The 115,343-nt window shown below is 45.7% G+C and carries 113 protein-coding genes and 3 tRNA genes (1 of these 116 running past the window's edge); 88 read left to right on the top strand and 28 right to left on the bottom strand.

Annotated features, from left to right (window positions below; all coding sequences use genetic code 11):
• The 66 genes from CS948_RS10230 to rplQ all read left to right on the top strand — a co-directional run.
• Positions 1-2,603: the 3' portion of a SusC/RagA family TonB-linked outer membrane protein gene (locus tag CS948_RS10230; RefSeq protein ID WP_255301949.1), read on the top strand. It extends 697 nt beyond the left edge of the window; 2,603 of the gene's 3,300 nt are visible here — the last part of the coding sequence; the start codon falls outside the window, past its left edge; it ends in the stop codon at positions 2,601-2,603.
• A 17-nt stretch (positions 2,604-2,620) separates the two neighbouring features.
• Positions 2,621-4,045 carry a RagB/SusD family nutrient uptake outer membrane protein gene (locus CS948_RS10235; protein ID WP_099291876.1) on the top strand — a complete coding sequence of 475 codons (1,425 nt, stop codon included), beginning with the start codon at positions 2,621-2,623 and terminating at the stop codon, positions 4,043-4,045.
• A gap of 17 nt (positions 4,046-4,062) precedes the next feature.
• Positions 4,063-4,590, top strand: a complete 528-nt coding sequence (locus CS948_RS10240) for a hypothetical protein (protein WP_099291581.1) — start codon at positions 4,063-4,065, stop codon at positions 4,588-4,590.
• 25 nt (positions 4,591-4,615) lie between these two features.
• Positions 4,616-5,722 carry a thioredoxin family protein gene (locus tag CS948_RS10245; RefSeq protein WP_255301950.1) on the top strand — a complete coding sequence of 369 codons (1,107 nt, stop codon included), beginning with the start codon at positions 4,616-4,618 and terminating at the stop codon, positions 5,720-5,722.
• A 257-nt stretch (positions 5,723-5,979) separates the two neighbouring features.
• Positions 5,980-6,540: an RNA polymerase sigma-70 factor gene (locus CS948_RS10250; RefSeq protein ID WP_099291582.1), complete on the top strand. Its 561-nt coding sequence runs from the start codon at positions 5,980-5,982 to the stop codon at positions 6,538-6,540.
• 76 nt (positions 6,541-6,616) lie between these two features.
• Positions 6,617-7,795 carry a FecR family protein gene (locus tag CS948_RS10255; protein WP_099291583.1) on the top strand — a complete coding sequence of 393 codons (1,179 nt, stop codon included), beginning with the start codon at positions 6,617-6,619 and terminating at the stop codon, positions 7,793-7,795.
• 152 nt (positions 7,796-7,947) lie between these two features.
• On the top strand, positions 7,948-11,238 hold the full coding sequence (locus CS948_RS10260; RefSeq protein ID WP_099291584.1) for a SusC/RagA family TonB-linked outer membrane protein: 3,291 nt from the start codon (positions 7,948-7,950) through the stop codon (positions 11,236-11,238).
• 12 nt (positions 11,239-11,250) lie between these two features.
• A complete protein-coding gene (locus tag CS948_RS10265; protein WP_255301951.1) occupies positions 11,251-12,672 on the top strand; it encodes a RagB/SusD family nutrient uptake outer membrane protein in 1,422 nt (473 codons plus the stop codon).
• A 17-nt stretch (positions 12,673-12,689) separates the two neighbouring features.
• Complete coding sequence (locus CS948_RS10270) at positions 12,690-13,253, top strand: hypothetical protein (RefSeq protein WP_141560926.1); 564 nt, start codon at positions 12,690-12,692, stop codon at positions 13,251-13,253.
• Positions 13,254-13,359: 106 nt separating this feature from the next.
• Positions 13,360-14,448: a thioredoxin family protein gene (locus CS948_RS10275; protein ID WP_099291586.1), complete on the top strand. Its 1,089-nt coding sequence runs from the start codon at positions 13,360-13,362 to the stop codon at positions 14,446-14,448.
• A 92-nt stretch (positions 14,449-14,540) separates the two neighbouring features.
• The gene (locus tag CS948_RS10280) at positions 14,541-15,884 is read left to right on the top strand and encodes a TlpA disulfide reductase family protein (RefSeq protein WP_176555002.1); all 1,344 of its coding nucleotides are present in this window, start codon (positions 14,541-14,543) and stop codon (positions 15,882-15,884) included.
• A gap of 84 nt (positions 15,885-15,968) precedes the next feature.
• Positions 15,969-18,578 (top strand): hypothetical protein, encoded by a 2,610-nt coding sequence (locus CS948_RS10285; protein ID WP_099291588.1) that lies wholly within the window; start codon positions 15,969-15,971, stop codon positions 18,576-18,578.
• Between the two features lie 28 nt (positions 18,579-18,606).
• A complete protein-coding gene (locus tag CS948_RS10290) occupies positions 18,607-19,128 on the top strand; it encodes a TlpA disulfide reductase family protein (protein ID WP_099291589.1) in 522 nt (173 codons plus the stop codon).
• 131 nt (positions 19,129-19,259) lie between these two features.
• Positions 19,260-19,844, top strand: a complete 585-nt coding sequence (locus tag CS948_RS10295) for an RNA polymerase sigma-70 factor (RefSeq protein WP_099291590.1) — start codon at positions 19,260-19,262, stop codon at positions 19,842-19,844.
• A 57-nt stretch (positions 19,845-19,901) separates the two neighbouring features.
• Complete coding sequence (locus tag CS948_RS10300) at positions 19,902-21,068, top strand: FecR domain-containing protein (RefSeq protein ID WP_099291591.1); 1,167 nt, start codon at positions 19,902-19,904, stop codon at positions 21,066-21,068.
• Between the two features lie 163 nt (positions 21,069-21,231).
• Positions 21,232-24,537 carry a SusC/RagA family TonB-linked outer membrane protein gene (locus CS948_RS10305; RefSeq protein ID WP_176555003.1) on the top strand — a complete coding sequence of 1,102 codons (3,306 nt, stop codon included), beginning with the start codon at positions 21,232-21,234 and terminating at the stop codon, positions 24,535-24,537.
• Positions 24,538-24,549: 12 nt separating this feature from the next.
• A complete protein-coding gene (locus CS948_RS10310; protein WP_099291593.1) occupies positions 24,550-26,058 on the top strand; it encodes a RagB/SusD family nutrient uptake outer membrane protein in 1,509 nt (502 codons plus the stop codon).
• Positions 26,059-26,071: 13 nt separating this feature from the next.
• Complete coding sequence (locus CS948_RS10315; protein WP_099291594.1) at positions 26,072-26,824, top strand: DUF4843 domain-containing protein; 753 nt, start codon at positions 26,072-26,074, stop codon at positions 26,822-26,824.
• Between the two features lie 7 nt (positions 26,825-26,831).
• Complete coding sequence (locus CS948_RS10320) at positions 26,832-28,337, top strand: PKD-like family lipoprotein (protein ID WP_099291595.1); 1,506 nt, start codon at positions 26,832-26,834, stop codon at positions 28,335-28,337.
• Between the two features lie 227 nt (positions 28,338-28,564).
• Complete coding sequence (locus CS948_RS10325; RefSeq protein WP_099291596.1) at positions 28,565-29,923, top strand: TlpA disulfide reductase family protein; 1,359 nt, start codon at positions 28,565-28,567, stop codon at positions 29,921-29,923.
• Between the two features lie 263 nt (positions 29,924-30,186).
• Positions 30,187-32,871: a PAS domain-containing protein gene (locus CS948_RS10330; RefSeq protein WP_099291597.1), complete on the top strand. Its 2,685-nt coding sequence runs from the start codon at positions 30,187-30,189 to the stop codon at positions 32,869-32,871.
• Between the two features lie 68 nt (positions 32,872-32,939).
• Positions 32,940-33,503 carry an RNA polymerase sigma factor gene (locus tag CS948_RS10335; protein ID WP_255301952.1) on the top strand — a complete coding sequence of 188 codons (564 nt, stop codon included), beginning with the start codon at positions 32,940-32,942 and terminating at the stop codon, positions 33,501-33,503.
• Positions 33,504-33,667: 164 nt separating this feature from the next.
• The gene (locus CS948_RS10340; protein WP_099291599.1) at positions 33,668-34,699 is read left to right on the top strand and encodes a Fic family protein; all 1,032 of its coding nucleotides are present in this window, start codon (positions 33,668-33,670) and stop codon (positions 34,697-34,699) included.
• Between the two features lie 115 nt (positions 34,700-34,814).
• A complete protein-coding gene (locus CS948_RS10345) occupies positions 34,815-35,948 on the top strand; it encodes a FecR family protein (RefSeq protein WP_099291600.1) in 1,134 nt (377 codons plus the stop codon).
• A 133-nt stretch (positions 35,949-36,081) separates the two neighbouring features.
• Positions 36,082-39,339 (top strand): SusC/RagA family TonB-linked outer membrane protein, encoded by a 3,258-nt coding sequence (locus CS948_RS10350; RefSeq protein ID WP_176555004.1) that lies wholly within the window; start codon positions 36,082-36,084, stop codon positions 39,337-39,339.
• A gap of 25 nt (positions 39,340-39,364) precedes the next feature.
• Positions 39,365-40,873, top strand: coding sequence for a RagB/SusD family nutrient uptake outer membrane protein (locus CS948_RS10355; RefSeq protein ID WP_176555005.1), 1,509 nt, complete (start codon positions 39,365-39,367; stop codon positions 40,871-40,873).
• A 40-nt stretch (positions 40,874-40,913) separates the two neighbouring features.
• Positions 40,914-41,642 carry a DUF4843 domain-containing protein gene (locus CS948_RS10360; protein ID WP_176555006.1) on the top strand — a complete coding sequence of 243 codons (729 nt, stop codon included), beginning with the start codon at positions 40,914-40,916 and terminating at the stop codon, positions 41,640-41,642.
• Positions 41,643-41,659: 17 nt separating this feature from the next.
• Positions 41,660-43,243, top strand: coding sequence for a PKD-like family lipoprotein (locus CS948_RS10365; RefSeq protein ID WP_099291604.1), 1,584 nt, complete (start codon positions 41,660-41,662; stop codon positions 43,241-43,243).
• Between the two features lie 17 nt (positions 43,244-43,260).
• A complete protein-coding gene (locus tag CS948_RS10370) occupies positions 43,261-44,352 on the top strand; it encodes a thioredoxin family protein (RefSeq protein WP_099291605.1) in 1,092 nt (363 codons plus the stop codon).
• 46 nt (positions 44,353-44,398) lie between these two features.
• Positions 44,399-45,550, top strand: coding sequence for a leucine-rich repeat domain-containing protein (locus tag CS948_RS10375; RefSeq protein ID WP_099291606.1), 1,152 nt, complete (start codon positions 44,399-44,401; stop codon positions 45,548-45,550).
• A gap of 640 nt (positions 45,551-46,190) precedes the next feature.
• Complete coding sequence (locus CS948_RS10380) at positions 46,191-46,598, top strand: LytTR family DNA-binding domain-containing protein (protein ID WP_099291607.1); 408 nt, start codon at positions 46,191-46,193, stop codon at positions 46,596-46,598.
• A 298-nt stretch (positions 46,599-46,896) separates the two neighbouring features.
• The gene (locus CS948_RS10385) at positions 46,897-47,685 is read left to right on the top strand and encodes an ATP-binding protein (protein WP_255301953.1); all 789 of its coding nucleotides are present in this window, start codon (positions 46,897-46,899) and stop codon (positions 47,683-47,685) included.
• 53 nt (positions 47,686-47,738) lie between these two features.
• Positions 47,739-47,864 carry a hypothetical protein gene (locus CS948_RS21880; RefSeq protein WP_255301954.1) on the top strand — a complete coding sequence of 42 codons (126 nt, stop codon included), beginning with the start codon at positions 47,739-47,741 and terminating at the stop codon, positions 47,862-47,864.
• A gap of 275 nt (positions 47,865-48,139) precedes the next feature.
• Positions 48,140-48,553, top strand: a complete 414-nt coding sequence (rpsL, locus tag CS948_RS10390) for a 30S ribosomal protein S12 (protein ID WP_099291608.1) — start codon at positions 48,140-48,142, stop codon at positions 48,551-48,553.
• Positions 48,554-48,663: 110 nt separating this feature from the next.
• Positions 48,664-49,143, top strand: a complete 480-nt coding sequence (rpsG, locus tag CS948_RS10395) for a 30S ribosomal protein S7 (protein ID WP_099291609.1) — start codon at positions 48,664-48,666, stop codon at positions 49,141-49,143.
• Between the two features lie 19 nt (positions 49,144-49,162).
• The gene (gene fusA, locus CS948_RS10400) at positions 49,163-51,265 is read left to right on the top strand and encodes an elongation factor G (RefSeq protein WP_099291610.1); all 2,103 of its coding nucleotides are present in this window, start codon (positions 49,163-49,165) and stop codon (positions 51,263-51,265) included.
• 77 nt (positions 51,266-51,342) lie between these two features.
• Positions 51,343-51,648 carry a 30S ribosomal protein S10 gene (rpsJ, locus tag CS948_RS10405; RefSeq protein WP_009137840.1) on the top strand — a complete coding sequence of 102 codons (306 nt, stop codon included), beginning with the start codon at positions 51,343-51,345 and terminating at the stop codon, positions 51,646-51,648.
• A 67-nt stretch (positions 51,649-51,715) separates the two neighbouring features.
• The gene (gene rplC / locus CS948_RS10410) at positions 51,716-52,333 is read left to right on the top strand and encodes a 50S ribosomal protein L3 (RefSeq protein ID WP_099291611.1); all 618 of its coding nucleotides are present in this window, start codon (positions 51,716-51,718) and stop codon (positions 52,331-52,333) included.
• On the top strand, positions 52,333-52,971 hold the full coding sequence (rplD, locus tag CS948_RS10415; protein WP_099291612.1) for a 50S ribosomal protein L4: 639 nt from the start codon (positions 52,333-52,335) through the stop codon (positions 52,969-52,971). Before rplC ends, rplD begins: the two co-directional genes overlap by 1 nt.
• A gap of 3 nt (positions 52,972-52,974) precedes the next feature.
• Positions 52,975-53,265: a 50S ribosomal protein L23 gene (gene rplW / locus CS948_RS10420; RefSeq protein WP_099291613.1), complete on the top strand. Its 291-nt coding sequence runs from the start codon at positions 52,975-52,977 to the stop codon at positions 53,263-53,265.
• A gap of 5 nt (positions 53,266-53,270) precedes the next feature.
• Positions 53,271-54,095, top strand: coding sequence for a 50S ribosomal protein L2 (gene rplB, locus CS948_RS10425; RefSeq protein WP_099291614.1), 825 nt, complete (start codon positions 53,271-53,273; stop codon positions 54,093-54,095).
• 19 nt (positions 54,096-54,114) lie between these two features.
• Positions 54,115-54,384: a 30S ribosomal protein S19 gene (rpsS, locus tag CS948_RS10430; protein WP_018337682.1), complete on the top strand. Its 270-nt coding sequence runs from the start codon at positions 54,115-54,117 to the stop codon at positions 54,382-54,384.
• Between the two features lie 36 nt (positions 54,385-54,420).
• On the top strand, positions 54,421-54,840 hold the full coding sequence (gene rplV / locus CS948_RS10435; RefSeq protein ID WP_099291615.1) for a 50S ribosomal protein L22: 420 nt from the start codon (positions 54,421-54,423) through the stop codon (positions 54,838-54,840).
• 4 nt (positions 54,841-54,844) lie between these two features.
• Positions 54,845-55,570, top strand: coding sequence for a 30S ribosomal protein S3 (gene rpsC, locus CS948_RS10440; RefSeq protein ID WP_099291616.1), 726 nt, complete (start codon positions 54,845-54,847; stop codon positions 55,568-55,570).
• Positions 55,571-55,599: 29 nt separating this feature from the next.
• A complete protein-coding gene (gene rplP / locus CS948_RS10445; RefSeq protein WP_099291617.1) occupies positions 55,600-56,019 on the top strand; it encodes a 50S ribosomal protein L16 in 420 nt (139 codons plus the stop codon).
• Positions 56,020-56,061: 42 nt separating this feature from the next.
• A complete protein-coding gene (gene rpmC / locus CS948_RS10450) occupies positions 56,062-56,256 on the top strand; it encodes a 50S ribosomal protein L29 (RefSeq protein ID WP_099291618.1) in 195 nt (64 codons plus the stop codon).
• A gap of 6 nt (positions 56,257-56,262) precedes the next feature.
• Positions 56,263-56,517 (top strand): 30S ribosomal protein S17, encoded by a 255-nt coding sequence (gene rpsQ, locus CS948_RS10455; RefSeq protein ID WP_018337677.1) that lies wholly within the window; start codon positions 56,263-56,265, stop codon positions 56,515-56,517.
• 2 nt (positions 56,518-56,519) lie between these two features.
• Positions 56,520-56,885 (top strand): 50S ribosomal protein L14, encoded by a 366-nt coding sequence (gene rplN / locus CS948_RS10460; protein WP_018337676.1) that lies wholly within the window; start codon positions 56,520-56,522, stop codon positions 56,883-56,885.
• A 96-nt stretch (positions 56,886-56,981) separates the two neighbouring features.
• Entirely contained in the window at positions 56,982-57,305 is a 324-nt protein-coding gene (rplX, locus tag CS948_RS10465) for a 50S ribosomal protein L24 (protein WP_099291619.1), read from the top strand.
• Positions 57,306-57,422: 117 nt separating this feature from the next.
• Positions 57,423-57,971 carry a 50S ribosomal protein L5 gene (gene rplE, locus CS948_RS10470; RefSeq protein ID WP_099291620.1) on the top strand — a complete coding sequence of 183 codons (549 nt, stop codon included), beginning with the start codon at positions 57,423-57,425 and terminating at the stop codon, positions 57,969-57,971.
• 11 nt (positions 57,972-57,982) lie between these two features.
• A complete protein-coding gene (gene rpsN, locus CS948_RS10475; RefSeq protein WP_027201662.1) occupies positions 57,983-58,252 on the top strand; it encodes a 30S ribosomal protein S14 in 270 nt (89 codons plus the stop codon).
• Positions 58,253-58,271: 19 nt separating this feature from the next.
• Complete coding sequence (gene rpsH / locus CS948_RS10480) at positions 58,272-58,667, top strand: 30S ribosomal protein S8 (RefSeq protein WP_099291621.1); 396 nt, start codon at positions 58,272-58,274, stop codon at positions 58,665-58,667.
• Positions 58,668-58,682: 15 nt separating this feature from the next.
• The gene (rplF, locus tag CS948_RS10485) at positions 58,683-59,237 is read left to right on the top strand and encodes a 50S ribosomal protein L6 (RefSeq protein ID WP_099291622.1); all 555 of its coding nucleotides are present in this window, start codon (positions 58,683-58,685) and stop codon (positions 59,235-59,237) included.
• A gap of 22 nt (positions 59,238-59,259) precedes the next feature.
• Positions 59,260-59,616, top strand: coding sequence for a 50S ribosomal protein L18 (gene rplR, locus CS948_RS10490; protein ID WP_099291623.1), 357 nt, complete (start codon positions 59,260-59,262; stop codon positions 59,614-59,616).
• A gap of 12 nt (positions 59,617-59,628) precedes the next feature.
• Positions 59,629-60,135 carry a 30S ribosomal protein S5 gene (rpsE, locus tag CS948_RS10495; RefSeq protein ID WP_099291624.1) on the top strand — a complete coding sequence of 169 codons (507 nt, stop codon included), beginning with the start codon at positions 59,629-59,631 and terminating at the stop codon, positions 60,133-60,135.
• 13 nt (positions 60,136-60,148) lie between these two features.
• A complete protein-coding gene (gene rpmD, locus CS948_RS10500; protein WP_099291625.1) occupies positions 60,149-60,331 on the top strand; it encodes a 50S ribosomal protein L30 in 183 nt (60 codons plus the stop codon).
• A gap of 30 nt (positions 60,332-60,361) precedes the next feature.
• On the top strand, positions 60,362-60,808 hold the full coding sequence (rplO, locus tag CS948_RS10505; protein ID WP_099291626.1) for a 50S ribosomal protein L15: 447 nt from the start codon (positions 60,362-60,364) through the stop codon (positions 60,806-60,808).
• A gap of 100 nt (positions 60,809-60,908) precedes the next feature.
• Positions 60,909-62,252, top strand: coding sequence for a preprotein translocase subunit SecY (secY, locus tag CS948_RS10510; RefSeq protein ID WP_099291627.1), 1,344 nt, complete (start codon positions 60,909-60,911; stop codon positions 62,250-62,252).
• 24 nt (positions 62,253-62,276) lie between these two features.
• A complete protein-coding gene (map, locus tag CS948_RS10515) occupies positions 62,277-63,038 on the top strand; it encodes a type I methionyl aminopeptidase (protein ID WP_099291628.1) in 762 nt (253 codons plus the stop codon).
• A gap of 86 nt (positions 63,039-63,124) precedes the next feature.
• Positions 63,125-63,346: a translation initiation factor IF-1 gene (gene infA, locus CS948_RS10520; RefSeq protein ID WP_018337664.1), complete on the top strand. Its 222-nt coding sequence runs from the start codon at positions 63,125-63,127 to the stop codon at positions 63,344-63,346.
• Positions 63,347-63,357: 11 nt separating this feature from the next.
• Positions 63,358-63,474 carry a 50S ribosomal protein L36 gene (gene rpmJ / locus CS948_RS10525; RefSeq protein ID WP_018337663.1) on the top strand — a complete coding sequence of 39 codons (117 nt, stop codon included), beginning with the start codon at positions 63,358-63,360 and terminating at the stop codon, positions 63,472-63,474.
• Between the two features lie 32 nt (positions 63,475-63,506).
• Positions 63,507-63,884: a 30S ribosomal protein S13 gene (rpsM, locus tag CS948_RS10530; RefSeq protein WP_099291629.1), complete on the top strand. Its 378-nt coding sequence runs from the start codon at positions 63,507-63,509 to the stop codon at positions 63,882-63,884.
• Positions 63,885-63,902: 18 nt separating this feature from the next.
• Positions 63,903-64,292 carry a 30S ribosomal protein S11 gene (gene rpsK / locus CS948_RS10535; RefSeq protein ID WP_099291630.1) on the top strand — a complete coding sequence of 130 codons (390 nt, stop codon included), beginning with the start codon at positions 63,903-63,905 and terminating at the stop codon, positions 64,290-64,292.
• Between the two features lie 37 nt (positions 64,293-64,329).
• On the top strand, positions 64,330-64,938 hold the full coding sequence (rpsD, locus tag CS948_RS10540; RefSeq protein WP_099291631.1) for a 30S ribosomal protein S4: 609 nt from the start codon (positions 64,330-64,332) through the stop codon (positions 64,936-64,938).
• Between the two features lie 16 nt (positions 64,939-64,954).
• The gene (locus tag CS948_RS10545) at positions 64,955-65,947 is read left to right on the top strand and encodes a DNA-directed RNA polymerase subunit alpha (RefSeq protein ID WP_099291632.1); all 993 of its coding nucleotides are present in this window, start codon (positions 64,955-64,957) and stop codon (positions 65,945-65,947) included.
• Positions 65,948-65,952: 5 nt separating this feature from the next.
• Positions 65,953-66,471 (top strand): 50S ribosomal protein L17, encoded by a 519-nt coding sequence (rplQ, locus tag CS948_RS10550; protein WP_099291633.1) that lies wholly within the window; start codon positions 65,953-65,955, stop codon positions 66,469-66,471.
• Between the two features lie 66 nt (positions 66,472-66,537).
• On the opposite strand, the gene CS948_RS10555 is transcribed toward rplQ, so the two are convergent.
• Positions 66,538-69,015 carry a TonB-dependent receptor domain-containing protein gene (locus CS948_RS10555; protein ID WP_255301955.1) on the bottom strand — a complete coding sequence of 826 codons (2,478 nt, stop codon included), beginning with the start codon at positions 69,013-69,015 and terminating at the stop codon, positions 66,538-66,540.
• 500 nt (positions 69,016-69,515) lie between these two features.
• Between CS948_RS10555 and eno the strand changes: the two genes are divergently transcribed.
• Together eno and CS948_RS10565 are read left to right on the top strand one after the other, a co-directional pair.
• Positions 69,516-70,799 carry a phosphopyruvate hydratase gene (gene eno / locus CS948_RS10560; protein WP_099291634.1) on the top strand — a complete coding sequence of 428 codons (1,284 nt, stop codon included), beginning with the start codon at positions 69,516-69,518 and terminating at the stop codon, positions 70,797-70,799.
• Between the two features lie 208 nt (positions 70,800-71,007).
• A complete protein-coding gene (locus CS948_RS10565) occupies positions 71,008-71,661 on the top strand; it encodes an aquaporin (RefSeq protein ID WP_099291635.1) in 654 nt (217 codons plus the stop codon).
• Positions 71,662-71,997: 336 nt separating this feature from the next.
• Here CS948_RS10565 and CS948_RS10570 read toward each other — a convergent pair whose 3' ends face one another.
• The 6 genes from CS948_RS10570 to CS948_RS10590 form a co-directional block, all read right to left on the bottom strand.
• Positions 71,998-72,624 (bottom strand): DUF6266 family protein, encoded by a 627-nt coding sequence (locus CS948_RS10570; RefSeq protein ID WP_099291636.1) that lies wholly within the window; start codon positions 72,622-72,624, stop codon positions 71,998-72,000.
• 108 nt (positions 72,625-72,732) lie between these two features.
• Positions 72,733-73,323, bottom strand: a complete 591-nt coding sequence (locus CS948_RS10575; protein WP_099291637.1) for an N-acetylmuramoyl-L-alanine amidase — start codon at positions 73,321-73,323, stop codon at positions 72,733-72,735.
• 105 nt (positions 73,324-73,428) lie between these two features.
• Positions 73,429-73,806 (bottom strand): 3TM-type holin, encoded by a 378-nt coding sequence (locus CS948_RS10580; RefSeq protein ID WP_366842289.1) that lies wholly within the window; start codon positions 73,804-73,806, stop codon positions 73,429-73,431.
• A gap of 133 nt (positions 73,807-73,939) precedes the next feature.
• On the bottom strand, positions 73,940-74,212 hold the full coding sequence (locus CS948_RS21660; protein ID WP_176555007.1) for a helix-turn-helix domain-containing protein: 273 nt from the start codon (positions 74,210-74,212) through the stop codon (positions 73,940-73,942).
• A gap of 167 nt (positions 74,213-74,379) precedes the next feature.
• The gene (locus CS948_RS21665; protein WP_176555008.1) at positions 74,380-74,880 is read right to left on the bottom strand and encodes a hypothetical protein; all 501 of its coding nucleotides are present in this window, start codon (positions 74,878-74,880) and stop codon (positions 74,380-74,382) included.
• A gap of 222 nt (positions 74,881-75,102) precedes the next feature.
• Entirely contained in the window at positions 75,103-75,747 is a 645-nt protein-coding gene (locus CS948_RS10590) for a DUF6266 family protein (RefSeq protein WP_099291639.1), read from the bottom strand.
• Positions 75,748-75,762: 15 nt separating this feature from the next.
• On the opposite strand from CS948_RS10590, the gene CS948_RS21670 reads away from it, so the two are divergent.
• Positions 75,763-75,903, top strand: coding sequence for a hypothetical protein (locus tag CS948_RS21670; RefSeq protein ID WP_176555009.1), 141 nt, complete (start codon positions 75,763-75,765; stop codon positions 75,901-75,903).
• A 269-nt stretch (positions 75,904-76,172) separates the two neighbouring features.
• Here CS948_RS21670 and CS948_RS10595 read toward each other — a convergent pair whose 3' ends face one another.
• From CS948_RS10595 to CS948_RS21470, 5 genes are all read right to left on the bottom strand, one after another.
• Positions 76,173-78,392, bottom strand: coding sequence for a hypothetical protein (locus tag CS948_RS10595; protein ID WP_099291640.1), 2,220 nt, complete (start codon positions 78,390-78,392; stop codon positions 76,173-76,175).
• 122 nt (positions 78,393-78,514) lie between these two features.
• A complete protein-coding gene (locus CS948_RS10600) occupies positions 78,515-80,890 on the bottom strand; it encodes a hypothetical protein (protein ID WP_141560928.1) in 2,376 nt (791 codons plus the stop codon).
• A 74-nt stretch (positions 80,891-80,964) separates the two neighbouring features.
• Positions 80,965-81,234 (bottom strand): hypothetical protein, encoded by a 270-nt coding sequence (locus CS948_RS10605; RefSeq protein ID WP_099291642.1) that lies wholly within the window; start codon positions 81,232-81,234, stop codon positions 80,965-80,967.
• A gap of 30 nt (positions 81,235-81,264) precedes the next feature.
• Positions 81,265-83,691: a hypothetical protein gene (locus tag CS948_RS10610; RefSeq protein ID WP_099291643.1), complete on the bottom strand. Its 2,427-nt coding sequence runs from the start codon at positions 83,689-83,691 to the stop codon at positions 81,265-81,267.
• Between the two features lie 12 nt (positions 83,692-83,703).
• Positions 83,704-85,083, bottom strand: a complete 1,380-nt coding sequence (locus CS948_RS21470; protein WP_141560929.1) for a hypothetical protein — start codon at positions 85,081-85,083, stop codon at positions 83,704-83,706.
• Here CS948_RS21470 and CS948_RS21675 point away from each other — a divergent pair.
• From CS948_RS21675 to CS948_RS21475, 3 genes are all read left to right on the top strand, one after another.
• A complete protein-coding gene (locus CS948_RS21675; protein ID WP_176555010.1) occupies positions 85,070-85,231 on the top strand; it encodes a hypothetical protein in 162 nt (53 codons plus the stop codon). The two genes, CS948_RS21470 and CS948_RS21675, sit on opposite strands and share 14 nt — an antisense overlap.
• 447 nt (positions 85,232-85,678) lie before the next feature.
• Positions 85,679-85,819: a hypothetical protein gene (locus CS948_RS21680; protein ID WP_176555011.1), complete on the top strand. Its 141-nt coding sequence runs from the start codon at positions 85,679-85,681 to the stop codon at positions 85,817-85,819.
• A 132-nt stretch (positions 85,820-85,951) separates the two neighbouring features.
• On the top strand, positions 85,952-86,173 hold the full coding sequence (locus CS948_RS21475; protein WP_141560930.1) for a hypothetical protein: 222 nt from the start codon (positions 85,952-85,954) through the stop codon (positions 86,171-86,173).
• Positions 86,174-86,385: 212 nt separating this feature from the next.
• Here the strand turns inward: CS948_RS21475 and CS948_RS21975 are convergent, their stop codons facing one another.
• From CS948_RS21975 to CS948_RS10640, 5 genes are read right to left on the bottom strand one after another with little or no spacing between them, the layout of a single operon-like run.
• Entirely contained in the window at positions 86,386-86,895 is a 510-nt protein-coding gene (locus tag CS948_RS21975; RefSeq protein WP_176555012.1) for a hypothetical protein, read from the bottom strand.
• On the bottom strand, positions 86,856-87,650 hold the full coding sequence (locus CS948_RS21980) for a hypothetical protein (RefSeq protein ID WP_176555013.1): 795 nt from the start codon (positions 87,648-87,650) through the stop codon (positions 86,856-86,858). Before CS948_RS21980 ends, CS948_RS21975 begins: the two co-directional genes overlap by 40 nt.
• A gap of 48 nt (positions 87,651-87,698) precedes the next feature.
• Positions 87,699-88,850, bottom strand: a complete 1,152-nt coding sequence (locus tag CS948_RS10630) for a DUF3868 domain-containing protein (protein ID WP_099291647.1) — start codon at positions 88,848-88,850, stop codon at positions 87,699-87,701.
• A 10-nt stretch (positions 88,851-88,860) separates the two neighbouring features.
• A complete protein-coding gene (locus CS948_RS10635) occupies positions 88,861-89,445 on the bottom strand; it encodes a DUF3575 domain-containing protein (protein WP_099291648.1) in 585 nt (194 codons plus the stop codon).
• A complete protein-coding gene (locus CS948_RS10640) occupies positions 89,442-89,972 on the bottom strand; it encodes a hypothetical protein (protein WP_099291649.1) in 531 nt (176 codons plus the stop codon). The genes CS948_RS10635 and CS948_RS10640 overlap by 4 nt, the downstream gene beginning before the upstream one ends.
• Positions 89,973-90,442: 470 nt before the next feature.
• Between CS948_RS10640 and CS948_RS10645 the strand changes: the two genes are divergently transcribed.
• Positions 90,443-91,573, top strand: a complete 1,131-nt coding sequence (locus tag CS948_RS10645; RefSeq protein ID WP_099291650.1) for an ATP-binding protein — start codon at positions 90,443-90,445, stop codon at positions 91,571-91,573.
• A 4-nt stretch (positions 91,574-91,577) separates the two neighbouring features.
• On the opposite strand, the gene CS948_RS10650 is transcribed toward CS948_RS10645, so the two are convergent.
• Together CS948_RS10650 and rsmI are read right to left on the bottom strand one after the other, a co-directional pair.
• Positions 91,578-92,582, bottom strand: a complete 1,005-nt coding sequence (locus CS948_RS10650) for an ATP-binding protein (protein ID WP_218014300.1) — start codon at positions 92,580-92,582, stop codon at positions 91,578-91,580.
• A gap of 301 nt (positions 92,583-92,883) precedes the next feature.
• Positions 92,884-93,582 carry a 16S rRNA (cytidine(1402)-2'-O)-methyltransferase gene (gene rsmI / locus CS948_RS10655; RefSeq protein WP_099291651.1) on the bottom strand — a complete coding sequence of 233 codons (699 nt, stop codon included), beginning with the start codon at positions 93,580-93,582 and terminating at the stop codon, positions 92,884-92,886.
• Positions 93,583-93,853: 271 nt separating this feature from the next.
• Here rsmI and CS948_RS10660 point away from each other — a divergent pair.
• From CS948_RS10660 to CS948_RS10705, 10 genes are all read left to right on the top strand, one after another.
• Positions 93,854-93,925: transfer RNA gene (locus CS948_RS10660), tRNA-Glu, on the top strand.
• 28 nt (positions 93,926-93,953) lie between these two features.
• Positions 93,954-94,025 (top strand) — tRNA-Glu (locus CS948_RS10665).
• A 24-nt stretch (positions 94,026-94,049) separates the two neighbouring features.
• Positions 94,050-94,121: transfer RNA gene (locus tag CS948_RS10670), tRNA-Glu, on the top strand.
• Positions 94,122-94,149: 28 nt separating this feature from the next.
• Positions 94,150-94,401, top strand: a complete 252-nt coding sequence (gene rpsT / locus CS948_RS10675; protein ID WP_099291652.1) for a 30S ribosomal protein S20 — start codon at positions 94,150-94,152, stop codon at positions 94,399-94,401.
• A gap of 146 nt (positions 94,402-94,547) precedes the next feature.
• Complete coding sequence (radC, locus tag CS948_RS10680; protein WP_099291653.1) at positions 94,548-95,243, top strand: DNA repair protein RadC; 696 nt, start codon at positions 94,548-94,550, stop codon at positions 95,241-95,243.
• Between the two features lie 189 nt (positions 95,244-95,432).
• On the top strand, positions 95,433-96,002 hold the full coding sequence (gene grpE, locus CS948_RS10685; protein WP_099291654.1) for a nucleotide exchange factor GrpE: 570 nt from the start codon (positions 95,433-95,435) through the stop codon (positions 96,000-96,002).
• Between the two features lie 17 nt (positions 96,003-96,019).
• On the top strand, positions 96,020-97,168 hold the full coding sequence (dnaJ, locus tag CS948_RS10690) for a molecular chaperone DnaJ (protein ID WP_099291655.1): 1,149 nt from the start codon (positions 96,020-96,022) through the stop codon (positions 97,166-97,168).
• 9 nt (positions 97,169-97,177) lie between these two features.
• Complete coding sequence (locus tag CS948_RS10695; protein ID WP_099291656.1) at positions 97,178-98,122, top strand: LysR substrate-binding domain-containing protein; 945 nt, start codon at positions 97,178-97,180, stop codon at positions 98,120-98,122.
• A 23-nt stretch (positions 98,123-98,145) separates the two neighbouring features.
• Positions 98,146-98,721, top strand: coding sequence for a D-sedoheptulose 7-phosphate isomerase (gene lpcA, locus CS948_RS10700; protein WP_099291657.1), 576 nt, complete (start codon positions 98,146-98,148; stop codon positions 98,719-98,721).
• A 43-nt stretch (positions 98,722-98,764) separates the two neighbouring features.
• The gene (locus CS948_RS10705) at positions 98,765-99,436 is read left to right on the top strand and encodes an inorganic pyrophosphatase (RefSeq protein WP_099291658.1); all 672 of its coding nucleotides are present in this window, start codon (positions 98,765-98,767) and stop codon (positions 99,434-99,436) included.
• 86 nt (positions 99,437-99,522) lie between these two features.
• Here CS948_RS10705 and CS948_RS10710 read toward each other — a convergent pair whose 3' ends face one another.
• From CS948_RS10710 to CS948_RS10720, 3 genes are all read right to left on the bottom strand, one after another.
• On the bottom strand, positions 99,523-101,058 hold the full coding sequence (locus CS948_RS10710) for a YifB family Mg chelatase-like AAA ATPase (RefSeq protein ID WP_099291659.1): 1,536 nt from the start codon (positions 101,056-101,058) through the stop codon (positions 99,523-99,525).
• A gap of 72 nt (positions 101,059-101,130) precedes the next feature.
• Entirely contained in the window at positions 101,131-101,892 is a 762-nt protein-coding gene (locus CS948_RS10715) for a UDP-2,3-diacylglucosamine diphosphatase (RefSeq protein WP_099291660.1), read from the bottom strand.
• Between the two features lie 24 nt (positions 101,893-101,916).
• Complete coding sequence (locus CS948_RS10720; RefSeq protein WP_099291661.1) at positions 101,917-103,077, bottom strand: TlpA disulfide reductase family protein; 1,161 nt, start codon at positions 103,075-103,077, stop codon at positions 101,917-101,919.
• A gap of 186 nt (positions 103,078-103,263) precedes the next feature.
• On the opposite strand from CS948_RS10720, the gene CS948_RS10725 reads away from it, so the two are divergent.
• The 3 genes from CS948_RS10725 (at position 103,264) to CS948_RS10735 (ending at position 106,655) form a co-directional block, all read left to right on the top strand.
• Complete coding sequence (locus CS948_RS10725) at positions 103,264-103,671, top strand: hypothetical protein (RefSeq protein WP_141560932.1); 408 nt, start codon at positions 103,264-103,266, stop codon at positions 103,669-103,671.
• Between the two features lie 140 nt (positions 103,672-103,811).
• A complete protein-coding gene (locus CS948_RS10730; protein ID WP_255301976.1) occupies positions 103,812-106,079 on the top strand; it encodes a TonB-dependent receptor in 2,268 nt (755 codons plus the stop codon).
• 60 nt (positions 106,080-106,139) lie between these two features.
• On the top strand, positions 106,140-106,655 hold the full coding sequence (locus CS948_RS10735) for a heavy-metal-associated domain-containing protein (protein ID WP_099291664.1): 516 nt from the start codon (positions 106,140-106,142) through the stop codon (positions 106,653-106,655).
• A gap of 196 nt (positions 106,656-106,851) precedes the next feature.
• On the opposite strand, the gene CS948_RS10740 is transcribed toward CS948_RS10735, so the two are convergent.
• The 6 genes from CS948_RS10740 to CS948_RS10765 all read right to left on the bottom strand — a co-directional run bounded on the left by CS948_RS10740 (position 106,852) and on the right by CS948_RS10765 (position 112,735).
• Positions 106,852-107,934 carry a phosphotransferase enzyme family protein gene (locus CS948_RS10740; protein ID WP_099291665.1) on the bottom strand — a complete coding sequence of 361 codons (1,083 nt, stop codon included), beginning with the start codon at positions 107,932-107,934 and terminating at the stop codon, positions 106,852-106,854.
• Positions 107,935-107,967: 33 nt separating this feature from the next.
• On the bottom strand, positions 107,968-108,870 hold the full coding sequence (locus CS948_RS10745; RefSeq protein ID WP_099291666.1) for a sugar phosphate nucleotidyltransferase: 903 nt from the start codon (positions 108,868-108,870) through the stop codon (positions 107,968-107,970).
• Positions 108,871-108,957: 87 nt separating this feature from the next.
• The gene (locus tag CS948_RS10750; protein ID WP_099291667.1) at positions 108,958-110,280 is read right to left on the bottom strand and encodes a DNA recombination protein RmuC; all 1,323 of its coding nucleotides are present in this window, start codon (positions 110,278-110,280) and stop codon (positions 108,958-108,960) included.
• Between the two features lie 40 nt (positions 110,281-110,320).
• The gene (locus CS948_RS10755) at positions 110,321-110,884 is read right to left on the bottom strand and encodes a lipocalin family protein (RefSeq protein WP_099291668.1); all 564 of its coding nucleotides are present in this window, start codon (positions 110,882-110,884) and stop codon (positions 110,321-110,323) included.
• Between the two features lie 245 nt (positions 110,885-111,129).
• On the bottom strand, positions 111,130-112,164 hold the full coding sequence (gene rlmN, locus CS948_RS10760; RefSeq protein WP_099291669.1) for a 23S rRNA (adenine(2503)-C(2))-methyltransferase RlmN: 1,035 nt from the start codon (positions 112,162-112,164) through the stop codon (positions 111,130-111,132).
• 37 nt (positions 112,165-112,201) lie between these two features.
• On the bottom strand, positions 112,202-112,735 hold the full coding sequence (locus CS948_RS10765) for an RNA polymerase sigma-70 factor (RefSeq protein WP_099291670.1): 534 nt from the start codon (positions 112,733-112,735) through the stop codon (positions 112,202-112,204).
• Between the two features lie 121 nt (positions 112,736-112,856).
• Between CS948_RS10765 and CS948_RS10770 the strand changes: the two genes are divergently transcribed.
• Positions 112,857-113,765: an Rpn family recombination-promoting nuclease/putative transposase gene (locus CS948_RS10770; RefSeq protein ID WP_099291671.1), complete on the top strand. Its 909-nt coding sequence runs from the start codon at positions 112,857-112,859 to the stop codon at positions 113,763-113,765.
• Positions 113,766-114,080: 315 nt separating this feature from the next.
• The gene (locus CS948_RS10775; protein WP_099291672.1) at positions 114,081-115,310 is read left to right on the top strand and encodes a FecR family protein; all 1,230 of its coding nucleotides are present in this window, start codon (positions 114,081-114,083) and stop codon (positions 115,308-115,310) included.
• Positions 115,311-115,343: the final 33 nt, after the last annotated feature.

The raw sequence follows: 115,343 nt of genomic DNA on the forward strand, positions 1-115,343 counted from the left end.
TAGACCCGAGTATACGAATTTTGCAAAATAATAACGCGGGTTCGAACCCGAACGCTTTGCCGGAAATTCAGTTGCGGGGACCTGCCACGCTGGTAGATATCCGGGACGTGCAGAGTAGTTCCCGTGCCGAGTTGAATTTGCCGTTGTTTATCTTGGATGGTTTCGAGGTTTCTTTGCAGCGCGTGATGGACTTGAACGATGATGACGTGGAGAATATTACGGTGTTGAAGGATGCCAGTGCGACGGCACTTTACGGTTCGCGCGGGGCGAACGGTGTGATCGTGATTACTTCGGCGAAGCCGATACCGGGGAAGGTCACGGTGAAATACCGGGGATCGTTGCGGTTGGAGCTCGTGGATTTGAGTACTTACGATCGTCTGAGTGGCAGGGAAAAGTTGGAATTGGAAGAGAAGATCGGCGTTTGGGATGATTACAAGGAAACGGACGCTTACAAGGGAATCCGGGCGGCCGTGGATAACGGGGAGAATTACGATTGGTTGAAGGTGCCGACGCGGAATGGCGTGGGGCAAAATCACGTGCTGACGATCATGGGGGGCGACGAGATTTGGAAGTTTGCGGCCAGTTTGTCGTATGATGAGAAAATAGGTGTCATGAAAGGTTCGGAGCGTAATAATTTTAACGGGTCGTTGCATATCACGTACACTTCGGATAAGTTTACGGTGGACGAGGTGCTTTCTGTCGGGGTAAACACGAATTCGGATTCTCCTTATGGGGCGTTCTCCGAATACGCGCAGATGAACCGGTATTGGAATCCGTACAACGAGGACGGCACGCCGGTGTACGATTATAGTCATCCTTTAAAGATGAGTAGCGACGGACTTGGTGTGCAAAACCCGATATACGACGCCAGTGTGGGGCGTTGGAATAAGGCTGAGTACACGAATATCCGGAACACGTTTTCGTTACGCTATAATTTCAAGGAGAATTTTTATTTGGTTGGTTCCTTGGGGTTGACCCGTCAATTGGACACGAGGAATACTTATACGCCTCCTTCTCACGAGTCGTTCGCTGGAAAGGAAATCGACCAAAAGGGGTCGAATTACCGTATGGACAAGAAAGACGATCGTTGGCAGGTGCGTTTAGGGGTTGATTACACGAATACTTTCGCGGAGAAGCATATGGTGACGCTTAATCTCTCCGGGGAGATGGAAGAGAGGAAGTCGGATGCCGTGAATTGGGCGGCTGTCGGTTTTATGAATGATGCCGTGAGTCATCCTTCCATGGCGTTGAGTTACCCGGCAGAAGGTATGCCCGGCGGGAGCGAAACGACGACTCGCCGTATCGGGTTGCTTTTCTCCGGTAACTATTATTATGATATGCGCTTTTTCTTGGATGCCAGTATTCGGGTCGACGGGTCTTCTTCTTTTGGTAAAGAGAGTCGTTACGCGCCTTTCTTTTCCGTGGGTGGCGGTTGGACGGTGACTAACGAGCGGTTTATGTACGGGTGTTCGAACGTGATTAATAATCTGAAGCTCCGCGGTTCTTACGGGGTGTCCGGTAACATGGGATTTTCCCCGGAGGAGGCGTTGGCAACGTATAAGTTGGAAACGAATGTTTCGTATTTATCCGGGATGGGGGCTTATTTGCAGACGTTCGGGAATCCGGAATTGAAGTGGCAGAATACGCACCAGTGGAACGTGGGCGTGGATTTGGGGTTGTGGAATGACTTGTTGCAATTCCAGTTTAATTATTATACCAAGAGGACGAATAACACGGTGTCGGAGATGATGTTGCCTATTTCTCACGGGGTGGAAATGTGTAAGGCGAATATCGGGGTGATTCGTAACGAGGGGTACGAGTTGAACGTGACGGCGAATATTATTCGGGATTTGGAGCGCGAGTTCACGTGGAACGTGACGGGGCGTTTTTCCCGTAATATCAACACGGTGGTTAAATTGTCGGATACTTATAGAGAGGCTCAATTGCAGTACGATAACCAGAAGATGAGCGGGCATGAAACTTTTTACAAGTATCAGGAGGGACGTTCGATGGACGCGATATACGGGTTGCGTACGATTGGTGTGGATCCGTTGACAGGGAAGCGGTTATATTTGACGCACGACGGGCAGGTGACATTGCGCCAGAGGATGGTGGATATGGTGTATCTCGGGGAGAGTCAACCCAAGGTGAACGGGACGATTTCCACGTCATTGCTTTACAAGGGTATCACGTTGAACGTGGGGTTCGCGGTTCGCTTGGGAGGAAAACAGTTTAACTCGACTTTGTTGGCGAGAACGGAGAATGCGGATTTCCTTTATAATCTTGACCGGCGAATTCTGAACGGTTGTTGGGAAAAAACCGGGGATTATGCGTTGTTCACGAAAATGGACCCGAGTCCTTATCGGGATTACACGAACGTGTGTGATATGTTCGTGCAGAGGGATAACGTGTTGCAATGCACGAATATCAATGTCGGTTACCAGTTCCCGAAGGTTTTCACGAAGAAGTACTTGGGGATGGAGTCTTTGACCGTTAGCGCTAATTTGTCGGATATATTCTATATCTCGACGATCAAGCGGGAAAGGGGTATCGATTACCCGTTCTCCCGGAACCCGAATTTTTCAATTTCTTGTTCTTTCTAATTTTAATGATAGATAAAATGAAAAAGAGTTTTTACATATTGTGGATGGCGTTGGGATTGGTTTCCGGCGCATGCACGGATTGGTTGACCGTACAACCTGAAACGACGATTGTTGCTGATCATCTCTACACGACGGACGCAGGGGTAGAGCAGGCTTTGAACGGGACGTATATATTAATGAAGACGTCGGTGTATAATCCGGGCGGGATTATGGGTGGAGCCGGTTTCGCGGAGGGGTTGGCCGCTACGTGGTCGAACATGGGGAATGATCTTAACAAGCATATTTATAACATAAATAATGAATTCGTGGGCAGTATGTTTGATGGTGCCTTCATGGGTTTGTATAAGATTATCTCTAACGCTACGCCCTTGATTAACGGGATGGAGCAGAACAAAGAGTTGTTAAGCGAAGAGGTGTATAATATCGTGAAGGGGGAGGCTCTGGCGATTCGCGCTTGCGTTCATTTGGATTTGATTCGTTTGTGGGGACCGATGCCCACGAAGGTCGACCGGACGAAAACGTATTTGCCGTATGTCACGGAGTATTCTACCTCGAAATACACTTATCACACGTATGACGAGTACATGGAGAAGTTGTTTGCGGATTTGAACGAGGCGGAGGCTTTGTTGAAGAAGTCAGACCCGATTTTGAATTTTCCTGCGAATAATACGACTAACGGAAGCACGAAATGGTTGAAGCGTCAATGTCATTTTAATTATTACGGTGTTCTGGGGTTGCAATCCCGGGCTCGCTTGTGGTACGGTGATGAAGAAGAGGCTTTGCGTTACGCGAAAATGGTGAAAGAGGCGGTGAACACGGATGGTACTCCTAAATTCAAGTTGGGCGATCAGGCGCTTTTCAGTAGTTTCGGTGATGGGGCTTGGGACGGGACGATGTACCCGGAGCATTTGTGCGGGGTGGATGTTTCGGAGGTTTTTGACTATAACAAGAGTTCTTTTGGTGGGACGAATGTGAAAGTCGAGATGACGAATATGGCTTTCTCGTTTTTGGAGTTGTATGATAATAACACGAGTGATTTACGTTTTCAGGTATGGCTTTATTCTACAAGAAGACCCCCGTTTAACGTGACTTGTCGCAAGTACGAGTGTATGCGTCCCGACACGAGGGCAGAAGCGACGAATATGCCTGTTGTCCGGTTATCGGAGATGTACCTGACGATTATGGAGTGTGGGACATTGACCGAGGCGAATGCCGCTTTCGAGGAGTTCTGTACTGCCCGGAAGATGACATACGTGCCTCTCACGGAGGGCGATCGCAAGGAGCGGGTGATGCGCGAGTTTATCAAGGAGTTGATGGCGGAGGGGCAAAATTTCTTTACCTATAAGCGTAACGAGGTGAAGCGAATGTTTAATCAGCCGGAGGATAGTGATGATTGCGATATACAGCAATACGTGTTGCCATTGCCCCCGAAGGAGTTTTAATTAAAAAATAGAAGGTTATGAAAGCATTTATAATAGTTTTTTTGATTGGCATGGTTGTCGTGGCTTCTTGTTCGGAGGAACTCGTGGAGCCTTACGAGAGAACGGAGAGTTATATTTTTTTCATGAGAATGTCCGGGATGACGGCAGTAGACTCGTTGTATGATTATAATACGACGATTAATCTTCCCTCGGGTAGTAAAACGAAAGATACGGTGTATTTCAAAGTGGGCGTGGGTGGAAATTACGGGAAAGGTCCCCGGAAGATCACGTTGAAGCAATATACTTACGAGGATATTAGTTACGTGGCAGAGGAGGCTGTCCCCGGGGTGGATTATATCGCTTTTGATGATCCGGTGATGGAGGAATATTACACGATTCCGGCGGATTCCTTGGAGATGCGGATTCCGATAATCATAACTTCGCCCACGACTTATCCTAGAAAGGTGTTGAATTTCAAGTTGGTGGAGAATGAGGATTTTAAAGTGCTTCATAAAGGGACTCAGGAATTGGGAATTTCTGCCGGACGGATAAAGATAGGATGGTGATTGTATCATGTATAAAGGTTTTAATATGAGAAAGTTATTGTTGTCGTTCGTCAGTATGTTCGTGCTTATATCCGTGTTTGCGCAGACGAATTTTCAGAATTTGACGTTGGAGAAGGCATTGGAGAAGGCGAAGACGGAAGATAAATATGTTTTTGTAGATTGCTATACTTCGTGGTGCGGACCTTGTAAGATGATGGCGGAAAAGATTTTGCCGTTAGAGGAGGTCGGGGCTTATATGAATGAACATTTCGTGTGCGTGAAGTTTGATATGGAGAAAGGGGAAGGACGGGATATCGCGAAGAAGTTCAGGGTGACGTCTTACCCGACGTTTTTGATGTTGAAAACGGACGGAAGTTTGTTGCACCGGGTTATTGGCGGTACCGGAACCGGAGAGGAGTTCTTGAAGAAGGTGCAGGAGGGATTGGATGAAAATTCTATCGGAAAATTGGAAGTCCGGTACATGAACGGTAATCGCGATATGGATTTCTTGATGAAGTATATCGAGGCTCTGGTGCAGGCTCGTGACGTGGAGAAAGCGAAAGGGATTGCTCAGGAAGTATTGGTTTCTTTGGACGATGACGAGAAGTGTTCGGCTCCTTATTGGTTTATTTACGAGAACAGGGAGTTGTCGCCCGTGGGTTCGGGAAATATGGTGTATTTGTTGAAGCACGTGGAGAAATTTCGGCAAGGTGTGGGTGTTGAGAAGGTGGATGCTGCCGTGGCGGGATTGTTTGAAATGCAACTGGAAGATATTCTCCGCGGGCGGAATCGCAACGCGACTCTTGCCGATGTGGAGGATGCCGAAAAGTTGTTGGAATCTTACCATTTGACGGGACAGGAACACTTGAACGGGTATATTGCATTGATAAAAGCCGTGATGGCGGAAGATACGGATGAAACTTTACGGTTGTGTAAGGAGATGTTCCCCAAGATGTCGGATGAGAAAATTTCTTATTTGTATTTTAACCCGATCACGTCGCTTGGCGAGAAGTGGGATAAAAAGCAGAAAAAGGAATTGGAGGCTTTAACCAGACAATTGGCTGAGCAGGTGCAAATGTCTCAATTAAAACATTCACTGACGAATTTTGCCAACGTGGGGATTTCCCTGTTGGATCAGATGAAAGGGAGATAAAAACGGGGGTGTGTCAAAACACACCCTCTCGTCCATAAGGTCTAAAAGTCCATAAGTTCGTAAGGTCAAATGTACAGGTAATTGGAGTGTTATGATACTGAATATTAATATATTATTAAATAACTGATTTTATAGAATTTAGGAGCCGAAGGCTCGACTTTATGAACTTTATAGACGAGAGGTGTGTTTTGACATACCCTCGTTTTATTTTTTTCGTATCTTTGTCAAATTCGAGATATGAATTAAATGGTGTGAGTATGAAGTTGGAAACTTCAATAGAGATACAAGGATTAGTGTCTGGTGACCGGAAAGTGTACCAGCAGGTCTTTGATGTTTTCTATGATAGTTTGTGCTTGTTTGTCCATCGTTTCGTGGAAGATGTTGCCGTTTGCGAGGATTGCGTGCAAGAGGCTTTTATCTCGTTGTGGAATAACCGGGAAAGTATAGTGTCGACGGTTCATTTAAAATCTTTTCTTTATCAAGTATGCCGTAATAATGCTTTAAATTATTTGAAGCATGAGCGGATTAAAAATGAATATGCCGCCACTATGGTAAATGAACTGGATTCGCGAGTTTGTTTTATCAATTACGTGATTGAGGAGGAGACGGAGCGTATTCTGGCTCAGACGGAACAGGATTTACCACCTAGATGTAGGGAGATTTTTGTGCTGGCTATGCAAGGGAAGGATAACGAGGAGATAGCACGATTGTTGGGCGTGTCGGAAAACACGGTGAAGACACAAAAAAAGATTGCTTATAAACGCTTGAAACAGAATATTGCGGATATAGGTATGCTGGTCGTTTTATTGAATCAATAAAAAAATCATTCTTTTTTTATTTTTCTTTTCACCCCGGATGGGATGTGAATTGTAATAGGTGTATGAAATTGAAGAAATGAAAGATTTGAACGAATATATAGAAGATATTCCCCGGTTAATTGCGAGCGACCTGCAAGGAGAGATTACTCCCGAGGAGAAGGTGCGATTGGAGGGATGGATTCGGGAAAACGAGAAAAATAGGGAGGTGTATGAACGATTGCGTGCGGGAAGAGAGCGTTCACGTCGGAGAGAGGCGGTTCGGGAATTAAATAAACGTGCCGCTTGGGAGCGGGTGAATAAGGCCACGGGCGGAAGGCGATTGTTCCCGATGGTAAAAGTGATGAAGTATGCCGCGGGGATCGTGTTACCGCTGTTGTGCGTGGGGGTGGCTTTCCATTTTCTAGGGAAGAAGGAGAAAACGATTGTCGCGAAGGTGGAGAACGTGGTGGAAATAAAGCCGGGAGAGATGAAAGCGGAATTGGAATTAGCCGGGGGAGAAAGATTGTTGCTGGGAGGGAATTTACAGGATTCGTTGACGAACGAGAATGGCGTGGATATTTTGAAGGATGGTCAAGGAATTTCTTATCAAGGAGAGAGCGTGGGGAAGGAAGAATTAGCGTATAATACCTTGAAAGTCCCGAGAGGCGGAGAGTTTAAGGTAAAGTTGCAGGATGGTACGGTGGTTTACGTGAATTCTGCTTCCCGATTGCGTTACCCGGTGAAATTCACGGGGAAGGAACGGCGGGTGTATCTGTCGGGAGAGGCTTATTTCGAGGTGGAGAAAAACGAGGGAATGCCTTTCGTGGTGGAGATGGAAGAGGGCGAGATAAGGGTGTTGGGTACACAGTTTAACGCTCGTTCGTACAAGGAGGAAAAACAGCAATTGACGACCTTAGTGGCGGGTAAGGTGTTATTGACCTCGAAGCAAGGAAAGAGCGTGGAGCTTACACCGGGAGAGCAAGGTGTGATAGGCGAAAAAGGTATCAGTAAGGGAAAAGTGGACGTGTATCCTTACACGGCTTGGAAGGACGGGAATTTCGTGTTCCGTAAACAACGTCTGGAAGATATTATGAATATCGTGGAGAGGTGGTATGACGTGAAAGTGGTGTTCGTGGACGATTGGTGCCGGGAGGTTAGTTTCTCCAGAAATGTGCGACGTTATGACGGGTTTAATAAGTTAGTGGAAATGTTGGAAGTAACCGGAAGTGTGAAATTTAATATCAAGGACAATGTGATATATATAACCAAAAAATGAATTGAAAAGATGAAAGACGGAATATTGGCACTATCCCGTCTTTCGTTACCGGATGAACCGGTATTTGTTTTACTCTAATGTACAAATGTATGAAAAAAATTAGGATTTTAGACCTTCTTTCGAAAAGAAGGTGGTTAAAAACATGGTTAGTTATGAGGTTTGTGATACTGTTTTTGTTAGTATCGGCTATGCAAGTGACTGCAGGAGTGTATAGTCAGGAAGCGAAGGTGACCCTGCAAGTGGAGAACGCTTCGTTCGAGTCTGTTATTCGGTTGTTGGAAAAAAGTACGGATTACACGTTCCTGTATGAAGACCGACACGTGGAGGGCGTGCAGCACTTGAATCTGCATTATAACGGTGCGGATATAAAGGAGGTGCTGAACGCTTGTTTGAAGGGTACGAATTTGACGTATAAGTTGATTAATCGCACGATTATTATTCAGCGGGCTGCGGTTGTATCTGCTGATACCTTGCAGAAGATCACGGTGAAAGGAATCGTGAAAGACGAGAAAGGGGAAATCTTGCCGGGGGTGACGATTCGGGTGCAAGGAACAACTTTGGGTTTCGTGACGAATGCTAAAGGTGAGTTTGATTTTGACTTGCCGAAGCGGGATAGTATGGAATTGATTTTTTCTTTCGTGGGTTTTCAACAACAGAAAGTACGAGTGAAAAAGGACATGAAGCCGTTGACAATTGTGATGAAGGAAGATGTACAGAAGGTGGATGAGGTGGTGATTACCGGTATTTTTAACAAGCCGAAGGAGAGTTTCACGGGGGCGGTAACAAGCGTGACGAAAGAAGATATTAAACGAAATTTTTCTCGAAATTTATTACAGACGTTATCTAATTTAGACCCGAGTTTCCGTATCGTGGAGAATAATGCTTATGGTTCAGACCCGAATGCTTTACCGGAAATTCAATTGCGAGGGGCTTCTACTTTTGCAAACGTACAGGATTTACAATTGGCGACTCGGGCGGAATTGAATTTGCCTTTGTTTATACTGGATGGTTTTGAGGTTTCTTTGGAGCGAGTGCAAGATTTGAATAATGAAGATATCGAGAGTATCACGATATTGAAAGATGCAAGTGCGACGTCTATTTATGGTTCCCGGGGAGCAAACGGTGTTGTGGTGATCACGTCGCTTGTGCCGCAAGCCGGTACGTTGAAAGTGAGTTATCGGGGAAGTGTAAAACTGGAAATACCAGATTTGAGTACTTATGATTTGTTGAATGCCAAAGAGAAGTTGGATTTGGAATATCGATTGGGTGCGTGGGACGCGGAAGCTTATCAAGATTTGTACCGAGAGTTGAAAGAGAAAGTGGATAACGGCTTAGATTATGATTGGTTATCTCTTCCGGTGCGGACGGGCGTGGGGCAAAATCATAGTTTGAACGTGATGGGAGGAAACGAAGAGTGGCGTTTTAGTGCCAATTTGGCTTACGACGAGACTATCGGTGTTATGAAAGGATCTGATCGTAAGAACTTTAACGGTTCGCTAAACCTGAGTTATCAAAGTAAGAAATTAATGGTTTCGGAAAATCTTTCCGTCGGAACGAATAATAATGCTAATAGTCCTTATGGTTCATTTTCGGATTACGTGGCTATGAATCCCTATTGGACTCCCTATGATGATAACGGTAAGTTGATAGAGAATTACGATCATCCGCTTACTACATCTGCCGATAGCAAAAAAGAGAATCCTATATATGATAAGTATATCGGGAATTGGAATAAAACCAGATACACGAATGTGCGGAATTCCACCAGTGTACGGTATAATTTCACGGAGAATTTTTATTTGGTGGGAACGTTGGGGCTGTCCCGGAATTTTAGTCAAGCCGATAATTTCGTACCTCCTTCTCATAAACAATTTGCCGGGAAAGAAGCGAATCAGAAAGGAAGGTTCGGGAGAACCGAAACTGAAACCAATCAATGGCAGGGGCGTTTGAATTTGAATTACACGAATACTTTCAACGAGAAACATATGTTGACATTGGGAGGTTCCGGCGAGATAGAAGAAAAAAAGGAGGAGAGGTTATCATGGGCCGGCACGGGATTCTCGAATGATAATATTGATTTCCCGTCTATGGCATTGGGGTATGGGGATAACACGTATCCGACAGGTTCTAAAAATACAACCCGCCGTATAGCTTTGATTTTTTCAGGTAATTATTATTATGATATGCGTTATTTCTTTGACGTGAGTTTTAACGCGAACGGCTCGTCTTCTTTCGGGGAGGATAGCCGATGGGCTACATTTTGGTCGGTAGGAGCCGGGTGGAATATCAGTAATGAAGAGTTTTTTATCGAGCACGTTCCTTTTATTCAATGGTTGAAGGTAAAAGGTTCTTATGGCGTTTCCGGGAATATGGGATTCAGTCCGGAAGATGCGATGGCTGTGTATACTTTGGATACGAAAAATGATTATATGTCACGATTCGGGGCTTATTTGAAAGCATTCGGCAACTCGACGTTGAAGTGGCAAAATACTTACCAATTGAATCTGGGAGTAGAATTGCACACGTGGAATCGTCGCTTGCAATTTGAATTCAGTTATTACGATAAGTTGACGAATAATACGGTAGCGGAAATGTTACTTCCCGTATCTCATGGATTCGGGACGGCTAAGGCTAATTCCGGTTCAATTAGAAACAAGGGATGGGATGCGAAAGTTACCGTGAATTTGTTCAGTAATCCGAATAGGGGCTTTACTTGGAGCGTGACGGGTTCTTTTAATCACACGAAAAATCTTATTGAAAAGATTTCGGAGGGGTATAAGAAGTTCTTGAAGGAGTTGAATTCAAGTATGTACACGGCTGATGTGTATTATCGATACCGTGAAGGTTATTCTATGGATGCGATTTACGGGTTGCGTACCGTGGGAGTAGACCCTGCCACGGGACAACGGATGTTTTTAACGAAAGACGGGGATGTAACTTTTGCTCAAAATGCGGAGGATATGGTTTATTTGGGGGATCGTTTACCCAAGGTAAATGGTAATTTATCCACGAATCTGGCTTATAAAGGGTTTATGTTGACTGTCGGTTTTGGCGTGAAATGGGGAGGTAAACAGTTTAATAGTACTTTGGCAAATAAAACGGAAAACGCTTACTTGATTCTTAATCAGGATCGTCGCGTGTTATCGGATACTTGGCAGAAACCGGGTGATGTTGTTCCTTACAAGAAGTTGATGTTGAATTCCGCGAGTACGAATACTTTTCCTTGTGATGCTTTTGTCCAAAAGGATAATGTATTCCAATGTACGAATATTAATGTTTCGTATAATTTCTCGGAACACTTCTGCCGAAAGTTAGGATTTAAAGGTTTGTCGTTGGGTGCGAATCTTTCGGATGTTTTTTACATTTCAACTGTTAAACGGGAGCGGGGGACAAGTTATCCGTTTTCTCGTAACCCGAATTTTTTTCTTTCGCTTTCATTCTAATTTGGAAATATCATGATAAGAAAAGGTATTTATATATTATGCACGTCTTTGGCACTGGGGTGTTGCGCGTGTAACGATTGGCTTACGATTGTGCCGGAAACTACGCTTGTAGCGGATAATTTGTTTGAAACAGATAATGGTGTTCTTCAGGCTTTGGACGGAGCTTATGTTTTAGCTGCCGCATCTATATACAAGCCTAACGGTTATATGGGCGGGGGTGGTTTTGCCGAATATTTGGCGTGTACATGGACGAACACGAATGTAGATTTGGCAGCCCACGTGTATAATTTGGATAATGCTTCGTTTGCAACCGGTTTGGATGATGTATTTATGGCGTTTTATAAAATCATCAATTCGTTGAACCCGATGATCGAGGGATGTGATAAGAATCGGGAGAAATTGAGTGAAGAGTATTATAATATAGTGAAAGGTGAGGCATTGGCTTTGCGGGCTTCGTTGCATTTGGATTTGATACGGATTTGGGGACCGATGCCAACGCAGGTGGATGCTTCCGTGGAATATTTGCCTTACGTGACACAAAATTCCATAGAGAATTACCCGTATCATACTTTCAAACGGTTCATGGAGTTGTTGGTGTCAGATTTGGATGAGGCCGAGCAATTGTTGCAGAAGTCCGACCCGATTTTGAATTACCCGTCTGATGGCAGCACGGAATACTCTGGATTTTGGACAGACCGGAAGAGTCATTTTAATTATTACGGCGTGTTAGGATTGCAGGCTCGTGCCCGTTTGTGGATGGGGGATAAGGAGGGTGCCGTGCGTTATGCCGCGATGGTGAAAGATGCGAAGAACGAGGACGGGACGCCGAAGTTTACTTTGGCGGTGGAAGGGAATATCGGTAATAATCTTTTTTATCCGGAACATTTGTGTGGCGTGAATCAGGATAAGTTTGATTATCAGCAGAGTGGTTTTAACCCGGGTATGACTACGCTTGGATATTATAATTCCAATTATAATTCATTCGTGACTGATTTATTCGAGGGCAACACGAACGATTTGAGATACAAGAGTCATTGGAGTTGGACTAGAAATCAAATGATGCAAAATGTTCGTGTTACGAAGAAATATAATGAGATGTATCCCAGTTCTACGGCAAAACGAAATATGCCGGTGGTGCGTTTGGCTGAGATGTATCTTATTATTATGGAAGCTGGAAGTTTGAGTGAGGCGAATGTTGCTTACGAGGAGTATAGTGCGGCTCGTAATCTCACGTATACTCCGATGTCGGAATCGGATAGGCAGGAGAGGGTATTGTGGGAATATATACGGGAATTTGCAGCCGAGGGACAAAATTTCTTCACGTATAAGCGTTTTGCCGTGAAACGGATGTTGTGGCAGGATATTGAAGCGGCAGATTGTGGCGAGGAGCAGTATGTGTTGCCATTGCCCCCGAGTGAATACAAGAAAAGATAATAAAAAAACAGATGGTTATGAAAAAGTTATTTATAGCATTGGTGATCGGGTTGATCGGGTATGCCTGTTCGGAAGAGAAAGTAGGGGTGTATTCTTTGGAACGTGATTACATTTATTTCCAGTACGAGTCGTCGAGATTGGGGGCGGCAATGAATGTTGCGGATAGTGTGTATCTGTATTACAATTCTTCTTCGGTTAGCGTGAATTCGTCACGACAACGGGATACGTTCTTTTTCAGGGTGCAGGTTGCCGGTGTGGCAAGAAGTGTGGATCGTAAGATAAATATAGAACCGTATAGTTTCTTGACGAATGGTAGAGAGGAAGCGATAGCGGGAGTGAATTACGTGGCTTTTGATGATCCGGAGATGGAGAAATGTTGTGTGGTTCCCGCTGATTCCGTGAGTGTGAATATCCCGATCATTGTTACTTATGATCCGGCAATAGCGGGGAGTTATAAAGGTTTTATGTTCGCCTTCAAACTTGTGGATTCAGAGGATTTTGAAATAATGGCGACTAATTCTAATCTTAGTGCTAATCCGGCACGTACTCATGCTTTCGTGCAATTTACTCAAAGTAATTAATCGTTATTAATTGATATTGTTATAATTTCCTTCACGGTCGATGTTTTCATTGACCGTGAGGAAGATTATTGACACATGTTGTTGAAAAGATTTTAAATTATAGGATATGAAAAAGTTTGTATTGTTGTTTACTGGTATGTTGATGATGGCGTCTGTGTTTGCGCAGACTAATTTTCAAGAGTTGACGCTGGAGAAAGCGTTGGAGAAAGCGAAGGGCGAGAATAAGAAAGTTTTCGTGGATTGTTACACGTCATGGTGCGGACCGTGTAAGATGATGGCGGAGAAGGTGCTTCCCTTGAAAGAGGTGGGCGAATATATGAACGAACGTTTCGTGTGTATCAAAGTAGACATGGAGAAAGGGGAAGGACCGGATCTCGCCCAGAAATATAAGGTTACGGCTTACCCGACTTTCCTGGTATTGCAGGCAGATGGCAGTCTGATGCAGCGTGTCGTGGGTGGCACGTTGGACGGGAAAGAGTTTATTCAGAAAGTGGATGCCGCTTTTGATGAAAATTCGGCAGCTAATTTGGAAGCCGAATACGCCGCGGGGAATCGTGAGATGGATTTCTTGTTGAAATACACGAAAGCTTTGATTACGGCTTGTGATTTGGATAAAGCGAAAGCAGTGGCGCAGGATATCATTGGTTCTTTGGAAGATAGCCAGAAATACACGGAGCCTTACTGGTTTATTTACGAGGATGTAAGTTTGTCACCGATCGGCTCCGGGAATATGAATTATTTCTTGAAACACACGGAGCAATTTCGTGAAGGTGTTGGTATCGAGAAGGTGAATAAGAAATTAGCTTCTTTATTTGATTTGCAACTGGAGGAGATTATCCGTGGAAAGAATGCAACCGCCACTTTGGCTGATGTTGAGGGTATCCAAAAAACATTGGATGCTTACAAGTTGACCGGACAGGATTATTTGTACGAGTATATCGAGTTGATTAAAGGGATGAAAACGGGAAACACGGATAAGGTGTTGGAAATGTGTAAAAAGGTGTTCCCGAAAATGGCGGACGAAAAGATTGCTTACTTGTATTTTATGCCGATTCTGAGTTTAAGGAATAAGTGGAGCAAGAAGCAGGCGAAGGAGTTGATATCCTTAACCGACCGTTTGATAGAACAAGTGGAGATGTCCCAGTTGAAAAATTCGTTAGGCAATTTTAAGACCGGGGTGCTCGAGAAGATTTGATTTGGTGCGTGCTATTTGAAATAACAGAATGGTTTGTACAGGTGGGGATTCGCATGAAGTGGAGTCCCCCGCTGTTTTTATGTTATCGAGATATGATGAGGAATTGTTTGATAGGTTTGGTTTTGTCGGTCGTGTTGGGCGCTTGTGGTGTAGAGGAGTGTACAAGGTTTAAAGTTGTTTTCCCGGTGGGAGAGAAGAGAAAGGTGGAGTTGGAAACTGTGGAAGGAGGGCGTAGAGCGATTGTGTTCGAGGTGAAGGATTCGATACGGGAGGGGGTTATGGTACTTCCTTTGTCAAGGGGGGTGTTTGCCCGTTTGTGGGTGGGCGATATGCCTTACACGGTGTGGATGCGACCGGGTAAACCGTGGTGTGCAACTTTCATGTGGAATGAATGGTTGTTCGAGGGGGAGGATGTGGATGTGAACGGTTATTTGAACACTTCTCGCGGGTTGCAAATGTATTTCACGGATTATTATAGAATCCCGAACAAGGAGTTCCGGACGAAATTGGAGATCGTGAGTTCTGAAAAGGCGAATACATTGCAGAATGCCGCGTTGGATGTGGAGTTTGTAGAGCAGGAGGCGAAACGACTCCGGTTTATTCGAGATCGACATGTGGCTTGTGGGGTGGTGTATGGCGAGATAAAAGATTGGAACGAGAATTTGCGGGAGAATACCATGCAGGTGTTGCGAGAGGGACTCCGGGAGGATAGTTTGTCTTGGGGAATTCCGGAATACAGGGAGATGATTGATAAGTCGTTGATGGCATTGGCTAAATTGGAGGGAGCGGGGAAGTCGGGACATGATTTGGTGTTGGAGGTGGTGAATCGGGTTGTGGAGAATTACAAGGATAAGCGGTTGGTGGAGTATGTCGTGAACAGGAATGTACTGGAGTATGTCAAGAACGTGGGTGTGGAGAATGCGGAAGAGCTTGACCGTGTTTTTCGGGAACACGTGCGGGATACAGGACTCGTGGCGGCGTATGATAAGGTGTATGTTACCGGAAGAAAATTGATGAAAGGGCAACCTGCCGTGCCGTTTACTTTCAAGGACGTGGAGGGGAATGAGGTGAGTTTGTCGGATTTCAAGGGACGGTACGTGTATATCGATTTGTGGGCCACGTGGTGTGGACCTTGCGTGGCAGAGATTCCTCATTTGAAGAAATTGGAGGAGCATTTCCGGGGACGGAATATTTGTTTCGTGAGTATTTCCAGTGATAAGAAGTGGGAAACGTGGGAGAAGTATGTACGAGAGAGAGAAATGGAGGGGGTACAGCTTCACATGGGGAAGGATGAGAAATATATGAAGGAGATTCATTGTGAAGGGATTCCCCGCTTTTTGCTGATCGATAGGGACGGTAATTTTATAAATGCCAATATGACTCGTCCCTCGGACGTGAGGACACGGGAGGTGTTGGAAGGCTTGGAGGGGGTGTAAGATGAAGCGGGTGATGCTTTGATATTTTTATGAATGTATTGTTTTGGAATATTTTGTGTATTGTATGTAACAAAAATATTTGCAATGAAAAAGATCGGGTTGTTGATGATTATTGTTTTTGGGGTGTATGTTTACGCTTTCCGGGGAGTTGCGGGATTTGAGGAACAGGTGGTGAAGAATTTTAATTCTTACGTGCGGTGTCCTCATGAGAAAGTGTATTTGCATACGGATAAAAGTGCTTACGTGGTGGGGGAGAACGTGTGGTTTAGGGCGTACGGGGTACACGGGTTAGTGAATATTCCCGAGATACTTAGCCGTTTCGTGTACGTGGATTTGGTGGATAAGCGGGATTCGTTGGTGCGACGGGTAAAAGTGGGATTGAGGGATTCTTGCTTTTACGGGCAATTGGCTTTGCCGGAGGATTTGGCACAGGGGGAATATTGTTTGCGGGCGTATACTTATAATTTGCAAAATTTGGGGTCTGAATATTTGTTCAAGAAAAAGATACGAGTCGTGAATCCGCGTGATTCAAAAGTAAAAACGGATGTTTCTTATCGGAAAAATGAAAATGGGTATGTTGCCGAGATAAAGTTCACGGACGGCAATGGAGACCCGTACGGGAGAGTCCCGGTATTGTGTAATATTGGGGAGAGGAAATTGGGCGTCCCGGGAAAGAAAATGTACACGAACGAGCGGGGTGTGCTTGAGATGGAAGTGGATTCTGCCGGGCAGGTGATCAACGTGGCATTTGCAAACGGGAAACCGTTCGTTTTTGATCGTTATATACGGGTACCCGAGTTGCAGAATGATTTTGATGTGCAGTTTTTTCCGGAAGGGGGGACTTTACTCGTGGGTAATCGTCAACAGGTGGCGTTTAAAGCGGTTGGTGCAGATGGGCATCCGGTGGAGGTGACGGGAACCGTGTATCAGGATTCCGTCCCTTTGTTCGAGATGCAGTCAGTGCATGACGGTATGGGGAGTTTTATGTTGCCTGTGAATTGGGGCAGGAAGTTTCAAGTAGTCGTGAAAAACGAGGATGGGATAGAAAAATCGTTTGATTTGCCGGAATCACGGCTTGACGGATGGGGGATGGCCGTGACGAAAGAAGAGGGGAATATGGTGGATTATCTGGTGATGAGGGGAGAGGATGCCGTGTTGCCGGGTGAATTGTACGTGTTGGTACATAGCCGGGGGGTGGTGTTTGATATCCGACCGGTGACGGGGAAGACGAGAGGACGGATAGATCGGAATTTGTTGCCGGAGGGGATAGCCCAAGTGGTGTTAATGGATGGTGCCGGGAAAGTGTACAGCCAGCGGCTTTTCTTCGTGAGACATAATGAGCGTCCGGAATTGAGGGTAAAAGCTAATCAACGAAATTATGTGGCAAGGGAACTCGTGGAGTTGGAAATCGGTTTTGAAGAAGGGGGGCAGGAGGGGGTGTTTTCTCTTTCGGTGACGGATGAGCAGAAGGTGTTCACGGATTCTTTAGAGGATAATATTATGTTGAATCTGTTGTTGACTTCGGAGTTGAAGGGATATATTGAACATCCCGCTTATTATTTTAACGAGTGGACGGAGAAAACGGAACATCATTTGGATTTAGTGATGCAAACACATGGTTGGACTCGTTTTGACCCGGGAAAGTTGGCTTCCGGTGAGTTCCCGAACGAGAAACACGAGATTGAGGTGGCACAAATGGTTTCCGGGCAGGTGAAGAATTATTGGGGGAATAAATCCGTGGGAGCCAATATTATATTGCTCTCGAATTACGGGCAGTATTATATGACGGAAACGGATGAAGAGGGAAATTTTACGGTGGATAATATTTTATTTAATGATAGTACTCGCTTTATCGTGCAGGCGATGAGTGCTAAAGGACGTCAACGTGTAGAAGTTGCTGTACGGGAGGATGAGTTGATAGCTCCGGTTTATGATTTGCCTGACACGGAGGTGGAGAAGAAAAAGGAAGAGGAATTTTTGAATAAGTTCGGTTTGAATTACTATTACGAGAATGGAGAAAAGGTTTATGTGTTGGAAGAGGTGAACGTGAACAGGAGAAAACGAAATAAAACGTATTCGTTTTATGATAATTTGGCTGAGCGCCAACTGGATTCGGTCAAGTTGGCGATGTATGCGGAACGGAACGATGTGTTTCAAGTTTTATTGGCAGAAGTTCTGGGAATTTCATTTACCAAGGATACGACCGGGGATGTGGTACTGATGAACGGTCGTCCGATGCGGGTGGTGGTGAATGAAATGGAGGCGGATATGATGCTCGTGAAATCCATTCCGGTGAAAATGTTGTTGAATATTGCGGTCATCGGTCAGGAGAGAGCCCGAGTCCTTTTGGGAGATAGCGGTTTGGGTGGTATTTTGGCGATTACGGCGAAACCGGGTTATTGGATGGGTAGTTCTAGGGAACGCTTGAATTTGGTGTCGTTCAAATTGTTGGGATATCAGGAACCGGAGGAGTTTTATATGCCTCGATATGACGTGGATTCGGTGCGTCGGGATAGTCGTTATGACGAGCGTACGACAATTTATTGGAATCCTATGGTAAAGGTGAAACGTGGGGAAAGTACGAAGGTGTCTTTTTATACGGCAGATACGTACGGGACTTATTCGGTGACGGTGGAAGGGGTGACTCGGGATGGTGTAGTGTGTAGGAAGAGAGGAACTTTAGTATTAAAATAAATATTGGATTTTTGAATAGGAATAATGTATGAAAAAGATTTTATTTGTTGTTTTATTGTGTTTGCCTTATTTCGGATGGGCGCAGATGAAAGCTGAGGTGTTGCCTTTGCGAGATACGGCAGAATTGAAAGTTGGGGATCGTGTCCCCGTGTTTGTTTTCCGGGATACGGCGAACCGAGAAATGACGTTGAAGCAGTTCAAGGGGAAATACGTGGTGATTGACGTGTGGGCATCGTGGTGTTATCCTTGTAAACAGGAATATCCGGCGTTAAAAAAATTGGCAGAGGAATACAAAGATAAAAAGATCGTGTTCGTGAGTCTTTCCTGTGATACGGAAAAGCAACGTTGGTTGAATGAATTGTGGTGGGGAAAGATGAGCGGTTATCAATGGTGGATAGCCGGGGACGAGTCTGCAATGATCGCTTTTCGGGTAGGAGCGATTCCCCGGTTGATATTATTAGATAAGAAAGGGCGGGTAATGAATTTGAAATTACCAAAGCCTTCAAGCCCGGAGTTTGAAAAGATTTTGGAGGGATTGAAGGGAATTTGAAGTTAATTGTAATTCATGTTTTTTGTATGGTAAGGTCTTGTGTTTCCAAATACGAGACCTTACCGTATTTATTATATATTCTATTTTATCCGAAGATTGTTGTATATTTGTCTAATGGAAAATAGTCTATAATGAAAGTAGATAATGATGCGAAACAATTGATAATCGAACTTCGAGGAGGAAAAGAAGATGCTTTTGCCCAAGTGTTTCGTATGTATTATAATCCTTTGTTGAATTATGCCGGTCGTATTCTTCATGATGCCGAATTGGCAAATGATTTGGTACAAGAGACTTTTTGCAATTTGTTCGAGAGGCGTAAAGAATTGAAGGAAGATCTTCAGTTACGATCTTATCTTTATAAAACAGTATACAATCGTTGTTTGGATGTGATTAAGCACCAGAAAGTAGAAAGTAATTATGCTAATCAGGAATTATTGGACTTCTATTTCTCGAAAGTGATTGAAACCCCGGAGGCGGAGTTGGCTTTGTTAGAAGAGGATTTGAAGGGAGCGCTTCAAGAGGCTATCGCTAAATTGCCCGAACGGTGTCGGGAAATATTTGAATTGAGTAAAATAGAAGGATTATCCAATAAACAAATCGCGGAAGAATTGAATATCTCCGTGAAAACCGTTGAGGCTCAGATGACGATTGCTTTCACCCGATTGCGGAAAGAGTTGGGATGGTTGTTGTGCGTCATTTTTTTTCAAAATTTCTAGAAAATCTTTAGGGGTAAATTAGTCTTTAGTCGTTATAGAAATATAAAACGAAAAATAATGACTTGTAACTTTGATAAAGATGAATTGATTTTAAAAGTTTTGGATGGGAAAGCAAGCCCGGAAGAAATTTTGGCTTTATCTCGCTGGATTGAAACAGATTCCGCGAATGAAGAGTATTTTAATCAATTGAAAAAAGCATGGAACTTGACGAGCGGGCCTATTTCTTCTAAAGAAAGGGAAGAGAAGGAGTTTCGCTATTATATGAACTATATTAGATCAAAGCGTAAGATTTATCGTTTGCGTCGGATATATAAATACGTTGCGATAGTAATCTTGCCTCTATTGGTAGGTGTTGTTTATTGGTTACAAAGAGAGCGGATGCCGGAAGACGTCCAGTCTATACCTGTTGTCGCCCGAATTGAGCCGGGAGAATATAAAGCAACTTTAATAACAGCTTCAGGAAGTACGATCTCTTTGCTTCCTTCGAATCAAGAAGATATTCAGGTGGACGAGAATATTTCGGTGACGAACGGACAGGACGGAATAGCTTATGACAATGTAAAAGGTTCGGTTGGGTCATTACAATACAATACGTTGCAGACGTCCAGGGGTGGAGAATATGCGGTGACATTATCGGACGGTACGCGGGTGTATTTGAATGCCGCATCGGAAATGAAGTATCCCGTGATGTTTGATGAGCGAAAGAGAGAGGTGTATTTGTCGGGAGAGGCTTATTTCGAGGTGACGAAAGACACGAACAGACCTTTTTATGTTGTAACGGATGCTGTACGGGTGAAAGTCTATGGTACGAAATTTAACGTGAATACATACAGTACCCGGGGGATTCAAACCGTGTTGGTCTCCGGTAAGGTGGGGGTTCGTGGAAAAGGTTCGAGTGAAGAATATATGATGAAGCCTTCGCAATTGGCAGAGTTTAATGACAAGGGTGTGTTTAAGGGTATTCGGGAGGTGAACCCCACGGCTTACACGGCCTGGCGAGACGGGCGTTTTGTTTTTGAAAACGAGAGTCTGGAAGAGATATTGAATAGCTTGTCCCGTTGGTATAATGTAGATATTATCTACGGAAATGAGGAAGTGAAGAGGTATCATTTTACCGGGCATATGGAAAAATATGAAAGTATAGATATTTTTTTAAGGGCGATTAGTAAAATGGTGGGGGTAGATTTTACTATAAAAGATAAAATAATAATAGTGACAGAATAAAGAAAAACGGAGAATGTTGACGCATTCCCCGTTGTAACAACAGCGGCAGAGTAGTCCTAGAAAAACGCACTGTCGCTAATAATAATCTTAATAATGCAAATATATGAGAAAAAAATGGTTATGCCAACTTCTGGGTGGGCATAGAAAACGAAAAGTCTTATTAATGATGAAACTTTGTATTTCTTTGATGCTGTTTTTCACGTTAGGTTTGTCAGCATCGACATTAGGTCAACAAGAACGAGTAAACCTTAATTTGAAAGATGTTTCCATTAAGGTATTGTTTGATGAGATTCAAAAACAGACGGATCTGTCTTTCGTGTTTAACACGGAACAGACGGAGAAGTTAGGTGTGTTCTCCGTGCAGGCAATAAATGAAACGGTAGAGAGTGTATTGCGTAGGGTATTAAAGAATATCGGAATGATGTTTGAGTTTGACGGGGGATTGATTATTGTTCGTCCGGAGCCGGAAAAGAAAAGCGTGGAGAAACTTGCGCTTACCGGAAGCGTGAAGGATGAAAAGGGAGAAACGCTGCCGGGTGTGACCATTCGGATTAAAAACACCACATTAGGATTCGTGACGGACGTGGATGGTAATTTCAAATTTGATATTCCAAAACAGGATACGATTATCTTGATTTTCTCTTTCGTGGGGTACAAAACGCAAGAGTTTCAGGTGAAGAACGAGAAGCCGATCGTGATCGTGTTGAAAGAGGATGTGGCGGTGATGGATGAAGTGGTTGTTACCGGTATCTTCACGAAAGCGAAGGAGAGTTACACGGGTGCCGTGACGACGATTACTGCGAAGGATTTGCAGCGGGTGGGAAACCGGAATCTGGTGTCTTCCATCCGGAATATAGACCCGAGTTTCAATATCGCCGAGAATATCACGATCGGTTCGGACCCGAATAAGTTGCCCGATATCACGGTGCGCGGTACTTCCAGTTTGGATGTCGGGGTGAAGGATTTACAGGAGGGAACGCGAAGCACGGCGAATCTGCCTTTATTTATCATGGACGGGTTCGAAATTTCATTGGAGCGTATGATGGACTTGGATGAGAATCAAGTGGAGAGTATCACCTTGTTGAAGGATGCGAGTGCCACGGCCATGTACGGGACGCGCGGGGCGAACGGTGTGGTTGTTATCGTGACGAAAAAACCGGAACCGGGACGTATCCGGGTGACTTATAAAGGAAGTCTGAATATAGAGGCTCCGGATCTAACCTCGTATAATTTGCTGAATGCGCGGGAAAAACTGGAATACGAATGGGCTGCCGGTTTGTACGATGACGAGGAGCCCGAAACGATGCAAGAGTTGTGGAATCTCTATAACCAACGTAAGATGGATGCGGAAAGAGGTGTGAACACCTATTGGTTGAAATACCCGGTAAGGACAGGAGTCGGACATAAGCATAGCTTGCGTGCAGAAGGAGGCGATGAAATCTACCGTTACGCTGTCGGATTGTCATATAATGATATTGCCGGAGCGATGAAAGGCTCTAACCGGAAGACACTAAACGGGAATGTATTTCTCTCGTACAAGTATAATAATTTGACATTCCAGAATGATCTACAGGTATCTTTCAATCGTTCTTATAACTCACCTTACGGCACCTTTAATGACTTTGCGAAAATTAATTCTTATTGGAGCCCGTATGATGAAGACGGGAATCTCGTAATGACATTGGAAGATTATCAATATGCGACGGTTAAGGATAAAAATACCGTGTATAACCCGCTTTATAACGCGAAATTACCGAGTAAAGACGAGAGCCGGTATACGCAAATTCAAAATAATTTTGCTATAGAGTGGCAGGTACTGCCGGAATTATCTTTGCGAGGACGTTTGGGTATTACTTCCAGAACAGATCGTTCGGATAAATATAAATCTGCCAAACACACGGATTTTGCCAAATATTCGGAATCGGATTCCGATCGGAAAGGGACTTATACTTACGGAACGGGTGAAGCATTTAATTATGAGGCGGATTTCACACTTAACTACTCGAAGGTCTTTGCAGAAAAACATCAGGTGTATGTTGGTTTGGGATATAATTTCGCGCAAGAGAAAGATGAGTTTTTCACGATTGTGGCGGAAGGGATTTCCAATATAAATATGGATTTCCTGGGTATGGCAAGTAAGTACGAGAAAGAAGGTAGCCCGAAGGGTACCGAAAGTTTTTCAAGGCGACTTGGAGGTCTTGCCAATGCGAACTACACGTATGACCGTCGTTATTTTGTGGACGCTTCAGTCAAAGTGGAAGGCTCTTCCAAATTCGGTAGCGATAACCGTTTTGCTCCTTTCTGGTCGGTTGGTATCGGGTGGAATATGCATCACGAGGCATTTATGGCGGACAATAAGATACTGAATGTCGCCCGGTTAAAATTGTCTTATGGTACTTCCGGTTCGCAATCTTTCAACTCTTACCAGGCAATGACAACGTTTAAAGATTACGGTGGTGGTGGTTACCAGGGATGGTACGGTGTATATATGATTGCTTTAGGTAATGAGGATTTGGGATGGCAGAAAACAAAGCAGTTGAATATCGGGACAGAGTTGGAATTCTTTAATGGTCGGGTGCGTATCAATGCTGATTACTATAACAAAGTGACGGATGATTTGTTATCCGACATCACGTTGCCTTCCGCGAGCGGTTTCGACAGTTATAAGGCAAACGTGGGAAAAGTTGCCAATACCGGGGTGGAGTTAGGCGTGAACGTCTACCTGATTCGGGATACGAAACGGGATTTGATATGGCTAGTCGGGGGTACGTTGGCTCGTAACAAGAATGAAATTAAGAAGATTTCAAATTCATTGGAGTTCTTGAACGAGCAAATGAATAAAGAAGCCGGAGGGAATCCGAGTTTCCTATACAAGGAAGGACAGTCGATGAACACGATTTTTGCCGTGGAGTCAAAGGGAATCGACCCGAGTAATGGAAAAGAGATTTTTGTTAAGCTGGATGGGACGGAAACTTATAAATGGGATGCAAAAGATAAAGTTCCTTGCGGCATTGAAGAACCGAAAATTTGGGGAAATCTGAACACGATGCTTCGCTTCAAGGGTTTCACGTTGAATGCTATTTTCGGTTACCGTTACGGCGGCCAGATGTATAACTACACGTTGGTGAGCCGGGTGGAAAATATTAAACCGTATAATAACGCGGACAAACGCGTGTTGTACGATCGTTGGAAGGAACCTGGTGATAACGTTTTGTTCAAAAGTGTGCGAAATACTGAAACGACGAATGCTTCAAGTCGTTTCGTGATGGATGAGAATACGTTGGAATGTCGTTCTATTTCATTAGGATATGATTGGGATGCACCCTGGTTGGCGAAAGCCGGGATTTCTTATTTGACTGTAACGGGATACATGGAAGATGTGTTTAGAGTTTCGTCCATAAAGCAAGAGAGAGGTATGACTTACCCCTTCTCGCGTAAGTTCTCACTGGCATTATCCGTTAGATTTTAAATAATTTAGATTATGGGAAATATTATAAAAAAGAAATATGGCTATATTCTGTTGGTGTTGTTTGCGATAAGCTCGGGATGTAGTGATTGGCTAGATGTAAGTCCTCGTAATGAGATGAAAGAGGAGGAGATGTATAAAAATGAGGAGGGGTTTAAAAGTGCATTGATGGGGGCGTACGTCCAATTGGCAGAAAAGGATCTTTATGGTAGGGATGCTTCGATGTATTTGCCGGAGTTGTTAGCACAGCATTGGACGATTCCTACAAGTAATACTCAATTAAGATACAATATGAGTAATTTTAATTACACGCACGAGACTGTTGAAAAAGCTCTTGAAACGCTTTGGAAAAAGTATTATCAATGTATTGTGCATTTAAACAATGTGCTGGGTAATCTGGAAACGACAGGGGTGAGTTTCAGCAACGGGAATAAAGAGTTGATTAAAGGTGAAGCGTTGGGATTGAGGGGCTTTCTTCACTTGGAGATTTTACGTTTTTTCGGGCCTATCCCTGGCGATGGGGCAAACGGATTGCCGGCTATCCCGTACCAAGAAGAGATGACGAAAGATCCCGGTAAGTTGGTATCAATTACTTACGAAAAGGTATGTGAAAAGATCATTCGGGATTTGAACGCTGCCGAGGAGTTCTTGAGCAAGGATCCTATCGTGTTCGGTTCGAACGATCAGTTGAACCGGATGTACGCAGATTCTGAATGGGAAGGAAAGCCTCAGGACGAGTGGCAGTTTTATCGTCAGGTACGTTTTAATTATTATGCTGTAAAAGGAGCGAAAGCCCGATTCTATCATTGGATCGGGGATAAAGAAAATGCGGTGAAGTACGCGAAAGAGGTGATTGAGGCTAAAAATACGGATGAGACCTCAAAGTTCGAACTGACGACGGAATCAATATATAGTACGATATTCAAAGGAAGTAATCTGGTGATGAAGTCGGAACACCTTTTCGGGGTACATAACCCCAAACATCAAACTATTTTGCAATCTTTGTTTAAAGATGCACCCCCTTTATTAACTCAAACTGTGGCAAATATCAATACAGCATATGAAAGCACAGTACATCCGGATGATATAAGATATAAGGTGAATGTTAAGCCCGGGCGTTATTGGGAAGAAAAGACCTATCAGAATAATGTAAAAGCAGTCCATTTCTGGAAATATACCGGAAATGACCTATACGCTCCGTTAAATGTAGTGCCATTGCTTCGTTTGTCTGAAATGTATTTAATATTGATTGAGGATTTACCATTGTCTTCTGTCGGAGAGTATTTTAAAGCGTATCGCGTGTCGAGAAGTTTGGATGTCTCTATTGATAATTCGTTGATAACGGAGCAAGATGTTTCGGAGCGATTGGAGAAGGAGTATCGAAAAGAGTTCTTCGGTGAGGGACAGATGTGGTTCTTTTACAAGAAGCATAATTTTACCAGATTCTCTTGGCCTAAGACTAGAACGATTAAAGAAGAGGTTTATATGTTGCCTATTCCTAAGAGTCAAAGTGTGTTTGAATAGTAAATGAGATATTATGAGAATAATTAATGCAAGTATATTGATATTCCTGCTGGTTGTTAGTATCGCCGGTTGTGAAAAAGAGACGGGGTTGAGATACGGGGATGTTCCTGCGCTCTATTTTAAGTATTCCGATAATTTGGATGAAATCTACCAAAGAGATAGTTTGGACCATTCTTTTTTCTTGGTACCGAAAGAGGAGATGCGGGATACCGTTTTGATTTATATTCTCACCATGGGCAATCCGGCGGATGATGATCGACCTTTCGAGTTGGTACTGGCAAATGCCGGACAACCGAAGGCTGCCGTGCCGGGAAAGCATTTTGTCGCTTTCGATGATCCGGAAATGAAGGAGCATTTTAAGATTTCTAAAGGTGCGGTAGGTGTCGATTTCCCGTTGATCGTTTTGCGTGATCCTTCTTTAGACACGGATACGATACGTTTTGAGTTGAAACTTGTGGAAAACTCTTATTTTAAAACGGGTATTGATGCCTGGACGCGGTTTGTTGTAAAGACAACCTCTCAGGCAACAAAACCGGCGAACTGGAATACGCTTTGGAGGTATCATTTCGGGTTGTCATGGGGAACCGAAAAGATGAGGTTTATTATAACGATGGTCGGTTTGACAGATTTTGATACAAGGCCGGAATCGGGGTATGCCGCTTATTTAAGTGCCAAAGCAAAGCAAAAGTTGTTAGAGTATAACGCCGCGCATCCTAAGAAGCCGTTAGCAGAGGCAGATGGAACATTAGTAACCTTTGATAATTAGAAGATTTATGAGACTAAGAAATATATTAATAGCCTTGGTAATGGCTGTGTTACTTCAAGGTGTATATTCATGTATTGATGACAAGGGAAATTATAGTTATATTGACAAGGAGACTTTATTCCCGGTAACTATTTCCGGTTTTAAAGATACGACCGTGGTCATGCGTACAGTTTTGAATATAGATCCGGTATTGGACAATATGGATGATACGTCGCGTTATATCCATTTATGGTATGCTTTACCCACTGATGTGGCGGGATACACCCCGAAGCGTGACACCTTATCTTTGGAGAAAAAACTATCATTTACAGTAACCTATGAGACGGGTACTTACAAATTAGTGTACGAGTTGCGCGACCCGAAGTTGGACATCTACACGTATAAAGACGTACGATTGACGGTACAGTCGGATCTTGGTACCGGATGGTATATATTGAAAGAAGAAAACGGAGAGACAGATATTGATTATGTGACAGAAGAAGGTGTGCTGAAAGAGAATCTGCTTGCTTCTTCCGAGCAGGAACGTATGAAGGGGAAACCTGTAAAGATGTATTATCAATCTTCACGTTATTCTGTTGACGTGGAGAATCCGGACGGGACAGTCACGAGATTATCGAATCAAAGAGCATTTCACGTGTTGAGCGATCAGGACATGAGGACTTTTAATGCGGATAACATGGGGATGTTTTATGATTATGAACATTATTTTTATGAAACACCTGAAGTATGCCATCCTCAAAATTTCGGTGTGGGAGGTAGTTATTATTATTATGCGATTAACGCGGGAAAACTTCATTCGCTATATACTATGTCCGCTAATAATGGTAAACTGGGGTATGCGAGACCGGGAATGTATGAATTGCATTCTGATATGTTACTAAGTATGAATGCTGCAATGGTATTCGATAAAACAACTTCTACATTTTATAATTCATCGGCCGGGGGCACAACAATTGATGTATTCGGTAATGCCCCGGCGGGTAGTGTTTCTTCTACTGAAATGGACACGGATTTGATTTGTTTGCTGACGAAAAAAATAGCAAACACCAGTACAGGTTATGCCCTAATGAAGAATAAGAATAAAGATGAATATTATTTGTTTAATGTCTCGCATTCCATGTCGGGATATCCCTTTACGTCAGTTGATACGGTTCCATTGAATTGTGAAATACTAGATGCCGAGGTGAGGGGAGCTTCAATATACGCGAGTGCGATATATTACGCGAAGTCGAAAGGTGACGGTGATGTGTTGAAGGTGTATAAAGATTCTCGTGAAGAGATTCGTGAGAGTGAATTAATCTCCTTCCCGGGAGAAAAGATCGCTTATATCGAGAATATAGAATCTCCTTGGGGAGTTACGCCGGCTTATAATCGTTTACTTATTTTGACAAATAGTTCTGCAGGTTGGAAATTGTATCTGTATGATACGGTAGGGCAAACCCCGGAACTTGAGGAAACCCCTGTACTCGTTTATTCGGGTAGAGGTAAGGCAGGGTACGCGATATTGCGTTAATCGTTTTACCTCTGTTGAAAGCGCTAGAAATTCAAAGAGAAACAGGATAAGAGGAGGGAGTAAAATATTATTTTTAAACTCCCTCCTAGCTTTACTCTATTGATCTCGAATAGTTTGAGCCGGTTTGAGGTTGATAGGCCGTGAAGCCGGTGAAGATTTTTTTATGTTAGAACGGAATTTAGGACTCTCTATTAATTCTTTTATTTGAAATCTAATCAATACGGTTTATGAAGAGAATCAGTTTGTTATTGTTATCAATTTGTATAGGTACAGTCGTGTGTGCCCAAAAATACACGGAAATAAAAGGTTTTGTGAAAGATGATCGTTTGAAAGAGATCCATCTTTATCGTGTGGCGGATGGTGTCTCTCATCTTTATGCTTCCACGAAAGTGGCGGAAGACGGATCGTACGGTTTTCTCTTTTCTCCGCCGGGACCGGCTTTTTATACTTTGGGTAATGATCAAATGGATTTTGTGATTTACGTGAGGGGGAACGACAAGATTCATATTGATATCTTGGAGAATAAAGCTGAATTGGGGAGGAAAAGCACGAAAGAGAATATCGCTTTATACATGTGGGAAGATTTTGCTGCCGACGTGCGATTAAAAGCAGTTTATTTTAACCGGACTAAAAGTGATTACAGGGATTTCTTCCCGGAATTCACCGTGTTCGTGTCTAAGATAGATTCAATCAAGAGGAAGATTAAAAGTAAAAATGCTGCATTTGACGCTTTATTGAAAAAGAAAATTGATTATGACGTTGATTATTACGCGGCTTATTTCTTGCGAACACCGAGAGTTGTTCATCCCGAACGTGCGGATTGGCCGGAGTTTTATACCACGATTATTTCTGACGATAAGTTCACGACAGACGAAGTGTTGCAGTTCCCTCAAGGAGTTCGGATGCTTGATATGTATGCAAACTTTGGGCGGATTTCTTCGGATAAGAAATATTCGAGTTTGGAGGAGTATCAAGATGCCTGTTTGGGATATTTAAAAAACGATCGCTTGAAAGGAGAATATTTGGTGCATAATGTTTTCCCGGGTATAAAGAACTATAATCAGTATTTGAGTACGTTGAATCGTTTTGAAAAATATTTGGCTACTTCTTCTCAAAAGGCTCGCGTGGAAGCTATCGGGGCCGCGTTATATGAAACGGCTCCCGGTAAAACGGCAGCAGACTTTACTTATCCGGATGTGAATGGAAAAGACGTGTCATTATCTGATTTTAAAGGGAGAGTGGTATTGGTGGATGTGTGGGCAACGTGGTGTGGTCCGTGCCGAGGTGAAACTCCCCATCTGAAGAAACTTGAAGAAGAAATGCACGGGGCAGACATCGTTTTCCTTGGCGTATCCGTGGATGAAGCAAAAGATAAACAGAAGTGGCTGGACTTTATCCGAAAAGAAGGCATGGGAGGTATTCAGGTACACGCCTCGGGATGGAGTAAAATCACGAAGGATTACAAGATAGAAGGTATCCCCCGCTTTATGGTCTTCGATAAAAACGGGAATATTGTTTCGATAGATGCCCCTCGTCCGTCTTCTCCGGAATTAAAAAAGATGTTGGAAACGGAATTAAAAAAGTGATTGTTTCGTACGATAAAATTTAGAATTTTCTCAAAAGTCTATAAGGGTTATAATGTCAGATTACGATAACATTTAACGTGTAGGCATATTGTTATTGTTGAAGGCTTGATGGAACTTATAGACTTTTGATTTGAGTTTTTGGGATTAGTTATTATTCATGAATCACTTCTCTTTTCTAAAGAAATCTAAAACTTTGTTGTTTTCAATGCAGGATATAAATGATTATTTCGTAGCTTTGAGGCTTAGTGTAGGATTATTTAGCTATGAAGAGGAGAATATCGGCATTGTTTATCTTTTTTTGTTCGTGTATTAATGTATTCGCGGGAGATACACGAGAGAAAGATTATATACTTATTTTGAACTCGATAAATTTTAACGAGGCATGGGCAAATAATTTGTATCAAGAAGTGCTGGCTGATGTTTCTTCGGAAAAGATAGAGGTTCGGGCGGAGGAGTTGTTGATACCAATGATAAAAACGCTGGAAGAGGCGGATTTGAAGAAGGCGGATTTATCGCGGAAATACACGAAGCCGCCCAAGGCTGTCGTGTGTATAGGGGATCCCGCGTGGCTGTTGTGTCGTTCTCTGTTTGACCGGGAGTGGAGGGATGTGCCTACTGTTATTTGTTTTTCTAGGGATTCGATGCCTTCTCGATTAGAGGATTTGCTTTTGGGTGATTTGAATAATGAGGTGGAATTTGTGCCGACGGAGGAGATGATCCGTTCGTATAACGTGACAATCTTGAAGCAGCCTTCTTTTATAAAAGAGATGGTGGAGTTGATGCAAGGGTTATTGCCGGGTATGAATAAGGTCGCATTTATTTCAGACGGGAGGTATATTAGCTCGATGATACGTAAAGAGGTGTGTCAGGTGATAAACGAGAGCTTTCCATACTTGCAATTAGAGTTACTTTCCTCTCAAGAAATCACGACAGAGAATCTGCTGGATTCATTGATGCTCTATGATGAACGGGTGGGAGTTATTTATTATTCTTGGTTCATGGGACGTCAGCAAGGGGATAATCGGTACTTGGGAGATAATCTCCAGAGGATAATTTATGGTTTCTCGAAGTCACCTGTTTTTACTTTGTCCGAGATGGATATGAATACGGGAACCTTCGCGGGTGGTTATTTTATTTCTTCTTCGGAATTCGGGCAAACAGTGGTTGCTGCGGTTAAGGAAATATTGAGTGGTAAAGCTGCCCGTGATATACCGGTTCAGAACGGGGGAAAACCTCGTGCGTATCTGAATTATCATCATTTGGTGCATCACGGGGTAAAGCCGGATTTATTTCCCCAAGATGCGGTATATTACCAGATGCCATTGGATTTTTTCCAGCGCTATAAGATCTATTTCGTGATAGCTATTGCTGTAATTATCCTGTTCGGGGCTCTGATTTTAATGCGTTTTCATCTTTTGTTGCAGCGACAGAAACAAAAGACCCGCGAGTATCAATTACTTTCACAATATCGCTGTCTCGTGGATAATATGCCTGTGATTTACGTGAGAAAACAGTTGTTGCCGGATAAGGAAGGACATATTTCCGACTTCATTTTCTTGGACGTGAATTCTACTTTCGAGAACGTGTTCAAAACGACACGGGAGCAGGTTGTGGGTAAACGGTTATCGGAAGCTGACGTGGATAATCAGTTGCTGGATTACATGATGGATAAGGAATCCGGACGGTTGGCTTCTTTTGTTTTCCCCGGGGAAGGCAATGAAACGCGATATTTTGATAAATTGACTTTCCCCAGTACTGAAAAAGGGGTGTGGGATGTATTTTTCATTGATCGGACGGATGAATATTTTGCTTCATTGGCTTCCCGGGAATACCAGCGGTCGTTGGAAAGATTGAACCGGCAATATGATTTGGTACTGGATGCAACCGGATTGATACCTTGGACTTGGGATCTTCGGAAACACACGGTGGAATACAATACTGCCTATATTTCAAATCAATATATTGAAGATGGGAGCGATCAGAAAATAATGTCGGAAGCGGATAGCCAGTCGCGAGTGCATCCGGATGATCGAGAACTGATTCAGAAGGCGTATGACGATTTGCTAGGGGGACGGGTGGATGTGATAAAAGAAGAGTATCGGGCTTCATTTTCCATCAAGGACCCGGTTTATTATTGGTTCGAGAGTTTTGTTATCGTGGGGGAACGGGATGAATCCGGTCGACCGAGCATGTTAGTGGGAGGTTCTATAATCATTGATGACCGCAAGAAATTGGAAATGGATCTCGTGAAGGCGAAAGAACAGGCAGAAATCTCGAATCATTTGAAATCGGCCTTTTTGGCTAACATGAGTCACGAGATTCGTACTCCGTTGAATGCTATCGTCGGGTTCTCGAACGTGTTGGCGGAAACCGTGGACGAAGAAGAGAAAAAAGAGTATATACAGATTATCGAGAGTAATAATACCCTGTTATTGCAACTGATTGGGGATATTCTCGATTTGTCAAAGATAGAGGCGGGGGTATTCGAGTTCGTTTATTCTAAGGTAAATCTTAACTTGTTACTGGTAGAAATGGAACAAACAGCCCGGTTACGCCTGAAGAATGACGCGGTGTCCGTTGAATTCACGGAACGCCTGCCGGAATGTACAATTTACTCGGATGCCAACAGATTGATGCAGGTTATGAATAACTTGATCACGAACGCGATAAAGTTTACCAAAAAAGGATATATCCGTTTTGGGTATAGAATGTTGGACGATGAGAAAATCTATTTCTTTGTTTCCGATACCGGCTGTGGGATTCCTGCTGATAAAACGCGAGAAGTGTTCGGGCGTTTCGTCAAGTTGAATCCCTTCCAACAAGGCACGGGGTTGGGACTTTCCATTTGCGAGAGTATCGTGGTAAGACTGGGTGGGAAAATCGGGGTGAACTCGGTAGAAGGCGAAGGTTCTACATTTTGGTTTACCTTGCCGAAAAATTCGTGTTAAAAGTATTCCAAGAATAGATGAAAAATCAATATTTTATTTACATTTGACCAATATTAAGCTATTGTGCCGTGCGTGAAATTGGAGACGTGAATGAATACTTGGTCAACGGGTTGAGAAATCAATCGCATGAGGTCTTCGAGGTAATCTTTAAAACCTATTATCCCAGCCTCTACAGGTTGGCTTATGCCTATTTGATGAATAAGAATTTAGCGGAGGATATGGTGCAGGATACTTTCGTGTCCCTTTGGTCTGCCGCACCTTCATTGCCCGCGGATACCCGTTTGAAAAGCTATCTCTATTCATCCGTGAAGCATGGCTGCCTTGATTATATAAAACATCTGCAAGTGATTGATGCCAACAAGGAGAAATTGGCTGAGGCTTTGATTTTTTCCGGTACGGTGGAGTACGAGGATAATCAAGAATTACTGGACAAGGTAAAACAATGTATGCAAGGATTGCCGGAACAGCAGAGAAAAGTGTTGGAATTGAAGGTTTTCCAAAAAATGAATTACAAGGAAATAGCGCGAGAACTGGATATTACGGAAGAATCCGTTCATACCTATATTAAAAGAGCGTACAAATATTTGCGCGAATCCGTGCCTTATAAAGTTTTAATGATTCTTTTCTGTTGATGCTTATTTTTCCAAATGCTATCTTTGGGGGTGTTATTTAAAAAATATTCACTATATTCGTACCCGAAAAGTATCGAATATAGATAATCTACCGATAAATGAATATGTGAGAACAAAGCACTTGGATATTCACGTGAAGAGTTTGCACAGAAAGGGGGGGTATCATGACCAGAGAACAAGAATTATTATCCTTATTGGCTCAATTTAAGGAGTTGGGTATCGATAAGCAGATAGATTACAATAAATTCTATCTGTATTCTCTTATTACCCATTCGACGGCTATTGAAGGTTCAACGGTCACTGAGATTGAAAACCAACTTCTATTTGACGAAGGTATTAGTGCCAAAGGTCGCTCAATGGCTGAGTTGTTGATGAATTTAGACCTCAAAGCGGCATACGAGCAATCGATAGACTTTGCAAAGAGCCATAGCGATATTACGGTTGCGATGCTTAAGAAGCTATCTTCTATCGTTTTGAAAAATACAGGGACAACTTATCAAACTGCTTTAGGTGAATTTTCGTCAGCCAATGGAGAGCTGCGTTTACTGAATGTTACGGCAGGAGCCGGGGGGTATTCCTATATGAATTATTCAAAGGTGCCTACAAAGCTTGCGGAACTTTGTGAAAGTATAAATCAGAGACGAAAAACTCTATCAAAGGCGAATGTTATTGAGTGCTACAAATTGAGCTTTGATGCTCACTTTGATTTGGTAACTATTCATCCGTGGGCTGACGGTAATGGCAGGATGTCTCGTTTATTAATGAATCAGTTACAGTTTGAATTTGAGATTATCCCGACAAATATCAATAAAGAGCGTAAAGCTGAATACATTGAAGCTCTTATTGCTACGCGTGAGAATGATAATATTGAATTGTTCCGTAACTTTATGTTTGATGAACATATCCACAATCTTGAACAAACAATTCGTAATTATCAGGGTTCAATAGAGAACGAAGGTATAGAATCTCGTTCCGATGTCGGTATAAATGTCGGTATAAATGTCGGTATAAATGAACAACGTGCATTAGAGCTTATTCGAATTAATAGTCGAATAACTGCGAAAGAAGTTGCAGGAGCGCTCTCGGTTTCTTTACGACAAGGTGAGCGCATTATGGCGACGTTAAAAGAGAAAGGTCTCATTAGGCGTATCGGCTCTAATAAGTCAGGGCATTGGGAGGTAGTTTTATTTTTTTAGCCAAAATTTTTTGCTCTGCTTGTAGCTTTTGAAATTAATTTGAAAAAAAGTTGGAGAATTTTGTCCCCCGGTTTTAAAGTGTGTCGTCTTATACATGTAAAGCAAATGATGAATCATGGAAATCGAGTGGAAAAAAATAAAGCGAATGGCTCTCGGTGATTCTTCCGAGCGGGAAAAACAGGAAGTGTCGGAATGGCAAGGGGGGGACAAAGAACGAGAACGCTTTTGTAAAGATGCCGAGGCTTTCTACCGGGAGGGGCAGGAGGTGAATGACCTGTCCCGGGAAGAAATTGAAAGGGCTTGGCTTACCGTGAGGCAGCGGACACGGAAGCATCGGTTTATATCTCGCCGTGTGGTGGGATGGATTGCCGGGGCAGCTGTTGTTGTCGGGGTATTTTTCGGTGTCCGTTTGATAATGGATGGAGAACCGAAAGTATCACCAATGGTTAAGATGACTAAGACAGAGGGTGTTCGCTTGGTGTTGTCTGATGGTACAACTCATGTCGTTAAGACGGGTGAAAATACTACCTTGAAGGTGCCGGGTTTCGAGGTAAAGAACAATGGATTGAAACAGTTGGAACAAAAGCAGGTGCTAGAGTCTGATAAGAAAGAGATAACCTATAGTGAAGTGATTGTTCCCCGGGGAGCGGAATACCAGTTGACTCTGGCAGACGGTACGCGGGTGATATTAAATTCGGAATCCAGAATTCGTTTCCCCGATGAATTTCAATCGGACGAACGTAGGGTATATTTGCAGGGTGAGGCGTATTTTCAAGTTGCTCGTGACGAAAACTGTCCTTTTCTGGTGGAGGCGGCAGCGGTAACGGTAAAAGTGTTAGGAACGGAATTCAACGTGAATGCTTACCGGAAAGACGATGTTTCGACGACATTGGTTACGGGGCGAGTGAGCGTGGCGGCAGGTTCGGATTCTTTGATATTGAATCCCGGTCAGCAGTGTGTGGCAGGTGGTGGTGCTCTGACTGTACGAGAGGCTGATTTGGTGTCAGTGCTGGCATGGAAGAACGGGGAATTCGTGTTCAAGGATGTGACCTTGGAAGATATGATGAATGAACTTTCCCGTTGGTATGATATGGAAGTGGAGTACGAATCGGGGCATTTGAAAACCGATCGTTATTATATATACGTGGAGCGGAGCAAGACACTGGAGGAGGTATTGGATAAAGTGGCTTTGACCGGAAAAATAAAATACACAATACATGGAAAGAAAGTGATTGTAGGACAGCAATAAAAAAAGCAAAAGATGCGCGAACATCTCTCGCTTTAAGGCTGAATTATTCATTAAATAAGTCAAGTACAAAGTTATGCAAAAAAATCGACGAAAATGGTTTGGGACGAGCCCAAACAGGAAATTTATTTTCCTATTGCAAACGATTTTTCTAATCGGCGGGTTGTTATGCGGTGGCAACACCCGTGTGTGGGGGCAGACAGAGCCCAAAGTCAGTCTCGATCTGAAACACGTGACATTTGTGAAAGTTATCGAGAGTTTGCGTCAGCAGACGGGATACGAGTTCGTGTTTAACGCACCGGATGTGGAACACGTGAAAGATGTGTCGCTTTTGTTGAAAGATGTTTCGCTACGGACAGCAATGGATTCGTTGCTGCGGGGGAAAGGTTTGACATACAATATCACAGGACAGACAGTTGTTATAAAAAAGCAGAAGGCGGAGCTGAACGTGAAATTAATTCAGATCAGTGGTCGAATTGTGGATGAGAATGGGAATCCTGTTGCCGGAGCGACAATTATGGTTGTGGGTACAACGCAGGGGGTTGCTTCTGATGTTGAAGGACGTTACACGATAGCCGCAAAGCCGGATGACGTGTTGCGGGTTTCTTTTATTGGTTATGAAACAAAGACGGTTAAGATCAATGGAAAAGATAAGATAGATTTTCGTATAATTCCCATAGAGGAGAATTTGGAGGAAGTCGTGGTGACTGGTGTTGTAAATAGAAAGGCGGAAAGTTATACTGGAGCAGCAGTGTCGGTAAAGGGTGATGAATTGCGAATGGTGGGTAATCAAAATGTATTTGCAAGTTTGAAGAATTTGGACCCGACGTTGTATATAATGGATAATTTGGATTTTGGTTCGGACCCGAATGTGCTACCAGATATGATGATGCGTGGGCGTACGGGGACACAGGAGGGGCTGCCAGTGCAGGACTTGAAAGGAAATTATGACAATAAGCCAAATCAGCCGTTGTTTATTTTGGATGGTTTCGAGGCGAGTGCGGAGCGTATTTTTGACTTGGATATGAATTTGGTGGAGTCATTGACGATTTTGAAGGATGCTGCGGCAAAAGCATTGTATGGGTCGAAGGCTGCAAACGGAGTGGTAGTGATAGAGACGAGGAAATTAACTTCAACAAAGCCGCGCATTACGTACACGGGTAGTATAGATTTGCAGATGCCTGATTTGTCGAGTTATGATTTGGCTCATTCATTGGAGAAGTTGGATGTGGAGTATAATGGTGGTGTGTTCGATGATGACAGCTATTCGGAAGTAGCGCGCTATGCGACGTTGAGAAGGCAGGTGGCTTCGGGACTGGATACGTATTGGTTATCGAAACCGGTGCGTTTCGGTTACGGGCAGCAACATTCGCTGTATGTTGAGTTGGGTAAGGATGATTTGCGTATGTCGCTGAATTTTTCGTATAATGACAACAAGGGGGTAATGAAGAAATCGGATCGACGGGTACTTTCAGGTGCAGTGAATGTGGCTTATAATTACAATAATAAGTTTCGTTTCCAAAATAATTTGCATGTGAATGGGACGAAGTCCTCGGATTCGCCGTACGGAAGTTTTAGAGAGTATGCCGTGTTAAATCCGTACGAGTATCCGTACGAGAGTGACGGTACGTTGAAAAAAGAGTTGAGCAACGGAAATGCCAATCCCTTGAGTAACGGGTTGTCGAATACGAAGTTATTGTCATCTTATTCGTCTTTATCGAATAATTTTAATATGGAGTGGACAGTGGTAGAGGGGTTGCGCATACGGGGACGTTTCGGTTTTTCGTATAAGGTGAACGATGCGGATCGTTATTATTCGAGAACACATACCATATTTAAGGATGAGAAGAAGGTATTGAAGAGGGGAAGATATGAGGTAAATAATGGTAAAGAGACAACATTGTCGGGTGATATCAATTTGAATTATGCTCGGACTTTTAATGATAAGCATAATATTTTCGTGAATGCGGGGTATAATTTGTCTGAGACTAAAAACCGGGAAGTCATCCAATATACGGTAGGTTTTCCGTCAGAGCGGATGGATGATATTATGTTTGCTCAGGAGTATGCTGATACTCGTCCGCAGGGAGCTACGCGTATCAGTCGTGATTTGGGTATATTGGCAATGTTTTCGTACACGTATGAAGACCGGTATCTACTCGATGCTACTTATCGGGCGAATGCTGCGTCCATGTTCGGAACCAATAATCGTTGGGGTACGTTCTGGAGTTTGGGCGTGGGGTGGAATATGCACCGGGAGGAGTTTGCGCAGAGTTGGGAGTGGCTGGAGACTTTCAAGTTACGTGCTTCATTGGGGTTGACAGGTAACCAAAATTTTAGGCAGAATAACTCAATAGCTGTTTATCAGTATGAGTTGGGACGTTTTTATGACAGTATGGTGGGTAGCCGCTTGCAGAATATGGAGAATCCTGATTTGAAGTGGGAGAAGCGGATGGATTACAATGTGGGGATTGATGCTGAATTTTTTAATTTGAATGTACGTTTAGACTTGTATAATTCGTTGACGGAAAACCGTAATTCTACCATGCCGATTTCTCCTTCGACAGGTTTTGAGTCGGTTGCTACGAATATGGGAAGCGTGCGGAACAAGGGCGTGGAGGTGTATCTGGCATATACAGTGTGGCAGTCACGGAAGGGATATTTGCGTTTGAATGGTTCTATTGCTCATAACAAGAATCGATTGGTAACGGTATCGGATGATATGAAGAAAATGTCGGAGGAATACACGAAAGGGGAGGATATGAGTGCAATCAAGGGTGTTTACTCGTATGGAGTGGATCCGGCTACCGGACTTGAATTATTTCGGGGAAAAGACGGTTCCCGTACGTTTGTGTATAGTGAAGGTGATCGAATAGTATTAGGTGTTGGTGACCCGAAGTATCGCGGTATTTTCGGTTTGTCGGGGGAGTATAAGGGGATTGGGTTGAGCGTGAGTTGTCGTTTTTTGGGTGGAGGACAGATGGTCAACCGGACATTGGTAACGAAGGTGGATGTAGTGGATATCAAGAATAATGTGGACCGGAGGGTGTTGACGGAGGGGTGGATGAAGCCGGGCGATCATGTATATTTTTTGCGAAGGATACCGGGCGTTCCTTATCGCGGAACTATGTATGACCCTGATTCACGAGCTTATCCTGAGTTGACGCCGCGAACAACCTCACGTTTTGTGCAAGACAGGAAGGAGTTAGATATTGGTTCGTTGTCGGTGTATTATGATTTCAACCGGAAGTGGATTAAACATTTAGGGATGGAGCGTATGCGTTTTTCGGTGTATGTGAATGATGTTTATAAATGGTCGTCGATGGGCGTGGAGCGGGGGATCGATTATCCGTTTGCGCATATGGTTTCTTTGCAGTTGTCGGCCACTTTTTAGTAACGAATGATAAATGGGAAATGATATGAAAAGAAGATTATTTGTGTTGCTGACTGTTTGCAGTTTTGCTTTGGCGGGGTGCCAGAAGTGGCTGACAGTGGCTTCGGATACGGAGATTGCGAATGAGGACCAGTTTCGAGATCAACAGGGATTTATGGATGCTGTAATCGGGGTATATACTTTGTTGGGGCAGGAGGCTCTTTACGGGAAGAACTTGACGTGGGGGTATGTGGAGTTTTTAGGACGGAATTACGAGTTGGTGGCTTCTTCGGCATATAAGGACTATTTTGATTATAATTATACTTCGAGCACTGTGTCTTCAACAATTAGTAGTGTTTGGGGAGCTGCTTACAATACAATAGCCAATATCAACAATTTGCTGAAATGGGAGCGAGAGAGAGGGAGTGTGATGGTACCTGCTATCGACTCGTTGGTGAAGGGGGAAATGCTGGCCGTGCGGGCGATGTTGCATTTCGATTTGTTGCGGATGCATGGAAAAGGAAATCTGGCAAAGCATCCGGAGTATTTGAAAGAGTTGAGTATTCCGTACCAGACGGAGTACCGAAAGGAATTGCCGCCTCGCTATACGTACGGGGAGACGTTACAGTTTATTATAGAGGATTTAAGGCAATCGATTGCTTATCTGGAGATGGATCCGGTGAGGAATGTGCGGGGCGAGAATTTTTACGAGAGGTTGTACTTCGAAGGTTTTCTGACTTCCACGCCCTCTTTGCGTAGCAACCGGATGAATTATTATGCGGCAAAGTTGTTACTTGCGCGCGTACTGATGTGGAGGGGTACGGAGGAAGATAAGCAGGAGGCATTTGCGTTGACGGAGGACATTTACTTGCATGCACAAGGAAATACGGAAGAGACGTTGACTATGTTGGTTTATGCAACTTCTTTTAATGCTGCGGAGTGGTGGGATCGGGAGACTGATATGCGGGGAGAATGGATATTTGCCGTGAATGTGGAGGGCTTGGGTGAGTTGACAGGTGGTGTGTTTGGTGCGAATGATGTGGGTAGTGCAACGCTTTATTTGTCATCTGCTTCAGTTACAGAACGGTTTGAGTTGCCGGATTTACAGTTGGACTATCGTTACTTGAAAGCATTAGAGGGGGAAGGTTATAATCGGGAGAATTATTCTATTCTAAAGAATCGTAAACCGACGGAGATAAAAAATGCAATGTTTCGGGAAAATACGATGTTGATGCGTTTGCCGGAGGTGTATTATATCATGGCAGAGTGTTTGATGACTTCCTCGGAGTTGTATAATCGAGTGCGAGCTGCAAGGCTTTTAAACGAGATCCGAGAGGTAAGAAATATTAACCGTACTTTGAGTGCGGCGAGATTGCAGGATGCTGAGATTATTGCTGAGATTACAAAAGAGTATCGTAAAGAGTTTATCGGTGAAGGGATTCAGTTTTTTTATTACAAACGTTTGGGCATGGAGAGCATTCCTGGTATAAATAAAACGATGACGGATGTGCAGTATGTAATTCCTTGGCCGGAGACGGAAGCAGAGTATTATTGATGGGATGAATGTTTATTTTTTTAATTTTATAAATATGTCAATGAATAAATATATAGCTAGCATAGCTTTGGCAGGAGGTTTGTTTTTGTTGGCGTCTTGTGAAAAGGAGCCGTTGGTATCATATCACGGTGGAAACTTTGTGAGTTTCCAAAAGCATGATTCGTATATCTCTTTTTTAGGGTATACGTATGAAGCAAGGCCTTTGGATACTTTGGTGGTGGAACTTGCCATTGGGGGAGATATGGCGGATTATGATCGGTATGTGACAGGGGTTGTGGTGGAAGATTCGGTCGGAGTGAAGGATGAAGAGAGACGGACGACGGCTACTCCTGATGAGTACCGGATTTTGGGCGGGGTAGTAAAGGCAGGGGAAGTATACGGAAAATTCGGCATTGAACTGGTAAATAGCGACCGATTGTTGGAAGAGGATTTGAAAGTGTGTATCAAGTTGGTGCCATCGGATGATTTTGAATTGGGGTTGCGTCCGAATGTGGAGATGGATATCACGTGGGTGCGGCGATTGGTGAAGCCGGCTACTTGGGAAAGAATGCGTACCTTCTTTTGTGATCAGTATAGTACGATTGTTTACCAGACGATTATTCAAGTGACCGGTCTGAGTGAAATTCCTATAGGGATGACTCGTGAAGAGTTACGAGTATTAGGACGGAAATTCGGTGATTATGTGCGAGCGTATAACGAAGAACACGGGACACCGATGGTGCATGATGACGGAGATGACAAAGGAACTATTGTTCGACCGATGTATTAATATCAAATAGAATAGCGATGAAGAAGATAAGTTTAAAATATGGTTGGGTAGGCTTGCTAGTCGGTTTGTTTTTTGCCTGTTCGTATGAAGATAAAAGTATTTATGTGGAGGAGTTGTTGCCCGAGATTTTCATCGACACGACTGGAGTGTCGGATGGAGCGATGGAGTTACGTGTAAGTAGAGATGCGTTGTTGTCTATTCATCCGAAAATTGTGTTTGAGGGGGCGACGGATGAGGATTTTGAGTATGAGTGGCGTTTGGGATTGAATATGGAAGGAGGATCGGCGGCAGGCATGGGCGATTATATTGTGCTTTCTACGCAGAAAGATTTGGACTGGGTTGTGGATATTTTTGGGACGCCGCAGTATAAGTTTTTTCCTTTGTGGTATCGAGTGAAGCATAAGAAGACGGGGATGATTGCCACAATCAAATGGTTACTCACGGTGCATTCGGAAGTACCTTCGGGTATGGTGGTGATTGACACGGAGGATGAGCAAACTTCTGATTTTACAGTAGTTCGGGACCGTTGTTTTATGAATACCATGGCTGATAAGCCTACTACTTATAACCGTAATATTTATTCGCGTACGCACGGGGGACAGAAGTTTGATGGGGTGGTGAAGAATATCTTCCATCAGAAGTTATATAAGGGTGCAGAATTGGTGGATTATATGCACGGATTTACCGATAATAACCGTATTTTCCGTATGGATACTTATAATTTTGATGTTATAGCAGAGGGGAAGGAGTTGTTTTATGATCCGGATATCGTGTTGAATATTGATAATTATGTAGAATTAGGTACTTGGCACGATGTGAGTGCTTTTTGTATTATCGATGGGAAATTGTATAAGCGTCTTAATGAGAGAAATGGAGATATTGTAATTAGTAAATTCGGTCTTCCTTTAACGATGGATGAGGGATGTCGTATTCCCTCACAACTTGCTGGAGCTGAGCGGTTGGTCTTTTTGAGCGAGGAGGACGGGAGGTTTTATCGGGTAAATATAAATGATTACGTGGATTATAACGCACCTAAACCTTATGCCGATTCGGTGGCTATCGGTGCAGCGTTTGACCCGAATAATTTGAAGGGATATAAAACTGTTGCAGCAGAGACCTTTGGGGTGCATGATTTTCGTTTTGTGTTAGAGAAGGAGGGAAAATATTATTTCTGTACGTTGAATAGAGATAACCCCGGGGAGTGGTATGATTTGTCGAATGCACCCGACATAGAGCATGCGGTGGCTTTTGCTATTGGTAAACAGGCGAATTATATATGGTATGCGACTCCGGATAAGGTCTATACAATCAACCGGAATATTGCAGGTAAATTATCTTATAATGAGTTCTATGATCCGGAGGATCCGATTGAGAAACTTTGGCTTCATAAAGGTTCTCTGGATGCTTCTAACCAAATGACGACTAGGGAATGTGGATTGCTTATTACGACATGGAACGGGACTGAAGGGAAGTTGCATTGGACAACTACCGGAAATGGTACAAATGCAACCGGGTATATTCTTTATGATTGGGAAAAACTTCCGGGGGTAGTTGTCTTTGATGGGTTTAAGAGAATTGTAGCAGTGGCTAATATTTGGTAAAATAAATAGTTTGTAAAATGAAAGAGAAGGTTATCATGTTCGTAATGGTGCTGATACTGCCATGTATGTTGTTTGCACAGGGGATTAGGTTTGAGGAGATAAGTTTTAAGGAGGCAATGACAAAGGCTCGGGTAGCGGGGAAATATTTATTGGTGGATTGTTATACGACGTGGTGCGGTCCGTGCAAGATGATGTCGGAGGAGGTGTTTACGCAGGCAAAGGCGGGGGAGTATTTTAATGAACGATTTGTGGCGGTGAAGATCGATATGGAGAAGGGGGAAGGTCTAGAGTTAGCTAAGCTGTTGAAAGTGACGTCGTATCCTACGTTTTTAGTATTTAAGAGCAATGAGACATTGGCTACTCGGTTTTCGGGTTCATGCAGTCTGGATGCTTTTATCGAGCAGGTGGAGAAGGGAATTGGGCAGGAGTTGTCGTACGAGGAGTTGGGGAAAAAGTATGCGAGTGGGAAGATGACAGAGGATGAGGTGATTGCATACGTGGGGGTGCTGACGAAAGGGGGAGAGTATGAGAAAGCGGTGGGGGTTGCTAATCGTTTGTTGGCGGAGTTGCCGGAGGAGAAGCATTTTGAGAGGAAGTATTGGGTGTTGTATGAGAATTGGGAGGTGGCGCCGATGGAGTCGGAGCATTTTAAGTTTATCTTGAAGCACAAGAAGCGGTTTGACGAAGGGGTAGGAAAGAAATGGGTGGATAATAAAATTGCGGGGGAGTACGAGGCTTATCTGTACCGGGTGTATGCGGGGAATATTATCCGGCCGCCGAAGTATGACGAGACAATTGTGAAGGAGATCGAGAAGCATGCGCCATTGCTGGCAGAGGATAAGTGTGAGAAGGTGTTGGCACAATGTGCTTTTGCTCGTGCCCGTGAGCATAAGAATCCGACGAAAATGCTAGAAGCGTTGGAACGGTTTGTGGATGAGTTGACAGAGCGTGATTTGTGGGGAATAACATCGGCCTTTTATAAGGCAGGAGGATTGTGGCGGATAGAAGACCGAGAGCGGGTGAGGGCTGTGGGAAGGAAGATGGCTGTCAAGGCAAAGGAGGAGGAGCGAGGGATTTATGTGAGGGATTTTTTATTGGAGGAGAAATGAGGGAATGACATAGTAATCACATTTATTAATATTAAAATTAGAAGATATGAAAAGAAAAGATTTGTTTTTGGTGTTTGTCACAATCTTATTCGTTGTTTTCGCTAGTTGTTCTAAATCTGACGAGGTTGTTCCTGAGGAACCGGAGGAACCAACAGCGCCTGGAGATAGTACAAGTATTGTACTTGTATCTATTGCTGATGATGCTTTTAAGGCCTATTTAGTTAAAAACTTCGATACGAATAGTGATGGCGCAATCAGCGTTGAAGAGGCTATGTTGGTAAAGAAGATAGAGTGTGGAGAATTAGGCATCGCATCTTTGGAGGGAATTGAGAATTTTAAGAATTTGACTTATTTGTCTTGTAACAAGAATCAACTTACCGAGTTGGATCTTAGTTTGAATGAGGCTTTGACTTATTTGGACTGTTCTGAGAATCAAATCACGGATTTGGGGCTTAGTGAAAATGTAAATTTAGAGGTTTTGAAGTGTCAGAAGAATGAACTTTCTGGATTGGATTGTAGTATACAGACAGAATTAAGCTACCTGAATTGTTCAAATAATCAACTTACGGTTTTGGGGCTGAGTGAGAATGCTGTTCTGGATACCGTATATTGTGCTGGAAATAAGTTCTCTAAATTGGATCTTAGCGCAAGTACGGGTTTGGTCTACTTGGAGTGTGCTTACAGTGGAATTTCTGAATTGAATTTGGGTGCAAATACTTCTTTGACCTATTTGTCTTGTGGTGGTAATTCGCTTGCCTCTTTCGATGTCAGTATGTTCTCAACTTTGACTCATCTGTATTGTAGCGAAATAGGTTGCATTACCTTAGACCTTAGTAAATGTACGGCATTGACAAAGTTGGAGTGTAGTGGTAATCAGAACCTCACGTCCTTGGATGTCAGTGCATGTACTGCTTTGACTTCTCTGTATTGTGATAGAAATGCTCTCACGACGTTGAATGTTGTAGGATGTTCTGCTTTGGAATATGTGAATTGTAGTGCTAATCAACTCACGTCCTTGAGTGTTAAGGGATGTACTGCATTGACCAGCTTGAATTGTTATAGCTGTGGTCTCGGGCTATCAGAAATGATTAATATGTGTTTAACTTTGCCTGAAGGGAATGGTGGTACCGTGATCTATCAAGACGAAATTCCTTCTGGATTGTTAGATTCAAAAGGCTGGACTTGGTCACGGTATTAAATTATATAGCTCCCTCAAAGCGTAATATGGCTTTGAGGGAGTTTTTTAGTTCGTTTAGCATGGGTATATTCTAATGGGTGCAAGTCCCTAACATACCTATAAATATTGTGTTGATTGGATTTTGAAAAATACTTAGACACAGTCAATCACGGCAAGTTGATAGAAGGTTTGTTGCGTGCAGTTAGGAGGAACGTGTTATTTTTTCATCCATAAATACTTGCTTTGTGGGGTAATGCTAGGCGATTATCACGAAGACCGTGTTCAGGGTATAGTCCAAGAGAGCCCTTTGAGTCCTTTGTTGAGCAATGTTGGACATAGGGTTGGAATCTCGAGGTCATAGATTTGTGTGTTACACGTATGACTGCATGATTTTCTGCAAGAACAAATGTTCTGCCTCATGTGTAAAGGAGAGTGTAATTGCTTTTCTTGAGAAGCGTCTTTTCTTAAAAAGAATTTTGCAGATGAATGGCTTCCCTGCGGAATACTAGCTGCTGTCATGAACAATGACAAATTGAAGCAGTATATTGCATCGTGAATAGAGAACCGCTACGTACTGAACAGTAGGCGTGGTGGCGTGAGATTTGCTTTTATTGTTTACGCCCGTCGGTGATTTTTTCATGAGACATAAATTTAATTGTCAATGAAAACAGATTTATCGGGTGTAAGTGCACCTTTGAGGGTGTCACCGCTGGTGGCAGATGGCTTGCTTATTCGTCAGGACGAGTATTACAAGAAATATTTTTATGCCGAAATCCTTTGGATAGAGGCATCGGGTAATTATTGTTATTTTCATTTTAAAGATAAATCCCGGATTACCGTGGCGTGCCGTTTGGGTAGCGTGGAGTTGCAACTACCAGACGCCTATCTTGTGCGTGTACACCGTGGTTTTATCCTGAACCTGCGTTATGTCGACACGTGGGCGGGCAACTCCTTGCGGGTTGGGGATAAATGGTTCCCGATGGGGGATTATTACCGGAAAAACGTGTTGGCTTGTTTTAATATACTGGATACTTCCCGGGAGAACCCGAAAAGGGGGAACGAGGAGTAATCGTGTAATTTAATATTCACCGGTCTCGTGGATAGATTTATCGACGGGTGCCGGTGAATGTTTAGTACAAGAGTACACTCTTGGAGAGTTGATATTGGGTTCAAGCTTAGATGATTATTCTTCTAAATTACAGAAATGTTGTATCAATAACTTTGGGTATAGAAATATTTATTATTGTATTTCCGGTCAGTTTGAAGAAAAAAAAGTATTTTTGTACTGACAAAATGGTTGTAATATACAACTAAAATTTCAAAAAGTTTATCCGCTATCATTTGCAGAATACTTGTCTGTGGCTCGGATGGAGAAAGCTGATGCACTGGAGGAGTATCTGATGTACGGCGGTATGCCTTTGGCGGTTCTTGAGCCGGATGAAAAGGAAAAACGTAAATATTTGAAAGGTCTGTTCTCGAATGTCTATATCAAGGACATTGTGGAACGCTACAACCTAAAGGATGACAATACATTGAGTGCTTTGATTGATGCACTCTCATCGTCAGTAGGCTCACTGACGAATCCGAACAAACTGGCCAATACAGCAGGTTCTTTGATGGGAAAATTGCCTTCGCACAATACTATCAAAAACTATTTGGACTATGTGGAGGATGCTTTTCTTTTCCAGAGCGCAAAACGATGGGATGTGAAAGGACGTAAGTATTTCGACACGATTCAGAAGTATTACGCCATGGATTTAGGATTGAGAAATGCTAGGTTGAATTTCCGTCAGCAAGAGCGTTCGCACCTGATGGAGAATATGATTTACAATGACTTGATTCGCAGAGGTTATTCAGTGGATGTGGGCATTGTAGAGTTGACACGTGTAATAGACGGCAAGCGTAAGTTGTCGCAATATGAGATTGACTTTGTGGTTAACGTGGGCAATGACAAGGTGTATATTCAGTCGGCATTGAATGTGGACACTCCTGAGAAGAAAGCACAAGAGGTTTTCTCGCTGAGAAACACTGGCGACTTTTTTCGCAAGATTGTTGTGCTGGACGGTAGCCGCAAACTTTGGTCGGATGAAGATGGTGTGTTGTATGTGGGTGTGATCCCATTCTTATTGGAGGATGTTGTGGCGGAGGTGATTTAGGCGAATTAACGCTTGACGAACACTTATCGACGGGTGCCGGTGAATTCCTGACAATGGTTGCTTCGGATTACTTGAAGCCGAAAGTACGCGTAAACAACTGGGTGCTGGACGTGGTAGACGCACTGGAGGCGGGTGACATGGAACAATTTCGTGTGCTGTTGACTTCATTTTCCAGATAGGGATAACTTCTATTGTAATCCCGGTGAAGATAGGGAACAAATTCCTTTTAAACTCCTTTCAAACTCCTTTCAAACTCGTTCGGGAAGGTTTTTGAAAAGAGTTTGATGTGAAAGGGAAAGGAAAATGCGAGTTTATTGGTTTATAAGTACGGCTAACCTTCTCACTGTCTTGCCCTTTTTTTGAAAAAAAAGATAGAATTGTTTGGTGGTGAAATATAAAGTTCGTACATTCGCGAGCCAAATTGAATAAAAGTAACTAATTTAAAAGTACTTGTATGCCAACTATTCAACAGTTAGTAAGAAAAGGAAGAACAAAAATCCAGGACAAAAGCAAGGCTCCGGCTTTGGATGGTTGTCCGCAAAGACGCGGGGTTTGTGTTCGTGTGTACACGACAACCCCGAAGAAACCAAACTCAGCGATGAGAAAGGTTGCCAGAGTTAGATTAACCAACGGAAAAGAGGTAAATGCTTACATTCCGGGAGAAGGACACAATTTGCAAGAGCACTCTATCGTTTTGATTAGAGGTGGTCGTGTGAAAGACCTTCCGGGAGTTCGTTATCACTTGGTTCGCGGTACATTGGATGCTGCCGGTGTTAACGGTCGTTTACAGAGTCGTTCCAAGTATGGTGCCAAGAGACCGAAAAAAGGTGCTGCTCCGGCCGCTCCCGCTAAAGGTAAGAAAAAGTAAGAATTAACAGGAGTTGTTTATGGGTTGTTCCCGAAAAGTTGAGTAAATGGTCGTGAGACCGTTGAAGACCGGAAAGGGCAGCGAACGAACAAATTCGTAAACTAGAAGAGATGAGAAAGAGTAAACCAAAAAAGAGAATCCTGTTACCGGACCCGAAGTTTAACGATGTATTAGTAACTCGGTTCGTTAATGATTTGATGGTAGACGGAAAGAAGTCTATCGCGTTTAGAATTTTCTACGATGCTATTGATATCGTGGAAGAAAAAATGAGCAAAAAAGAAGAAAAGCCAGCGTTGGAAATCTGGAAACAAGCTTTGGAGAATATCACTCCGCAGGTTGAGGTGAAGAGTCGTCGTGTAGGTGGTGCTACGTTCCAAGTGCCGACGGAAATCAACCCGATGAGAAAAAGAGCTCTCTCCGTGAAAAATATGATTCTGTTCTCTCGCAAAAGAAGCGGTAGAAACATGGCAGAAAAACTAGCTGCTGAAATCATGGCTGCATACAAGGAAGAAGGAGCGGCTTACAAGAAGAAAGAGGATATTCACCGTATGGCTGAAGCCAACAGAGCTTTTGCACATTTCAGATTTTAATTGAAGGGATAGAAAGAAGATGGCAAAAAGAGATTTACATTTTACAAGAAACATCGGTATCATGGCTCACATTGATGCCGGAAAAACCACAACGACTGAGCGTATCCTGTATTTCACGGGGGTGAACCACAAGATTGGTGAAACTCACGATGGTACGGCTACCATGGACTGGATGGTGCAGGAGCAGGAGAGGGGTATCACCATTACTTCTGCCGCTACCACTTGTTTCTGGAATTATCAGGACCAGCAATATAAAATCAATATTATTGATACCCCGGGACACGTTGACTTTACCGTTGAGGTAGAGCGTTCATTGCGTGTGTTGGACGGTGCTGTTGCATTGTTCTGTGCCGTGGGTGGAGTGGAAGCACAATCGGAGACCGTTTGGCGTCAGGCAAACAAGTACGGGGTTCCGAGAATCGCTTTCGTGAACAAAATGGACCGTTCAGGTGCTGACTTCTTCAAGGCAGTACGTGAGATTCGCGAGAAATTGAAAGCTAACCCGATTCCTCTGGAGTTGCCTATCGGTGCTGAAGAGAATTTCGAGGGAGTAATCGATTTGATCGAGATGAAGGCTTACGTGTGGGAGAATGGATCGAAGGATGCTACAATTAAAGAAGTTCCGGCTAATTTATTAGCGGAAGCTCAAGAATGGAGAGAGAAGTTGGTTGAGGCTGCCGCTGTTCAGGATGAGGCTTTGATGGAACGTTTCTTCGAGGATCCTGATTCTATCACGGTTGAAGAATTGAAAGCCGTGGTTCGTAAAGCCGTTATCGCTATGGATTTCTGTCCGGTGATGTGCGGTTCTTCGTTCAAGAACAAAGGTGTTCAGAATTTGTTGGATGCCGTTATCGCTTATTTGCCGCACCCGCTGGATATTCCGGCTGCTGCAGGTAAAAGACCGGGAACAGAAGAATCCGTGACTTTCGAGATTGATCCTGATGCTCCGCTTTCCGCGTTGGCATTCAAGATCGCGACTGACCCGTTCGTGGGACGTTTGTGCTATACACGTGTTTACTCTGGTAAAATCGAGGCTGGTTCATACGTTTACAACCCGCGTACAGAGAAGAAAGAGCGTATTTCTCGTTTGTTCCAGATGCACTCCAATAAACAACAGCCTAAGGATGTGATCGAGGCTGGTGATATTTGTGCTTGCGTTGGATTTAAAGATATTCGTACCGGTGATACCTTGTGTTCTGAGGAAAATCAAATCGTATTGGAAAGTATGACATTCCCGGAACCGGTGATCGGTATTGCTGTTGAGCCGCTTACGCAGAAAGATACGGATAAGTTAGGTATGGCTTTGGCTAAATTGGCTGAAGAAGACCCGACTTTCCGCGTGAAGACTGACGAGGATTCAGGGCAAACCGTGATTAGTGGTATGGGTGAGCTTCACTTGGATATTATCCTTGACCGTCTGAGACGTGAGTTTAAGGTTGAATGTAACCAAGGTGCTCCTCAGGTTGCTTACAAAGAGGCTATCAACGGAACGGTTGAACACCGTCACGTGTTCAAGAAACAAACTGGAGGTCGCGGTAAATTCGCTGATATCATCTTCAGAATGGAACCGGCAGAAGAAGGAAAAGAAGGTTTGACTTTCGTGAACGAGGTGAAAGGTGGTAATATCCCGAAGGAGTTTATCCCGTCTGTAGAGAAAGGATTCAAGGATGCCATGGTAAACGGTGTTTTGGCCGGATACGAGTTGGTGAGCTTGAAAATTACTTTGCTTGACGGTTCGTTCCACCCGGTTGACTCTGATGCTTTGTCTTTCGAAATGGCCGCTAAGATCGGTTACAAGGAAGCAGCACAGAAAGCGAAACCGGTGTTGTTGGAGCCGATCATGAAACTCGAGGTGGTAACCCCGGAAGAGTACATGGGAGATATTATCGGTGACTTGAACCGTCGTCGCGGACAAGTTGAAGGAATGGAGTCAAGAGCCGGAGCTCGCGTGATCGAGGCCAAAGTGCCGCTTGCAGAGCAATTCGGTTACGTGACCGTTTTGAGAACTTTGTCTTCCGGTCGTGCAAGTTCATCCATGGAGTTCTCGCATTACGCTGAGGTACCGAAGGGCATTGCCAAGGAAGTCGTAGAGAAGAATAACGGTAGAGTAGAATTATTGTAAGAATTTTGGATTAGTGATTTACGATTCAAGAGTGATCGAGAGTCGTAAATCTTAAATCATAAATCATAATTAAAAACATGAGCCAAAAAATCAGAATTAAGTTGAAATCTTACGATCACAACTTGGTTGACAAGTCTGCAGAGAAGATTGTAAAGACAGTAAAGGCTACCGGCGCAGTGGTAAGCGGACCGATTCCGCTTCCGACTCACAAGGGTATTTTTACTGTAAACCGCTCTACGTTCGTGAACAAAAAGAGCCGTGAACAATTCTTGGTATGCACGTTCAAAAGATTGATCGACATCTACAGTTCTACTGCAGGTACGATCGACGCTTTGATGAAACTAGAGTTACCGAGCGGTGTTGAAGTAGAGATTAAAGTATGATAACGGCGAAAACCTATGTCGTTATTAGAGAGATTGAAAACCTATTTTTAAAAAGAGAAAAAAAGAGATGCCAGGTTTAATTGGAAAAAAAGTCGGAATGACTTCCGTATTCAGTGCCGAGGGAAAAAGTGTTCCATGCACTGTGATTGAGGCCGGTCCATGTGTTGTAACTCAGGTAAAAACTGTAGAGAAAGACGGTTACACAGCACTTCAGTTGGGTTTTGATGACAAAAAAGAAAAACACACAACGAAGCCGCTAAGTGGACATTTTAAGAAGGCAGGCACAACTCCGAAAAGAAAGCTCGTTGAGTTTTCAGGGTATGATGTCGAGTACAAGTTAGGAGATGTAATTGACGTGAAACTGTTCGAGGGAACAGAATACGTTGATGTTGTAGGGACCAGCAAGGGAAAAGGATTCCAAGGTGTTGTGAAACGCCACGGTTTTGCTGGAGTTGGAGAGGCTACTCACGGTCAGCACAACCGTCAGAGAAAGCCGGGATCTATCGGTGCTTGTTCTACACCGTCACGCGTTTTCAAAGGAATGCGCATGGGTGGACAAACAGGTGGTGATAGAATAACGGTTCAGAATCTGGAAGTGTTGAAGGTGATACCCGAGAATAATTTGTTATTGGTGAAGGGTTCTATTCCCGGAGCTAAAGGTTCATACGTAATTATCGAGAAGTAATGGAGTTAAGTGTATTAAACATTGCCGGACAAGAGACAGGCAGGAAGATAGAGTTAAATGACGCTATCTTCGGGATTCAGCCTAACGAACACGCTATCTATCTTGATGTAAAGCAGTTTTTAGCGAACAACCGCCAAGGAACCCACAAGTCAAAACAAAGAAACGAGATTTCCGGTAGTACCCGCAAGCTGAAAAAGCAAAAAGGTACCGGTGGTGCCCGTGCTGGTGGTATCAAGAGCCCTCTGTTCAGGGGTGGTGGTAGAGTGTTTGGACCCGTACCAAGAGATTATAGCTTCAAATTAAACAAGAAGCTGAAAAGATTGGCCCGTAAATCAGCGTTATCTGTGAAAGTTGCTGAAAATGCAGTTACTATTGTTGAGGATCTCAACTTCGAGGCACCGAAGACAAAACAGATGGTACAGCTGTTGAATAACCTGAAATTAGGTGATCGGAACATCCTGTTGGTGACGAACGAGATGAACGATAACGTTCTGTTATCCGCTCGTAACTTGCAATACTTGGATGTGATGAGAGTTTGCGATCTTGCAACTTACAATATCATGAGAGCTAAGAATCTCGTGTTCGTTGAAAGTTCGGTGCAGGGCCTGAATGAAATGTTCAATCTTAATGAAGAGTAAGACATGCAAGTGATATTTAAGCCCATTTTGTCAGAGAAAATGACAGCATTGACTGACAAGCAGAACAGAGTAGCGTTTGTTGTAAACAAAGCAGCGAATAAATTAGAGATTAAGAGAGCAGTTGAAGCAATGTACAGCGTGACCGTGAAGAATGTAAACACGATGGTGTACCAGGGAGATGCAAAATCCCGTTACACGAAAGCAGGTGTTATCTCCGGAAGAACCGCTTCATTCAAGAAAGCAATTGTGACCTTAGCAGAAGGTGATAGTATTGATTTTTTTAGCAATATTTAATTAAGATGGCTGTAAGAAAATTAAACCCTGTAACTCCTGGTCAGAGACATAAGGTAGCGATTACCTTTGATCAGTTGACTACAGATAGACCTGAGAAATCATTGTTAGGACCGAAGAAAAGAACCGGTGGACGTAACCATTCCGGTAAAATGACAATGAGATATATAGGTGGTGGTCATAAACAAAGATACAGAATAATAGATTTCAAACGCGATAAGGATAATGTTCCGGCTCGTGTTGCAACGATCGAGTACGATCCCAATCGTACGGCGAGAATTGCTCTATTAGTGTATGCAGACGGAGAAAAACGTTACATCGTGGCACCGGACGGGTTGCAAATTGATCAAACCGTGATGAGTGGTGCAGGTGTTGCTCCGGAAGTAGGTAATTCTTTGTTCTTATCTGAAATCCCACTAGGTACAATCATTCATAACATCGAGTTGAGACCGCAGCAGGGAGCCGTGATGGCTCGTAGTGCCGGTTCATACGCTCAGTTAGTGGCGAGAGACGGTAAATACGTTTCTATCAAGTTACCTTCCGGTGAGGTTCGTATGGTGTTGGCAGCTTGTCGCGCCACAGTAGGTACGGTGTCTAACTCCGACCACGCTTTGGAACGTTCAGGTAAAGCCGGTCGTACGCGCTGGTTAGGTCGCAGACCTCGCGTGAGAGGTGTCGTGATGAACCCGGTTGATCACCCGATGGGTGGTGGTGAAGGCCGCGCTTCAGGAGGACATCCTCGCTCAAGAAAAGGCTTGTTGGCTAAAGGATACAAGACTAGAGCTCCGAAGAAGCACTCTAGCAAGTATATCATAGAAAGAAGGAAAAAATAACTGATTAATTATTGATGTTATGAGTCGTTCGTTAAAAAAAGGCCCTTTTATAGATTTCAAGCTAGAGAAAAAAGTATTGGTGATGAATGAGTCCAATAAGAAATCGGTTGTTAAAACCTGGGCTCGTCATTCCATGATTTCTCCGGACTTCGTAGGGCACACTATCGCTGTACACAACGGTAATAAATTTATCCCGGTATTCGTGACTGAAAATATGGTAGGTCATAAATTGGGAGAATTTGCGCCGACGCGTACATTTAGAGGCCATGCTGATAAGAAGAAAAAATAATGCATGGTAAGGTTGAACTAAAGAAGATGTATTAAAATGGGTGCAAGAAAAAGATTAAGAGCAAATCAGAATAAAGAAGCCAAAAAAGAGAAGGCTTTTGCAATTCTTCGCGATTGTCCTACATCTCCTCAAAAAATGAGATTGGTGGCAGACTTGGTTCGCGGAGTAGATGTACAGAAAGCTTTGGATATGCTTAAGTTTTGTCCTAAAGAAGCTGCTCGTAAGGTTGAAAAGCTGTTGCTTTCAGCGATTGCAAACTGGGAACAGAAGAACGAAGGGAAGCGTGTTGACGAAGCAGCCCTGTTCGTGAAAGAGATTTTCGTTGACGGTGCAGGTATGTTGAAAAGACTTAGACCGGCCCCGCAAGGAAGAGCACACCGGATTCGTAAACGTTCAAATCACGTGACGATCGTGCTGGGAAGCAAGACAGCTGTAGAAAACATTACAAAAGAATAGTTACATGGGACAGAAAGTTAATCCAATAAGCAATAGATTAGGAATCATCAAAGGATGGGATTCTAACTGGTTTGGCGGTAAAAACTATGGCGATAAATTGGTGGAAGATTACAAGATCAGAAAGTATCTGAACGCCCGTCTCGCTAAAGCAGGAATCGCTAAAATTGTTATCGAGAGAACTTTGAAACTCATCACTATCACGATCAACACCGCTCGTCCGGGTATTATCATCGGTAAAGGAGGTCAGGAAGTTGACAAGTTGAAAGAGGAGTTGAAGAAGATCACCGATAAGGAAGTTCAAATTAATATCTTCGAGATCAAGCGTCCGGAATTGGATGCCGTGATCGTGGGCAATAACATAGCTCGTCAGTTGGAAGGCCGCGTAGCTTACCGTAGAGCTATCAAGATGGCTATCGCTTCAACCATGAGAATGGGAGCGGAAGGTATCAAAATTTTGATCTCCGGTCGTTTGAACGGTGCGGAAATGGCGAGAGCCGAAATCTACAAGGAAGGTAGAATTCCGTTGCACACGTTCCGCGCTGATATAGACTACGCTCAGGCCGAGGCTTTGACTACCTACGGTCAGCTGGGTATTAAAGTTTGGATTTGCAAAGGAGAGGTTTACGGTAAACGCGAACTGGTTCCGAACGCGCTGGTAAGTGCTCCGAGAGAGAACAACCGTCCGAACAATGCCGGCAAAAAAGGCGGGTTTAAAAAGAGAAAAAAATAGTCTTTTAACTTTTAAACAGATCAAGAGCTATGTTACAGCCAAAGAGGACTAAATACAGAAGGTCGCAGAAAGGGAGAATGAGAGGGAATGCCCAAAGAGGACATGAACTGGCATTCGGATCTTTCGGGATCAAGGCGTTGGAGAACATGTGGATCGAACAACGCCAGATTGAAGCAGCCCGTGTTGCGGTAACTCGTTACATGCAAAGACAGGGTCAGATATGGATTCGTATATTTCCAGATAAACCTATTACTAAAAAACCCGCTGAGGTTCGTATGGGTAAGGGTAAGGGATCTCCGGAAGGGTTCGTTGCTCCGGTTACACCGGGACGTATTCTTTTCGAAGCAGATGGAGTACCTTATGCAATCGCTAAAGAAGCATTGCGTTTAGCGGCTCAAAAGTTGCCCATCGCTACGAAGTTTGTGGTTAGACGTGATTATTCCGAGTAGTCGTTGACTATTTGAATTTCGAAACGAAAAAATGTAAGAGAAATGAAACAATCAGAAATTTGTGAATTAACCACAGAAGAGATAAAGGAGAAGATCGCTACAGAGCAATCGGCCTTGACGAAGTTGAAGATGAACCATGCTGTTTCTCCTCTTGAGAACCCGATGTTGATCCGGGCTACAAGAAGAAACATCGCTAGATTGATGACGGAGTTACGCAAGCGTGAATTAAACAAGTAGTAGAAAATGGAAAGAAATCTTAGAAAAGAGCGTACCGGTCTTGTGGTAAGCAACAAGATGGACAAGTCTATCACGGTTGCTGTTCACTTTAAGGAGAAGCACCCGATTTACGGGAAGTTCGTCAGCAAGACCAAAAAGTTCACCGCCCACGATGAGAAGAACGAATGTAACATCGGGGATACCGTGAGAATTATGGAAACCCGTCCCTTGAGCAAGACCAAGAGATGGAGATTAGTTGAAATCATTGAAAGAGCTAAGTAATCATGATACAACAAGAGAGTAGATTGACCGTAGCCGATAACAGCGGCGCCAGAGAAGTGCTTTGTATCCGTGTTCTTGGTGGTACCAAGAAAAGATACGCACGCGTAGGCGATAAAATCGTTGTTACCGTGAAGAACGCCATCCCGAACGGTGATATTAAAAAGGGAACCGTTAGTAAGGCAGTGGTAGTTCGTGTAAGCAAAGAGTACAGACGTCCGGACGGATCTTATATCCGCTTTGATGATAACGCTTGCGTGTTGTTGAACAACGCGGGAGAAATGAGAGGAACTCGTATCTTCGGACCTGTTGCCAGAGAAGTTCGTGAGGGTTATACCAAGATTGTATCTTTAGCCCCCGAAGTACTTTAAGATTTTAGATTTATGATTTTAGATTTTAGATTGAAAAAATGATCGGAAGTCTTGAAATCATAAATCGTAAATCATAAATCATAAATAATTTATACGATGAGCAAGAAGTTTCATATAAAGAAAGGTGACTTAGTTCAAGTAAATGCAGGAGAAGACAGAGGGAAACAAGGGAAGGTACTTGAAATGATTCCGGATAAGCAAAGAGCTATTGTTGAGGGTATCAATCTGGTAAGTAAACATACCAAACCCAACGCTGCTCACCCGCAAGGAGGAATCATTAAGAAAGAAGCTCCAATCCACATCTCCAACTTGAACGTTGTTGACCCGCAAACCGGAAAGCCGACCAAAATCGGACGCCGCCGGAACGCAGAAGGAAAATTAGTAAGATACGCTAAGAGATCCGGTCAGGAGTTGAAGTAAGAATAAATAAAATTGCAGGTTGTTATAGAGCAACTTGCAATTTATGATTTTAATTTGTAGTTTTGCAGCCGCAAAATGAAAATGATATGCCGTGAGGCATTATAACAAATATTATAAATGAAATACGTACCAAATTACAAAAAGAAGTATAGCGAAGAAATTGTACCGACTTTAATGAAGGAGTTCGGATACAAGTCAGTTATGCAGGCGCCCAAATTGGAGAAGATAGTAATCAATCAGGGTGTGGGATCATCCATTCAGGATAAGAAGATCCTTGAGTTTTCAGTGAACGAGATCGCGACCATCACCGGTCAGAAGCCCGTAACTTGTAAATCAACCAAGGACGTTTCTAACTTTAAATTACGTAAGGGCATGCCGATCGGCGTAAGAGTGACTTTGCGTAAAGAACGTATGTATGAATTTTTAGAAAGACTTATTGTTTCCGCGCTTCCGCGTATCCGTGATTTCAAAGGAATCAACAATAAGCTTGACGGAAGAGGAAATTACACTTTAGGAATAGAGGAGCAAATCATATTCCCGGAAATCGTGTTGGACAGTGTTCACAAGATCATGGGTATGAACATCACTTTTGTAACTTCGGCTAATACCGACGAAGAGGCTTTTGCTCTTCTACGAGAATTTGGATTACCATTTAAAAAGAACTAAAAAAAAGCGAAATGGCAAAAGAATCAATGAAGGCCCGTGAGGTTAAGCGTGCAAAATTGGTAGAAAAGTACGCCGCGAAACGAGCTAAATTAAAAGAGGAAGGAGACTACATTGGATTGAGCCTTCTACCGAAAAACTCCAGTCGCGTTCGTTTGCATAACAGATGCAAACTGACAGGAAGACCGAGAGGGTACATGAGACAGTTTGGTATAAGCAGAATTCAATTCCGCGAGATGGCTTCAGCGGGACTTATACCCGGAGTTAAGAAGGCTAGTTGGTAATATTTAAAAATTTGAAGAGATGACAGATCCAATAGCAGATTTCCTTACACGCATCAGAAATGCAGTGAAGGCAGGTCATAAAGTAGTGGATATCCCGGGATCAAAGATGAAACGGGAAATGACCAAGATCTTAAAGGAAAAAGGATATATCCTGAATTACAAGTTTGAGCAAGATGGTATCAGAAGCAATATCAAAATCGCTTTGAAGTATCATCCCGAGACGAAAATGCCCGCCATTAGAACATTGACACGTGTTTCAAAACCGGGTCTGAGACGTTACACGAATGTAGAGGACATGCCTCGCGTGCTGAACGGATTGGGTATCGCGATTTTGTCAACGTCATTGGGCGTAATGTCTGATAAAGAAGCTCGCCAAAAGAATGTTGGCGGTGAAGTATTGTGCTATGTTTATTAATAAAAAGGGCGGAAAATGTCACGAATAGGAAAATTACCAATAGATATACCACAAGGGGTTACAGTAACTGTAAATCCTAACAACACGGTCGTGGTAAAGGGTCCGAAGGGAGAACTTTCTCAGGACGTACACGGAGATATGATCGTGAAGGTGGAAGGAACTCAACTTGTTGTTGAGCGTCCGTCAGAAGATAAAGCTCATAAAGCCATGCATGGTTTATATCGTGCTTTGATTCATAACATGGTTGTAGGTGTTTCTGAAGGTTACACGATCAAACAAGAGTTGGTCGGAGTAGGTTACAGAGCGAATGCTGAAGGTCAGGTTCTTGAATTAGGGTTAGGTTATTCACACGGGATCTTCTTGGTGTTACCGAATGAAGTGAAGGTGAGTGTACTCAATGAAAAACGTGCTAACCCGATTATTACGCTGGAAAGTTGCGATAAGCAACTTATCGGTCAGGTAGCGGCCAAGATCCGTTCATTCCGTAAACCGGAGCCTTACAAGGGTAAAGGTATCAAATTTGTGGGTGAAGTTCTTCGTCGTAAGGCTGGTAAATCAGCTAAAGTTTAATCACCTGTAAAAAAGTAATGTTATGGCTTTAACTAAGGTAGAAAGAAGAATAAGAATAAAAAGAAGAATACGTAAAGTAGTCTTCGGAACTGCTGAGAGACCTCGTTTGACGGTGTTCCGTTCAAACAAACAAATCTCTGCTCAGTTGATTGATGATAATGCCGGAAAGACATTGGTTTCAGCAACTTCACTCTGCAAAGAGATTGCTGAAAAGAAAGGCAACAAGACAGAACAGGCACAATTGTTGGGTGCAATGATTGCTGAAAAAGCAAAGGCAGCCGGTATCGAAGCTGTTGTGTTTGACAGAAACGGGTATTTGTATCACGGAAGAGTGAAAGCATTAGCAGATGCAGCTCGTAACGGTGGTCTTAATTTTTAAAAGTAGGCGAGCATGGAACAGAAGATTAATAGTGCAGACTTGGAATTGAAAGACAGATTGGTGGCTATCAACCGCGTAACCAAGGTTACCAAGGGAGGTAGAACCTTCAGTTTCTCTGCAATCGTGGTGGTAGGCGACGAGAATGGTACGGTAGGTTACGGGTTAGGTAAAGCTAACGAGGTAACAACCGCTATTTCAAAAGGTGTTGAAGCCGCGAAGAAAAATTTGATAAAAGTGCCTGTATTGAAAGGAACTCTTCCTCACGAGCAAGAAGCTAAATATAGCGGAGCAACCGTATTTATGCGTCCCGCTTCTTCAGGTACCGGGCTGGTAGCCGGAGGTGCTATGCGTGCCGTATTGGAGAGTGCCGGGATTAAAGACGTGTTGGCAAAATCGAAAGGATCATCCAACCCTCACAACTTGGTAAAAGCTACTTTTGCGGCTTTGAAGTTATTGAGAGATCCCCGAATGATTGCTCAGCAGAGAGGCATTAGTCTTGACAAAGTGTTTAACGGATAAAACTGAATGAACGATGGCAAAGATTAAAATTACACTGGTAAAAAGTAGAAGCGGTAGCGATAAGCGTCAGCTTGGTACTTTGAATGCGTTAGGCCTCGGAAGAGTAAACAGTAGTGTTGAACACGAAACCTCACCCCAGATCATGGGTATGGTAGCCAAGGTTAAACACTTGGTTCGCGTTGAGGAAGTAAAGTAATTGTCGAACCTATTTTAAAGATAGTATACAATGGATTTAAGTAGCTTAACACCGGCTGCCGGATCAACTCACAGAGAGAAAAGAATTGGTCGCGGTCAGGGTTCCGGAAAAGGAGGTACTTCTACAAGAGGACATAAAGGTGCGAAATCAAGATCGGGTTATAAATCCAAGATCGGTTTTGAGGGAGGACAGATGCCTTTGCAGAGACGTGTACCGAAATTTGGCTTTAAAAATATAAATAGAGTAGAGTATAAAGCTATTAATGTAGGGATGCTTCAGGATTTGGCCGAGAGAGAAAATCTTACAGTAATTGAAAAAGACGTTTTGATTCAAGCCGGATTAATGTCTAAGAACGATCTTCTTAAGGTATTAGGTGATGGAGCGTTAACTACTAAGTTGGAAGTGAAAGCTAATGCTTTCTCCGCTAAGGCTATAGCAGCAATTGAGGCTGCGGGCGGAACGGTAGTTAAATTGTAAGATTAAAAATTTGGGCGTTTAAAGTTGTTTTTAAAATAGAATTACTATTTTTGAAGCAACTTTAACAAAACCCAGATCAATGCCTTAAAAGAAAGAACTTATGAAGTTATTTGATACATTAAAGAACATTTGGAAAATAGAGGAGCTCAAGACTAGGATTTTAACTACGCTTGGGCTTATTCTCGTTTACAGGTTAGGAACAGAGATCGTACTGCCCGGTATCGACCCTCATGGCTTGCAGGCCTTGAAAGATCAAACTTCCAGCGGCGTTTTAGGCTTGTTGGATATGTTCTCGGGGGGAGCGTTCTCGAATGCGTCGGTATTTGCTTTGGGTATTATGCCTTACATTTCCGCCTCCATCGTGGTGCAGTTATTGGGAATTGCAGTTCCTTATTTCCAGCGCTTGCAGAAAGAAGGAGAGAGTGGAAGACGTAAGATTAACCAAATCACGCGGTACCTTACTTTAGTTATCCTCGTATTACAAGGTTCGGCGTATCTTACAAACTTAAAAGCTCAGGTGCCTGTAGAGGCTTTCGTGTCTACCGGTTTTTGGCAATTCCAACTTCCCTCTATCGTGATTATGGCGGCAGGCTCCATGTTTGTCCTGTGGCTGGGAGAGAGAATCACGGATAAGGGAATCGGGAACGGTGTTTCGATCATCATCATGATTGGTATCATCGCTCGTTTGCCATTTGCTTTCGTTGCAGAAGTAACTTCCAGAGTGACTCAACAGGGAGGAGGATTAGTAGCTTTCCTGATCGAATTGATAATATTGTTTCTCGTGTTCTGCGGTTCCATTCTACTTGTACAGGGAACGCGTAAAGTGCCTGTACAGTATGCCAAGAGAATCGTGGGTAACAAACAATACGGTGGTGTTCGTCAATACATTCCGTTGAAAATCAACGCTGCCGGGGTTATGCCTATCATTTTCGCTCAAGCTATTATGTTGTTGCCGGTATCTTTGATTAATTTCTCCAATGCGGAGGGATTGTCCGGGTTTGCAGCGGCATTCTCTGACTTCACCGGGTTCTGGTATAATTTCACGTTCTTTGTATTGATTGTTGCGTTTACTTATTTCTACACGGCGATCACGGTAAATCCGATGCAGATGTCAGAGGATATGAAGAAGAACGGCGGATTTATTCCGGGAGTAAAACCGGGAAGAAAAACTATGGAGTTCCTTGATACGATTATGTCGAGAATCACTCTTCCGGGATCTATCTTCTTGGGAATTGTGGCTATTCTTCCGGCTTTCGCTCAAATATCGGGCGTGAACCATCAGTTTGCCCAATTCTATGGAGGTACATCTTTGTTGATTTTGGTGGGTGTAGTTTTAGATACATTACAGCAAATCGAGTCTCACTTGTTGATGCGTCACTACGACGGGTTGATGAAGTCGGGACGAATCAAAGGTAAAAATCCTGGCGGACCTGCTGCGTATTAAAGAAAAATATTGTACTTTCGCGACATGATTTTTTTAAAGACACAGGAGGAGATTGAGTTATTGCGGGAAAGCAACCGATTAGTAGGAAAGACTCTGGGTGAGGTGTCCAAACACGTTCGCCCGGGTATTTCGACTTTAGAGTTGGACAAGATAGCGGAAGATTTTATCCGTTCCAATGGTGGCATTCCCGGATTTCTCGGGTATGGAGGTTTTCCGAACACGCTTTGCATTTCAGTGAATGATGAAGTGGTTCATGGAATACCGTCCTCTCGTTGTTTAGAAGAAGGTGATGTCGTATCCGTTGATTGTGGGGTTGTGAAGAATGGCTTTTACGGGGATAGCGCCTATACGTTTGCTGTCGGGGAGATTAGCGATGAAGTGAAAAAACTTTTACAAGTGACGAAAGACAGCTTGTACAAAGGGATAGGACAGGCAGTAGCGGGAATGCGGACAGGAGATATCGGTTATGCCGTACAATCATACGCCGAAGCGAACGGTTTTTCCGTCGTGAGAGAATTGGTAGGACACGGGGTAGGGAAGAATTTGCATGAAGAACCTCAGGTTCCGAATTACGGTCGCCGGGGACAAGGTTGTAAGTTGAAGGTAGGGATGGTGATAGCCATTGAGCCTATGATAAACATGGGAGTGCGTAACGTGTTTCAGATGGCGGACGGGTGGACGATCAAGACAAGAGATCATTTGCCGGCAGCCCATTTCGAGCACACGATAGCTATCGGAAAAGGAGAAGCTGATATTTTGTCAACATTTGAATATATAGAAGATTAGGAAATTGTAAATTGCAAATTTTAGATTGTAAATTGGGAAATGAAGGGTTAATTTAAAATCTAAAATCTAAAATCTAAAATTGAATTATGGCGAAACAGCCTTCAATAGAGCAAGATGGAGTGATAACGGAAGCATTGTCGAATGCTATGTTTCGTGTCGAACTGGAAAACGGGCATATCATTACGGCTCATATTTCAGGAAAGATGCGGATGCACTATATAAAAATACTTCCGGGAGATAAAGTGAGAGTGGATATGTCCCCTTACGATCTCACGAAAGGTAGGATAACATTCAGATATAAAAATTAAATTGTAGAGCAATGAAAGTAAGAGCATCTGTCAAGAAGCGTAGTGCTGATTGCAAGATTGTAAGAAGAAAGGGCGTTTTATTCGTCATTTGCAAGAAGAACCCGAAATTTAAACAACGTCAGGGTTGATTATTAATTAAGTAAAAACGTAAAAGAGTTTTATGGCAAGAATCGTTGGTGTAGATTTGCCCTCAAACAAAAGAGGGGAAATAGCTCTAACCTATATCTTCGGTATAGGTAGAAGTAGTGCCAGGACCATATTAGAAAAGGCCGGCATCGATTTTGACACTAAGGTAAAGGACTGGAATGACGATCAACTAGCTGCTGTACGTAAGGTCATCAATGATGGGTACAAAGTAGAAGGAGAGTTGAGAACATCGGTTCAGATGAACATCAAACGACTGATGGATATCGGTTGTTACAGAGGAATCAGACATCGTATCGGTCTTCCCGTAAGAGGACAGAGCACGAAGAACAATGCCCGCACGAGAAAGGGTAAGAAGAAAACTGTTGCTAACAAGAAGAAAGCAACTAAATAATTGATAAGAGATTGAATTATGGCAAAGAAGTCTACATCTAACAAGAAACGGCTAGTTAAAGTAGAGGCCGTGGGACAAGCACACGTTCATTCATCTTTTAATAACATCATTATCTCTATGACGAACGCTAACGGACAAGTTATCTCTTGGTCATCGGCAGGTAAGATGGGATTTAGAGGATCAAAGAAAAACACCCCTTATGCAGCCCAGACGGCAGCTACCGATTGCGGTAAAGTTGCTTTCGACTTGGGTATGAGAAAAGTTAAGGTATATGTTAAAGGACCGGGTAACGGTAGAGAGTCTGCAATTCGTGCGATCCACGCTTGCGGTATCGAGGTTGCCGAGATCATTGACGTTACGCCGCTTCCGCACAATGGATGTCGTCCTCCGAAACGGAGAAGAGTGTAATTAATATATTGGGTGTAATTTTAAAAATCAAATAGAAATGGCTAGATATACAGGACCTAAGTCTAAAATAGCAAGAAAGTTTGGTGAGCCCATTTTTGGACCGGATAAAGCGTTAGAACGTCGTAACTATCCTCCTGGACAACACGGAATAGCTCACCGTAGAAAGAAGATTTCCGAGTACGGAACTCAATTGAAAGAGAAACAAAAAGCCAAATATACTTACGGTTTGTTGGAAAGACAATTCCGTATCTTGTTTGAGAAAGCCGAGAGTAGTAAAGGTGTTACCGGTGAGGTATTGCTCCAATTGTTGGAGTGCCGTCTGGATAACGTCGTTTATCGTTTAGGTGTAGCTCCTACGCGTGCTGCTGCTCGTCAGTATGTATCTCACAGACATATCACCGTGAATGGTAAAGTATGCAACATCCCGTCATGTCGCATCCGCCCGGGCGATGTTGTAGCTGTCAGAGAAAAATCCAAATCTTTGGAGGTGATCAATGATTCACTGAGAGGGAATAGAAGTAGCAGATACTCTTGGTTAGAGTGGGATGCTGCCGCTATGAGTGGGAAACTACTTAATGTACCGGAAAGATCAGATATCCCGGAGAACATTAAAGAGCAGTTAATCGTAGAGTTATATTCTAAGTAGTAAAATAAAAATATATATGGCAATATTAGCTTTCCAGAAACCGGACAAAGTAATCATGCTTGAATCAACGGAAAGATTCGGTAAATTCGAATTCCGCCCGTTGGAGCCAGGTTACGGCATCACTATTGGTAATCCACTACGCAGAATTTTGTTGTCTTCTTTGGAAGGCTTTGCGATTACCGGTATTAAAATTCAAGGTGTAGATCATGAGTTCGCGACGATCCCCGGTGTCATCGAAGATGTGACCGAGATTATCTTGAACTTGAAACAGGTTCGGTTGAAAAGAAAAGTGGAGGACGTGGAGTTTGAAAAGCTAACCGTTACTGTTTCCGGACAAGAGACGTTTGCTGCCGGTGCTATGAACCAGTTCCTGAAAAGCTTTGAAGTTTTGAATCCGGAATTGGTGATCTGTAACATGGATACTGCCACGAGCCTTGAGATAGAATTAACCATTCAGAAAGGACGCGGTTATGTTCCTGCTTCAGAGAACATGCCTGCAGACGCTGAAATCGGGGTAATTCCTATCGATGCTATTTACACGCCGATCAAGAACGTGCAATACGAAATCGAGAACTACCGCGTGGAGGGTAAGACCGACTACGAACGTTTGGTGTTCGAGATCGAAACCGACGGTTCTATCAACCCGACGGATGCGTTGAAAGAGGCGGCTAAAATTTTGATCCATCACTTCATGTTATTCTCTGATGAAAAGATTACTCTCGAAACAGAGGATAAATATGGAAACGAAGAGTTCGATGAAGAGGTATTGCACATGCGTCAGTTGCTGAAAACAAAATTGGTGGACATGGATCTTTCCGTTCGTGCACTTAACTGCTTGAAGTCGGCTGAGGTAGAAACTTTAGGGGAGCTTGTTCAATTTAACAAGAACGACTTGTTGAAGTTCAGAAACTTCGGTAAGAAGTCCTTGACCGAGTTGGAAGCCCTTCTGGAGAACAACAACCTTGAATTCGGTATGGATGTTGCCAAGTATAAATTAGACAAAGAGTAAGTAAGATGAGACATAATAAGAAAGTTAACCATTTGGGTAGAACTAGCTCGCACAGACACGCGATGCTTTCTAACATGGCTTGTTCTTTGATTCTTCACAAGAGAATCCGAACGACAGTTGCTAAGGCTAAGGCTTTGAAGGTCTATGTTGAGCCGCTTTTGACTAAGGCCAAAAACGACACGACTCACTCTAGAAGAACCGTGTTCTCTTATCTTCGTCGTAAAGAAGTTGTTGCTGAAATGTTTAGTGACATCGCGGAGAAGATTGCTAACCGTCCGGGAGGTTACACCCGTATTTTGAAATTGGGTAACCGTTTGGGTGATAACGCGGAAATGTGTATGATCGAATTGGTTGATTACAACACGACTTACACGGAAGTGAAGAAAGAAGAAGTGAAGAAAACGACTCGTCGTAAGAGATCTACTTCTGCCAAGAAAGAAGCCGCTCCTGTTGCAGAGGCTGCTGCTGAAACTTCGGTTGAAGAAGCTCCGAAGACAGAGGAGGAAGCTCCCAAGGCTGAATAATTTGAAATTCAGATATAAAGAAACCCCGGACGTGAGTCCGGGGTTTCTTTGTTTGTTGGTTACAAACTAAAATTCCTCTTCTATGCCATTCATTTCATTCTGTTGGCGTTGTTGTTTTTTGGGGGTGGCTTTCATGTTGCCGAAATTGTAGCTTAGGGTGAAGCGGAATACTTGCCCTTTTCTCCAGCTATCGCTATCTTGACGGAAGCCGTTGCCGGAGGTGACACTATGCCAGTTGCGGGAATTAAGGATATCCTGTACGTTTACGCTGAAAGTAACTTTCCGGTTGAAGAACGATTTCCGGGCACCGAGATCTATGCTGTAATTGGATTTCCGGTGTCCTTGGGCAATGATCCGTCTCGAATTATAATTCCCCGTTGCCTGTAGGGAAATAGCGTAGGGAAGCATGGCATTGGCGATCATTTTGGCATTCCACGAGAAATTATCATCTTTTTCCCCTGTTACCGGGGTGTCGGTTCCTTCCGGCGTGTACGAGAAGCCGTCCAGCTTGTTGTAATAGAGATTCATGGTGGTCGTTATATCCAGAAAGCTGAAAAATTTGTTTTTTGCCACGATTTCGGCTCCGGTGGACGACGATCGCGTGATATTGGCGGAAGTGCTTTTCATCACGTCTCCCTCGCGGTAGCGGATACGTTGGATGACATCATCCGTGTTCCGATAGTACGCGGAAAGTGAAAGCGTGTGTTTTTCCCAGTTCTTAATGTAGTTTACCTCGAAGGAGTTGGAGAACTCCGGATCGAGGTACGGGTTGCCATACGAGATATTGAGCGAGTCAGTCATGTTCACGAACGGGTTTAGCTGCCATCCGCGGGGACGGGAAATGCGACGGGTGTAATTTATTTGTACTTCGTTGTCTTTCGGCAGGCTGTACGAAAGAAATACACTGGGGAACAGACTGAAGTAATCATTTTTGTAAGGTTTCACCTCGCTCCGGTGTTCCCCGTAACCCAATGATTTCGTTTCGGTATCCGTGTATTCTCCCCGTAACCCGACTTGTACCCCGAATTGGTTTAATTTGGTCGAATACGTGGCATATAGAGCCTGTATATTCTGGTCGTATATGTATTTGTTGAACAATAGTTCGTCCAGCACGGCAGATGCTTCCGTTGCCCCGGAATAGGTTTCCACGGGACTTTTCCGGTTGCTGAGCGAGCCTTTGTACCCGGCTTCCACTTTACTGTCTTCGCTGAATTTATTTACATAGTCCACTTGAAATTCCCATGATTGGCTGCGGTTGTCGCTTTCCTGTTGTTGCCATGAAGCGGTTTCTTTTCCTTCCGGGTAAAACGAGTGTTGCTTGTACGTGTCCGTACCGTCCGATTTCCACAAGTCCCATGAAGCGCGGGCAGTGATGTTGCTGTTTTTATTGAATTCGTGTTTATAGTCCAGATTGATATTATTGCCGTTCGACGAATTCTTGGAATGCGTCAGTCGTTCGCTCGTGGTGAAAGATCCCGGCACGTTGCTCTCGTAACGGATCATATTGTCCGATTTCCGATCCCCGAAGTGCGCGAATGCTTCCAGACTCAAGTGATCCTTGGGGGTAAAGTTATAGGTAATTCCCGCGCGGACGAATACCGAGCTACCGTTCCGGTCACTTTTTCCTTTCTGGTTCAAGTAGGAAACGGGGTTACCTGCTTCGTCCGTGTTCGTGCGGTTGGTATTGTCTTCCCCCTCCGATTTCCTTTGCCGGTATCCGGCGTTCAGGTAGGTTTCCACTTTGCCGCTATTGTAGTTTATATTGGCGCTGGCATTATAGCCGCCCTGTGTATCGGCTCCGGTTTGTATGCTTCCGTAATAGCCTGCTTTCCGGTCTTTTTTTAGGATAATATTGATAATGCCTGATGTCCCTTCCGGGCTGAATTTTGCCGAGGGATTGGTGATCAGTTCTATCCGTTCGATACTTTCCGCCGGAATCTGCTCAAGTATCTGTGCTTGGTTATCCGCGGTCAAGCCGGATGCTTTCCCGTTAATCCAGATCGTCACGCTGGAATTACCCCGCAGGGAGATTTCCCCCTCGTTGTCCACTTCCACGGAGGGAATATTGCCGAGAATATCACTTGCCGATCCTCCCGCTTGAGAGATGTTAGAGGCCACGTCAAAAACCTTTTTATCAATCTCGAACCTCATTTGAGCGCGTTGCGCGACTACTTGAACTTCGCTGATTGCTTGGGTATCTTCCTCCAGAAGGAGGTTGCGCAGGTTGATATTTCTCTCTTTCGAGGAGATCGTGAACTCCTTTTCCAGCGTCCGATACCCGATATAGGATGCGGAGAGAATATAAGTACCGTTTTTAATTCTACTCAAGTGGAACACTCCGGTGGAGTCGGTCACTGTTCCCGTGACTAACGTTTTGCCGGAATCTTTTGTCCGGATACTTACGTTTACAAACTCTAGGGCTTCTTTTGTCTTCGCGTCGATAATCTTCCCCTTGATACTTCCCGTTTGTCCGGTTTGCGAGAACACGGCAGTGCCCAATAAGACAAGGAAGATAGTCAAGACGACATCTTTCATTTTACTCATACACTTTATACACAATTTTGAACATTCCTCGGAGAAAGACAAGTCAATTTTAGATTTTAAATTCTAAATTTCAAATCGCTTGTATCCTTGATCTTCCTCCGTGACAATAAGACAAATTTAATCGGAAAAGGTTTATAATGTCCTTGAAGTTTACTTTATACCTTTCTTTTTTTACGTTAGAAGAGGTTGTTAAAATAAAAAATTTCCCAAAATGAAGATAGTAACCAGCTCTCCGTCTGCTTCGCATCCTCCTTCTCTATAAACAGAGGAGGAGCTGGAATACAGTCTTGAACGTGGGAAAAGAGGTATATAGAGAGGAACTGTTTATAGTGGAGGTTGTGGTAGTGGTTTTATTCAGAAGTGATGTTCTCGATAGATTCTTGACTTTATGCATTTTATAAACTTTAAAAACTTTATAAACTATTTCGGGTGACTTTTTCGTTTGTTTTACGTACCTTAGTCACAACAATTTATTTACCAACTTTTTAAAGTAAAGAAGAATGTACATTACTGAAGTTATAGGAAGAGAAGTGTTGGATTCCAGAGGGAACCCGACAGTAGAAGTAGATGTTCTTTTGGAATGTGGAGTGATGGGACGTGCTGCTGTGCCGTCCGGGGCATCCACCGGAGAACATGAAGCATTGGAATTGCGTGACGGTGATAAAAAAAGATATGGCGGTAAGGGTGTGACCAAAGCCGTGAATAATGTAAACACGGTGATTGCCGATGCGTTGTTGGGAATGGAAGTGACGGATCAAGTCGGTATTGACCGGACGTTGCTTGAACTTGACGGAACCCCGACCAAGAGTAATTTGGGCGCCAATGCTTTGTTGGGCGTATCTTTGGCTTGTGCCAAGGCTGCTGCCAATGCTTTGGAGATGCCGTTGTACCGTTATATCGGTGGGGTAAATGCTAAAGTTTTACCGGTTCCGATGATGAATATTATTAACGGGGGTTCTCATTCCGACGCTCCGATTGCTTTTCAGGAGTTTATGATTCGTCCCGTGGGGGCGGAATCTTTCCGTGAGGCTTTGCGTATGGGCGCCGAGGTTTTCCATAGTTTGAAAAAAGTACTTCACGATAGAGGATTGAGTACGGCTGTCGGCGACGAGGGTGGTTTCGCTCCCGCGTTGAAAGGGACAGAGGATGCGTTGGAATCTATTATAAAGGCTATCGAGGCTGCCGGGTACAAGGCGGGCGAGGATGTAATGATCGGTTTGGATTGCGCTTCTTCCGAGTTCTACAAGGATGGTATTTATGACTATTCCAAGTTCGAGGGGGCCACGGGTGCTAAACGTACTTCCGCGCAACAAGTGGATTATCTGGAAGAGTTGATATCCCGTTATCCGATCGATTCTATCGAGGACGGAATGAGCGAGAATGACTGGGATGGCTGGCAATTGCTGACAAAACGTATTGGTGACCGTTGCCAATTGGTAGGTGATGACTTGTTCGTGACCAACGTGCAATACTTGAAGAAAGGTATTGATATGGGGTGCGCCAATTCTATCTTGATTAAGGTAAACCAGATCGGTACTTTGACCGAAACGTTGGATGCTATCGAGATGGCTCATCGCGCAGGTTACACTTCGGTGACTTCACATCGTTCCGGGGAGACGGAGGATGCCACGATTGCCGACATCGCTGTTGCCACGAACTCCGGTCAGATCAAGACAGGTTCATTGAGCCGTTCCGATCGTATGGCAAAATACAATCAATTGCTTCGTATCGAGGAAGAATTGGGTGATAGCGCTCAATTCCACGGTCGTAAGTTTTCTAAGTAGATTACGAATTTTATAAAATAGTGAAAGTGTCCTGATGAAGGGCACTTTCACTATTTTTATCGTGTAACTTGCCATTGGAGATGGTGAAAAATAATGGCAGATGTGAATAATGGAAAGATATTTTTCTTAAACTTGTTGTTTAAATGTACAAGTGTGTTGCAATAATCGTGTGTTATTGTAATGATTATCAATCTAAATAGCAAGAATTATGAAAAAGTATTTAGCTGAAATGATCGGAACGATGGTTTTGGTGCTTATGGGATGTGGAAGTGCGGTGATTGCCGGAAGTGAGATCGGTTTCTTGGGTATTGCGTTTGCATTTGGTTTGTCCGTGTTGGCAATGGTTTACACGATTGGTAGTATTTCCGGTTGCCATATCAATCCGGCGATTACGTTGGGTGTGCTCTTGGCGGGACGAATGAGTGGCAAAGATGCCGGTATGTATATGTTGTTTCAAGTCATCGGTGCCCTTATCGGTTCGGCGATTCTTTACGTGATTTCTTCCGGAATGGGATTGGAAGGAACAGGTGCGAACATGTACGGGGAAGGTAATGCGGTGCCTGCTTTCGTGGCGGAATTTGTCTTTACCTTTATCTTTATTCTGGTTGTACTGGGGTCTACCAGTGCCAATGCACCTGCCGGGTTTGCCGGGCTGGCTATCGGTCTTGCGTTGGTGTTGATTCATATTGTTTGTATCCCCGTGACGGGAACATCCGTGAATCCGGCAAGAAGTATCGCTCCGGCGTTGTTCGAGGGTGGTAAGGCGTTGAGCCAATTGTGGCTGTTTATCGTGGCTCCTTTCTTGGGTGCTGTTTGCGCTGCCGGGGTATGGAAATATTTCGAGTGCCAGAAATGTAAATAAGATCAATATGTGATTTGATACGAAAAGTTTTTAGGGCTATAACCCTAAAAACTTTTCTTTTTTAGATACTTTTTAGGGGTATAACCCTAAATCAGTTTCTCCTGTCCCATTGTCGTTTAAGCCAAGCGACGATGATGGAACTTAGTACACCGCCCAGCAGGCTGACCGTTCCCGCGATCAGACTGTCTGCTATTTGCGAGAGAAAGGTGTTGATGCTGAGGGTGAAGAACATGCCGGTAAGAAAATAATTCATACAATTGAAAATTGAAAATGAAAAATTCCGGCCGCCCGAGAGCGATGCCTGTGCGGCTGGAATCTGAAATCTAAAATCGTAAATCACTGAATCAATAAGCTGTCGGAAGCGCTTCTACCGTTTTTCGTGGTGGCGAAGCAATAGACATGGACTTTTGAGGCATCCCAGTCTTCCGGGAGGGCGTAGCTGGTGCTGCCGCTTTCTCCCCGGTCACGGAGTGCGACCAGTTTGGTGCGGTTCATGGTTTCCTCGAGCAAGACGGCGTACACTTTGTCATTCGGGAGGGCAAAACCGTCTTCGCTTTCTTGTGTTTCTTGCATGAACGAATACTTCTTCGTCTCTTCGGTGTACTCTGCGCTTACTTTGGGAGGGTAGAGCATACCGTTTCCCAGCAATAAATGCTCGTAGTCGATCGTGGTGTTATACTTTTCGTCAACCACGATAGCGCCCATGTTGGCGGCGGTGAAGGCATTCGAGGGTGAGCCTTTGCCGATTCCCGCGAATCCTTTCCGGATGACGGGCAGCGCTCTCCGGACGATTGCCGTCAAGGCTTTCATTCGGGCTCGCTGTGCCAGTATTTCCGGGGTTTTGACATCTTTGCGGGCGAAGATTTTCGCCTTTGCAATGTTTTGTTTGTTCACGTAACATGTGGTTACGTTACCTACTGATTTTCTGATTTTTCCGAGTAAATAGGAATTGAATTTTGCCATAACTTAATAATTGAAAGTTGAAAATTGAAAATTGAAAATGAATTTTGCACCCTTTGCATGGATCCGATACATCGGATGCAAATTTTTTAATATTGAACCTGTAACTTGTTACTCGCTCCTGCCGAGTAACAAACTCTCCAACGTGATCTCCGGGAGTGCGGGACCCGGATCGAGTTTACGGGAGGTGATGTCCGAGTGGTGCAGGATGTGGTAGATGGGGTACGCGGAGATTAGCAGGCGACATACTTGGCGCAGGGTTTCAACTTGTGCGTCGGTGTATTTGTGCCAGTACGTGAGTTTGTCGTTCGCATAGTCCGCGTAGACCTCGGAAGGCATTACTTCCACCCCACATTCGGCGAAAAAACGTTCGCCTTTTCTTTGCAGTTTTCCGAGGTTGTCGAGTTCAATGCCGATAGAGAAATGATTGAATTCGGCACGTCCCCGGTAGTAGCTGCGCCCGGCGTGCCATGCCTCCACGTTGAAGGGCACGAGTTGGATGAGCTCCCCGTCACGGGCGATCACGAGGTGGGCGGATGCTCCCATGTCGGGGCGGCAAAGATAAAGTGCTGATGATAGGGCGTTTCTGCCTGCCGTGTAGTGTAAGACGATGGTGTCCGGGTCTTTCAGCAATCTGGTGTTTTTCGAGCAAGTCAAGTGAACTGCATGGCAGTCTACAAGACGATGGTTTAGTATGTCCACGGTAGAAATTTAGAATTTAAAATGAATTATTCTGTGATTGTCGATTCAATGATTTTGTGATTGCAAGGGAACGTTGTTGGTGTAACCTCAATCGTAAATCATAAATTAAAACCGGCGTCGTTTCCGGGTGATGGTTTGTAAAATTTTTTCTCCGCCGCGTCCGATGACATAACCGCCAAGACCGATTTCGAGCAAGTCCCAGAAACGGGAGGTGTCAGCGAGGGTAGGCAGGCTGACGAATGTGCCCGTGAGGATGATGGTCGCGAATGTCAGCATCACCAAGGGGCGCCACGAGCGTTGCAGCCAATTGCCTCGGGCTTCTTCCCGGAGTACCGAACTTTGTTCTTCTGCCAGTTTTTCGACGTGTGTCTGGAGTTTTTCAGTCAGTTCCGCTTCCAGTTGTCTTTTTTCTCTCGCGGGGAGAGTCAGGCGGTCTACTGTTTCGCCAATCGCGTTGATAAGTGTTGTTAAAGGTTTCATCATATCTTTGTTTTTTTGTCGGGACAAAGATATAGCCATGATTTTCCTTTCCCGTTACGGGCGATATGTGGATGTTGGGGGATATGGACAGTGTAGATTATCATACTAAAGGCATCGAATTCGATGCCCTTAAAATTTATTCCACTAACAGTCTTTCGATATCTTTCAACCGGTAGTAGGATTTTTTGCCTACTTTCCGGGTGGGGATGTTGTATTTTTTGACGTGTTTGTAAAGGGTGTTGGGTTGGATGTTCAGTATTTTGCACACTTCCGTCGAGTCCACCCATTCGGAGTGTAGCCGGGCGGGGATTTTCTCGATGGTGAGGATGAGTTTGGCGATTTTGGCAGTCAGGAGCGATACTGCTTTGACGAGAGCGACGATGGCTTCGATTAAATTGATGTTTTTCATGATATTTATTTTTTTGTTATTATAAAAATAGTCCGTTGCCACCAGTGAAGGTTCACGGGCGGTACGTGGATTTTGGTATTTTTCGGAAGGGGATGTGTGGGGTGAAGGACAAAAAAGTCCGCCATTCCCGGGGGAGGGCGGACATGAAAGGGGTGGAACATCGGGTGTTATTGTCGGTTGCAATCTTTTTGTTCGATATGGTCGAGGTACATTCGTTTTATTTTGTCCAGAAAGGTGGTTGGGTTCGGTCGACTTTTGACGTGACTCATGAGGGTGTCGTAGTCTTTGTTCGGGGGGAGGTTCCACGCGCGGCAGAAGTAGTGGATGAAGTCTTTCTTTCGCCATTCTTCACGCGTGCATCCGGCGATGCCCGTGTCGAAGAGGAATGATAGCATCTCGGCAGCTTCCGATTCGGTGACGTTTAGGCATAGCGGCGAGGGAGGGACGGGAGGCAGCCCGTTCGTCCACCCGTGTAAACGGAGGTAGGCATCCTGTACCACCCGCAGGTAGTCGTCCGCGCGGAAGCGGGTGGGAGTGTCCAGTTGTTCCGGGGGCAGGGGAACACCGTCTTTCGTCACGCGCAGGAAACGGTGGGTGTAATGCCCGTTGCGGAAGGTGATGGTGCCTTTCATGTCGAGCAGGTGTTGCTGTACCATGGAGAGTATCATCTTGTTGTTGGCGGCGGCGAGCACGGTTTGGCAGATGGTGCGGGTTACGATGGCTTCTTTCTTCAGCAATAGCTTGTAGAGTTCTCCCGGCGATGTGGTGCCGTTGAAACGGAGTTCCGCGGGGGTGTTTCCCGATAGTTCGATGTCGGCGGTCGCGAGAGTGGTGATATAGTCGGTGATGTATTCTTCTTCGTTCATGGGTGTTCGTATTTTGTTTTGATATTAATCGTTCAATTTGATGTAGGTGTCCGGGGTGTAAGCGTCGCCCTCGCGTGAAATGAAATAACAGTAGAGATGCGTCGCGATGCCGGGAGTGTTTTCCGTGGTGAAGGTGGCTCGCTCGTCGTCGCGGCATACGGGTAGCGGATTGACGAACCGGATGGTGAACGACCGGTTCTCGTTCAGGTATGCCACCGCGAGGCGGTCGGTGTTCCGCGGCGATTGTTTTCCGGCGTGGTTTTCCCACGTGAGGGTGACCGTGCCGTCGGTGTTGCGGGTGGCAATCATGTTGTCGGCAGTCTTGAGTCCGCTCGCCGGGCAGAGCGTGAGGCGCGAGAAGTCGCTGATTGTGCCGTCGGGCAGGAATACGCCCATGTTGGTTTTCAAGTAGAGCGAGTAGCCGGATGACGCGGCGGCTTTGTCGGCGGCGGTTCGCCACGCGTCCCGTAGCGGGGTTTCCCGCAGGCGTTGGTAGAAGCGCACGCAGGCGGTGAGCCGGTTCCGGTTGGCTTGTTGCTCCGGCGTGTTGGCGTCGCGGTATTCGGCAGGTGCCGTGCGGATGCGGTACTGTTGTTTCACTTTGTAAATGATAAAATTTCCGATTTTTCCCCGTAGGGTTTCCAGTAAACTCGATTCGAATGTTGCCATAGTTCGTGATTTTAAATGAATATTAATCCGTCAGTTAGCGTGGAAATAGGCGGGAGAAAGACCGGAACGCGAGGGGCAACCCCGCTGTATCCCCGGTGTCAGTCCGTGTTCCCCGCGTTGGCGGGTGGTCGTGTCACGTTTGCAACAAGGCGGTGAATCGAAGTTAATCGCTTATCACCCCTTTTTCTCTCCTTTATTTCCCCGGCTTCTGTCCGGTGGTTTTGTCGGGATAAAGGTACGCCGTGCCCCGCGGGGCGCCGTTGCGGGTGATACGTGGATATTGTTTACCTTCGGTAAGTTGCGGGTTGCATTTGCCTTCGGCAAGTTACAGGTTACAAGTTGGAGAGGAAACTGTCCCCACCCCGGGGTAAATACCCGGAATTTCGGGACAGTTTCGTTTTCCGCTTGTAATTTGTTGCGGGTGGTTAATTCACCGTTGACGTGTTTCTTCCCAATTGGATAAGGCGATAGGTTTTTTCTATCGGTTTACCGTTGTACGTGGTGACGGTGAATTCCGTTTCGCGCGGACCGGCTTCGCCAGACGGGTAAACCGGGAAGGGTACTTTATACTCGTGTCCCCAGAAGTTTCCCGAAAAATATAAACTTCCGGAGAGTGGTTTTGCCCACCAGTCGCAATTTTCTCCGAATTGCACGATAATGGGTTTGACGGGCTCCACTGTGCTGCCGGCTTGGCTAGTCGCAATACCGCGGACATCGAAGATGACATCGTCGGCAGTCAGACCGCTACCCGCGATAATGATGGTGCTTAGGGTTTCGTCGAACTTTATCTTTCCTTGGTTCACGAGGTCGTTGTTCAGCACTATCTCGTGAGTGGGGCTGAGGATTGTTTTGTCAACGGTTCCGCTTTGGATAATGGTGACTTCTCTGGTTGCGAGTCCACTTCCCCCCGGTATCCATCTTTGCGTCACGACTACTTGGCGCTCGGGTTTCCCTATGTTGTCGGTGATACTGGTGCCGAGGAGATCTCCCATTTTTTTATTGAAGAGCCACGTGCATCCTTCCGGGATAACGAGGTCTGATGCGCGCATTATTGCAGCGTCAATACCGAACGGGGGCAGGTGGAATACAGGCGAGTCGCTCATGGTATTCGGGTCCCATATGCTACCTAAGAAGGACTTGTCCAGGTGTGTCATGTCGGTATATTCCTTGTACACGAGGTACTCGTTGATAACCTGTTTTTTGTTCGCGGCATCGTACGTGATGATTGACAAGTTTACCGTGAGGGGACGTGTTCTTTCGTCGGCGGTTTTGTCGGTAGCTTGAAGCTGGTAGGTCATGGGGGTGGTGGCGGTGTTCACCACTTTCAGCCAGTTGCAATCGTCCGGCAGCACGATGCCGATGGGCTTGTCGTTGTCCGTTCCGGTGATGGTGGCGAAAGGTGTACCCTCGGCGTGGGGGAGGTTGTGGACGTAAAGGTTTTTGTTGTTGTCGCCAAAGAGGACGGCGGCACTCCTTTCTTCCGCGAGGGTAGCGCCGGAGTTGAGTCGCGCCGCGATGTCGTCGGTGTCGACGGTTTCGCCGTACACCCAGTCGGCGATGGTGATGTACGCGGTGAGGTTACCCTCGGTGTTGATGATGTTCACCACGTAGCGGGTGTTGGGTTGCATCCCTTTGGTGGTGGCGGTCATCGGGTCGCCGGCGAATTTGGCGGTGAGGGTGAGTTCGGTGGTACCGAGTTTTCCCTTGATAGCCACGGTGGGGTATTCCCCGGCGGCGTCGTTGGCGTTCATCGGCAGGGCGTAGAGAGCGGCGTTGATGACTTCGGCGTTCGTCACGGTTTTCTCCGCGAAGGCAACGGTTTGATTCGTTCCGGCTGCTGCGATGTCTTTGAACAGGGTGGCGTTCTTCGCACCCGTGAGGGTGACGTCGGTGACGGTGAAGCCCGTGGCTACCGGGTTATTGATGTCGATACGTGCCACGCGGCGGGTGAGTTCGGCGCTGATGCCCTCGGCGAGCTTGGCGGCGTCATACTCGTTGTTGGTCTTGAGCGTTCCGTCCGTGTCGTATGCCGACCACTGTGCCGTGGATTGCATCACGAGCGGGGTGGCGAAGTTGGTGGCGTTGTCGGAGAGGGCTGTCTCGAGGACGTTCCATGCCTTCACGGCGCTGAACGCGGTGGCGCCGCCACCCGTGCTCCGGTCGTTGCCTACGGTGATGTCCGGGTTGGCGACTGCGGTGCGGGTTTCGCCGTCATTTGCCACGAGGATAAAGGCACGCTTGCGGTCGGCGTTTTTCACCACGCCGAACGATGCCTTGTAGCCGTCGCCGTCGGGAGTGAGCACGATGTCGTTCGTGCTGCCTTGTGCCACGTACTTGTACACGCGCTCGAGGGTGTAGTTGTCGACTCCGGTTACCGCTGCCGACGTGTTTTGGGCGTCGAGGTCGACGAAGCAGTAGATGTCGAGCTTGTCAATCTTCACTTCTCCGGAGAGGGTGACATTGTCACCCGCCGCACGGGCGAGGCTTTTGCCGTTTATCCCGGCAATGTTCATCTGCACGGCGGTTTCGCCGTCTTTCAAGACTAAGTCTTGATTGTCTTCTTGTGACGCGATTTCATCACTACATGCTGTCGCACTCAACGCGAGCGCTACTACAGCCAATCGAAAAAATTGTTTGATATTCATAGTTATTTGTTTTAAATTGCCTTCGGCAAGTTGCAGGTTACAGGTTTGCAAGTTGCAAGTTGTTCCTCTGCTTGCTGCCGGGAGGCGTTGTTAATTTTCAATTTTCAACTTTCAATTTTCAATTATTCTGTTATTTTGGTTTGTGTTTGTTTTATATAGTATGTTTTTGTTTTACCTCCCCGCGTGTGGACGGTGAATGAGCCGACGCGGTCGGGGATTTTCTGGTCGATGGCGGGTGGAAGGTATGCTTGGGGAAACACGATGATTTGGTTATCACTCGTGTACGTTACGCGTACCCAGTCGTCGTTCGAGGTGACGAAGGCGGGGATGCCGTTCGTCCCGACGACGGAGAGGCAGGTATTGTTAGCCTCGATGTCTAGGTCGTCGAGGTATGAGTTTAAAGCATGTTCCAGTCTTTGTTTTAGTGCCTCATTATCGGGATTCGCGAGATATTGGAGATATAAGTTATAATATTCTGAATGGTAGTTCCCGTGATTCATGTAGATGGTGTCGCCCTCGAGGCGTAGTTCTTTCGCGGGGAGCAGGCGTAGTTCCAGCGCGTGACCGGTGGCGAGGAGGGCGTCGTTGGGCGTGGCGTCCTGTATGACCGTCCAGCGATTGGTGACGACGGGGCTTGCCGGGTCGCCGTTCTCGCGGGTACGGACATGGAGGTATGCCGTGCGTTCTTCTCCGTTGTTGTCGGAATTGATGGTGTACATGAGGTAAGGGACGTTTAAGCCGTTATTATTGATGTCTATCCACGGGTAGTCCTCCTCCGGGTAGGTTTGGGGAAATGCTAATGATATGTTGTTGTCCGGTAGAAATTCGAGGTTAATGTAAGGCAGGGGCGGCAGATGGATTACGCGGTTCGCGTTGTCCACGCTCGCGAGGGCGGTAAACGGTTTTATATTGATAATAAATGTTGCGGCGGCGTGAGTAGGATTGTAGTATTCTTGGTAGACGGTGTATTCCGTGTATTTGTTGTAGCCGCCGGCATTCCGTGTGACGATGGTGATGACTGCCTTGCGGGGACGTTTTAGGTAGTTCGTTTGGGGTCTGCTTATAGCCCGCGATGCGGAGGATATATCGTCAGGGGCGTACAGACCGAGCAGGCAGGTGTAGGTGTTGTCGGCATCGGTTTTCTTGTCGGCGACGTATATCCACGTGCAGTCGTCGGGGATGATGATGCCGACGGGGTTCGCGTCACCCGCGGCACCCCGGATTTCGAGGAATCCGCCGCCGGAGGTGAACAAATCCGTGGTGGCGTAGGTGATGCGGTTGCCGTCGATGGTGGTAGAGTCCCCGTGGGGTATCTGCCCCGCGTAGAGGGTGGAGGTCGTGGCGAGGTGATACTCGCTGTTGAGCGTGCCGGCGATGTCGGGGGTGTCGATGGTGCCGCCGTCGTTCCACGGGGCGACGGTGATGTCCAGGCGCAGGTTGCTGCCGTCGTTGCGCACGGCAATCGTGTAGCGGGTATTGGGGAGTATTTTAGCCGTGATGCCGAGCGTGACGGGGTTGCCCGCGTAGGTGCCGGAGAGGGTAATTTCGGCGTTGTCACTATCGCCGGATACCGGATAGAGATATATGGCGGCGGGTATGGCGGCGGCGTTAGAAAGTGTTATTTCCGGGTAGTCTTGTTGCATATAACCGCTGAAATCATCGATGAACAGGGGCACGCACGGGTTGCCCGCGGCTTTTATGCCCGTGACGGTGAATCCGGTGGTGACGGGGTTGCTGATATCGATGCGCGCCACACGGCGTATCATGCGGGCGGAGATACCTTTGGCAAGGTCTTCCCGCGTGAAGACGGGGTCGTCGATGTATTCGCCTGCCCCGGTAATGACGGTGTGGGTGGCACGTGCGCTCATGAGCAGCGGGCAGGTGAGATTCTTGCTGTTGGGGAGGGTTGCCGAGGCTTCGGCGAGGGCGGCGGTGTAGGTGGTTGCCGAAGTGCGGTCGGCACCGCTGACGGGGACAGCGGTGTAGGTGACACTACCCGCGGCGGTTTCATTGGCTTTGAGCAGGAAGGCTCGCTCGCGGGTGTCGTCCTTGGGGACACCGATGGCGGCACGGTAGCCGTCGGCGTCGGCGACGAGGGTCATGTCGTTGGCGTCGCCGCCGCTGGCGTAGGTGTACTCGCGTTCGAGGGTGTAGTCGTCGAGCGTGGCGGCGTCGGTGCCGCTCGCGGTGAGGTTGACGAAGCAGAGGACGGTGAGTTGTTGGATAACATTCTCGCCAGCCGACGCTATGTTGTCGTCACCGGCACGGGAGATGTCCGTGGCGGCGTTTGCCGCCGTGCTGCCCCCGTGGGAAAGTCCCGGCAGGGCGATTTCCACGAGCCGCTCGTTGGCGGCAAGGTGCGGCGTGTCGGGCTGGTCGACGGTTTCGTCGGAACAAGCTATTAGCGCGAGCGCTAATAGCAATTGAAAATTGAAAATTGAAAGTTGAAAATGAGGGGTTCGCCAAAGGGTTCGCCTGCGGCGAGTTGCAGGTTGCATTTGCCTTCGGCAAGTTGCAGGTTGCAGGGGGCGGCGGGTATGGTAGGGTGTTGTTTCATGGTTTGCTTATTAATTTAGTTTGATGATTTTAGATTGAATGACTTCTCGAAGCGGAAGGCTATTTCTGCTCTCCCTCTGTTTAGAGTCGCCTGCGGCGAGTTGCAGGTTGCTTCCCTCGCATTAGTGACTGTAATCCAGCTCTCCCTCTGTTTATAGAGGGAGTACGGCGAAGCCGGGAGGGAGTTTTTGTATATCGTGATAAGAACTCCTCCGGCACTCCGTGCCACCTCCTCTATAAACAGAGGAGGAACTGGAATAGTCTTTGGCTTCGGGAATTTTCTCATTTTCAATTTTCAACTTTCAATTTTCAATTGTTATATCGTTCCCCCGCCGGCGCCTTGCGTGACGCGGATGGTTTTGCGGGCGATATTGCCGCCGGCATCCCGGTAGAGGATATTGATGTTGGCGGAGCGTTCCGCCCCTCCTGTATTGGTGTCCATGCGGATGCGGCGGACGTATTTTCCGTCGTGTGCCGGGTAGTATTGCATCGTTTCATATAGGGGCACTTCCAGCCAGAGCCAGTCTTGTTCCGGGGGGACGGTGGCGATGAAGCCTTTCTCGTCCTTGCCGACAAGCAGCAGGGCGTCGGCGTATGAGGGATTGGTTGTGCCGGAGTTGTAGTTGTCCGGGATCATGACGGCATCGTCGGTCACGGTAATGCCGCTGAGCGTGGTGCTGTTCACCGTCACTCCGGTCGTGAGGAGGGCGGGAGCGAAGTTCCCGGCGGATTGGGTAATCGTGTAGTCCTCGGTGATGATTCCGGAGGTGGCATCGTCCCATACCCGTATGGTCAGCGTGACGGAGCGGGGGGAGGAACTTTGGAAGTTATCGTCGGCGTTGAGGTTTACCCTGAGATTTTCTCGTTGGGGGTGGAGCCAAGATTGGTCTTTCAGTATTCCGGCTACCGGGTCTCCGGTATAGTAAAGATATCCTTTCTGGAAGGGCGGGAGGGTAATCGTCCGGGTGCTTTGATCGAAGGTGCATCCCGCGGGTACCGCGAAGGTTCCCCGGGCGAGTTGCGTGCTTAGCGTGAATACATTGGGGAATATCCAATCCTGTACTACCCGGTACTCGTGATGTATGTTTTTCCCGTCGGCGTTGGTGACAAGGGTAAGGGTGGTTTCCCGGGGCGGGGTATAGGGCGGGGTGGCTTTATCGTATTTTTTGCTCGTGCTGTATGCTTCGCTTTCGCGTTCAGGATTTTCGGCAACCGCGGTGACCGTGACAGCGTAGCTTCCCCCGGTGGTGTTCTCGCTTGCTTTGTCTGTGACAAGCCATTTCACGTCGTCGGGAATGATGATACCCACGGGATGCGTGTCGTACGCTGCACCGCTGATGTTAATGCCCGGGAATGGGTTCGCGTATGAGGTGGCATCATACAATATGGTAATCACGTTGTCTTTTTTACTGATATAGCTGTCGTATCCCTTTCGCGGAATGGAGATGTTGGCTTCCGGGTTGAGCCTGCCGTAGAGGTCGTCGCTGTCGATGTTGCTGTTGGAGTCCGTCCAGTCGGCAAGGGTGATGTTGGCGGAGACGTTGGTACCGGAGTTGATGATGTTGATGACGTAGCGGGTGTTGGCATTTATCCATTCTGTTGTCGCGGTCAGTTCGATGTCGACGCCGTGAAAGGTGCCGTTAATGAAAATGAAGAGCGGATTGCTGCTGCTGTAGTAGCCGTAGGGAAGATACAGTGCTGCCGGGATGAAAGTGGCGTTGGCTAGAGGGTGCTTGTAGAGATACGTCCTGTCCCCCTCCGATATAGAGCCCCCGAACAGGAAGCAGTTCTTGTAGTCGACGTTGGCGGCGTGGATGCCGGTGATGGTAAATCCTGTCGCGGCGGGGTTGCTGATATCGAAGCGTGCCACTCGCCGGGAGAGGGTAACGGTCAGTCCTTTGGCAAGGTCGTTGGCGGAGAATATATCGTGCTCCTTGAAGTAGCCGCCCGTGAGTTCTTCTTTCCAGAAGGCTATGCCGCTGGCGGGAAGGGGCGGGCGTATGGCGTCTGCCTGGTCGGTGGTGGGGAGGATAAGTTTGTCGGTATTTGTTAACAGATTAGAGTGTGTGTGACTCATCTCGTTGCATCTGTCCACGGTGGCGTTTGTCCGGTCGGCGAAGCTGGGGGTACCCGTTTGGTATATCGGGACGGCAACTGCCGAGGCGGGGGCATCGCCGGCGTTCGCCTTGATGTAGAAGCGGCGATAGTACGAGTCCTTTTGCACGGGAATGGCGACGGAGTAGCCGTTGCCGTCGGCGGAGGGGAGCATATCGTTGTTGTCGCTGCCCGCCTTGTAGCGGTACACCCGCTCGAGGGTGAAATCGAATGTATATAATCGACCGTTTTCCGCTGCCGCGGGGTCGTAGGTGCCGCCCTCGGGGTTGATGCCGACGAAGCTGTATATGGTGAGTTCCTCGATGGCGTTCTCGGCAGGGGTAGCCGGTGCGTCGTCGCCTGCGCGTCCGACGGGTACGGCGGTGTTGCCCATGCCGTCGAGACGAATGGACACGAACTGCTCGCCTTCGCGGAGGTCAATGCCGTTGTCGTCGATGATTTTCTCGGAAGTGCAGGCTATTAGCGCGAGCGCTAATAGCAATGCAAAATTGAAAGTTGAAAATTGAAAATGAAACCGCTTGGTTGTTCCTCGCGTTGTGCCTCTCCCCCTGTGTAAGGGGGAGTTGGAGGGGGTAGTTCCCGTTTCTATATTAGGTCTTTTCATCTTTATGTTTTTAAATCTTTTCATTCTAAATTTCTTTTACATTTCTTCTCCGACATCCGTATCTCTTTCGGGTTCGGGGTGCTGTATGACGCGGTAGGTGGTGGTTACCTGTTTGCCGTCGACGAGGGTGATGATGTCGAAGTATGCTTGGCGGTCAGCCCCCGTGATGTTCAGCTGGAGTAGGAATTGCCGGAAGAAGCCGGGAGGTGTTTTTTCGTTTTGGGAAATCATTCCGTCCGAAGGGATATGCCGGGACGGGTAGAATGAAGTCTCGAGTGTAATCCAGTCCACGTCCGGCAGGTTGATGATTACCGGTTTGCCTCCCGGGGTAAGGATGGAGAATGGCGAGAGGTTGTCCGATAATGTTGAGATTCTTGTTGCCGAGGGGCGTATGCCGCCGCCACTACTCATGTTCGAGTTTAACGGGGACACGTGGATGGTGTTGTCCTTGATGTACAACTCGTCGGTTTTGTGCCCGCTTTCGAGGCGGATGGTGGCGGATGATGCCATTCGTGCCTCGTCTTCGGCGGTGACGGGTTGCTGTATGACGGTATAGCGGCGTTCTTCTATGATGGTGTCGGTGGGAGAGCCCGTGTCGTCGTTGACGACGAGAGCCCGGCGGGTGACAAGTTGTGCTTGCCGTTCTTTGCCGGTGAGGTTGTCGCCGACGGCGTAGACGTAAAGCGGGGGGATACCATCCATTAATTCGATATCGGAGGATGAAACGTAGAGCCAGTCTTCGGTGGAGTATGCCGATAATGTTTTCCTGTTACCCTCGGTGGAGGATACACAAATATATTTTCCTGTCGGGATTACGGTGTTGGCGTCGTTGGCGGACGCGAACGGCGGCAGGTAGACGGCGGTGTTGAGCGTCATGTCCGCTTCGGTGATGTCCGTGGTCGTGCCGTTATCGAATACTTTTACCGCGGGAAAATCGGATACCGGGGTGTCGTTATTATTTAAAATATCGAGCACGAGAGTCCATTCGTCGTATTTGTACGAACCGTCGGCGGAGCGGGTGATAAAGGTGAGAGCGCAGCTTTCGGGGCATAGCTTTCGCGTACTGACGCTGCCTGTCCCTGCTCTCCCGGATATGCCGCTACCGCTCGCGGGGGTGTTCACGGGCGTTAAACTCACGCTTTGGAGGATGGGAGGCACTCCTCCTCCGCTATCGTCGCTTTGGACTTCACCAAGGGTGGTTTGCCATGCCCCGGACGGGGTGGTGGTGCTTGTCCCGATTTTAATCTTGTCTGCAAATTCGGGTGGGATGACGATGCCCACGGGGGCGGAGTTGCCGTCGGCTCCCGTGACGGTAAGGAAGGACGATGCGTCCGTACCCGAATATACCCGAATAACGCGGGCGGATTGTTCGATGTCGGCGGCTTTGTTATTACGGTTGATGATGGCTCTGTTCACGAGACCGCCACTAACGGCGGGGGTGAGCGTGTACGCCGTGTTGTACTCGCCGGGGAGCGGGGCGTCGATGTCGCTGCCCTCGTTCCACGGCGCTACCTCGATGGTAACACTGACGTTGTTTCCTTCGTTGCGTACGCGGAGAAGGTAGCGGGTGTTGGGCTTGAATGCCGCCTCGACGGTGATGGTTTGTAACGTGCCGTTGAGAGTGCCGGTGATGGTGATTTTGTTTTTGTCCTCGCCGGAATAAGGGTAGAGGTAGCACGCTCCCGCGATGTATTCGGCATTGCTGATATCGGAAGACGCTGCTAGTTGCATACCTTGCTTCGCTAGCGTGTAGGGAGGAAAAAACATGATGTTGCTTTTGTAATTTCCGGTGATTTTGGTAATCGTGAATCCCGTGGTGGCGGGGTTGCTGATGTCAAAACGCGCGACGAGGCGGTAGAGCGTGACGGGAAGCCCCTCGGCGAGGTCTTCGGCGGAGAAAGGTTCGTCCACCTCTGTATAGCTTCCGTCGTTCATGGCAAGGCGTTTGGGGACGGTGCCGGTGGCGGGGAGGTAGGTGTCGATACCTGCGTTTGCGCCTATCCATGCCGCTATGTCCGCGTACGGGGTGGCGCTTGTCCGGTCGCTGCCGACGGGGATTGCCGTGTATGTCCTTGCCGTATTGTTGTCGTTTGCCACGGCGAGGAAACGGCGGAGGCGGTCGTCCTTGGGAATGCCGATGGCGGCACGGTAGCCGTCGGCGTCGGGAACGAGTGTGAAGTCGTTGCCATTACCGCCGGAGGCGTACTTGTACACGCGTTCGAGGGTGTAGCCCGCCTTGACGGTGGCATCGTTGCCGTCCTGCGCGAGGTTGACGAAGCAGTAGATGTCGAGTGTGTTGACAACGGCTTCGGTTTCAATTATTTTATTGTTCGCCCGGGAGAGAATACCCGCCTCGCTTTTGGCTGTCGCCGCTTTACCCATGCCGCCGAGGGTGAGGGTGACCGCCTGCTCGCCGGGGTTCAGGCGGACGGGCAGGGTGGGAGCGGTCGTGTCGAATGGCTTTTCGTCCGTGCAAGCTGCGGCTATTAGCACGAGAAGCAATTGAAAATTGAAAATTAAAAATTGAAAATGAGGGGTTCGCCAAAGGGTTCGCCCGCGATTCATTCGCCTGTGGCGAGTTACAGGTTGCAGGTTGCATTTGCCTTCGGCAAGTTGCAGGTTGTCGGGGGGCGCGGGTATGGTAGGGTGTGCTTTCATGGTTGTTTATTTATTTTAGATTCTATATCTTTCATTCTTCTCATTTTCAATTTTCAATTGTTAATTGGCTCCGATGTTTCCTCCCTCTTCCCACCCGGAGGTGTTGGTCTGGAAGATGAGGGTTTGGTCTTTACCGATTTGTATGGTGAGGTCGAATTCTTGTCGTATGTTGCCGGTGAGCCGTATACCCATTGTCCGGAAATAGGTGCCGAGGTCGACGGGGGTGATGAGCGGCAAGCCGTCACGGGTGAGGTGGACGGTGGGGGAGCAGTCGTCGGTGAGCCGCAAGGTAGTGAAGTTTGCCTTCACCTTGCTGCCGGTGATGCCCGCCCGCACGGTGTACGTTCCTTTGCCCGCCTCGTCGTCGTGACAAGGGAACGTGTAGTCGCCCCACGGGGAGCCTCCCGTGAAACGGTAGCCGAGGGGTATGCCCTCGACGCACATGACGGGAGAGCCGTCGCCGCGGGCAATGGCGGGCAGCACCCCGTCCGCCCACTCGACGGTGAGGTTCAGCCGGGCGTGGGCGTGCATCAGCCCCACCCGGAGGCGGGTGACGCCGTGGCGGGGCACGGTGAACGAGGTGTTCCCGTGGTAGAGCCGCCCCGCCCGACGCAGAGGTGGTGCGGGATGTCGTCGCCCCCGTGGCGGGAGGCGTTGTCCCGCGGTCGGGGATGCAGGTGACTCTCGGGCAGGTGGCTCGTGCCGGGGGTAACGTTCCGGAAGGTGCAACCGTCGGGCAAGGTGTTTGTCCATGTAATGAGGTTGTATTTACCCGGCGGAAGGCGGAACGTTCCTACCCCGGCACGGCATGAGTCACCCGGAAATTCGCCCACCAGCAAGCCGGTGGAGTCGTAAACGAATTGCCGGATGCCCGCCGCGGGAAATTCTCCCGAGGTGATGGATTGCCCGTCACTGCAAGTGTAGTCCACCCACACGTTGTAGGGACAGACAGCCAGTTCGGGGTCGAGGGTGCAGCTGGTGAGGAAAAAAATTAATTTTAGATTTATGATTGACGATTTAAGATTAAAAAACCGGTTGATTTTAGATTTATGATTTAGAGTCGCCTTCGGCGAGTTACAGGATTCATTCGCCTTCGGCGAGTTACAGGTTGCAAGTTGCATTTGCCCGCGGCAAGTTGCAGGTTGTTTTACCGGTGTTGGGGACGGTATTCCAGCTCCTCCTCTGTTTATAGAGGAGGTGGCAGCGAAGCTGACGGAGGAGTTTGTTGAGGCGGTAGTGCCACAACAAACTCCCCCCTCCGGGGTGCTCCCTCTATAAACAGAGGGAGAGCTGGAATACTCTTTCGTCTTCGGTAAACTTTTCATCTCTATTATTCTAAATCTTTCTCATTTTCAACTTTCAACTTTCAATTTTCAATTGTTAATTGTTTTCTCCCACTCCACCACGAACTCCGTGCGTCGCAGGCGGGGGAATATATCTTTGAGCATATCGCGGTAAGGGTCGCCGTCGCGGAGGCGGATGAGGCGTGCTTCCCTGCCGTCGAAGATGTTGCATTCGCGGATGATTTGGAGTACTTCTTCCTTGTAGGGTTTGTCGGATTCGCGCAGAAGCCGGACTGTACCCTCCCAGTCTTCGGCGACGGAGTAGGCACGGAATAAGGTTTGGTCTATCGCAGGGTATGCCCGGCAGAGGTGCTTGAGCACGTTTGCCACCCGCAGGGCGGCGAGGCGCGCGTTGTGGTCGTATTTTCCCTCGGGGGAAGCGTAACCCGTGAGCGTGACGGAACGGATGGTGACGGTGGTATCCGCCAACAAGGGACGCAGTACGCTGTCGATGCGGGACAATTCCTGTCGATTGTCGCCGAAATCGGGCAGGAGGGGTGTCCTCCCGACGGGATAGGCGAGATACATGATTCCCCGGCAAGAATGGTCGGCTGGCGCGTCGAGGGAATCGAGTAATCTCTCTTTCAGCACGACGAGTTGCCGGATGGTTTCGCGGGCTTGCCGCAAGCTGTCGGACAGAGCCGCGTGGTCATCGCGCAACACGGTGTACTCGTCGGTGAGCGACACGTCGGGCATGACGGTCTGCACGCCTAGAATTTCGTCGGCGAGACATTCGCTAGTAAGATAGCGAATGTCGAGGGCTGCATCGCGCATCCACGGGCTATAGGGAACCGTGACGGTGTATCGCAGGGCGATGTCGTGTCCCCGGCGGAAGCGTAGTTCCCGGTAAATTTTGTCGGGAAGCCGGGCGAGTGCCGTTTCCCGGGCGTCGAGCTTTGCCCTGCGCTTGCCGGCGATGATGACGGCGGGAAGGGGATTTTCTTTGCCCTTGCTCGCGAGCAGGGGTATAATGGTGACGGATGCTTTCCTCGACAATTGAAGACCGCGGGTAGTTACCGACAGTTGTACCGTGACGCTGTCGTCGGCGAGCGATACCCGTTCGAGAGTCACGCTTACCCGCGGGTGGAAGAACGCGGTGTCCGGCACGGTGGTGTTCGCGGTGGCGGTTTCGGTAACGTTCGCGAGGAATAAGAATAATATAATATAAGGTATTATTTTCATTTTCTCGTGTTTAGTTGATAAAAAACATGAGTGTCACGGCGGCTTTCGTGGGACCGAAGTAGTCGCGTTTGTAGCGAGCTTTGATATCGGCACAACCGGAACATTGGTATTTGTCGTATCGCAGCCGAATGTAGCCCAGTCCGAATGCCGCCTCCACGCCCCACCGTTTGCCGACAACCCAATGGTAGCCGTAAGTGATACCCGCCCCGAAGAGGGGCCCCCGGTAGTGGTAGTTTTTCAATCCCTTGATAAAGGATACGCCCCCGATATCGAACCGTCCGACGAGAGCATGTACCCCGGCGAAGTGTCCCTCGAAAGTGCGGCAGAACCAATAGCGTAGTTCGGGTTGGAACAGGTAATGGCGCAGGGAGGTGTTGCCCTTGAAATCTACAAGGTTGTAGGCTCCCCAAAGATCCACGGTCAGGCGGGGATGGACGGCGAACTCGATACCGAAGTTTGGCGTCGCGGTGGCGGCATGCAGGAGATTGGTTTTTATCGCCACGTGGCGTTGTGCCTGTGTCGTGGTGACGGTTAGTAATAACAGTAAGCCGATACCTACCCATGTCGTGATATGATGGGACGCGTGTTTTTTCATAGTTCGAGGGTTTTAAGAAAAGGATAGAGAAAGTTAGCAATAACTGATCTGGGATAGTACACCCCAAAAATGGTGAATAACTCGTAGTCGTTTGACAGTTCGCGGGTTCTCTTCCTGTATAGCATTTCGACGACGCGCTCGACATACTCGTCAATAGCGGGGCAGGAGTACAAGGGTTGCAGCGTGTGAGTGATATCGTTGCAGAGAGGGAGTAGCGAACGGAAATACAGTTCGCAATAGAAATTATTGAGATCGGCGAATTGTATTTCCAAGGTTTGTCCCGGATTGAGTATTTCCACTTCCCATGCCGTGTTTGCCGGGATGAAAACAAGTTTACCTTTCCCCGCCCGACAACGGTCGAATCCGGGTATAGAAACTATACCGTCTCCGTCCAGAATAATAATCACAAGATTTTTATCTGAAGCCTCTTTTTCTATCCGACAGCTTTTAGGATAAATGTTTGTTGTTAAACACAATTCTCCTGTTCTGTCTTGATATTCAATGTTGCGATCCTCACTTGCACGCATCTTTTCAAGATTGTTTCACGTATTATTAAACGTTCGTTTAATAATATAAAAAAGAGTGTACTAAAATACCATATTATAGCTATACAGGTAATATATGATTTTATATATTTAATGTAATATTATTGAGTTGATATATAATTGATATCAAGAATGTTAGATGTCAAACTCACGCAAAGGTTTGCGTTTTTTTGAATTTATTTAGTCCATTAACAAAAAAAACAATACCTTTGTATCATAAATTCAACGATTTTTGATATATTTTTAATCTCGTTTTTGGTACTCTATGTTTTTGTAAATCTTTACTTTAGGGGAGAGTAAGTTGTCGTTTTCCTATGCCTTTTATTATGCGAGAAGTATTTTGGACGCTGTAAACGAGTGTTTTGTAAAAATCGCCAGTGTGGAGTACGATTTTAATGTAAAAATCGCCATTTGGAAAAAATACCTATCTTTTATGATTATGGAATACAATTATGGAAACGATAAAACGAATACTTGAAGATCGGATTGTAGAACGGATAACGCCCGGTAAGGCTATATTGATTTTTGGCGCTCGACGTGTGGGTAAGACGATTCTCATGCGTAAGTTGGTAGACAATTATCCCGGACGAGCGATGATGCTGAACGGGGAGGATTTTGACACATTGGCTCTGTTGGAAAATCGTACCATAGCGAACTATCGTCATTTGCTGGAAGGAGTAGAATTGCTTGCTATTGATGAGGCACAGAACATTCCTTATATCGGCAATATACTAAAACTGATCGTGGATGAAGTCGATGGTATCCGTGTGTTGGCAAGTGCGTCATCATCATTTGACTTGCTTAATAAGACCGGGGAGCCATTGGTCGGTCGGGGTACACAGTTTTTGCTTACGCCTTTTTCCCAGCGTGAAATAGCACAGACGGAAACGGCACTGGATACTCGCCGGAATCTGGAGGCACGCTTGATCTACGGTTCGTATCCGGAGGTAGTGATGGCTGATAGTTTTGAATGTAAGACAGATTACCTGCGTGATATCGTCAGTGCTTATCTGTTGAAGGATATTCTAACTATTGACGGCTTGAAGAATTCTAATAAAATGAGAGAGTTGCTTCGGCTCGTTGCCTTTCAATTGGGGTGCGAAGTTTCTTATGAAGAACTGGAAAAACAACTTGGCATGAGCAAGACTACAGTAGAGAAGTATCTCGATCTGCTGGAAAAAGTGTTTGTCGTGTATCGCTTGGGAGCCTATTCCCGCAATTTGCGCAAGGAAGTGACTAAAGCCGGGAAATGGTACTTTTATGACAATGGTATTCGGAATGCTATTATCGGGAATTTTTCGCCTTTGGCTATCCGGCAGGATGCCGGTGCGCTTTGGGAAAATTACTTGATAGGAGAACGACGAAAGAGGAGTTTGAATGACGGAACAGGGAAAGAGTTCTATTTTTGGCGCACTTATGACAAGCAAGAGATAGATTTAATAGAAGTGCACGCCGAGCAACTTACCGCCTTGGAGATCAAGTGGGGAAACAAAATGCCTCCTGTGCCGAAAGCCTTCGGGGAAGCATACCCTCACGCGGAGTATCACGTGGTGAACAGGGATAATTATTTGGAATTCGTGTAAGCGGTTAAATAATTTGTCTTTTCCAGAGTTTATGCAAAAAATCGGTTGCCGGTAAAATTTCTACACCGTTCATGACGCGTGGGGTGCGATCGAGTGACACGACGATTAGGCGCGCCTCGGGATGTTCCTCGCTAAAAGCTTTTAATCCTTTCAAGTGGCGGGATTGTACTTCTTCCGTGGATTTGATTTCAATAGCAATTTTGGCATCTCCCAGTATCGCGTCCACCTCGTAGCCGGATGTCGTGCGCCAATAAGATAGGGTATTGGTATTGTCAGTGTACCCGAGGTAAGCGATGAGTTCTTGAATGATGAGATGTTCAAAAGCATGCCCGAAATCGACGGAGCCGGGAGCTAGTTCATGACGTTTTGTTAGATAATTGACAATCCCCACGTCGAAATAATAGAATTTTGGAGATTGTATTAATCGTCTTTTGATGGCTTTCGCGTATGCCGGAATCATATATCCCAACATGGTTTCGGATAGAATGGAGAAATATTCTTTTATCGTGGGTGCGCTAACACCTGCATCGGTGGCAATGTTGTTATAATTGACAATTTCCCCGTTTGTAAGAGCTGCAATTTCAAGGAAACGGCTGAATGAATTCAAGTTTCTTGTTAGTGCTTCCGCTCGTATCTCTTCTTGTAAATAGTCGCCAATGTATGCTTGTAGGCGTTTATGCGGGTTTTCTATTAAATAATGTCTGGGAAGCATACCGTTGTTGACAGCGCGTATCAGATTGAAGTCGGGGAGTTCCTCGCTAACAAAGGGGTAGAGTACGTTTCGCACGGCACGTCCCCCTAGTAGATTTGCTCCGCTTCGTTTTAGTTTTCGTGCACTTGACCCGCATAATATGAAACGAATGCCCCGATTGGTGATAAGCCAATGCACTTCATCCAATAGTTCCGGAACTTTCTGTACTTCATCTATAATGACTAAGTCCGATTCTCCGGATAACATAAAGTTCCTCCCGTAAAAGTGACGGACGACGGTGTAAACGTTCGAATTCATCTGCTTTTAGCAGGTCGTAATATTTTGCTTCGGGAAATAAACTATTTAGCAATGTACTTTTCCCCGTTTGTCGTGCTCCCCATAGGAAAATGCTTTCTGTTTTAGCATCGTCTAGTTTTAAGTATCTTGTTATCATTGTATAGTGCTTTAGAAAATCATGAAAATCTAAAGTACAACTTTAGAAAATCATGAAAATCTAAAGTATAACTTTGGAAAATCATGAAAATCTAAAGCACAACTTTTGATTTTCACAAAACAAAGATATGGAATTTTCTATTTTCTGTGACATTTTCTGTGACATTTATTCGGAATCTTCCTCCGTTTCCTTTTTGGGTTTCCCCTCGACGATGATGACGATTTCGCCTTTTACACCTTTTTCGGTGAAGTGTGTGATTAGTTCTTTGAGAGTACCCCGCTGGAAGTCCTCGAAGAGTTTGCTGATCTCGCGGGCAACACAGGCATGGCGGCTTTCTCCGAAAAATTCAGCCATTTGCTCTAACGCTTTGACAAGGCGGAAAGGGGATTCGTAGAAAATCATCGTGCGGTCTTCCTCGGCGAGGGAGATGAGTTTTTTTTGCCGTCCTTTCTTTTGCGGCAGGAATCCCTCGAAGCAGAAACGGTCGCAGGGAAGCCCCGAATTGACGAGGGCGGGCACGAAGGCAGTTGCCCCGGGCAGACATTCGGTTTCTATACCTTGCTCTATACAGGTACGGACGAGCAGGAAGCCGGGATCGGAGATACCGGGTGTGCCCGCGTCACTGATCAAGGCGACGTCCTCTCCGCGGGCGATGCGTTCGGCGATGCGGCTCACTTGCTGGTGCTCGTTGAACTTGTGGTGCGAGAGCAGAGGGGTGTTGATCTCGTAATGCTTGAGCAATTTCGCGGATGTGCGGGTGTCCTCGGCAAGCACGAGAGGTACTTCTTTTAATATACGGAGTGCTCTTAGCGTGATGTCTTCAAGGTTGCCGACGGGGGTAGGGATAAGGTACAGTTTTGCCATATAATTTGAAAATTGAAAGTTGAAAATTGAAAGTGAGGTTTCAAGATTCAACGATTTAATATCCGCAAAGGTAGGAATATATCTATGATTTTATTCATAATTTGACGATATTTCTCTTTTAGAGAGGAGATGCCCGCCGAGTGTTTGGGGTGATTTACAGAGATTTGGGAACGTAAATATCGCTAAAAGCGTGTGTTAGTGAAAAAAAAATAGTGATTTCTTTGGTTGGAATGAAATTTGCCGTATATTTGCAACCGCTAAAGCAAAATATGGTCCGTTCGTCTAGGGGCTAGGACGCAAGATTCTCATTCTTGTAACACGGGTTCGATTCCCGTACGGACTACAAAGCTGATAATAATCGGCTTAGCGATGGTCCGTTCGTCTAGGGGTTAGGACGCAAGATTTTCATTCTTGTAACACGGGTTCGATTCCCGTACGGACTACCGAGAAGGTAGTGGATATTTAATGGTCCGTTCGTCTAGGGGTTAGGACGCAAGATTTTCATTCTTGTAACACGGGTTCGATTCCCGTACGGACTACAAAGTTGAATTAAATTAATTTGTAGAGATGGCAAATCATCAATCATCAGAAAAAAGAATACGGCAGAGCGAGAAGAGAAAATTACATAATCGTTACTACGCTAAAACTGCTAGAAATGCCGTTAGGAAACTACGTGCGTTGACTGAGAAAGAGGCTGCAGCAGATTTGTTACCGAAAGTTTCATCTATGTTAGATAAGCTTGCGAAAAAGAATATTATCCACAAAAACAAAGCTGCAAACTTGAAATCGAAGTTGGCTTTGCACGTGAATAAGCTGTAATTTCAATAGACATAAGATATTAGGGTAATAGGTCTTGAGCTTGTTACCTTTATTTTTTATGTGTCGGGTAATCTTGAGAATTTATTCTTAAGATTTTTTTTATTTTGAAAAAAAATGGTTACATTACCGGCTGTAAAGATAAGGTTATGGCTGGAGAATATATTCCTATTTCCTCGTGGGCGGAGGATGATAAGCCCCGGGAAAAGATGTTGGCGAACGGCGTCGCCACGCTTTCCACAAATGAGTTGCTCGCTATCCTGTTGCGATCGGGAAGCGGCGGGGAGTCTGCTCTTGATCTTGCCCGGCGTATGCTGGCGGATTGCAATAATGACTTGAATACTTTGGCGCGCTTGTCCGTGACGGATTTCATGAACCGTTACAGGGGAGTGGGCATGGCAAAAGCAGCCTCGATTATCGCCGCGGTGGAGATCGGGCGGCGCAGAGCGTTGGCTGCCGCCCGAGAAGAGCCCGTGCTGACGACAAGCCGGGATCTGTATGACTATCTGCAACCGCTCATCGGGGATTTGGATCACGAGGAGTTCTGGGTGGTTACCCTTTCGAGTGCCTGTCGGATAAAGTCATGTGAACGTTTGTTCTCCGGAGGTATGGAAAACACGATTATCGATATCCGGATGGTGTTCCGGAAAGTGTTGGAAGCCAAAGCGTGTTCTATCGTTATCGCACACAACCACCCTAGCGGTAACAATCGTCCGAGTCCGCAGGATATTGCTCTGACGAAAAAGATTCAGGAAGCGGGAAGGTTGTTGGATATCATTCTGCTTGATCATATTATCGTTTGCCCCGATCGATATTATAGTTTCGCGGATAATGGGATGTTGTGAATTTTAGATTTGATGATTTTAGATTTTAGATTGAGGGCGTAAATCACTTAATTGTTATATCTTTGTGGCAGCATATTGTGCCACATTGACACTCGTTTTGTTTGTCAATGTGGCATGTTGACTTGTTGGCAGGGATTTTGCTTGAAAAAAGTAGCTTAATTTGTTTATTCATAAAAAAATATATACGATATGTCAGAAGAGAAGAGAGCGACTCACGAGGAAGAACTGGAGGAGTCACAGAATGTTGAGAATGAGGTAGAAGAAAAGTCTCACAAGAAGAAAGAGGATAAATCTTGCAAAAAGGAAGAGAGTAAATTGGAAGAGTTGGGACAAAAGCTGGCGGAGATGAATGACAAATATCTGCGGTTGTCGGCGGAATTTGATAATTACCGGAAACGTACTTTGAAAGAGAAAATGGAATTGACGAAGAGTGCCGGGGAGCAGATATTGACAAATATTCTGCCTGTGGTGGATAACTTCGAGAGAGCCTTGAAGAGTATGAGCGTGTCAAAGGATGTGGCAGCCTTGAAAGAAGGGGTGGATTTGATCTATGCTAATTTCAAGACGTTCCTAACGCAAAACGGTGTAAAGGAGATCGAGACGGACGGGGTGGATTTCAACACGGATATTCACGAGGCTGTGACCACTATTCCCGCACCGACTCCCGAATTGAAGGGGAAAGTGCTGGATTGTATCGAGAAAGGATATTATTTGAACGATAAGGTGATGCGTTTCGCGAAAGTGGTTGTAGGCGAATAAATTAAGATTGCGTGGTAATGGAAAAGAGAGATTATTATGAAGTGTTGGGCGTGTCTAAAAATGCCGATGTTACCGAAATAAAAAAAGCGTATCGCAAATTGGCATTGAAGTATCATCCGGATAAGAACCCGGGTGACAAGGAGGCAGAGGAGAAGTTCAAGGAGGCAGCCGAGGCGTACGATGTGTTGAGCAATGACGATAAAAGGCGCCGTTACGACCAGTTCGGACACGCCGGGATGGGTGGTGCCGGTGGTTTCGGAGGTGGAGGTATGAGCATGGATGATATCTTCTCTCATTTTGGGGATATCTTTAGTGGAATGGGCGGTTTTGGCGGCTTCAGCGGTTTCGGCGGGGGCGGACGTTCAGCCCGTAGGGTGAACCGGGGTACGAATCTGCGGGTGAAGGTGAAATTGAACCTGCAAGAAGTAGCTACCGGAGTTGAAAAGAAAATTAAAGTGAAAAAATACGTGGCTTGCCAGCATTGTAGCGGCACGGGTGCGAAAGACGGGAAGTCTTTCACTACTTGCTCGACCTGTAACGGTTCGGGACAGGTTACCCGAGTGCAGAATACAATTCTTGGTGCCATGCAGACGACTTCCACCTGTCCCACTTGCGAGGGTGAAGGAAAGATTATCAACGAGAAGTGTACCTATTGTAACGGAGAGGGCGTGTTGTTGTCGGAAGAGGTGATCACGATTAATATTCCGGCAGGGGTGGCAGAAGGGATGCAGCTGTCATTGGGCGGTAAAGGCAATGCTGCCCGTCGCGGAGGTGTGAATGGAGATTTGATTGTGCTGGTGGAAGAAGACGAGCATCCTGATCTGGTAAGGGACGGCAATGATTTGTTGTATAACGTGTTTATCGGTTACCCCGAAGCGGTTTTGGGAGAAACGGTAGAGATTCCGACGATAGAGGGCAAGGTGAAAGTGAAAATAGAGGCAGGAACTCAACCGGGTAAAATATTGCGTTTGCGCGGAAAAGGTTTGCCGGACGTGAACGGGTACGGGAAAGGTGACCTGTTGGCGAAGGTGAACGTGTGGATTCCGAAGAACTTGTCGAAAGACGAGAAAAAGTTAGTGGAGAAAATGAAAGAAACGACCGGATTCAAGCCCGGAAGTAATGACAAGAAAAGCATATTCTCCAAGATGAAGGATTTTTTTGAATAGAACAAATTTATGATTACACTGACACAACTGGAATATATTGTAGCCGTTGACGAGCATCGGCATTTTGCCACGGCAGCGGATAGTTGCTTCGTGACACAGCCGACGCTGAGTATGCAAATCAAAAAGTTGGAAGACGATCTCGGTGTAATCATTTTTGACAGGAGCCGACAACCGGTGGTGCCCACGGATATCGGGGCAAAACTGATCGCTCAGGCACGGACGGTTTTATCGGCGACACAAAGAATAAAAGAAATTATCAACGAGGAAAAACAGGAGGTGGCAGGCTCTTTGAAGATCGGGATTATTCCCACGTTGGCCCCCTACCTGTTACCTATTTTTATAGGGGATTATATCCGCCGTTATCCAGCCGTGAAGGTCGAGGTTGAGGAGTTGGTATCCGAAGAGATTATCAAGCGATTGAAACGGGACACGTTGGACGCGGGTATTTTTGTTACGCCTTTCCATGACGAGAAGATCGTGGAACGCCCCGTCTTTTATGAAGAAATGATGATCTACGCTCACGCCGGTCATGAACTTTTGAAGAAGAAAGACGTAGAAATACAGGATATCGCCACTCCCGATATATGGATGCTGGGTGACGGTCATTGTTTTCGCGATCAAGTGGTGAACTTGTGCGATATGCACGACACGCAGCACAAGAACCTGCCCTTTGATTTCGAGAGCAATTCGTTGGAAACATTGATGAAGATCGTGGATAGGGAAGGCGGTTTTACTTTAATCCCGGAACTGGCATTGTTGTATATGACGGAGGAGAAAAAAAAGCAAGTTCGTTCGTTCACGACCTATAAGCCTTTGCGGGAGGTGAGCGTCATTTATTCGCGCCACTACACGAAGCAGAAGTTGATAGACCTGCTTTGCGAGGATATCAAACAGGTGGTCCCCCCGGGAATGTTGAAGAAGGAAAGAGGGAGGATCGTCGAATGGAAAAAATAAGATAAATGTAATACCCTAAGAAGATGGATAGTATCAAGAAGAGTTTTTTAGAGGCACAGCAGGTGTTGGCTGATTTTGTGGCGGATGACGAGAAGTTGAAACAGGTCGGGTTGGCAGCCGAGATATTATCCCGGATTCTGAAAAGCGGCGGTAAGGTGATTAGCTGCGGTAATGGCGGTTCCATGAGTGACGCCATGCATTTCGCGGAAGAACTTACAGGACGCTTCAGGGGTGACCGCCCGGCATTGCCTGCCGTGGCGATTTCCGACCCGACGCACTTGACGTGTGTAGCGAATGACTTCGGTTTTGATTATGTGTTTTCCCGGTACGTGGAGGCGCACGGGAAAGCGGGAGATGTCCTGCTGGCTATCAGCACGTCCGGTAATTCGGCAAATGTCGTGAATGCCGTGAATACAGCGCATGATCGGGGAATGCTGGTGATCGGGCTGACAGGTAAGGACGGCGGTAAGATGAAGAATTTATGCGATGTGAATATTTGTGTCCCGTGGAATGGTTATTCCGACCGGATACAGGAGATTCATATCAAGATTATTCACATCTTGATAGAACAGATCGAGTTGCATTTGTTCGGTGAATAGATATAAAGGTGTATGACACATATTTTTTTTAAACGAAATAGTTATGGGAAATAAAATTAATGACCCTATCGCCCGATTGATGGGGTTGAGGTACAAGTCACATCCGTGGCATGGGTTGGATATCGGGCCGGATTTTCCGGCAGTGGTGACAGCATTTATCGAGATGGTGCCTACCGATACGGTGAAGTACGAGTTGGATAAAGTGAGCGGTTATATCAAGATTGACCGTCCGCAGAAGTATTCAAACGTGGTTCCTGCGTTGTACGGTTTTTTGCCGCAGACTTATTGCGGGGATCTGGTTGCTGACTATTGCATGGAGCAAACCCAGCGGGCGGATATACACGGTGACGGCGACCCGTTGGATATTTGCGTGTTGACAGAGAAAACGATATCCCACGGGGATATTATTGCAGAGGCTCGCCCGATCGGGGGATTCCGTATGTTGGACAAGAACGAGGCTGACGATAAGATTATCGCCGTGTTGAAACATGATGCCACGTATAGTATTTATAACGATATATCCGAGTTGCCACACGTGGTGATCGATCGTTTGAAACACTATTTCCTGACCTACAAGGATCTTCCGGGAGAAGAACGCCGCACGGAAATTACCCACGTGTATAATAAGGAAGAAGCCTACGAGGTGATTCGTAGAAGTGCGGAAGACTACAAAAATCACTTCCAAGGCTTGGAGGATATCTTGAGTCGGGTTTAAACGTGAATTGATTCTGTGATTGTCGATTGATTGATTTCGTGATTCTATAATCACCTAATCGTCAATCATAAAATCACTGAATTTTTTTATCCTCCCCACCCTTCGCGATCGAGGCTGCGATACTGTATGGCTTCGGCGATGTATTCGGGTTTTATTTTTTCACTGTGTTCCAAGTCCGCTATTGTGCGGGATAGTTTTATGATGCGGTCGTATGCTCTGGCTGATAAGCCGAAACGTTGCATAGCGATTTTCAGCAAGGCGGTGCATCTATCATCCAAAAGACAATATTTTTTCAACAGAGGTGACGTCATCTGGGCGTTGCAATATATGCCTTGATGCTCGCGGAATCGGGCAGTCTGTATTTCTCTGGCGGCAATCACCCGCTCGCGAATGGCGGCACTGGGTTCGCTTTCGGTGTTGCTGGTCATTTTATCCAGTTCGACGGGGACGACTTCGATATGTATGTCAATGCGATCAAGCAGGGGACCCGATATTTTGGACAGGTATTTATGCACGGCTCCCGGCGGACAGTTGCACTCTTTGGTGGGGTGATTGTAGTAACCGCAGGGGCAGGGGTTCATGGAAGCGATGAGCATGATATTTGCCGGGTATTCCACGCTGAATTTGGAACGACTGATGGAAATCATCCGGTCTTCCAGCGGTTGGCGTAAAACTTCCAGTACAGATCTCTGAAATTCGGGTAGTTCGTCAAGGAATAATATTCCGTTATGTGCCAGTGAAATCTCCCCGGGTTGAGGCCAAGAGCCGCCACCGACAAGAGCCACGTTCGAGATCGTGTGGTGGGGGGATCGGAAAGGACGGTTGACGATCAGGGAATTGTTGTTTTGTATTTTTCCCGCGACGGAGTGTATCTTGGTTGTTTCGAGAGCTTCTTCCGTGGTCATGGGCGGCAGGATTGTCGGTAATCTTCGGGCGAGCATGGTCTTCCCCGAACCCGGTGAGCCAATCATGATCATATTGTGTCCGCCCGCGGCGGCGATTTCCATGGCTCTTTTCACGTTCTCTTGTCCCTTAACGTCTTTGAAATCCAATAATTCGTTGTCGGAGTGCTGTTCCATGATTTTCCGGTCGAACACCGCGGGGGAGAATGATTTTTCTTTTTTCAAGAAAGCAATGACCTCGTTGATATGCCGGAAGCCATATACCTCGAAATCTTGAACAACAGCGGCCTCGTTGGCATTCTGATAAGGGAGGATGATTCCTTTGAACCCTTCTTTCTTCGCGTGAATGGCAATGGGTAGTACGCCTTTTACGGCTTGCAGGCTTCCGTCAAGGGACAATTCGCCCATGATGACGTAGTGTTCCAAGTCGGCATCAGGAAGTTGTTCATTGGCAGCCAGAATACCGATACCTATCGGGAGATCGTAAGCGGAGCCTTCCTTCTTCACGTCGGCGGGAGCCATATTGATAATAACTCTTTTACCCGGGATTTTAAGTCCTATTTCCCGGAGGGCGGAATCGATGCGTTGTTGACTTTCTTTCACGGCATTGTCCGGTAATCCCACGATGATGAATTTAGCACCCCAGAGGATGTTTACTTCTATTGTAATTGTAATAGCATTGATGCCGTACACGGCACCGCCGAATATTTTGACTAACATAACTGTCGATCTTTATTTCACATACAGGCAGGTAAGTTAGGATTATTTTACACGGAAACAAAATGGATAGGGTTATTTTTTCTCTTCGAGTTTTTCCAGTGAAACTTTTTCTCCGTCGAATTTGGCATACGTGAAATGAGTAATCCAGTCTCCCGTGTTGATATAATAGCTGGATTCCGCCAGTTGCATAAAGATGGGAAGGTGGCGATGACCGAAAATGAAGTAATCGATGTGCCGTTCCTGCAATACTTTCTTGCAATACAGCACGATCTCTTCTTTGTCATCTCCCAAGTATTCTCTCGCGTCTATTTTTCCGTTTCCTTTTAGTCGGGAGTGTGCCGACCATCTGTTTGCCAAAGCGATACCCCAGTCGGGATGAATCAGCCGGAAGCATCTTTGCAGGAAACGATTGTGGAAGGCTTTGCTGAGGAAAAGATAGCCTTTGTCATTCGGGTTGAGTCCGTCGCCGTGTCCGATAAGGAAGGATTTCCCGTTCATTTCGATTTCGAACATAGAGGTATGCAGGATCACCCCACATTCCTTTGCCAAGTAGTCGAACGCCCAGATGTCATGATTTCCGGTAAAAAAATGAACTTTTATCCCGCTGTCGGTGAAATTGGCGAGTTCTGCCAGAAAGCGCACGTGTCCTTTGGGAACCACGTGTTTGTATTCGAACCAGAAATCGAACATATCACCCAACAGGTAGAGCTCCGAGCAAACGGGTTTTATCTTTTTCAAAAAATCCACGAGCATCAATTCCCTTTCCCGGTTATTTTTCAATAGTTTGGCACCCAAGTGTGCATCGGAGAGGAAATAAACGTTCTTACCCTGCATGATGATATGTTCGTTCTGTTTTTATTATTTCTTCAATAAAGTGTTCAAACGATCTTCCAGACGACTGCCGTACAAGTTCTTGCCGACAATCTCTTTTTTCTGGTTGATGATATAGTTTGCCGGAATATTTTTGATGTTCCAGCTTGCGGCAGCTCTGCTTTGCAAACCACCTTCATCCCATACGCAAATCCAGTTGATCTTGTTCTGTTTTATGATTTCTTCCCACAGCAATCTGTTTTTATCCAGACAGACCATGTAGATTTCAACGCCCTGTTTCTTGAATTTGTCATACACCGTTTTCATCTCCTTGATGTATTCCTGACTTTCTTTGGCGGTGATTAGCCCGAAGTCGAGCACGATATATTTATCTTTCAGGGAGAGCAATGATACCGGTTTCCCCTCCGTGTTGGGAAGAGTGATGTCCGGCAGAGAACTTTCCGAGTTGTTGATCACGGCTGCCAATTGCTGGTTGCGGATCGCTTGGGATATTTCTTTCAAATGGTTCATGATCGCTTTCGTGTATTGCGATTCCGGGTACAAAGCGGTTAATGACGATGCCACTACCTTGAAATAATGAAGGTCTTCTATCTCGTCCATGATACCGAGATTTCCTCCGATTTTCTGGTACAGGGCGTAGTAGGATGCCGGAGAGGTTGCGTGTTTGATGATAAAATCCCGGGTGAAGTTGATCTGTTTGTTTATAGCCTCCTCCCAAGCTTTGGCGTATTCTTCTCTTTGTTTGTCGTAAGCAGGCTCCTGCGGCAGCGCCTGATAGGATTTTCTCAAGGAGTCGGTCAGCGTGATCGTGCGATCGAGTTGGAAGTTTAATAATTTGATCCACAATGAATTTTCCGATCCATCTACCCAATAGTTGTTCTTGATGTCATCGAGTTTTCCACTTATTTCTATTTTTTCTTCCGGAGTGGCGATGATTGTAACCTGCTCGTTATTAGCGAATTTTAGCGCATAGAAGGTCGGTAGGTCAACATTAATCTTGAAAGTAAACTCTCCTTTCTTGTTAATTTTTGTTGAGTCTATAACTTTCCGGGAACTCACGTCAATTTGTTCCAAGTATACTTTCGTGTTGTCCGCGTCTTTGATGGCTCCGGTGATCTCGACATTCGTTTTCTTGCTGCAAGAAGCGATAAGAACTACAAATAGCCCGAATAGTAATATTTTTCTCATAGTTTGTTGGAATGATAAATAATCTACATCTATATTGAAATTCGAAAGTAATACTTTTTTTCGATTTTTTACATCAATAGAGAGAGAATTTGAATAAAAAAACCGTTAATAAATTGTTAATGCTCTGTTTTAGAGTATGTGGATTGAAATAAAGTTTTATTTTTGCAAACGATGAAACAGCAAAAAATGAATATACGCGCCCTTTTGTTATTGGTTGTTTTCCTTTTAGGGACAATCGGGGTAAATGTGAGTAAGGTGTACTGCCATCGTTGTCAGGAAACTTATTCGCGTTTGATATTCATTCCTGCTGATACGCCGTGTCCTTGTACGCACGGTTGTGTTTGTTGTCACTCGTGCCATAATATGCACAAAAAGAATTGTGATAATGCGAAACAACAGCATACATATTATAAGGTCTACGGCGAGTGGGCTGCTTCTCATTTCGAGGTGCAGTTCAGTGATATGGTGATGGAGGTGGATTCTGCCCCTGTCTTTTCCGATCGTGCTACATCTATTGTCAAATCATTTAATCCTGCCTTGACGTACACGGATAATTCTCCGCCATTGGAGTTGCTGTGTACATTCCGTTGTTGATTTATTTCTGTTCCGTGAAGAAGGAATCCCCGCGGGTCCCTTTCAGACTGGTCGTGCGTGTATGCTTGGCCGAGAAGTATTATGTGTGAATTGAAACTAAAATCAAGAGCGAAAGTAATTGTATGAGAAATCTTTTTATTATGGTGTGTTTGTTCGCATCCTTCGGATTGCAGGCGCAAACAATTAAAGGCCGGGTTATGGAGGAAACAGCCGATGGCGAGAAACCGCTTGCCGGGGCAAACGTGTATTGGGTCGGAACGAGCAAAGGAGCCGTGACGGACGGTAACGGAGAGTTCAAGTTGAAGTGGGAGAAGGTGGGAAAGTTGGTAATCAGCTTTATCGGTTATCGGTCGGATACTATTCAAGTGAAATCGACGGATAAGTTTGTTACCTGTACGTTGCAATCCGGGGAGTTGTTGGATGAAGTGAACGTGCAAGCCCGGAAGCAAAGTACGGTGATGACGACCAATCGCCCGTTGATCGAGCAATTGATTACCGGGGAGGAATTGTGTAAAGCCGCTTGCTGTAACTTGGGCGAAAGTTTCGAGACCAATGCGTCCGTGGATGTTTCTTACGCGGATGCGGTGACGGGAGCAAAACAGATTCAGTTGCTCGGGCTGACGGGAAAATACGTGCAGATGATGACGGAGAATATGCCTAATTTTAGGGGACTTGCTTCTCTGTACGGGTTGACTTATATTCCCGGTCCTTGGATGTCGGCTATTTCCGTGTCTAAAGGTACCGGTTCGGTTATCAACGGCTACGAGTCGATGGCAGGCCAGATCAGCGTGGATTACAAGAAACCCCGTGATCCGGAATTGTTTTCGGCAAACGTGTTTACCAGTAGAGAGGGGATGTACGAGTTTAACTCTAATTTCAGTATCCGTTTCAATGATAAATGGAGCACGATGTTCCTTTTGCACGGGGACTGGATGGAGGAGCCGCACGACGGGAATAAGGACGGTTTTCTGGATATGCCCGAAAAGACACAGTATAACGTGATGAATCGTTGGGCGTACAAGGATGATTCTTGGTTCCTTCAATTCGGTGGAAAGTTTATCGACGAAACTCGTGAGGGGGGACAAACCTCGCACGGGGGACATGCCGAGCCGAATCCGACCTACGGGCTTTACAAGATAGGTATCGATACGCGTCGTTACGAGGGATTCTTGAAGTTAGGGTATCTGATGCCTCAATACGAGAACACGAGTATGGCATTGCTGCTGAATTACACGGATCACACGCAGGATTCGTATTACGGGAAGAAAATATATAATGCGGGACAAAAGAGTTTCTTCGCTAATTATATTTATCAGTCCATATTCGGGAATAATCCGGGACAGATGTACTCGGCAGGTATTAGTTTTACTTATGACAAGTATGACGAGGATTTCCGCGATCAATTGGTCGTGGCGGACGGACTCGAGGGGGTGGATGCTACTTTCAAGCGCGAGGAGCGTGTTCCGGGGGCATTCTTCCAGTACACGGGAGAGTTTTTGGACGAGCGGTTTGTCGTGATGGCGGGTTTGCGTTATGATTATCACAATATTTTCGGTAGTATCTGGACGCCCCGGGCTCATATCATGTATAAGCCGGATGAGTTCACGAATATAAAGGCTACTTTCGGGCGGGGATTACGCACGGCGAATATTCTTGCGGAGAATAGCTACCTGTTGGCTTCTGCCGCTAATTTTTACGTGGAAGGTAAGTTATTGGCTAAGAATCCTCACTTGTTGGACGAGTTGAAGATGGAAGATTCTTGGAATTTCGGGGCAAACGTGAACCGGAAGTTTACCTTGTTCGGACGCACGTTGAATGTTAATCTTGATTACTATCACACGAAGTTCAACGATCAAGTGGTAGTGGATAACGAAACGACATTCGATCAGGTGAATTTCTATAATCTGGAAGGGAAGTCCTATTCCAATTGCTATCAGGCAGAGGTGAAATACGAATTGATTCCTCGTCTGGAAGCGACGGTGGCATATCGTTATAATGACGTGAAGACCACGATTAAAGGAGAGTTGAGACGTACCCCGTTTACCAGTCGTTACAAAGGTATGGTGAACTTGTCGTATTTCACGAACCTGAAAAAGTGGCAGTTCGATTTCACCACGCAGTTCAACGGTTCCGGTCGTTTACCCGAACAGGGAGGCATTGCTGATGAGTTTCGGGTTGCACCTCGTTTCGATGCATTCCAGATTATGAACGCTCAGGTGACAAAATATTTCCGCTTGTGGAGTGTTTATGCCGGATGCGAGAATATCGGCGATTTCACGCAGAAAAATCCGATTGTGAACGCTCACGATCCTTGGAGCAGTACGTTCGACTCGTCGAAAGTCTGGGGCCCTCTTCACGGACGTAAATTCTATATCGGTTTGCGTTTTGCTTTAGACCGGAAAGGATGAGATAAAAACTAAAAGATAAAAGTTGAAGACTAAAAATTGATAATAAATAAATATTTGAATATGAAAACAATGAAGATTTTATTTACGCTGGTAGTGTTCGTAATGATGGGTTTAACCGTGAATGCGCAAGCAAAAAAAGATACGACTGTTATTTTCAAGGTGGGTATCCATTGTCCTTCTTGTAAAGCGAAGTTAGACAAGAATATGCCTTTCGAGAAAGGGATAAAGGATTACAAGTTGAATATGAAGGATTCTACCGTGTTGGTGACCTATCGTATGGATAAGAACTCCTTGCCGGGATTGAAAGCGGCTATCGAAAGACATGACGTGAAAGTTCTTGCTTTGTGTGACAAAGACGGTAAAGTTATCAAATGCGACAAAGGACACAAATGTTGCAAAGAAGGTGCAAAAGCAGAGTGCAAAGGAGATTGCAGCCAATGTGACCACAAGAGCGGAAAGCATGAATGTGAAGGCAAATGTGATCATCACAAAAAAGATCAAACGTGCAAGGGAGAATGCGGTGACAATTGCTGCTCTAAAACCGGAAAGAAAGAAGATTGCTGCAAAAAGAAATAAGAGGAAGGTGTGTCGAAACACACCTCCTCGTCCGTAAGGTCCGAAAGTCCATAATGTCGTAAGGTCAAATGTACGGGTGATGTATGTGTTATGATAGTGTATATTATTGTGTTATGAAATAATGGACTTTAGGAGCCGAAGGCTCGACTTTATGGACCTTACAGACTAAAATAGGGTGGCAAAGCCACCCTATTTTTTATTGCTCTTGAATGAATTGATTCATTTTGTCGAAGTGACGTTCCATGTCTTGTAGAAGGCGGACTTGCACTTTTGTCCGTTGCAGGTTGTGCTCCGGGTAGGTGATCGGGTAGTAATGATCACCGTCAAGGTAATCCGTCAGGAAACGTACTGCTTGCAAATAGGTCATCAGAATACATCCTTGTGCCAGTGTTTTTTTCTCTCTTAGGGTAAAGAGGTGTTTTGCCTTTTCCATGAATCCGGCAGTGAACGCCTCAAAAAATGCCATGTTGAATACCACTTCATCAAGGTTGCGGGTTTCTTCCCCGGCCGAGTTACAAGCGGAACGGATGGCATCCCCGAAATCATAATGCACGATTCCCGGCATCACGGTATCCAGATCAATCACGCATAGCGGGCGATCGTTGTGGTCGAACAAAAGATTGTTGGCTTTCGTGTCGTTATGTGTCACCCGAAGCGGAAGGAACCCGTCGTCTTTCAGCTGCTGTAATTCGAGCATTTGCTTGTCGAATTTCTTTAAATATTCGAGCAATTCTTTACTTGACTCGATTCTTTCAGGGCTGGCTTTTGCCAGTGCTTCCTTTAATTCTCGCTGGCGTCTGGGAACGTTATGGAATAAAGGAATCGTTTCCGTCAATAATCTGGCGTCAAAATCGGATATCCGGTTTTCGAATTCACCGAACCCGATACCCACTTGATAAGCGATCTGGGAGTCCGGAATGACGTCGTAACTCTTTGAGCCTTTGATAAACAGGGAGAGAGTCCAGTAGTTCCCTTCGTAATCCTTGTGATACGCGTTTCCTTTGTCCGTGTAGAAATACGTGATGTATTTACGGGTGATATCGCTCACCTTGTGTCGGAGCAGACGGTTACGAATGTGTCCGCATACCAGTTCCTTGTTTTTCACGAGTTTTGGAATATCCTTGAATACGTTGCTATTGAGCCGTTGAAGGATATATTCAACATCCTCATCTACCTTGACGAGATAAGTGTCGTTGATGTGCCCGGACCCGTAAGGCGTGGCCGACACGAATCGACCGCTGGATACGAACGTGTCGTATATCTTCTTTAGTTTATCCATGGCGTTGTTTTTTTATGTTTTCCCGTTGTTTTTTTATTTCCCCATGTCCGTGTACAGCCCTTCCCCGTCGAATTTTTGTAGGGCATTGTTCACGAGTTCCGTGTCTTCCTTGTAAGTGACACCAAACCATTTTGCACTGGTGTTCAGTACTTTCACTTTCACGGTCTTCTGCTTGATCAGTTCGTCTACCACGAACGGGATGTATATCTCCGATTTCGGGTTATTGCTGTTGGCATGATAAAAGTCGACAAACTGTTTTTCGATTTCCCCGAAAAGCATAGGCGTGAATCCCCAGAAATTCATGGATACCACATCGTCCTCGTGGAGGATAACACCGGAGTCCATGTCTTTGATAACCGTACCTTCACGTCCGATTTTGGTGCGTTCCGTGATGCTGGTCAGGAAGTTGTCTTTGTCCGCGGTACATACTCCCCGCGATACGGTACCGTTTTCCGACAGCGTGGCTGCTAACCGGTAACCGGCAAGGCTGAAACAGTTTTCGTCCGGATTATTTGCGATGAAATCATGCATCTTCACGAAAGCATCCCGACCATAGAAGTCATCGGCATTGATAGCGATAAAAGGTTCGTTGATACTGTCTTTTGCCGACCAGATAGCGTGTGCCGTACCCCACGGTTTCTCCCGTTCGATAGGGGGCATATTCCCGGGCAGTCGATCCATTTCCTGAAAACAATACACGGTTTCCACCAGACTTTCGGCGTATTTCCCCACGGCTTCTTTAAATTCTTCTTCAAAGCTGCGGCGGATGATGAAAACGATCTTGTCAAATCCGGCATGCACGGCGTCATAAATGGAGTAGTGCAATAATGTTTTTTTGTGCGGTCCCAATAACGCGAGTTGTTTCAGACTACCGAACCGGGAACCCATACCGGCTGCCATAATGAGCAGGGTGGTTTTGTTTTTCTTTGTTTCCATAAATATATTTGATTTCTTATGAATAATCTCTTGTTAGGGCAAAACTAATAAAAAGTCGGGAAAGAAGCTAGCAAGATGTATTTGTTTTTATACTTCCTCCGTGATGTCCGGTTCCGGAAGTTGAGTCGGGGCATCTTGGGTGGGCAATGCTTCCACCGAACGCAGGTGGCGTTGTATGGCACGGGTGCGTTTTCCCATGACTTCTTCAAGTTGGTTGTTTGCCGTCTGGAGATTCTTTTGAGCTTTTTCGAGCATCCCGCCGAATTTGTCAAACTCGGTTTTCACGGCGCTCAAGATACGCCATACTTCGCTGCTTCGTTTTTGGATGGCTAAGCTACGGAATCCCATTTGCAGACTGTTGAGGATAGCGGCAAGCGTGGTTGGTCCCGTCACGATGACATGATACTCCTGTTGTAACTGCTCCAACAGCGAGGAACGGCGGATCACTTCCCCGTAAATGCTCTCGAAAGGAAGAAACATGATACCGAAATCGGTCGTGTGGGGCGGGTCGAGGTATTTCTCCCGGATGTCTTTTGCCATACCCCGGATGGTCTGCTCTATATTGCGGGAGGCGGTTTCTACACGTTTCGGGTCACCGCTCTCGTGAGCTTCTAATAGTTGTTCGTAGATATCTTTCGGGAATTTAGCATCCACGGGGAGATAGACGGAGTCTTCGCCGTTGTCTTTTCCCGGTAGTTTTATGGCGAATTCCACCAGTTTGTCCGAGCCTCTCTTCGTTTTGACATTCGTGTCGTATTGTTCCGGTGCAAGGATTTGTTCAAGAAGCATGGAGAGCTGTACTTCTCCTATTGTTCCGCGTATTTTCACGTTGCTGAGTACTCGTTTTAGTCCTCCCACGTCTTGGGCGAGAGTCTGCATTTCTCCTAATCCTTTCTGCACGCTTTCGAGTTGTTTGCTCACGAGTTCGAATGATTGACCGATGCGCTCGTGAAGTGTTTTTTGTAGTTTTTCGTCCACAGTGGCACGCATCTCTTCCAGCCGTTTTTCCGTGTTTTGCAGAAGCTCCTGTTGGCGGGTACTCAGCTCGCCCAGTTTCTCCCGTTGCAGGCGGTTCGAGGCGTTCATGCTTTCGGTGAAACTTTTCTGGAACGCTTCTATGGCGGCATTTGTTTGTGTGGTGATATTTTTTAGCGCTTCCCGGTGCTCCGTGCGAAAATTGTTGAGTGATGCGGCAAGTTCTTCTCTATCCTGTCGGGAGCGGTTCTCGTCCGCTTCTCGGTTATAGCGGAATTCCTCCCGGAATGCTTTTTCCACGCGGGCTATACTCTGTTCCAGTTGAATAAAAGATTCCCGGGCATCCGTGCTCTTTCGGGTGCGGAGCAAGATTACGAGCAGTATGATATTGAGGAGTAAAAGTGCTCCCCCGGTGATATACATGAATAATTCCATATTTCTGAGCCTTTAACGGTTCAAAAATATGGAAAATTACTCAGAGTTTGGTGAACTCCTGTCGGATTTGTTCCCGCTCGTGTGGAACGAAAATCAGCGCGGTCGTGTCATACCCTCGTTTCTGTGCCCTGTGTATAAGGTCTTGTAATTTTGGGGAAGGCAGTTTCGGCGTACGGCTCACGATCCAGAGGTGGTCGCATTGTGAACTGCCGATGAGGGCTGCACTGTAATCCTTTTCAACCTCCAGAATGTGGTAGTCCGTGTTGAAAATCAGAAAAAACGTGACTCTCAGCACCCCGGGGCGAGTGGTGTCCGGGATATGTACTCTCCCGACAATCTCTTTTTTCTCTCCCGATAGACTGTCCCGATAGCCGCATCCGATGACTTCTATGTCGCCGTCGGGTTTGACAACATAGTTGGTTGTTACTCCGACCAGTCCCCGCTCGAAAGGATGGTCAAAACGTGCAATTTCATACCATAGGCCGACATACTTTTTCAAGTCGAGTGAATCGAGCGCCCGGTTGTTAATCGTTCCGTCGGATTGCGCTGTTGCTGACATGATATTGCATCCGACAAGCAATATCGCTACTAATAATGTTTTCATAGTACGAGTTGACAGTAAGGTGTTTAGTTACTCGTGATACGTGAAGCCGGGAGGTGAGGTTAGTTTATAAGGTTTATAAAGTTCATAAAGTTTATAAAGTTTATAAAGTATTCTTTAGCGAGTTCGTAAGGGGGTAAAGCCCATAGAGTCACGGGTGTTAATTGTCCGTTAGTGCTGTTATAAATAAAGTGCCCGCTAGGGTTTATTACTTTATGAACTTTATAAACCTTATAAACTTTATGAACTCATTTATTCTTGTTCGCCAATTGCCCGCAAGCCGCATCTATATCTTTACCTTTGCTGCGGCGGACGTTGACCACGATGTTTTTGCTTTCGAGGAAGCGGACGAATTGGTCCCTGTTTGCGTCGGGACTGTGGCGGTAGGGGGCGTTGTCGACTTCGTTATATTCGATGATATTTATTTTCACAGGGAATTGACGACAGAATATAGCCAGTGCTTTGGCATCTTCAAGACTGTCATTTACGCCTTTCAGTAATAGATACTCGAAAGTGGGGCGAGTTCCGGTTTTGTCGACAAAGTATTTTATTGCTTCTGCCAATTTCGGGAGCGGATATGCTTTGTTAATCAGCATGATTTTATCCCGTGTGGCATTTATCGCGGAGTGTAGAGAAATGGCGAGATTGAAACGTACGTTGTCATCGGCAAGGCGCCGGATACCTTCCACTATTCCTGAGGTGGATAGCGTGAGGCGTGAGGGCGACATGCCCAATCCGTCGTTTCCCGTGATACGGTCTATCGCTTGCAGCACGTTGTCGTAGTTCAATAACGGTTCTCCCATTCCCATGAATACAATATTGGAAAGCGGTGTGCCTCTTTCTTCCGCCAGGCGTTTGACGGCAACTACTTGGTCGTATATCTCTTCCGGCAGCAGGTTGCGGGTGAATCCCAATCCTCCTGTGGCACAAAAACTACATTTCAGTTTACATCCCACCTGTGAGGACACGCAAGCTGTCGCTTTATCCCGGCTGGGGATAAGAACAGCCTCGATCAGATTACCGTCGGGCAACGTGAATCCTAACTTTGTAGTACCGTCGCTGCTTTCTTGCCGATGAGTAAGTGTACCGGTCTGTAAAGTGAATAGTGAGGCAAGACATTCCCGGGTTTCTTTCGACAGGTTCCTCATATCATCAAAGTTCGTAACTCCCTTTTGCCAAAGCCATTGCCATATTTGCTTTGCCCTAAATGCCTTCTCCCCGTGTTGCACGAGGATTTCTGCCAACTCCTTTTGCGTGTATGCCCGTATATTTGTTTTTTCCATGTGTTGTCGTTTTCCACCGCAAAGATAAGGAGAAAACTTAAAACTCTATCCAAATATCATTCTCTGAAAAATATTCCCTCAATTTATGAATTGCCCGGCTTTTCAATACCTTGACTGTATTCACGGCAATGCCCAATTCTTCCGCGATCTCTTTCGTGCTGTTTCCGGCAAGGGAGAGGTCCACGATTCGTTTGCATTGTGGGGGAAGGGCATTGATTGCTTCAAGTAACAGTAGATTCGTTTCTTGCTCGATAATCGTGTCCCACACGGAATCTTCCTGTTCATTAATAAACGTTACCTGCTCGTAACGGTTCTTTTCACGGGCGAGTCCCCGGAGATAATTCAGGGATTCGTTGCGCACCATGATAAACAGGTAATTTTCGATGGATCCCAGATTATCGTGTTGTTTCTTATTCTCCCAAAATTTGATGATCACCTCTTGAGCTATATCCTGTGCGGCATCCGAATCTCCGGTTATTTTGAATGCGATGGCGCATAAAGATGCGAAGTATTCTCGGATAAAATCTCCCAGATCAAAATGATTGCCCGTGTCCTCTTTATCAGTGCGCATGTATGGATTTTTTCACTTATTCGACAATGTTGGATGAATAAGTCGGTGGCAAATATAATCATTTCCCTATGATTTTTTCAGGAAAAAGTATATCTTTGTGAAAATAGAATAGGTTAACGCTATGAATTACAAGGATAAGTATATTCGTTTTGATTGGGCTATCAAGCGATTGTTGCGGAATAAAGCTAATTTTGGAGTACTGGAAGGTTTACTTACAGTACTACTCGGGAAAAATATTCATATCTTGGATATTTTAGAAAGTGAAGGGAATCAACAAAACGAGAATGACAAATTCAATCGGGTGGATATCAAAGCTCGTAATGACGAGGACGAGATTATCATAGTTGAAGTACAGATTACAAGGGAATTGTATTTTCTTGAACGAATTCTTTACGGGGTTGCGAAGGCGATAACAGAGCATATTGAGTTGGGGCACATTTACTCGGAAGTTAAAAAAGTGTACTCGATTAGTATCCTCTATTTCGATATTGGTAAAGGGAACGATTATTTGTATCACGGGCAGAATTCTTTCGTGGGAGTTCATACGGGAGATTTTCTTCAGGTGACGACAAAAGAGAAAGATGCGTTGGTTCCAAGGCTTCCTGCCGAGATTTTTCCGGAATATTTCCTTATACGCGTGAATGAGTTTGACAAGGTAGCAGTAACCCCGCTTGAGGAGTGGATAGATTACCTTAAAAGTGGTCACATTCGTCCGGATACACAGGCTCCCGGGCTACAAGAAGCTCGCCAGAAGTTAATTTATTACAGTATGGATGCAACAGAGCGTGCAGCGTATGATCGTCATGTGGATGCGATCATGATACAAAATGATGTGTTAAGTACCGCTAAGTTGGAAGGATTGACAGAGGGGCGCATGGAGGGGCGCATGGAGGGGCGTATGGAAGGTTTGGAAGAAGGGCGTATGGAAGAAAAACGGCAAATAGTCCAAAACATGAAATCATTAGGTTTGTCGTTAGATATTATAGCTCGGGCAACGGGTCTTTCTGTCGAAGATATCAATCAATTATAAAAAGGAATTTAATTTATTCAAGGGGAGGGCGTGGCAAAACACGTCCTCTCGTCCATAAAGTCTGAAAGTTCATAAGGTCGTAAGGTCAAACGTGCAAGGTGGTCTGTGTTTCATCATATTGAATATCATTACTTTATTGGATTGTAGACTTTATAGACCTTAGGAGCCGAAGGCTCGACTTTATGAACTTTATAGACTAGAGGAGTGTTTTGGCACACCTCTTTTTTTCGTGAGTGGACAGGGAGATAAAAAAAATTATCCTCTCGTGTAATACCAAGCGATAATCAGTGGTGTCTTTAGATAAAATGTAAAAGAATGAAAGAATTTCAGAGTCATCAAATCGCACGGATCATCTTACGCGTAAGATACGGCATCGCAACCGAAGAGGAGAAGCGGGTGTTTGAGGTCTGGATTAAAGGGGGCGAAGGACGACAGGCACTTTGTGATAAGATTGTTGCCGACGAGGGTTTGAAGGAACATTTGAATTTGAAATCGGGATACGATCTACAAACGGACTACGGGAAATTGCAGTCCGATATTTTGCGCTCTTTGACGAGGCGAAACAGGCAAAAGCGGGTAAAACGTTATCTCTTGTGGTGCGGTAGTGCCGCGGCAGTCTTCATACTGGGGAGTATGCTCCTTTTCGAGTACGTGCTAGATACCCCGAAAAAGGTACAACTCAAAAAAGTGGAAGTTGCCAAGGTGTTGCCTTCTGCGGCGACGGTACAAGATAAGGTAATTCTGGTTTTGGCGGACGGGGAAAAAGTGGGGATGACCAAGATACAACAGGATTCCACTCGGGTAGGGACAGCGTTGGTCATGGGACAGGAGGACAAGTTGGTTTACGATTCCGACCGGATGCAAGCAGATTCGGTGGTGCCCGATAAGTTGGAGATGAACAAGGTTATCACGACAACCGGGGGCTTCTACTCTTTGGTATTAAGCGACGGAACCCGGGTTTGGCTCAATTCCGAGAGTGAATTGGAATTTCCCGTTCTTTTCGGCAGGGGCGAAAGGGTGGTACGCTTGGAAGGCGAAGCGTTCTTCGAGGTAACCCCGGATGCCGTACGGCCTTTTATCGTGCGAACCAACGATATTCGCACGAGAGTGTTGGGAACCTCTTTTAATATCAAGGCCTATAAAAACGAGGCTGATGTGATTACCACGCTTTTCACCGGAAAGGTAGACGTGGCGTCATTGGCGGATACCACTGGCAAGGTGGTGCTTTCACCCGGCAAGCAGGCGGACTGGAATCAACAAACCGGGAAATTGAGCGTGTCCGAGGCGAATCTGGATAACGTCATCGCTTGGAAAGAGGGTATGTTCGTGTTTAACAAGGAAAATATAGAGGTCGTGACCCGTCAGATTGAGCGTTGGTATGGCGTGAAATTTATTTATGAAACCGGGGCAAAGAAGGATTACACGTTTAACGGTTACTTCAGCAAGGACGAGACGCTGAAGTCTATCTTGGAGGCGCTCACCTTCACGGGGGGACCTGAATTTAAAATAGAGGGAAATGTCGTGTACGTAAGAAATAAATCATAATAAAAAGCAAAATGGAGCAACTTTGCGGGCGCT

The organism is Butyricimonas sp. Marseille-P3923, assembly GCF_900184685.1.
Classification (GTDB): domain Bacteria; phylum Bacteroidota; class Bacteroidia; order Bacteroidales; family Marinifilaceae; genus Butyricimonas; species Butyricimonas muris.

Bases quoted from the DNA above. Each gene is read 5' to 3' on its own strand.
- rplP (WP_099291617.1), top strand. From the start codon at position 55,600: ATGTTACAGCCAAAGAGGACTAAATACAGAAGGTCGCAGAAAGGGAGA.
- CS948_RS10595 (WP_099291640.1), bottom strand. From the start codon at position 78,392: ATGAATATCAAACAATTTTTTCGATTGGCTGTAGTAGCGCTCGCGTTG.
- CS948_RS21475 (WP_141560930.1), top strand. From the start codon at position 85,952: ATGTCGAGTGTGTTGACAACGGCTTCGGTTTCAATTATTTTATTGTTC.
- map (WP_099291628.1), top strand. From the start codon at position 62,277: ATGATTTTTTTAAAGACACAGGAGGAGATTGAGTTATTGCGGGAAAGC.
- CS948_RS10735 (WP_099291664.1), top strand. From the start codon at position 106,140: ATGAAAACAATGAAGATTTTATTTACGCTGGTAGTGTTCGTAATGATG.
- CS948_RS10290 (WP_099291589.1), top strand. From the start codon at position 18,607: ATGAAAAAGATTTTATTTGTTGTTTTATTGTGTTTGCCTTATTTCGGA.
- rpmJ (WP_018337663.1), top strand. From the start codon at position 63,358: ATGAAAGTAAGAGCATCTGTCAAGAAGCGTAGTGCTGATTGCAAGATT.
- grpE (WP_099291654.1), top strand. From the start codon at position 95,433: ATGTCAGAAGAGAAGAGAGCGACTCACGAGGAAGAACTGGAGGAGTCA.
- CS948_RS10765 (WP_099291670.1), bottom strand. From the start codon at position 112,735: ATGCGCACTGATAAAGAGGACACGGGCAATCATTTTGATCTGGGAGAT.
- CS948_RS10340 (WP_099291599.1), top strand. From the start codon at position 33,668: ATGACCAGAGAACAAGAATTATTATCCTTATTGGCTCAATTTAAGGAG.
- CS948_RS10250 (WP_099291582.1), top strand. From the start codon at position 5,980: ATGAAGTTGGAAACTTCAATAGAGATACAAGGATTAGTGTCTGGTGAC.
- rplB (WP_099291614.1), top strand. From the start codon at position 53,271: ATGGCTGTAAGAAAATTAAACCCTGTAACTCCTGGTCAGAGACATAAG.
- CS948_RS10255 (WP_099291583.1), top strand. From the start codon at position 6,617: ATGAAAGATTTGAACGAATATATAGAAGATATTCCCCGGTTAATTGCG.
- CS948_RS10285 (WP_099291588.1), top strand. From the start codon at position 15,969: ATGAAAAAGATCGGGTTGTTGATGATTATTGTTTTTGGGGTGTATGTT.
- CS948_RS10245 (WP_255301950.1), top strand. From the start codon at position 4,616: ATGAGAAAGTTATTGTTGTCGTTCGTCAGTATGTTCGTGCTTATATCC.
- CS948_RS10240 (WP_099291581.1), top strand. From the start codon at position 4,063: ATGAAAGCATTTATAATAGTTTTTTTGATTGGCATGGTTGTCGTGGCT.
- rpsJ (WP_009137840.1), top strand. From the start codon at position 51,343: ATGAGCCAAAAAATCAGAATTAAGTTGAAATCTTACGATCACAACTTG.
- CS948_RS10310 (WP_099291593.1), top strand. From the start codon at position 24,550: ATGGGAAATATTATAAAAAAGAAATATGGCTATATTCTGTTGGTGTTG.
- CS948_RS10295 (WP_099291590.1), top strand. From the start codon at position 19,260: ATGAAAGTAGATAATGATGCGAAACAATTGATAATCGAACTTCGAGGA.
- dnaJ (WP_099291655.1), top strand. From the start codon at position 96,020: ATGGAAAAGAGAGATTATTATGAAGTGTTGGGCGTGTCTAAAAATGCC.
- rplD (WP_099291612.1), top strand. From the start codon at position 52,333: ATGGAGTTAAGTGTATTAAACATTGCCGGACAAGAGACAGGCAGGAAG.
- CS948_RS10330 (WP_099291597.1), top strand. From the start codon at position 30,187: ATGAAGAGGAGAATATCGGCATTGTTTATCTTTTTTTGTTCGTGTATT.
- CS948_RS10370 (WP_099291605.1), top strand. From the start codon at position 43,261: ATGAAAGAGAAGGTTATCATGTTCGTAATGGTGCTGATACTGCCATGT.
- CS948_RS10265 (WP_255301951.1), top strand. From the start codon at position 11,251: ATGATAAGAAAAGGTATTTATATATTATGCACGTCTTTGGCACTGGGG.
- rplE (WP_099291620.1), top strand. From the start codon at position 57,423: ATGAAATACGTACCAAATTACAAAAAGAAGTATAGCGAAGAAATTGTA.
- CS948_RS10380 (WP_099291607.1), top strand. From the start codon at position 46,191: ATGAAAACAGATTTATCGGGTGTAAGTGCACCTTTGAGGGTGTCACCG.
- rplW (WP_099291613.1), top strand. From the start codon at position 52,975: ATGCAAGTGATATTTAAGCCCATTTTGTCAGAGAAAATGACAGCATTG.
- rpsC (WP_099291616.1), top strand. From the start codon at position 54,845: ATGGGACAGAAAGTTAATCCAATAAGCAATAGATTAGGAATCATCAAA.
- CS948_RS10725 (WP_141560932.1), top strand. From the start codon at position 103,264: ATGAATATACGCGCCCTTTTGTTATTGGTTGTTTTCCTTTTAGGGACA.
- rpsH (WP_099291621.1), top strand. From the start codon at position 58,272: ATGACAGATCCAATAGCAGATTTCCTTACACGCATCAGAAATGCAGTG.
- secY (WP_099291627.1), top strand. From the start codon at position 60,909: ATGAAGTTATTTGATACATTAAAGAACATTTGGAAAATAGAGGAGCTC.
- rpsT (WP_099291652.1), top strand. From the start codon at position 94,150: ATGGCAAATCATCAATCATCAGAAAAAAGAATACGGCAGAGCGAGAAG.
- CS948_RS10635 (WP_099291648.1), bottom strand. From the start codon at position 89,445: ATGAAAAAACACGCGTCCCATCATATCACGACATGGGTAGGTATCGGC.
- CS948_RS10260 (WP_099291584.1), top strand. From the start codon at position 7,948: ATGAGGTTTGTGATACTGTTTTTGTTAGTATCGGCTATGCAAGTGACT.
- CS948_RS10555 (WP_255301955.1), bottom strand. From the start codon at position 69,015: ATGAGTAAAATGAAAGATGTCGTCTTGACTATCTTCCTTGTCTTATTG.
- CS948_RS10300 (WP_099291591.1), top strand. From the start codon at position 19,902: ATGACTTGTAACTTTGATAAAGATGAATTGATTTTAAAAGTTTTGGAT.
- CS948_RS10235 (WP_099291876.1), top strand. From the start codon at position 2,621: ATGAAAAAGAGTTTTTACATATTGTGGATGGCGTTGGGATTGGTTTCC.
- CS948_RS21665 (WP_176555008.1), bottom strand. From the start codon at position 74,880: ATGATACTCTCCATGGTACAGCAACACCTGCTCGACATGAAAGGCACC.
- CS948_RS10605 (WP_099291642.1), bottom strand. From the start codon at position 81,234: ATGAGAAAATTCCCGAAGCCAAAGACTATTCCAGTTCCTCCTCTGTTT.
- CS948_RS10650 (WP_218014300.1), bottom strand. From the start codon at position 92,582: ATGAATTCGAACGTTTACACCGTCGTCCGTCACTTTTACGGGAGGAAC.
- CS948_RS10720 (WP_099291661.1), bottom strand. From the start codon at position 103,077: ATGAGAAAAATATTACTATTCGGGCTATTTGTAGTTCTTATCGCTTCT.
- CS948_RS21660 (WP_176555007.1), bottom strand. From the start codon at position 74,212: ATGAAAAACATCAATTTAATCGAAGCCATCGTCGCTCTCGTCAAAGCA.
- CS948_RS10640 (WP_099291649.1), bottom strand. From the start codon at position 89,972: ATGCGTGCAAGTGAGGATCGCAACATTGAATATCAAGACAGAACAGGA.
- CS948_RS10565 (WP_099291635.1), top strand. From the start codon at position 71,008: ATGAAAAAGTATTTAGCTGAAATGATCGGAACGATGGTTTTGGTGCTT.
- CS948_RS21680 (WP_176555011.1), top strand. From the start codon at position 85,679: ATGTCCGCGTACGGGGTGGCGCTTGTCCGGTCGCTGCCGACGGGGATT.
- CS948_RS10545 (WP_099291632.1), top strand. From the start codon at position 64,955: ATGGCAATATTAGCTTTCCAGAAACCGGACAAAGTAATCATGCTTGAA.
- rplR (WP_099291623.1), top strand. From the start codon at position 59,260: ATGGCTTTAACTAAGGTAGAAAGAAGAATAAGAATAAAAAGAAGAATA.
- rpmD (WP_099291625.1), top strand. From the start codon at position 60,149: ATGGCAAAGATTAAAATTACACTGGTAAAAAGTAGAAGCGGTAGCGAT.
- rplO (WP_099291626.1), top strand. From the start codon at position 60,362: ATGGATTTAAGTAGCTTAACACCGGCTGCCGGATCAACTCACAGAGAG.
- CS948_RS10745 (WP_099291666.1), bottom strand. From the start codon at position 108,870: ATGGAAACAAAGAAAAACAAAACCACCCTGCTCATTATGGCAGCCGGT.
- CS948_RS10325 (WP_099291596.1), top strand. From the start codon at position 28,565: ATGAAGAGAATCAGTTTGTTATTGTTATCAATTTGTATAGGTACAGTC.
- CS948_RS10355 (WP_176555005.1), top strand. From the start codon at position 39,365: ATGAAAAGAAGATTATTTGTGTTGCTGACTGTTTGCAGTTTTGCTTTG.
- CS948_RS10770 (WP_099291671.1), top strand. From the start codon at position 112,857: ATGAATTACAAGGATAAGTATATTCGTTTTGATTGGGCTATCAAGCGA.
- CS948_RS10275 (WP_099291586.1), top strand. From the start codon at position 13,360: ATGAAAAAGTTTGTATTGTTGTTTACTGGTATGTTGATGATGGCGTCT.
- CS948_RS10270 (WP_141560926.1), top strand. From the start codon at position 12,690: ATGAAAAAGTTATTTATAGCATTGGTGATCGGGTTGATCGGGTATGCC.
- rplC (WP_099291611.1), top strand. From the start codon at position 51,716: ATGCCAGGTTTAATTGGAAAAAAAGTCGGAATGACTTCCGTATTCAGT.
- fusA (WP_099291610.1), top strand. From the start codon at position 49,163: ATGGCAAAAAGAGATTTACATTTTACAAGAAACATCGGTATCATGGCT.
- CS948_RS10375 (WP_099291606.1), top strand. From the start codon at position 44,399: ATGAAAAGAAAAGATTTGTTTTTGGTGTTTGTCACAATCTTATTCGTT.
- rpsK (WP_099291630.1), top strand. From the start codon at position 63,903: ATGGCAAAGAAGTCTACATCTAACAAGAAACGGCTAGTTAAAGTAGAG.
- rlmN (WP_099291669.1), bottom strand. From the start codon at position 112,164: ATGGAAAAAACAAATATACGGGCATACACGCAAAAGGAGTTGGCAGAA.
- CS948_RS10360 (WP_176555006.1), top strand. From the start codon at position 40,914: ATGAATAAATATATAGCTAGCATAGCTTTGGCAGGAGGTTTGTTTTTG.
- CS948_RS10580 (WP_366842289.1), bottom strand. From the start codon at position 73,806: ATGATGAAACCTTTAACAACACTTATCAACGCGATTGGCGAAACAGTA.
- CS948_RS10750 (WP_099291667.1), bottom strand. From the start codon at position 110,280: ATGGAATTATTCATGTATATCACCGGGGGAGCACTTTTACTCCTCAAT.
- CS948_RS10645 (WP_099291650.1), top strand. From the start codon at position 90,443: ATGGAAACGATAAAACGAATACTTGAAGATCGGATTGTAGAACGGATA.
- rpsM (WP_099291629.1), top strand. From the start codon at position 63,507: ATGGCAAGAATCGTTGGTGTAGATTTGCCCTCAAACAAAAGAGGGGAA.
- rpmC (WP_099291618.1), top strand. From the start codon at position 56,062: ATGAAACAATCAGAAATTTGTGAATTAACCACAGAAGAGATAAAGGAG.
- CS948_RS10705 (WP_099291658.1), top strand. From the start codon at position 98,765: ATGGGAAATAAAATTAATGACCCTATCGCCCGATTGATGGGGTTGAGG.
- radC (WP_099291653.1), top strand. From the start codon at position 94,548: ATGGCTGGAGAATATATTCCTATTTCCTCGTGGGCGGAGGATGATAAG.
- CS948_RS10755 (WP_099291668.1), bottom strand. From the start codon at position 110,884: ATGAAAACATTATTAGTAGCGATATTGCTTGTCGGATGCAATATCATG.
- infA (WP_018337664.1), top strand. From the start codon at position 63,125: ATGGCGAAACAGCCTTCAATAGAGCAAGATGGAGTGATAACGGAAGCA.
- CS948_RS10365 (WP_099291604.1), top strand. From the start codon at position 41,660: ATGAAGAAGATAAGTTTAAAATATGGTTGGGTAGGCTTGCTAGTCGGT.
- CS948_RS10730 (WP_255301976.1), top strand. From the start codon at position 103,812: ATGGTGTGTTTGTTCGCATCCTTCGGATTGCAGGCGCAAACAATTAAA.
- CS948_RS10305 (WP_176555003.1), top strand. From the start codon at position 21,232: ATGATGAAACTTTGTATTTCTTTGATGCTGTTTTTCACGTTAGGTTTG.
- rpsD (WP_099291631.1), top strand. From the start codon at position 64,330: ATGGCTAGATATACAGGACCTAAGTCTAAAATAGCAAGAAAGTTTGGT.
- rpsQ (WP_018337677.1), top strand. From the start codon at position 56,263: ATGGAAAGAAATCTTAGAAAAGAGCGTACCGGTCTTGTGGTAAGCAAC.
- CS948_RS10280 (WP_176555002.1), top strand. From the start codon at position 14,541: ATGATGAGGAATTGTTTGATAGGTTTGGTTTTGTCGGTCGTGTTGGGC.
- CS948_RS10775 (WP_099291672.1), top strand. From the start codon at position 114,081: ATGAAAGAATTTCAGAGTCATCAAATCGCACGGATCATCTTACGCGTA.
- CS948_RS10345 (WP_099291600.1), top strand. From the start codon at position 34,815: ATGGAAATCGAGTGGAAAAAAATAAAGCGAATGGCTCTCGGTGATTCT.
- CS948_RS10710 (WP_099291659.1), bottom strand. From the start codon at position 101,058: ATGTTAGTCAAAATATTCGGCGGTGCCGTGTACGGCATCAATGCTATT.
- CS948_RS21880 (WP_255301954.1), top strand. From the start codon at position 47,739: ATGGTTGCTTCGGATTACTTGAAGCCGAAAGTACGCGTAAACAACTGG.
- CS948_RS10600 (WP_141560928.1), bottom strand. From the start codon at position 80,890: ATGCAACCTGCAACTCGCCGCAGGCGAACCCTTTGGCGAACCCCTCAT.
- rpsS (WP_018337682.1), top strand. From the start codon at position 54,115: ATGAGTCGTTCGTTAAAAAAAGGCCCTTTTATAGATTTCAAGCTAGAG.
- CS948_RS10320 (WP_099291595.1), top strand. From the start codon at position 26,832: ATGAGACTAAGAAATATATTAATAGCCTTGGTAATGGCTGTGTTACTT.
- rsmI (WP_099291651.1), bottom strand. From the start codon at position 93,582: ATGGCAAAACTGTACCTTATCCCTACCCCCGTCGGCAACCTTGAAGAC.
- rpsL (WP_099291608.1), top strand. From the start codon at position 48,140: ATGCCAACTATTCAACAGTTAGTAAGAAAAGGAAGAACAAAAATCCAG.
- rplV (WP_099291615.1), top strand. From the start codon at position 54,421: ATGGGTGCAAGAAAAAGATTAAGAGCAAATCAGAATAAAGAAGCCAAA.
- CS948_RS10570 (WP_099291636.1), bottom strand. From the start codon at position 72,624: ATGGCAAAATTCAATTCCTATTTACTCGGAAAAATCAGAAAATCAGTA.
- CS948_RS21670 (WP_176555009.1), top strand. From the start codon at position 75,763: ATGAATATTAATCCGTCAGTTAGCGTGGAAATAGGCGGGAGAAAGACC.
- rplX (WP_099291619.1), top strand. From the start codon at position 56,982: ATGAGCAAGAAGTTTCATATAAAGAAAGGTGACTTAGTTCAAGTAAAT.
- rplN (WP_018337676.1), top strand. From the start codon at position 56,520: ATGATACAACAAGAGAGTAGATTGACCGTAGCCGATAACAGCGGCGCC.
- CS948_RS10630 (WP_099291647.1), bottom strand. From the start codon at position 88,850: ATGAAAATAATACCTTATATTATATTATTCTTATTCCTCGCGAACGTT.
- CS948_RS10385 (WP_255301953.1), top strand. From the start codon at position 46,897: ATGGAGAAAGCTGATGCACTGGAGGAGTATCTGATGTACGGCGGTATG.
- CS948_RS10715 (WP_099291660.1), bottom strand. From the start codon at position 101,892: ATGCAGGGTAAGAACGTTTATTTCCTCTCCGATGCACACTTGGGTGCC.
- CS948_RS10315 (WP_099291594.1), top strand. From the start codon at position 26,072: ATGAGAATAATTAATGCAAGTATATTGATATTCCTGCTGGTTGTTAGT.
- lpcA (WP_099291657.1), top strand. From the start codon at position 98,146: ATGGATAGTATCAAGAAGAGTTTTTTAGAGGCACAGCAGGTGTTGGCT.
- rplF (WP_099291622.1), top strand. From the start codon at position 58,683: ATGTCACGAATAGGAAAATTACCAATAGATATACCACAAGGGGTTACA.
- eno (WP_099291634.1), top strand. From the start codon at position 69,516: ATGTACATTACTGAAGTTATAGGAAGAGAAGTGTTGGATTCCAGAGGG.
- CS948_RS21675 (WP_176555010.1), top strand. From the start codon at position 85,070: ATGGCTCTGTTCACGAGACCGCCACTAACGGCGGGGGTGAGCGTGTAC.
- CS948_RS10740 (WP_099291665.1), bottom strand. From the start codon at position 107,934: ATGGATAAACTAAAGAAGATATACGACACGTTCGTATCCAGCGGTCGA.
- rplQ (WP_099291633.1), top strand. From the start codon at position 65,953: ATGAGACATAATAAGAAAGTTAACCATTTGGGTAGAACTAGCTCGCAC.
- rpsE (WP_099291624.1), top strand. From the start codon at position 59,629: ATGGAACAGAAGATTAATAGTGCAGACTTGGAATTGAAAGACAGATTG.
- rpsN (WP_027201662.1), top strand. From the start codon at position 57,983: ATGGCAAAAGAATCAATGAAGGCCCGTGAGGTTAAGCGTGCAAAATTG.
- CS948_RS10590 (WP_099291639.1), bottom strand. From the start codon at position 75,747: ATGGCAACATTCGAATCGAGTTTACTGGAAACCCTACGGGGAAAAATC.
- CS948_RS21980 (WP_176555013.1), bottom strand. From the start codon at position 87,650: ATGAAAAGTTTACCGAAGACGAAAGAGTATTCCAGCTCTCCCTCTGTT.
- CS948_RS10610 (WP_099291643.1), bottom strand. From the start codon at position 83,691: ATGAAAAGATTTAAAAACATAAAGATGAAAAGACCTAATATAGAAACG.
- rpsG (WP_099291609.1), top strand. From the start codon at position 48,664: ATGAGAAAGAGTAAACCAAAAAAGAGAATCCTGTTACCGGACCCGAAG.
- CS948_RS10695 (WP_099291656.1), top strand. From the start codon at position 97,178: ATGATTACACTGACACAACTGGAATATATTGTAGCCGTTGACGAGCAT.